Raw genomic sequence first — 98,897 nt, forward strand, 5'->3', positions numbered from 1 at the left:
GCATTTGGGAGTGAGAATAAGACAAATAAAAAAATGAGAAGGCGTTGTAAGCTAAGCATAATTCAGTGCCTAATTATATATAATCCATTACATAACGGTAGAGTGGGAAGTAAAATACCTTCGCAACAGAGCAGCCCTTCTGGTGCGCTGTCACGAAGGGGAATAATTAGTTAAACGTTACGTCAAATGTGGTGGTGGCGACTACGTCCCCAACGGTGACCGTTGACGCTGTCGCAATATAATCGGCTTTAAACGTTTGCTCACCGGTTGTGGCGCCAACAGGGATAACAAGAGGGGTAGCGGTATCCTGGTTAACCTTCACGGGGGTTGTACCATTGCTTTCGAAGAGCGCCACGCCGACGCCGCTTGCGGCATCGCTGGCCGCGCTGTTTTTCAGCACGTCGGAGTTACCGGTATCAGCATCGCCATTAAACTTAAAGGTTACGCTCTGTTCCTGGCTGGTGTCACACTGTTCCAGGTGAATTGTAAACTCAGCGGGCTGGCTGCCGACTCGCCCTACAGATGCATCGGTAGCGCCAGCAATATAAAACTGATTTTTTTCAACGTCATTCAGCGTAATATTCTGATTGTTATCACCCTGCGTAACCACGCAAGGTGCAGAGACAACTTCGCCATTGAAATTAATGGTCCCGGCATCGACTTGAGTGACTGACGCATTTGCCAGTGATGCAGAACCAATTAAAACAATACCTAATATTTTATTTGAGCACTTCATTTAACCATTCCTTTTGGTGAAGTAATAGGTCCAGTTTTGAACGTAATAGCAACGCACACCTTATATATATAAGCTGTAGCAATGATATATATTATATGGATGAGTTGCTTTCTCGATAATAATATAGTGTGTTGTTTTTGTATTTTCAATTTATTTTTGTATGACGTTATAAATAACAACCAATAGCTGTTGATGCTATATTTCACAGAAATATATATGTGAATTATGAATTTTATTTATTTATTTATTTGTTTTGGGAATTGGATTTGAAACCCTTTGTTTTATAGAAATAAAAAACGTGAGATCTGTTGTTTTATTTAAAATTGTATCAATTTATTTTATGGTTTTTAGTGAATTACGTATAAAATTCTAGGGGGATTCTTAATATTAATAATTCTCGTGATTATATATCATGTTGCTTGCGCGCAAAAAAATCTTTCCTGTGAGGTCAATCACCGGGGGCGATGGGGTCATAACGACATGGCTGCGCTTGCACAAAAGGGTCATGAAAGGCACTCTTGATGGAGAGAAATGAGGAGAAAGCATGTTTGTAATTAACGGCCAGCCTGCTGAAAATCTTGCTGTAACTGATAGGAGCATTCAGTTTGGTGACGGGTGCTTCACCACGGCTCGCGTGGTGAACGGGCGAGTTCAGTTGCTGGAAATGCATCTGCAAAGGCTGCAGAAAACGTGCGACGTACTGATGATCCCTTTTACGGCATGGTCTGATTTGCGCCAGGAGATGCAGACGATTGCCAGGACTGATAATACCGGAGTGGTTAAGGTCATCCTAACCCGCGGAGCCGGATCACGGGGCTACGGCCTGGCGGGATGCCATACCCCTACGCGAATTGTTAGCGGAACCCCTGCTCCGACGCATTATGCCACCTGGCGTCAGCACGGAATAACTCTGTCGCAAAGCTCCGTGCGATTAGGACGAAATCCGTTACTTGCTGGCCTGAAACACCTCAATCGACTGGAGCAGGTGCTGATCCGCGCTCATCTTGAGCAGACAAACGCCGATGAGGCGCTGGTCCTTGACAGCGAAGGGTGGCTTACGGAATGCTGTGCCGCGAATTTATTCTGGCGCCGGGGAATGGATGTGTTTACCCCGTGTCTTGATCAGGCGGGCGTTAACGGTATTATGCGCCAGCACATTATCAGGCAGCTCGCCGCTTCGCCGTATCGGGTGGCGGAAGTTGCCGCTCGCCTTGAGACGCTGGTCGATGCGGACGAAGTTTTAATCTGCAATGCACTGATGCCGATTGTTCCGGTGCAAAAATTTGAGGGCCAACGCTGGCCGTCGCGCGAACTTTACCAATATTTAGCCCCACTGTGTGAGTTGTCTGATTAGCATGAAGAAATTGTTAGGCGTTTTATTATTGTTGCTGGTAGTGATGGGTATCGCTGCCGGGTTCGGCGCGTGGAAAGTTCGCCAACTGGCGAACAGTACGCTACTCATCAAAGAAGAGGCTATTTTTTCCCTGAAGGCAGGCACCGGGCGTCTGGCGCTGGGCGAGCAACTTTATCGCGAAAAAATCATCAATCGTCCGCGTGTGTTCCAGTGGCTGCTGCGTGTGGAACCCGAACTGTCGCATTTTAAAGCCGGAACCTACCGTTTTACGCCCGACATGACAGTCCGGGACATGTTGCAGTTGCTGGAAAGCGGTAAAGAGGCGCAGTTCCCGTTACGTCTGGTTGAAGGGATGCGTTTGAGCGACTACCTCAAACAGCTTCGTGACGCCCCGTACATCAAACATACGCTGAGCGATGATAATTACGAGACCGTTGCTCAGGCGCTGAAGCTGGAGAACCCGCAATGGGTAGAAGGCTGGTTCTGGCCAGATACCTGGATGTATACCGCCAATACAACCGACGTGGCGTTGCTAAAACGCGCGCATCAGAAAATGGTTAAAGCGGTAGACTCCGTCTGGGAAGGGCGCGCTGAAGGCCTGCCTTATCAGGACAAAAATCAGCTGGTAACTATGGCCTCTATTATCGAAAAAGAGACTGCGGTTGCCAGCGAGCGTGACCAGGTGGCCTCCGTCTTTATTAACCGCTTACGGATTGGCATGCGTTTACAGACCGATCCGACGGTGATTTACGGGATGGGGTCACGGTATAATGGCAAGTTGTCGCGTGTGGATTTAGATACCCCGACCGCCTATAACACCTATACCATTACGGGCTTGCCACCTGGCCCGATTGCCATGCCGGGAGAGGCCTCATTGCAGGCCGCGGCGCATCCGGCAAAAACGCCGTACCTCTATTTCGTGGCTGACGGTAAAGGCGGTCACACGTTTAACACCAATCTTGCCAGCCACAACCGGTCCGTGCAGGATTACCTGAAAGTGCTTAAGGAAAAAAATGGGCAGTAACTATATCGTCATCGAGGGCCTGGAAGGCGCCGGAAAAACCACCGCGCGTAACGTGGTGGTAGAGACACTTGAGCAACTCGGTATTCGTAACATGGTTTTTACCCGCGAACCGGGGGGAACTCAGCTCGCTGAGAAACTAAGAAGTCTGGTGCTGGACATTAAGTCGGTGGGTGACGAGGTCATCACTGACAAAGCTGAAGTTCTGATGTTTTACGCCGCGCGCGTACAGCTGGTCGAAACCGTTATTAAACCTGCGCTGGCAAAAGGCGCGTGGGTAATTGGTGACCGTCACGACTTGTCGACCCAGGCGTATCAGGGGGGCGGACGCGGCATCGATCAAAACATGCTGGCAACCCTGCGCGATGCGGTGCTCGGTGATTTTCGCCCGGACCTGACGCTCTATCTGGACGTGACTCCAGAGGTCGGATTGAAGCGTGCCCGTGCGCGCGGCGAGCTGGATCGTATTGAGCAGGAATCTTTCGATTTCTTTAATCGCACCCGCGCGCGCTATCTTGAACTGGCTGCCAAAGATGCCAGCATTCGTACCATCGACGCTACGCAGCCGCTGGAAGCTGTGATGGCTGATATCCGCAATACCATCACCCAGTGGGTGCAGGAGCAGGGCGCATGAAATGGTACCCATGGTTACGACCAGATTTTGAAAAACTGGTAGCCAGCTACCAGGCCGGTCGTGGTCACCATGCGTTACTGATTCAGGCGTTACCCGGAATGGGTGACGACGCGCTGATTTACGCGCTCAGTCGCTATTTAATGTGCCAGCAGCCTGAAGGGCATAAAAGCTGCGGACACTGCCGGGGCTGTCAGTTGATGCAGGCGGGGACGCATCCTGATTACTATTCGCTGCTGCCGGAAAAAGGCAAAAGCACGCTGGGGGTTGATGCTGTACGTGAAGTGAGTGAAAAGCTGTACGAGCATTCACGCCTTGGCGGTGCGAAAGTGGTGTGGATCCCTGATGCCGCCCAGTTAACTGATGCTGCTGCCAATGCTCTGCTAAAAACGCTGGAAGAACCGCCGGCACAAACCTGGTTTTTCCTCGCCAGCACAGAGCCTGCGCGATTGCTGGCGACATTGCGCAGCCGCTGCCGGTTACACCATCTTGCGCCGCCGGCTGAGTCGTACGCAATCTCCTGGCTCGCCCGCGAAGTGACCGCATCTCCAGAAGCTCTGTTGAGCGCATTACGCCTGAGCGCGGGTTCGCCTGGTGCGGCACTCTCGTTGTTACAGGCTGAAAGCTGGGCGCATCGCACAGATTTTTGTGCGGCACTGGCAAACACATTAAACGCAGGTGACTGGTATATCCTGCTCGCGGCGTTAAACCACGATCAGGCCGCCGCCCGTTTACACTGGCTGGCAACGTTGTTGACGGATGCCTTGAAGCGTCCGTATGGGGTTTCCCATTTAACCAATCCTGATGCGCTGGACCTGATATCTTCTATCGCAGAACGGTTATCCGTCGCCCGGATACAGGCGATACTCGGTGACGTTTGTCATTGCCGTCAGCAGTTGCTGAACGTAACAGGCGTAAACCGTGAACTGGTGTTAACCGATCTTATCCTGCGTATTGAGCATTACCTGCAACCAGGCACCGTACTGCCTGTTCCCCATCTTTGAGAGAGACATTATGTTTTTAGTCGACTCACACTGCCATCTTGATGGCCTGGATTATCAATCTCTGCATAAGGACGTGGATGACGTGCTGGCGAAAGCAGCCGCACGCGATGTGAAATTCTGTCTTGCCGTCGCGACCACTCTGCCAGGATACCGCAGTATGCGCGAACTGGTCGGTGAACGTGACAATGTGGTGTTCTCCTGCGGCGTGCATCCGTTAAATCAGGATGAAGTCTATGATGTTGAAGACTTGCGCCGTTTTGCCGCTGAAGAGGGCGTTGTGGCGATGGGGGAAACTGGGCTGGACTATTTCTATACGCCGGAAACAAAGGTGCGCCAGCAGGAATCTTTTATCCATCATATTCAGATTGGCCGTGAGTTACAAAAGCCAGTTATCGTGCATACCCGCGATGCGCGAGCCGATACGCTGTCTATTCTGCGCGAAGAAAAAGTGACGGATTGTGGTGGCGTACTACACTGTTTTACAGAGGACAGAGAAACGGCGGGCAAATTGCTGGACCTCGGATTTTATATCTCGTTTTCCGGCATCGTCACGTTCCGTAACGCAGATCAGCTCCGTGATGCCGCCCGCTATGTTCCTCTGGATCGGTTGCTGGTTGAGACGGATTCTCCCTACCTTGCGCCTGTACCGCATCGTGGAAAAGAGAACCAGCCCGCCATGACCCGTGACGTTGCGGAGTATATGGCCGTAGTGAAAGGTGTTGCCGTTGAAGAACTGGCGCAGGCAACCACTGATAACTTTGCCCGCCTGTTTCACATCGACGCTTCTCGCCTGCAATCCGTTCGTTAACTGACTTTTTTTAAAGCTCGTAATTAATAAGCAAAGCGAGTAAAGTTCACCGCCTCAAAATGGGCGGTGAATAACCGGTTTGACACATTCAGAAACGCATTTTATCGGAATGTGCGGATTTTACGGCCATCCACGACTGAATTGTGATAGCCGTCAAACAAAAACAAACTGAATTATTTTACTCTGTGTAATAAATAAAGGGTACTTAGATGCCCTGTACACGGCGAGGTTCTCCCCCCTCGCTAATGCGTGAGAACGTAGAAAAGCACAAATACTCAGGAGCACTCTCAATTATGTTTAAGAATGCATTTGCTAACCTGCAAAAGGTCGGTAAATCGCTGATGCTGCCGGTATCCGTACTCCCGATTGCAGGTATCCTGCTGGGTGTCGGTTCCGCTAACTTCAGCTGGCTGCCAGCCGTTGTATCGCACGTAATGGCAGAAGCAGGCGGTTCTGTTTTTGCAAACATGCCGCTGATTTTTGCCATCGGTGTCGCGTTAGGCTTCACCAATAACGACGGCGTATCTGCACTGGCATCCGTTGTTGCCTACGGCATTATGGTTAAGACCATGGCTGTTGTTGCGCCGCTGGTTCTGCATTTACCTGCTGAAGAGATCGCAGCTAAACACCTTGCTGATACGGGTGTTCTCGGGGGGATTATCTCCGGTGCGATTGCAGCGTATATGTTCAACCGTTTCTACCGTATCAAATTGCCTGAGTATCTTGGCTTCTTTGCGGGTAAGCGCTTCGTTCCTATCATTTCTGGTCTGGCCGCTATCTTCACCGGTGTGGTTCTGTCCTTCATTTGGCCGCCGATCGGGACTGCTATTCAGACGTTTTCCCAGTGGGCTGCATACCAGAACCCGGTCGTAGCGTTCGGTATCTATGGCTTCATTGAACGCTGCCTGGTGCCGTTTGGTCTGCACCATATCTGGAACGTTCCATTCCAGATGCAGATCGGTGAATACACCAATGCTGCGGGCCAGGTATTCCACGGCGATATCCCTCGCTATATGGCGGGTGACCCGACTGCGGGCAAACTGTCTGGTGGCTTCCTGTTCAAAATGTACGGTCTGCCGGCTGCCGCTATCGCTATCTGGCACTCTGCTAAACCAGAAAACCGCGCGAAAGTGGGCGGTATCATGATCTCCGCGGCGCTGACCTCGTTCCTGACCGGTATTACCGAACCGATCGAGTTCTCGTTCATGTTCGTGGCACCGATCCTGTACATCATCCACGCAATTCTGGCTGGTCTGGCATTCCCGATCTGTATCCTGCTGGGTATGCGTGACGGTACGTCGTTCTCCCACGGTCTGATCGACTTTATCGTTCTGTCCGGTAACAGCAGCAAACTGTGGCTGTTCCCGATTGTCGGTATCGGTTATGCGATTGTTTACTACACCATCTTCCGTGTGCTGATCAAAGCGCTGGACCTGAAAACTCCGGGTCGTGAAGATGCTACCGAAGACACCAAAGCGGGTGCGTCCGGCGAAATGGCTCCGGCCCTGGTTGCGGCATTCGGCGGTAAAGAAAACATCACTAACCTCGATGCGTGCATCACTCGTCTGCGTGTCAGCGTCGCTGACGTTGCCAAAGTGGATCAGGCTGGCCTGAAGAAACTGGGTGCGGCGGGCGTTGTAGTGGCGGGTTCCGGTGTTCAGGCTATCTTCGGTACTAAGTCCGATAACCTGAAAACTGAAATGGATGAGTACATCCGTCACAGCTAAGCAGTAAAAAGTTGGGGAGAATTAAGGCAGCCTGCGGGCTGCCTTTTTTAATGCATTAATTGGCCTGAACGCGAATCGGCGCAGTGGCGGCGAACAACCACGGACGAGCCTCTGCGTTCACGCGTGGGGATAACGTCTCTCTGACCTGCTGGTGGTAATCATCAATCCACTGCTTTTCAGCCTCACTTAGCAGATTCAGTTCAACCAGACTTAAATCAATCGGCACCAGCGTCAGCGTTGAGAAGCGACAGAAGCCAGGACGACTGTTGATAATCTCCACCTGATTCTCAATACGGATCCCATATTCTCCGGCCAGATAATAACCCGGCTCGATGGTAATGATATTGCCCGCAACCAGAGGCCAGGGGTTTACTTTTTTGGCAATGCGATGGGGCTGCTCATGGATCAGGAGCTGATGGCCTACGCCGTGTCCCGTACCGTGATCAAAATCCAGACCCAGATCCCACAGCGCCCGACGGCTAAAGGCATCCAGTTGATGACCCTGAGTGCCGCTGGGAAATTGCAGCGAGATAAGCGACAAAAAGCCTTTCAACACAGCGGTGTAATGCAGACGACGCTGCGGATCCTGTGGACCAAACGCGAGGGTGCGCGTTGTATCCGTCGTACCATTATGGTACTGGCCGCCGGAATCATTCAGATACATGGCCTGAGAGGTAATGGGCGTATTGGTTTTTTCGCTGGAATGGTAATGGCACATTGCGGCATTGCTGGCTGAGGCCGAAATCGTGTTGAAGCTTTGCTCGATAAATCCCGGCTGCTGCTGGCGAAATTCCAGTTGCCTGGCCTGCGCTTCCAGCTCAGTGACCGGATTGCCTGCCGCTTCGCGCAAGGGAACTTCATGCGTAAGCCATGCCAGAAAGTTAACCCAGGCCGCGCCATCTTGTTCATGGCATTCCCGATAGCCCGCCAGTTCAACGTCATTCTTGTGCGCTTTCATCAAGGTGATGGGATCGGGTGCCCATAATACTTCGCCACCGTGTTCTACAATGGCAAAACGCAGCGCGACCGGGGCGTAGTCTTTATCGACCAAAAAGCGTTTCCCTTTGGCCAACTGCTGGCAGCGGGCAAGAAAACTCTCTTGTGGGGCCAGCGTGAGCGTATTCAGCAGTGCAGCAGGGAGCTGCTGGGTTTTGTTGCTATCAACAAACCATTCCAGCTCGCCGCTGCGATGGAGCAGGGCGAACGAAAACGGCACTGGCACCATTGGCAGATCGGAACCGCGCACATTCAGCAGCCAGGCAATGTTATCCGGCAACGTGATCGCCAGAACGTCGGCCTGTTGTTGCGTGAGCAGATCCACGACGCGGGCTCGTTTTTGTGTGCTGCTTTCCCCGCTGATTTCAATGGGCATTTCACGAATGATGCCGCAGGGTGCAGCCGGGCGGTCAAGCCATACCTGGTCGAAAGGATCTTGCTCAAGAGATACCAGCTCGCAATGGGTCGCCGACAGTGCTTCAAACTGGCTGTTGACCATCAGCAACGGTTCAAAGCCGATACGCGCGCCGGCAGCAACGTGAGACTGCAAATAATCGGCCAGCGGTTCGTCATGTAAATGGTGAATTTCAAAATCATCCAGCGAGACTTCATTGCGCACCTGGACCTGATAGCGTCCATCGACAAACATTAATGCGCGGTCGCGCAGGACCAACGCGAGACCAGCGGAGCCGCTAAAACCGGTCAGCCAGGCCAGCTTATTGTCATGCGGTGTACAATCTTCGCTTTGGTGAGCGTCGGCGCGCGGAACAATCATGCCATCCAGCCCTTGCGCTAACAGCAGGTTGCGCAGAGCGGAAAGAGGAGTTGAGTTGTGCATAGTTACCTTCAGGCCTTAACGGAACGGCGGTTCGTTGAACGTACGTAATTTACGGGAGTGCAGTCGATCGCCTTCAGCACGCAGACGATCGATTGCCCGGATACCTATTTGCAGGTGCTCGGAAATGGCACCTTCATAAAAACGGTTGGCCTGACCAGGCAGTTTGATCTCGCCGTGCAGCGGTTTATCGGAAACGCACAGCAGCGTGCCGTAAGGGACGCGGAAGCGGTAGCCCTGGGCGGCGATAGTGGCGCTTTCCATATCAATAGCCACCGCGCGACTGAGGTTAAAACGCAGCGCAGAAGCGGAATAGCGTAACTCCCAGTTGCGATCGTCGGTGGTGACGACGGTACCGGTACGCAGGCGCTGTTTAACCTCTTCGCCGGGCATGCCGCTGACTTCTTTGGTGGCGTCATACAGTGCGCGTTGTACTTCCGCAATGCTCGGAATCGGAATATCCGGTGGTAGTACGGCATCCAGCACATGGTCGTCACGCAGATAAGCGTGGGCCAGAACATAGTCGCCAATCGCCTGACTTTCACGCAGGCCGCCACAGTGTCCAATCATCAGCCAGACGTCAGGGCGCAGGACGGCCAGATGATCGCAAATGGTTTTGGCGTTAGACGGGCCAACGCCGATATTGACCAGCGTGATCCCCTGACCGTCGGCGGTGATCAGATGCCAAGCGGGCATCTGATGTTTCTTCCAGGCGAGATCGGAGATGGCCTCTTCCGGAGCTTCCGTTTCAGCGGTGATCCAGATCCCGCCCGCGCATGACAGCGCGATATAGGGACTGTTCGGATCGAGGATCTGGCTGCAGCCCCAGCGCACGAACTCATCGACATAGCGGGTGTAGTTGGTGAACAGCACAAATGGCTGGAAATGTTCAACCGGCGTTCCCGTGTAGTGACGCAGTCGTGCGAGCGAAAAATCAACTCGTCGGGCGTCGAAGTGCGACAGCGGGGAGAATTCCGCCGGATGATAGGTACCATCGGCTGTTTCATCTCCAATTTGTGACAACTCGGTAGTGGGGAAATGGCGCGTTAATCCGGCGCTCATTGAGCGGTCGAGCGTCAGTTCAGAACCATCAATCACATAGGGATAAGGGATTTCATGCTGCGACGGTTCGACGGAGATATGCGCATCATAATCCTGATACAGCAGCGTGAGTTGTTCTTCAAGATAGGGACGAAAAAGCGACGGACGGGTGATCGTAGTGGTATAGCTGCCCGCATGGGTAAAACGGCCATAGGCACGGGTTTTCGGGGGATTGGTGGCGCTGCCATCCCAGGTGACACAAAGCGATGGGTAAACAAAAAGACCATTATGGCGGGCGATTATGTCAGGGAGCGTCCCTGTTTCAATGTACTTACCAATGGCGCTACGCAGTGCTTTAACCGACTGCTCGTACAGCGCGTCCAGTTTATCCAGTGCCTGAGTTGGGGTCAGGCTGGAGCCCTTATTGTTCATGTCTGTCTCCTTGTTCCACAGATGTACTGCTCTCCCGATAGTATGTCACAGGAATATGAAACAAAAGTCAGACGTTGAGGAAGATTGTGCGAAGGCCGAATGACCTTCGCATCAGGGCTTAACTGTGCAGCTTATCCCGCATCAGCAATGCAGTGGCGGCGGAAATAAGACACCCGGCCATCAGATAAATGGCCACGCTGTGCCAGTCTCCGCCCGAGAATGTTACCAGTGCTGCAGCAATGAAAGGGGTAAAACCACCGCCAACCACACTTGCCACCTGATAGCCAACGCCTGCGCCGCTGTAGCGATAACTTGCGCCAAACAAACCGGTAAACATAGGCTGCTGTACGCAGACCACCATATCGTGCGCAATATTGGCCAACATAATCGCGAAGAACACGATCCAGAAAATAGACTGTGCTTCCAGCGCCATAAAGAACGGGAAGGCGCACAGCGTACCGACCAGTGCACCGGTAATGTACACACGCCGTCGACCAAAGCGGTCGGCAAGCCAGGCAAAGCAGGGGATGGTGAGACAGCTCAGTCCCCCCACTAACAAACCGATATTCAGAAACAGCTCGCGGGGTAGGCCCAGGTTCTGCGTAGAGTAATTAAGGGCAAACGCGGTGACGATATACATCGTCAGCAGTTCACATAAGCGCAAGCCGATAATTTTTAAGAATGCGCCCGGATGACGGATTAAAGCTTCGACCACCGGTAACCGCTTTTTCTCTGGTTGCGCTGTCTGTTGCTGCTGTTCGAATTCGGCTGATTCATCCATTCTGTTACGCATCCACAACGCGCCCAAAACCAGTACGATGCTGAACAGGAACGGAATACGCCAGCCCCAGCTCAGGAACTGCTCATCGGTAGTTTGCGAGCTAATCAGTGATACCAGACCGGTAGAAAGCAGCAGTCCGACGCCGTAACCGACCTGAACGCCACTGCTGTAGAAGGCTTTTTTATTTTTCGGCGCGCTTTCGACCGAGAGCAACGCCGCGCCGCCCCATTCACCACCAACGGCGAATCCCTGAATGGCGCGTAGCGTCACCAGCAGCACAGGGGCCCACCAGCCAATAGTGTCAAAAGAAGGAATAATCCCTATCAGCGCAGTGGCAATCCCCATCATCCAGACGGTGAGCATCAGCATGCGTTTACGGCCAAGGCGATCGCCAAAGTGGCCGAAGATAACCCCGCCTAACGGACGGAACAAAAATCCGACGCCAAAGGTGGCAAATGCGGCTAGTGTTCCCATTGCCGGGCTAACCTGCGGGAAGAACTCGCGATTAAAGACCAGTGCGGCGGTGATGCCATAAAGCAGAAAATCATACCAGTCGACCACAGCGCCAGCGAAGCTACCAAGCGCAGCGCGTCGGGCACGATGAAGCGAAGAGACGTCCTCTTGGGGACCCGCGGAGGTGAGAGTGGAATCCATAGTTATCCTGTCTGTACTGTCTTTTAGTTATTAGTATTTGAATTGGGCTACACACATTGCAGTCGATATATTAACAACCGTTATGAGATTACCGCGACAGACGGGAAGAGAAAACGATTATCTCCCTCACCAGAGGGCTACATGAAAAATAAGATGAATGAAAAACAGAAAAGCAAAAAGCCTGCTTAGTTTCCTAAGCAGGCTTCTTAAATTTGGCTCCTCTGACTGGACTCGAACCAGTGACATACGGATTAACAGTCCGCCGTTCTACCGACTGAACTACAGAGGAATCGTTTGAACGAGGCGCATATTAGCGAGGGCGATGAGGCTTGTCAAAGGGGGAAATACATTTGTGCGTTCGTTTGCTGACAAAATCAGCAAAGCGGCGATCTTTCCGTCTTTTTATGCTTTTGCCCCATTCTGGTGCGCGCCTACCTCTTCCAGGGCAGCCAGAATGAGAGATTCAGGTGTGCAAAAAGTCCATTCTTCACCTTTGATCCTGACTTTACGCGGTTTTAACCGTAAAACACGGCTGCTGGCTAAACTGGCAAGCATCTTGCAATCCTGAATTAATGACTGCCAGCACGGGTTCTGGTATTCCGACAGGAGGCAAAATGAACTTCAGACGACTGAAATATTTCGTGAAAATCGTCGATATAGGTAGCCTGACCCAGGCAGCGGAAGTGTTGCATATCGCGCAACCTGCGCTGAGCCAGCAGGTTGCTACGCTGGAAGGCGAACTGGATCAGCAACTGCTGATTCGCACCAAACGCGGCGTCACACCGACGGATGCGGGGAAAGTGTTGTATGCCCATGCGCGGACGATTTTACGCCAGTGCGAGCAGGCGCAACTTGCGGTCAATAACGTGGGTCAGACCCTGGGGGGACAGGTCTCTATTGGCCTGGCACCGGGGACGGCGGCGTCAGCCATCACTATGCCGTTATTACAGACAGTACGAGCAGAGCTGCCCGATGTGCTGGTCTATTTGCATGAAAACAGTGGGGCGGTGCTGAATGACAAGCTGCTCAGCGGGCATTTAGACATGGCGGTGCTCTACGAGCGCTCACCCGTGGCGGGTATCAGCAGTCAACCGTTGCTTAAAGAGGATTTGTACCTGGTCGGGACGCGTGATTGCCCGGGGCAAAGCGTCGATTTAGCCGCGGTGGCGCAGATGAATCTGTTTTTGCCACGGGATTACAGCGCAGTTCGCCTGCGTGTAGATGAAGCTTTTTCGCTTCGTCGCCTGACGGCCAAAGTGATTGGCGAAATTGAATCTATCGCCACCTTAACGGCTGCCATCGCCAGTGGGATGGGCGTCACAGTGTTGCCTGAGTCGGCGGCCCGTTCATTATGTAATGCCGCTAACGGCTGGATGGCGCGGATAACAACCCCGTCGATGAATCTGCCATTATCGCTGAACGTCTCAGCCAGAGGGAGCTTATCGCCGCAGGCACAGGCCGTGAAGGAGATCCTGTTGTCGCTGGTAAGCCGTCCGGCACTGGAAAACCGCGAGCTACAGCTGGTCAGCTAAACCTTATTCCCTCCAGGAATAAGATGCGGGTTTTTATTATTTGTTATGCCGGGCATCAGACTTTAACAATAGCGTAATGTCTGATGCGCCCGGAGCGAAAAGTGAATTTCCAGCAACTTAAAATAATCCGCGAGGCGGCCCGTCAGGATTACAACCTGACGGAAGTCGCGAATATACTGTACACCTCGCAGTCGGGAGTCAGCCGACATATTCGTGAACTTGAAGATGAACTTGGCATTGAGATTTTTATCCGTCGCGGTAAACGCCTGCTGGGCATGACCGAACCGGGCAAAGCCTTGCTGGTTATTGCCGAGCGTATTCTGAATGAGGCCAGCAACGTTCGCAGACTGGCGGATCTGTTTACCAATGACACGTCCGGTGTACTGACGATTGCCACCACGCATACACAGGCACGCTATAGCCTGCCCGCGGTGATTAAAGCCTTTCGTGAGCTCTTCCCTGAGGTGCGTCTGGAACTGATCCAGGGTACACCGCAGGAGATTGACGTGCTGTTGCAAAACGGTGGGGCAGACATCGGGATTGCCAGCGAGCGACTGAGCAGCGATCCGCTGTTGGTAGCTTTTCCCTGGTTCCGTTGGCACCACAGCCTGCTTGTTCCTCACGATCATCCCTTGGTGAAAACGTCTCCTCTCACACTGGAATCTATCGCCCACTGGCCATTAATTACGTATCGTCAGGGGATTACGGGGCGTTCCCGTATCGATGAGGCATTTGCCCGTAAAGGGTTAGTGCCGGATATTATCCTCAGCGCCCAGGACTCGGATGTAATTAAAACCTATGTCTCGCTGGGGCTGGGAATCGGGCTGGTGGCAGAACAATCCAGTGGAGAGCAGGAGGAGGGGAGCTTAACCCGTCTGGATACCCGGCACTTATTTGATGCAAATACCGTCTGGCTGGGCCTGAAACGCGGGCAACTGCAGCGCAACTATGTCTGGCGATTTATTGAGCTATGCAACGCAGGGTTATCCGTCGATGAAATCAAGCGCCAGGCGATGGAGCCAGATGAAGCCGTGATTGATTATCAGATATAATGCAAAAAGCCTGCTTAGTTTCCTAAGCAGGCTTCTTAAATATGGCTCCTCTGACTGGGAGCGCCGCAGCAATTAACTGGGTGATTTGTAAGCTAAATCTAAAAGTTAGGGTTGTCAAGACCACCAGAATGACCACCTCTCTACTTTGAAACTAACGACATATTTTACGCTCACCCCTCAGCCAATCGTACGCCAATAAACAACACCAACTACGGTGCTGGTATTATAGTCTCTACTCCAAACCAATTTCCAAGAGTTGTCTGCGCCGCAGGTGACAAAGCATGGGTTAAAAGGATCGCAAGACACTTTTGGGGTCTGGAACAAGCGACGTAAAACAAATTTCGGTTTCGTTCAAATGAGTCTTGCTTATCGACTGGAATCGTTTGGGCTACGGCGAATTCCAACATTTCTCCGAAGTTATACTGATTCCACCCACGCCCAACAACAACTAGGACATTCTCAAATTCAGCACCTTTCACACCATGTTTAGTTTCGAATGGAGAAAATCCATCAAGATAACGGCGAAGTGATCTGATCTCCGAATAGGGAATATTTTTCAGCTTTTCCAGTTCTTTTAATCTTCGGGGCATTTCAACATCAGCCGTTCTGTCAAAATGGAGTAACTCCTGCTCAAATTGTTCAACCTTATCTGGAAGTCTTGGCTTCCGTTGAGCACGGATGAACTCAATTACGTCGCCAATTGTACCGGTTTCGCGGAGAGCAAGAAGTTGTACCTCAGGCCACATTTATTCCTGAGGTACATTTTGGTATCTCACTCGGTCATAGAGGCCTCACGAACATCATCCGGTTGAAGTTGGCACTCTTTCCATCGTCGAATAAGCGTTGCTACACAGGGATTACCCGCCAGTTGATTCATTCTGACCCAGTCAACATCCACTAATCCAGCCAGAAGTTCAGGATTCAGTTCCCCTTGTAATGGGTGCCACTGGCGAATACTGGGCTGGCGCTGAATTTGAGGTTGAAGGGGAGCCAAACTCCCGACGATAACGTAATTTTGTTCTGGATCATGCCAGAGTCGTGTAATGCCAGGTATGTTTTTCAACCAGTTTCGAGGATCACCTAAAGGTAAATCAAAAACACGAGAGAGTAATTTATTCCATGACGCTATTAATGACGAACTGGCTTTCTTTGCCAATTTTTTCTCACCTGCCAGGAATGTATTTTTTCTTTCCGGCCATTTGGAAAAAATATAACTTTTTAAAGTGTCGTAGGTAACATTAAGTTCATTATTACAATAATACTCACGTAAAGCACAATTCCACAACTCGCACAGCAAGTCTAGTTCACGCATGAGTGTATTTTTATTGGTATCTGATAATTCACCTTCCTCATTAAGTTGCGCTATATAAAAAGACAGTATCTCTGTATCTGGTAAGAGCCAGTGGTTTAGTGAGAACTGCTGACTTTGAGTATCAAGAACAGTCATTAATGCATCTAAATTATCAGGAATCATATTAGGAGTATCGTATTTCGGATCCTGAAGAAGAATGGATATTTCTTCCATTCTATGAATAATTATTGTCAATCTCTGAGCAAATCTGGTTAATTTATCTTCACTGCTGCCAAAACCTTGCACTATTGATTCAGGCCGATAAGTGTAGGGCCATTTTTTATTTAAGAGAGTAAGAAGAGCCTCGACGGAGGTATCAAACAGTTTCAGCCTTTCATCGCAGGATTTAACTAAATCCGGGCAAGAAGGATTAAAAGGTAAAATTACTGGGCGGTCTTGTTCAGCGGTGAATAAATATCCTTCAGTGATAACCAAAAGGTCATGAGTCAGTAAGTCTTTCTGCTCTGTCAGGCTTGAACTGATTCTTGTTTCTTTGCAAAGTAAAAGATGCTTTAACGCAAGTTCTTTGTACGCAACTTCGGCATTACGCGCCAATGCATCAAGACAGGTCTTTTTCTCAAAATCTTGAATGGTATAGTCGTAATAGCAAGAATCTATCGCAGGGATGAGTCGGGTAGTCCCATCGGGAGTATCCTGCTCAATCAATAAATTATTAACAACAGAATCACCACTAAGATCAAACGGATTAACGTTGATATGCTGGCACGCAATTTTAGTTCTTAGATTCTGAGTTAACGGATAGCGGTCATCAATTATACCACGGATCTGATCTAACAAAACAAGTATGCATATAGAGCTGCCTTTCCCCAATTTTTCAAATGATGAGGGTTCTGAATCTGATAATAATTCCAGTTGTATATCAGGATACTTTTTGTTCAACACTTTTTGTATCTGAGACATTATTTGTTGTGGGGGAATATTTCGCGAAAAACGTAAATCAAGTACTTTAATTTTGGCGTTAAGCTGTACGCCGGGAAATTTTGCCTTCTCAGTCGTTTTGAATTTAGTCTTAAGCGGCAGTGGACGCAACTTGAGAACAACAGCGGTTAATGTAAAACCAAAAATTTTTGCTTGTTCAATAAATTCATTTTGTACGGGTTTAAGGATCCATGGCCAACTATTTCTTAACGCATCAGGCGAAGAGAGATCAATAAAGGGACGAAGCTTACGCTTATTCTTGTTTTTGGGTATTTCCTGATAAACTTGAAATTTTTGCCTTGTTGATTTTTCAGGCTTCCAGCGAACCAGCACTTTATTTTTGTCATACACCCACAGTGCCTGAGAGGCAGTTGAAAATTCGCTTTTCATATCGACAGGTCGTAGTGGCACATTTTCATAAAATAAAATGACTTCTGTTGTATCTTTATCATTTCTTTGCTGAGTTCGGCAGTCCAGACTAATGGTATTGATACCGCAACTTGTTTTACTTTTCCAGGCATCTGTCTGGAGTAGTGGCCGGCCTAATGAGTGGCTACCCTTGCAATGAGAACCAAATGCAGAGATTTTACGCATGATAAGACGAATCCATATGGGATTAAGCGATGGCTCGTACTTTATCCTTTCTGGTGTAATGATTATTCCATCGGAATTTTTAATAACGGGAGGAGTATCCTGATCTGAATCAACAGAAACAAATAATCCAAACTGCTCTTTATAGGAACGCATCAGATAAGGATGGTATCGATTGCCTAATTCGCTATCAAGATAGTTTTCCCACTGCTTCCAGCGATAACTCTTGCTTAATGGATAATGGTACACAATCAGCTTTTCAGTTTTCTCCTGGTCGATCTCACTATCCCGATAAATCATATGAGAAAGGGGAAGTGTGCGGGTTACTTCGTCGTTATAGTTCATCATAAATTATGCCCTTTCATGAATATTCTGGTAGATCATGGTAGTAAGATTTTCAAACCCCGGTGTAACTGATGAAACTGTATCGGGAGTAATACACCCGCCGAGAATGAGAATATCTGCATGATAAAGATCCTGAATCGGAATTAACTGACTTGAAAATCCCAGCAACTGACAATCAGAATGGGGAGCCACGAAATTAGCGATAACAAGTTTGACGTTGTCTCCCTCAATCGCACGTATTTTTGATAATTTGCTACTTAATCCCAGAGGGGTTTGATTAGGGTCAGCGCCAAAAGCCAGCCATTGCTGATATTCTTCATCCGCTTTGTCGAGAGTATCCTGTCCCCAAAATTTCGCATCTATGCGGTAGTCTGAGTTTTTTACACTAAAATCATACAGTTCGAAAATTCGATGGTCGCTTACCTGAGTCGTAGTAATAATTTTATAACGCTCATGAAGTAGTGCCCGAATAGCCTCTTCACCCAAGCGCCCCATAAGTAGACGTTGTACGATCAGGGGGTGGAAGGCGTAATGTTCTTCCAGATCGTTAGCGTAAGGCATTAAAGATGTTCTGTACCCTTTACGGTTAAACCAGTCAGTAATGTCCGAATGACGCTGTATATACTGATACAACACCTGAGGATTGTACTTACGCCGTCCTTCTGCTGCTTCCTCAAAAAACTGCCAAGTCTGAGGGGAATACCAGATTTCTCCACCATTAAATGCAGATTCTGGTTTTTTAAAACAGGCCCACTTGTACAGTTCAAGATCAATACCAAAGTCATTATGCCCTGGTTTCCAGGCAAGATCGTGTTGAAGTATCGCTTTACCTAATTGTCTCCAGAGTTGTGTAACATCATTACTGGGTGTTGATTGCTCTCGCAACAATCGTATGGCCGGAACCAGTCGTTTATCGATATAATCCAAAACCAGTTTACCCGGTTGTGTCGGTGTCATTAGCAGGTTAAGGAAATTGTCCTGCATTTTTTCATCACGTTCCCGTAAAATATCCAGTAACTGGCGATTGAGCGCAGAAAGCTGACGACGGTTCGATGTATAAATAGGCAATGAAGCAAAGCGCGAAAGGTCTTTTGCTAGTTCAGAATCAAGATGGATTTCAGCATTGGGGACTTCACACCAGGCTCGTTCAATACGACCGACCTGTTGCTGCACATTAGCTGCCGTATTTTTTATGTAATCACTGGTTCTCTTATATTCGCCGTTTAATCGGGAAATCTCATATTTTCGGTTCATCATTAATGGTAGAAGGAAGCGTTGATGCTGTTGACGAGAAATTTCACCAGCACGGAGCAGTTTTTCCAGGTTGCGTAACTGGAAACCCGCATGTGCCATATCATCATTGCTTTCTGCATTGGACTGAAAAGCGGAAAAGTAATAATGCCGTGATTCCAGCAAATATAAACAGGTCAGATCCATATTTTTGCCAGATTCAGGCAGGCTGAAATCCAGATTTACACCATTCGTCGCAGAGGCGGTCTGAGTCAGCACAATGACAATACGCTGGGAGGCAAATGCGGCTTGATAAGCATCACTAAAGCCCTTTTTCTTCTGACATTCTGCGGTTAACAGACAAATCAGCGCAGGCTCATTATGTATGCTCACTGGGATAAACACATCAGCAAAATTTTTTAGCAGAGGATCATCAGATAAAGGTTGTTCCATTTTTAGCCATGCGAGGTATTCTCTACTTTGCGTTGCTATTGGAGTGGTAAGCCATTTTCTTAAATAAGCTATGGAATTCACGAAAGCAAGATGCCCCCGGTGTTGAGGTCTTTTTCCCACAATATCCAATACATTAAGCAATTTTAGCAGTATATTTTTTCGATATTCTGATTCGAAATCCGATGAGGGGACATCGCCATTCTGGAAAAAATCGGGGGCTAGCGAAGCGAGCAGATCAACACAATGCGGGCTATTCTTTATGCTATTGAAATCTTGAATCTCAGCATTCAGTTGTGTGTTTCTGATATTTTCTTTGCTGTTGTTGATCTCTTCAATAGCTAAATACTGCAACTGGAAATCATCAGCTGTCTGGACATAAGGTATCGGTTCTTTAAACCATTCGACAGGTCGTTTTTCAAAAGTTGTTCCCAGGAAACTTTGTGTAACAGCAGGGTTGCGTGCTTCTGCAATATAGCGGAGAGCTGAATTAATCCACCGGACATCGAAGTGATTACAGGCTCTTTCAATATATGACGTAGCCGACAGTGCAAAGACAAGATTACGACTGGCGAGAGAAAGCAGCAGACCTTCTGCCGTCGTGGGCAGAAAGGCACGTTTGATCTGTATCCGTAACGGATCGATATCCGTATCTGAGACATTCTGTTTCAGCAACCAGTTGGTCAAGCCAAAAATACTGGCATGAGTATTGGGCAAAATATTACTTTTCCTTAATTCCCGTAGTTCCGGCAGGTCAGTACGCGGTAATAGAAATCGGGACATATTCGGCAGGGTTGAACCGTAGTATGATGGCCTGTAATCATTAACGGGGTCGAACAGAAGTCGGGTTAACTTTTTAATGTATTCATACGCTTCATCTTCACTGGCAGTCAGGTCGGTCAACATTAGGCTAAATTGTCGAATGAATTTTTCCATCAAGCGTAAAAAATCACTGATGTCGATAGTCTGATCGCTATCCTGAAACGGCGAGTCTGGCCTGATAATTTCGTAGCCATGTTCCGCTTTCCGCATAATAAGCCGTTCACTGGTCACCAGTTGATCGGAACGGAATAAATAATGTTCACCAAAGGGTTTATTATCCAGATATTGCTGAAGAGGAATAACCAGCGATCTGGCATGTGTTAAATCAACATGTTTTTCAGTTAATGCGCTATTCAGGTCATTAATAAATTTATCTAGACGTTCACGGATCATAGGTGCAGGTTCCGTTTCAACATACTGCATACGTTGTAGTAATCTGCGCCCCCCGTCGAGCAACTGACCCAGACATTCAGGTGGTTCCTGAACCCATTGCGCCTGTGCCAGATACTCTTGTAATACCTCAGCCTGGTAATCGAATTCATCGATGAAAATGATGTAATTGCGTAGCTCTTTACTGGACATTTTTACTTTGCGACGCCCATCGTAAAACGATGAAACCATCTTTTGAGTCGTCATGAGCAGCAGGTGTTGCTTTTCGTCACGCCAGGTAATGGCGGGCAGAATTCGTCTGACCCAGGCGTGGCGACGGAAATCTGCAACTCGTTGTCTGGCTGCCTGCGTGAGTTCATGTTCTTCACCATATTTTTCTTTTTGTTTATTGGCTTCTTTTTCCAGCAATTTGATATTCTGAATCAGAGTTATCTCCACTGCTGCACATGATTTGATTAATGACTCTTTTTCACTGGCGATGGCCGTCTGAAAACGTGTCAGATATCCTTTCAGCGATTTGTTAATATGCAGTATGTTTTTGCAATTTCTACGCAATTTCTCGGCGATATCCTGACTGGCAAACAAATTTCTGTCTTCCAGGATATTGATGGAGTCAAATGGATCGGGAAGTGAGTCTGCGGAAATATTATTCTCATGAGGCAAGGGGATGGCCTCGATGGCAGAAACGATCTGCTCATCTTGTGCATAGAGTACGCTGACGGTGAATGGTTCCCCGTTACTGTCTTTATGCGCTGCCGTTTTCTCATAAATGTCGTGCAAAATATTCCAGCGATGGGTAACCAGAATGGCTTGAGAGCCTGATTTTTTTATCGTCTCCAGCGCCGGGAGAGCATTATCAGCATAGCCAGAGCGGTAGAGTGAGCTGGTTTTTCCGCTACCCGTAGGCCCCTGAAGCTGACAAAATCCTGCGATACGACGGGATATTTTGGATTTTTTTGCCTGAGAAAGGGTGTATTCAATAACGGCATTGTAGGAACGTATTAAAGGGGCACTCACATTTCACCTCATCCGTGTCAGGTTATCGAAGAGTAGAATTTCAGCAAATTCATGTTACGCCGATCGGGTATCATTTCAATGTTTAATAATAATTTTCCTTTATAAAACAACGCTTATAATACATTCGTGGGTCGGATGATTTGTTGGTGTTTTATTTGTTTGAATTTGGTGTTGTGGTTTTATTTTTTTAACAATCTGCGATCTTCCTTCCACGACTTCCCCTTGCCGTTTTCGACCGAAAACGGTATCTTAAACCCGCACCTGCAAAATCAGGTGCCGGGCTTGACCTCCTGAAATTGTTACAGGCGACACATGACGCGCAAGCGTCTTTTTTGTGTCGTGCGTTCAGCTACATCTCAATGGTGGGCTGGGCAGGGGCATCGCAAGATGCGCCGGTTTCCTGTAACACCGGTAAGGTCAACCTTGTTCAGTCCACCACCCATGAGATTGACCTCTCAGGTGGTGGGTTTATTACCCGTTACAGGAGGATGCCTTTATGGCTACGATCCCCACTCAGACACACCCGTCACTTGCTGTTCCTTTCAGTGCCACTACGGATTTCACCATACTCGCCAGTCACTGCGAAACCTTTGCCGAAACCCTGATTGAAAGCAACGATCCCGCGTTGAAAATGGCGCTTTGCGGCAGAATTAACACGTGCCTGACGCTGCTGCAACCCACACTGTTAGAACCTGTTCCACCCCATCTGGTTGAAAGCCTGACCGTTGACACTCTCCCTGCGACCACTCCCCGGTTCGAGCCTGAATGTACGGAGCTTTGTCGTTACTGCCTTGCTATCACACAAACCCTGTCGGGGCTGGGATTTGCCTCTGAAACGGAGAAGTACCTTAGCTGGCTGCTGTACGACCTGATTAACTACTTCGCTGCGGAAATGAAAGCCCCGCGTTGGTTGCGTACCGCCGGCGGCGTGAAGTTTATTGACGGTGTGGATATCAAAGCATGATGCAGTCTGACTGGCATCCCGCCGACATTATCGCCGGACTGAAAAAACGTGGCACTTCGCTGTCAGCGCTTTCGCGTCAGGCAGGGCTGGCATCCTCCACGCTGGCAAATGCGCTTACCCGCCGCTGGCCTAAAGGCGAAAGATTGATTGCTGAAGCGTTAGATGTTGCGCCTGAAAAAATCTGGCCTTCACGCTACCGTAAACCAGAATACCGATAAGAAAAACGGCCCTCCCGATCTTTTTCCTGCCCCTGCAGATGAGAGATCGGGAGCATGCCAGTGACGTGCGGCAACTCAGCATTTAACCAAATCAGCGGGAAATGTTTTTCAGGCAAAAACAGTTTCCTCTTTCGGCACCCGTCACATTCGCATTATTTTCTCTCTGCAACAAATGGCCCTTCGGGGCGCCCTTATACGCTTCACGACCTGCAAGAAGCGGCCTGATTTCAGGCTGGTCGTCCCTTTACCGACAATACCTTTGAAAATGTCGGACTGCGTTGCAGTTAAGGTCACACTTCACATTGCGTCAATATCTGAACTGGTTTTTCGGTACAGATCGTAAAACGGTGAATGCTATGCATGCCATTCACTGAAATACCCGAATGCGTCTTCAGCTTTGCAGCAACGACGCATGAATCCCTCATTCCATCGTTTCATAATCATCTTTATAGCTTTACACCTATATAACTTTTAACCTATATTATTCAGGAGGTCCCGTGTGGACGATTAAAACAACGGATATGTTTGATCACTGGTTTTCCTCGCTCAATGATACCGATCGGGCCAGCGTGCTTGCAGCGCTGTTGGTCCTGCGTGAAAAGGGGCCGGGTTTGTCCAGACCTTATGCCGATACGCTCAGAGGCTCCCGCTTTAGCAACATGAAAGAGTTGCGTATTCAAAGTCGGGGTGATCCGATACGGGCATTTTTCGCTTTTGATCCGACCCGTACCGGCATTGTACTTTGTGCCGGAAATAAGGTCGGCAATGAAAAACGTTTTTACGATGAGATGCTCCCGGTTGCAGATCGGGAATTCACGAACTGGCTGAACACAATAAAAGAGAAGGAGTAACGCGATGGGCAGAACGCTGGAACAGCTTATTGCGGATGAAAAACCTGAAGTCGTGGCCGAAGCTCAGGCGATGGCGACGGACATCCTGCTCAACATCCACCTTGCCGAACTGCGCGAGAAAGTACAGAAAACGCAGGTCGAAATGGCGCAGGTGCTGGGCATCAGACAACCTACTGTTGCCGGTATGGAAAAACCGGGGCGCGACCTGAAACTGTCCACGCTGAAACGTTACGTTGAGGCGACCGGCGGCAAGCTACGCCTTGATATTGAACTGCCGGATGGCTCTCACTACGGATTTGTACTGTAAACACTGACGCTCCCTGAACCGGAGCGTCAGCCCCCTCTGTATAACGGGCTGCTGCCTGCATTGCCGACAGGCTTTGCTGCCGCGTGACCGTAAAACTGCACCAGCCTGTGATTTTAAAAACACTGCACCAGTCCAGTGCGTCACTTTAACCGCGCAGAGCGGGAAAGTGACGCACGCAATCATTCTGATCTGCCCCAGAGAAATCAACTGCGCCAGCCCATGACGGGATTCTGACACCGCGTTTTCAACCTATTTGACGCATAAGGAGAACATGAACCGATACCGGAGGGGGATCAGGACGATCCGGGGGATAACCCGCTAACGCGGGCGGCTGCTCAGAGAGCACAACCGACGCCCCATAACACCTCAACGGCTGCCGCCCCGGCGCTCAGGTATCGTTCGCAGCCCCGACAAAACCCAGGGGCTATCGGCCCACGCGCCGGGGAAAGCTGTATCAGGTTTTGGGTTATTGATTTGCTGCAATCATGAAGGGCGGAGTGTATGGGGATACTGGCGCAGGAAATGAAGAAGCTGGCGCAGCAGGCGGGCGGCAGCCATAAAACGGTCCACGATCGCATGGCGCTGGTGCAGCGGCTTTGTGAGCGTCTGATGGGGCAGAACGTGCAGATCCGCCGGGTGGAACAACTGAAATCCCGGCATATTGAAGAGTACGTCCGGGCGCGACTGGTGCAGGACATCACTAGGCGTTCCCTGCAAAACGAGATGTCGGCGGTGCGCTGCATTCTGAAACAGGCCGGACGCGATAAACTGGCGCAGAGCGGGCGGCTCAGTAACCGGGCGCTGGGGCTGTCCGGCGCATCCCGCAACGGGACAAAACGGGCCATCACGCCGGAGCATTACCGTCATGTGCTGGAAACTGCCCGCGCAAAAGATCCGGGGCTGGCGGCGGCGCTGGAGCTTTCAAGGCTGATGGGGCTACGCTCGCAGGAAGCGGTACAGAGTGCGCAGTCGCTGAACACATGGAAACAAGCGCTGGAGCGGGGTGACTCCCGGCTAACCGTGGTCTTTGGTACCAAAGGCGGGCGGCCCCGCTAGACGATTATTCTGGACGCTGGTGCAGTCAGAAAGGTGGTAGATGCTGCGCTGGCGGTGGCTGAGCAGCGTCACGGCAGGCTGATCGAAAAGCCCGATCTGAAAAGCGCGATGAAATACTGGCACGGTCAGGCATCACGTCTCGGGTTAACTGGCGCATATTCCCCGCACTCCCTGCGTTATGCGTGGGCGCAGGATGCCATTCACCATTATCTGGCACAGGGAGCCAGTGAAAAAGAAGCGCTGGCGATGACGGCGATGGATCTGGGTCATGGCGACGGACGTGGACGGTATGTGGCGCAGGTGTACGGGCGGCGGAGCGGTGCATGACAGTCATCGGGTTTTGTACTCGTTTCTGGTGCAGCAGCCAGTTGGCACTCCGACCTATGCCAGCTAAAGAAAAAGGCCAGAAAGGGTAAGGGGTGACTAAGGGTAACAGCGCCTGACCGGAAAAGGCCAAAGGGCTTAAAAGGCTGCAACTGGCGCAGATCGATATGTATCCGGCAATATCTGGCGCAGTCCTGCCACTGACTGGCAACGAAAGAGTGGTGCAGTGATGGCGTGCTGGTCCATCAGTTTCTGGCTGGGGGTTGGCAACGATGACCAGAAATGATTCACCGTGAATTATTTTCGATATATACCTATTGATGGCTGAGGTATTGATAGGTTTTCGCCCGGAATTATTCACCCTAGAATAATTCTGTACGCTTTCCGATGAATAACGGGAAAAAAGAAGGCAACACCTTTCAATGCAAAAAAGCTGCTCCCGGACAACCGGAAACAGCTTTTCTGTTTTCAACCAATGACACTGTCAATGGTTCAGGCCGCTCTGTGCTGCCGCGCATAAATATACGGCGCAATATACCCTTCACGGCACACATCCAGATAATCTGACCACCACTGCATCATGGCCTTGCGGGCTTCCAGATGTTCCGCTTTGTGCACATACGCTGCCCGCACGCTGTTTCGCTCCTGATGGCTCATCTGCCGTTCCATTGTATCCCTCGACCAGAGATCTGACTCGACCAGCGCGCTACAGGCCATTGCCCGCAGTCCGTGTCCGCACACATCGGTTTTTGTATCATAGCCCATCAGACGCAGCGCCCGGTTGGTGGTGTTTTCGCTCATCGGTTTATAGGGGTTATGGTCGCCGGGAAACACCAGTTCCAGATGGCCGGAGAGTTCCTGTATCTGTTTCAGAATGGCAATCGCCTGCAGTGAGAGCGGCACGATATGCGCGGTGCGCATTTTTGCACCACGGCCTGAAAACCGCACTTTCTCGATCGCTTCGCGGGTGGCGGGGATGGTCCAGATTTTATTTCTGAAATCAATCTCACTCCAGCGGGCAAAACGCAGTTCGCTGGAGCGGATGAACAGGTGCAGCGTCAGCACCACCGCCAGCCGGGTTAACTCGCGCCCTTGTTGATAATCGCCGATACGGTCAAGCAGTTCAGGCAACCGTTCCAGCGGCAGGGCGGGATAGTGATTCTTTACGGGGGAGGCAGTCACGCCTTCCAGATGCTGTGCCGGATTGCTTTCGGTCAGCCCCTGCTGAACGGCATAACGCATGATGTTGCTGAGTTGCTGGCGGGTTCGGGACGCGACTTCCAGAAAGCCCTTGTCCTCAATAACCCGCAATAATGCGGTGAAATCCTGCGTTTTCAGCACCGTGACGGGCAGGTGACCAATCGCCGGGAAAATATGGTTTTCCATACTGGCGAGAATGCGGGTGGCATAATCAGCCGACCATTTTTTGTTGGTTTTATGCCATGCCAGCGCCACCGCTTTAAAACATTTCTCGGGCGAACAGGCTGCTTTTTCCACCATACGCTGCTGCGCCGGATTGATATTCTGTGCCAGTAACTTACGGATACCGTCGCGCTGCTGCCGGGCGTCAGCGAGAGAAACCAGCGGATATGCGCCGAGACTGACTCTGGATTCTTTGCCACCGAAGCGAAATTTGAGATACCAGATACGCGAACCACCCGGATTGACGAGCAGATACAGACCATGGGAATCGGAGAGTTTTACAGGACGGGAAGAGGGTTTTAACTTGCGGATTTTAGAATCATTTAAAGACATTTGGGGGTCACTCCAGAATCGAACCAAACTGACCCCAAATCTGACCACCAAATTTTCCGGATGCGGAGAGAAAACCAGATACGCATCGGGAAGAATTTTCACGCTAACTTACTGAATCGTAAATAAATAGAGACGTACAGATAAGCATGAAAACAAGAATTTGGCTCCTCTGACTGGACTCGAACCAGTGACATACGGATTAACAGTCCGCCGTTCTACCGACTGAACTACAGAGGAATCGTGTGAACGAGGCGAATATTAGCGATGCCACTCAGCGTTGTCAAAGCCTGAATAGATAAATGCGATCGTTTGCTGAAATATTCCCCATTTCGCCGCTTATTCAGACGCAACCGGTTGTTTTATGCACTTTTCACGCTCGGGACGAGGGTATTTCCATAACCAGCGGCCTGTGACCATACGCCAGTAAAATAACGCGGCGCGCACGGCCCAGTCGAAGAACATCCCTAACCAAACGCCGACTACGCCCCATCCTAATACGATTCCCAACGTGTAACCCGCCACAACGCGACAGCCCCACATGCCCAACATCGATACCCACATCGCAAAACGCACATCACGTGCGCCCTTAAACCCTGATGGTAGCACCCAGGATGCCGCCCATATCGGCATAAACGCTGCGTTGAGCCAAATTAGGATGACTATGACCTCTTTTACATCCTGATCGTGGGTATAAAATGAGGCCATAACGCCGGCAAAGGGGGCGGTTAGCCAGGCGATGGCGGTTAAGCCGATTGTTGAGAGCCAGAATATATGGCGTAACTGGATTTCCGCTTGGGCAATCTGACCATTTCCCAGACGCCTGCCGGTAATGATTGTCGACGCGGAGCCTAAAGCATTCCCCGGCAGGTTGATGAGCGCGGCGATAGAAAAGGCAATGAAGTTTCCGGCAATTACGCTGGTTCCCATGCCGGAGACAAACATTTGCGTTAACAGTTTACCGCCATTAAATAGCACTGACTCAATACTTGCCGGAATACCGATCCCCATAACTTCCCAGATAATGGCGAGATTGAGCGGCTTAAAATAGCTTTTGAAGGGAATTCGCAGCGCCGGATTAAAACCAATCATCAGCACCCAGATAATGGCGAACGCACCGATGTAGCGTGAAATGGTCAGCCCGAGTCCTGCCCCCACAAATCCCAGCCCTTGCCAGGAAAAGACCCCGTAGATCAGGATGCTGCTGATGATGATATTTAGGATATTCATACCGCCATTAATCAACAGCGGAATTTTGGTATTTCCGGCTCCGCGAAGTGCGCCGCTACCGATCAAAGCAATGGCTGCCGCCGGGTAGCTGAGCACCGTTAGTTCCAGATAGGTGAGTGCCAAGGCCTTAACATCGGGGGTTGCTTCACCGGCGACAACGTCAATAATCTGTTCACCAAAAGAGTGAATGACCGCTGCCAGCACGGTAGCAAAAATCGTCATGATCACCAGCGATTGTCTGGCTGCTGCCCTTGCCCGTCGACGATCTCGTTTTCCCAGGCTAAATGCTACCACCACCGTGGTTCCCAGATCGATGGCGGCAAAAAACGCCATGATGACCATATTGAAACTGTCGGCGAGACCTACGCCAGCCATTGCTTCTTTTCCCAACCAGCTAACAAGGAAGGTACTCAGTACGCCCATCAACAGCACACAGGTGTTTTCCAGAAAAATGGGGACCGCAAGCGGAGTGATTTCGCGCCAAAAGAGAACCTTATAACTCTTGCGTTTAGCATACCAGGGCGTGCGGGAAGCGACCTGGCGTAAGGCAGCGGAGACGTTCAAAGTGAACCTTAAAGAAGAAAGTTGAAACCTCATTTCAAATGATGAGGGAGAATCCAAAAAGCTGCAAAGTTTTTTCCATTTAAAATGTCTGGAAATGCAACAAACTGTCGAGAGAAGCATCAATTGAAACTTATTCGGGGAAATGGGGTTTGACAAAAATTTTTTCGCCGCTAAGATAAGCCTCCACAACGATTCCTCTGTAGTTCAGTCGGTAGAACGGCGGACTGTTAATCCGTATGTCACTGGTTCGAGTCCAGTCAGAGGAGCCAAATTTAAGAAGCCCGCTTAAGGAAACTTAAGCGGGCTTTTTGTTTTCTCAGTCCAGTGCATCCACCTGACGAGCAGGTGGAGCGTGATGTGTTTCGAATCAGAACTGATAGCTGGCGGTGACGCTGACGTTGCGCGGCTCGCCATAGACGATAGATCCGTCGACATTGGTGTCGTAGGTTTTATCGAACAGGTTATTGAGGTTACCCTGCACAGAGAAGTTTTTCGTCACCTGATAGCGGGTGAATAAATCGACCAGGGCGTAGCTTCCCTGTTCCGCGCGGAATGTGCCATATGGCGTGACCGTATCGCTATAAACACGATTCTGCCAGTTAACCCCACCGCCCACGGTCAGTTCCGGCATGGCTGGCAGGCGATAACGGGTAAACAGTTTTACTGTGGTACGCGATAGGTTCGGGTTTACCGCATTGCCTTCGTTGTCTTCAGCAACATAGCGTGTCGCGCCGAACGTCATCTGCCAGTTATCGGTGATCGCACCGTTAACTTCGAATTCGACTCCTTTGCTGACCGTTCCATCCATCGCTTTATAGGCCGTGTCGCCATTGCTACCGGCAATTGGTTCGCCGGTTGATTGGCCCACGTTATCCTGTTCAATGCGGAACACCGCGAGGGTGGTGGTTAAACGGCTGTTCATCCAGTCGGACTTCAGGCCAAGTTCATAGTTATTGCCGGTAATTGGGGAAAGATATTTACCGGAACTGTCGCGCTTGTTCTGCGGCTGAAAGATTGAGGTATAGCTGGCGTACGTAGACCAGTTATCGTCAATGTCATACACCAGGCCCGCATACGGCGTGGTATGGTTTTGTTCCATGCTGTAGGCGAGGGTGTCGATACGCCAGTTGGTATAACACGCGCCGACAATCAAATGCAGTGGGTCGGCCAGCGAAATACGTGTTGCGGCGTAGAGCGATTTCATGTGCGTGGTATCGTCCTGAGCCAATGACTGCGGGTTCCAGTTGGTTTCCGGGACGTTACCATCGACGGCATCCACCTTACGCTTGCCGCTGTTCCAGCCGGTACCTCCGACGTAGTCATAGCCCGGACCATAGCTGCCATACGGGCCAATCAGCGTACCATCGGCTTTATTGACATAGGCATCGACGTACATCATTTTACTGTCAAATTTGACCTCGGAGTGGGTGGCATTCATGGTCGCCTGCCAGGTATCGGCCAAACGTTGCTGGCGCCGTTATTCTGGTAGCCCTCGACGATCGCCGTCTCTTCAGCAGGGGCTGCGAGGCTGGTGGAAGGCATCAGTAAAATGTTGTTTCAGTACTATGCTTAAGCAATAGCGCCGGGAAATGGTTATAAGAACAGCAGTGGCAGGGCTTTTTGCTTAAAAAATCGAGGGTTAAAGTTGAAAGAGCGTGAGTAACTCGCTCATACTCTATACTCGCAGAGTGACCCGGCGTAGCATGGCATAACGCTTGGGCTGTTAATGAAAAAGGAAAACGTCGTGGCAGAAGAAACTATATTCAGCAAAATTATCCGTCGTGAAATTCCGTCAGATATCGTGTACCAGGATGAACTGGTCACTGCGTTTCGTGATATTTCCCCTCAGGCACCTACGCACATTCTGATCATTCCTAATGTCCTGATCCCGACCGTCAACGATGTGACGGCGGAACACGAGCAGGCGTTGGGTCGCATGATCACCGTAGCGGCGAAAATCGCCGAGCAGGAAGGCATTGCTGCGGATGGGTATCGTTTAATCATGAATACCAATCGTCACGGCGGTCAGGAGGTGTATCACATTCATATGCACCTGCTGGGTGGACGGGTGCTTGGTCCAATGCTTGCGCATAAAGGTCTGTAAGCATGACCAGAGGATGCATTGCACTTTCACTGAGCTTGCTGCTACTGGCTGGCTGTCGGGCACATCCTGAAATCCCGGTAAGTGATGAACAGTCGCTGGTGATGGAATCAACGATTCTGGCGGCGGGCATTACAGCAGAACAGCCGACGTTAACCACGTCTGATATTCAGGCCTCAGCATCCTCGCGACTTTATAACGAAAGACAAGAACCCGTTACCGTTCATTATCGGTTTTACTGGTATGACGCCAGAGGACTGGAAATGCATCCTCTGGAAGCGCCACGCAGCGTGACTATCCCGGCTCATTCGTCGGTGACGCTGTACGGCAGCGCCAATTTTCTGGGGGCGCACAAGGTTAGACTTTATCTTTATTTGTAAGGGGTGAATCTTGATGATCAAAATGAATCGCTACGCACTGATTGCCGCGCTGGCGATGTTTCTCTCTGGCTGTGTGGCGCAACGTGAGCCCGCACCCGTAGAGGAAGTGAAGCCAGTGCCGGAACAGCCCGCGCAGCCGCAACAGCCGGTGCCGGTTGTACCAACGGTGCCAAGCATACCGCAGCAGCCGGGTCCGATTGAGCACGAGGACCAAACGGCGCAGCCGACGCCACGTCAACGTCACTATGACTGGAACGGAGCTATGCAACCGATGGTCGGCAAAATGCTGCAGGCTGACGGTGTCAAAGCGGGAGGCGTTCTGCTGGTTGATAGCGTGAATAACCGGACCAACGGCTCGTTGAACGCCGGTGAAGCCACCGAGACCTTGAGGAACGCGCTGGCGAATAACGGCAAGTTTACCCTGGTTTCCGCCCAGCAGTTGGCTGTCGCCAAACAGCAGTTAGGTCTGTCGCCGAACGACAGTCTGGGAACGCGCAGCAAAGCGATTGGTATCGCCCGTAACGTTGGCGCACAGTATGTGCTCTATTCCAGCGCCTCCGGCAACGTCAATTCGCCGGCGCTGCAAATGCAATTAATGCTGGTACAAACTGGCGAGATAATCTGGTCAGGTAAAGGTGCCGTACAGCAACAATAACCGGCTAACGCGCGACGAGGTGTTGTCGCGCTATTTCCCGCAGTATCATCCCGTCGTAGCCAACCAGAGCGGCCTGAGCGGCGGGAGCTGCATCATCGAACACGATACCCACCGCTTAGTGTTGCGCTGTCATCACGACCCTGACGCGCCGGAATCGCATTTCTTACGCCACTATCACGCGTTAAAGCACCTGCCTGAAAGCCTTGCGCCGCGCTCCCGCTTTTATATACGTGGGTGGATGGCGGTCGACTTTTTTCACGGTAAGGTTGAATCCAGATTGCCGGACGCCGACGAACTCGCTGGCTTATTGTATCATCTGCACCAACAACCCCAATTGGGCTGGCGAATCAGTCTGCTGCCGCTACTCGAACAGTACTGGCAGTGTGGCGATCCGGCGCGTCGCACGCCATGCTGGTTGCGAGCGTTGAAGCGACTCAGGAAAAGCGGTGAGCCTCGACCTTTGCGTCTGGGGCCTCTGCATATGGATGTCCACGGTGACAACATCGTACGTACAGCATCAGGGCTGCGGCTGATTGACTGGGAATATGCCGGAGACGGTGATATCGCTCTGGAGCTGGCGGCGGTTTGGGTCAACGACGAATCTCAGCACCAACGGCTGGTTAGCGCCTACGCCCAACGAGCGCACATTGAACAAAACGCGCTGTGGCGGCAGGTCAGACGATGGCGGCCCTGGGTCATAATGCTGAAAGCGGGGTGGTTTGAGTATCGCTGGCGACAAACCGGCGATCGACAATTTATCAGGCTGGCCGATGAAACCTGGCGGCAGCTAATAATGAAAGGATAAGGAGAGCAGTGTGGGCCCAGTAATGTTGGATGTCGAAGGGTATGAGCTGGACGCTGAAGAGCGTGAGATTCTGGCGCATCCGCTGGTAGGTGGGTTGATCCTCTTTACCCGAAATTATCATGACCCGGAACAGTTGCGTGAATTAGTGCGCCAGATTCGCGCGGCATCACGCAATCATCTGGTGGTGGCGGTAGATCAGGAAGGCGGCAGGGTACAGCGTTTTCGCGAAGGATTTACGCGTCTGCCCGCGGCCCAATCCTTTGCTGCGCTGCACGGTCTGGAAGACGGCGGCAATCTGGCTCAGGACGCCGGATGGCTAATGGCCAGCGAAATGATCGCAATGGATATAGATATCAGTTTTGCGCCGGTGCTGGATGTGGGGCATATCAGCGCGGCGATTGGGGAACGCTCTTACCATGCCGATCCGCGGAAAGCGCTGGCTATGGCGACTCGCTTCATTGACGGTATGCATGCTGCTGGCATGAAAACTACCGGTAAACATTTCCCCGGGCATGGGGCAGTGACGGCGGATTCGCATAAAGAAACCCCAACCGATCCACGTTCAGAAGCCGAAATTCGTGCAAAAGATATGTCCGTGTTCCAGACGTTGATTACGGAAAACAAACTCGATGCCATTATGCCTGCGCATGTCATCTACAGTGACGTGGACCCGCGTCCGGCGAGCGGTTCGCCACACTGGCTGAAAACGGTGCTGCGTCAGGAGCTTGGTTTCGATGGCGTCATTTTCTCCGATGATTTGTCGATGGAAGGGGCGGCGATTATGGGAAGCTATGCGGAGCGTGGTCAGGCATCGCTGGATGCGGGTTGCGATATGATCCTTGTCTGCAATAATCGTAAAGGCGCGGTCAGTGTGTTAGATAATCTGTCGCCGATCAATGCAGAACGTGTTACACGTTTGTATCATAAAGGTTCATTTTCACGTCAGGAACTGATGGACTCGGCACGCTGGAAGACGGTAAGCGCCCAGCTCAACCAGCTTCATGAGCGCTGGCAGGAAGAGAAAGCAGGTCATTAACGCAAGTTTGGCGAGGATGCGATGATTATCTATTTACACGGTTTTGACTCTAACAGCCCGGGCAACCACGAAAAGGTGTTGCAGCTACAGTTCATCGACCCGGATGTCAGGCTGATTAGCTACAGTACGCGGCATCCTAAACATGACATGCAGCATCTACTGAAAGAAGTGGACAAAATGCTGCAGCTTAATGTGGACGACCGTCCGCTGATTTGTGGCGTGGGACTGGGGGGATATTGGGCTGAACGGATTGGTTTCCTGTGTGATATTCGTCAGGTAGTGTTTAATCCCAACCTGTTCCCGTATGAGAACATGGAAGGAAAAATCGACAGGCCTGAAGAGTATGCCGATATCGCGACAAAATGCGTGACCAATTTCCGCGAAAAGAATCGCGATCGCTGCCTGGTGATCCTGTCACGTCATGATGAAGCGCTCAATAGTCAGCGTTCGTCAGAAGAGCTGCATCATTTTTACGAGATAGTCTGGGACGAAGAGCAGACGCACAAGTTTAAGAATATCTCCCCGCATTTGCAGCGCATCAAAGCGTTCAAGACGTTAGGTTAATCCTCAATGAACGTGTAAAAAACCAGCCTTCGGGCTGGTTTTTTTGTTCTTAAAGTTCGTGTTGTCTATCTTTTCAGCATCAAAACTTGATACACATCAATTTTGGTATGACCAATGCACCGTTCGTGTTATTCTCACTCTCGAAGAACATTTTCATTATCGTAACTTGTTGTTAATTAAAGGCTATACCTATAACTTTTAATTAACAATTGGTTAATAAATTTAAGGGGGTCACGTTGACTACACCATTAAAAAGAATCGTGATTGTCGGCGGCGGTGCTGGCGGACTGGAAATGGCGACGCAGCTGGGTAAAAAGCTGGGGCGCAAGAAAAAGGCCAAAATCACGCTGGTGGACAGAAACCACAGCCATTTATGGAAACCGTTACTGCATGAAGTCGCGACGGGTTCCTTGGACGAAGGCGTGGATGCGCTGAGCTATCTGGCGCATGCCCGTAACCACGGTTTCCAGTTTCAGTTGGGTTCGGTGGTGGATATCGATCGCGAAGCGAAAACCATTACTCTTGCCGAGCTGCGCGATGAGAAAGGCGAGCTGCTGGTTCCTGAGCGCAAAGTCCCGTATGACACGCTGGTGATGGCGTTGGGCAGTACCTCCAACGATTTCAATACGCCGGGCGTCAAAGAAAACTGCATTTTCCTGGATAACCCGCATCAGGCGCGTCGTTTCCACCAGGAGATGCTGAATCTGTTCCTGAAGTACTCCGCGAATCTGGGCGCTAACGGCAAAGTAAATATCGCCATTGTCGGCGGCGGTGCGACGGGGGTTGAACTCTCAGCCGAGCTGCACAATGCGGTAAAACAGCTGCACAGCTATGGTTACAAAGGGCTGACCAACGAAGCGCTGAACGTTACGCTGGTAGAAGCCGGTGAGCGTATTCTGCCTGCGTTGCCGCCGCGTATTTCCAGTGCTGCGCATAATGAGTTAACCAAACTGGGCGTACGCGTACTGACCCAGACGATGGTAACTAGCGCTGATGAAGGCGGACTGCATACCAAGGATGGCGAGTACATTGAAGCCGATCTGATGGTGTGGGCTGCGGGGATCAAAGCGCCAGACTTTATGAAAGACATTGGCGGTCTGGAAACCAATCGTATTAACCAACTGGTGGTTGAGCCGACTCTGCAGACCACGCGAGATCCCGACGTGTACGCGATTGGCGACTGCGCTTCCTGCGCTCGCCCGGAAGGTGGTTTTGTGCCGCCGCGCGCTCAGGCTGCGCACCAGATGGCAAGCTGCGCAATGAACAACATTTTGGCGCAGATGAACGGCAAGCCGCTGAAAGCGTATCAGTACAAAGACCACGGCTCTCTGGTTTCACTTTCTAACTTCTCTACCGTGGGTAGCCTGATGGGCAACTTGACCCGTGGTTCGATGATGGTAGAAGGGCGTATTGCGCGCTTTGTGTACATCTCACTGTACCGCATGCACCAGATTGCTCTGCACGGTTACTTTAAAACCGGTCTGATGATGCTGGTTGGCAGCATTAACCGGGTGATCCGCCCGCGTCTGAAACTGCATTAATACGGCTTATGGCGTCGGATGTTTGTACTTATCCGGCGCCTTCCTTCAGAGTTCTCCGAATCATCCTGCCTTTGCTCCTCCTCGTGCTATTTTCATCCGTAATCTGATTGGCATTCCTTACCTTCTGTTGCAAAGTTGTTGCTAATAGCAAAAAAGGAGGAAGTCCCGTGAATAAATCTATGTTGGCGGGTATAGGGATTGGCGTAGCTGCTGCGCTGGGTGTTGCAGCGGTGGCCAGTCTTAACGTTTTCGAGCGTGGCCCACAGTATGCACAAGTTGTCTCTGCAACACCGATTAAAGAGTCGGTAAAAACACCGCGCCAGGAGTGTCGGAACGTGACGGTCACGCACCGTAAGCCGGTACAAGATGAAAACCGTATCGCGGGTTCCGTGCTGGGTGCGGTTGCTGGTGGCGTTATCGGCCATCAGTTTGGCGGCGGACGCGGTAAAGATATTGCTACCGTGGCCGGTGCTTTAGGCGGCGGTTATGCAGGTAACCAGATCCAGGGTTCGATGCAAGAAAATGATACGTACACTACTACGCAGCAGCGTTGTAAAACGGTGTATGACAAATCTGAAAAAATGCTGGGCTACGACGTGACGTACAAAATTGGCGATCAGCAGGGGAAAATCCGTATGGATAAGGACCCCGGCGCGCAAATTCCGTTGGATAACAACGGACAGTTGGTACTAAATAACAAAGCGTAAAATAGCATTATCCTGAACATTAGCCCCCCATTCGCTCAGGCTGGGGGGCTTTTTTTATCAGAAGGTTAAGGCGTAGTTCAGACCAAACGTGCGGCCCCGGCCCTTGTATTCATACAGTGACGGGCTACCGTAGGTTGGGCTGTACAGCAGTGGCGCACGTTGTCCCCACAGCGTGGTGTACTCTTCATTCAGCAGGTTTTCTACGCTAAAGGTCAGTTTACCCAACGGGAGCTGATAGCTGCCGATAAAGTCCATCGTGTTATAGCCGTCCAGCTTATTGCCGCTGGCGTCCGTCAGATCAAATGTTTGCTGGCTCTGTACGCGCAATGTCCACGGTTCAGGTGCCCAGCCGACCCACGCGGTGGCTTTGGACGGGGAAGCCAGGGTGACATCCCATTTCTGCCACTTACCGTTTTGCTTCACTTCCGATTTAATGACGTTGAAGTTGCCGCCCAGACTCCAGTCCGTATCCGCAATGAAATAATCCACCGCACCTTCAAGGCCATAAATACGGCGATCGTCGGGCTGGACGTTAATGGTCATATCGCTGCGGTTGATAACGATCGATTTATCCGAAGTAGAGTAGTAAGCGGCCAGCTGCGTGCGCAGACTGTCGCCAGTGTAGCGCCATCCCAGTTCGTAGGAGTTAACTTTAATCCCCTCCAGGCGTGAGTCCGCCACGTTGACGCTGCGCTGGAGCTGGTAATGATCGCCAACCAGGGAATAGGTGCCGTTACCGTAATATTTCCCCGGGTCTGGAAGCTCCACGCCCTGAGAGAAGTTAAACCATGTCTGCTGACGGTCGGTCAGGTGGGCAAGGATACCGGCGTTAAACAGGAAATTATCGTAATCGGTTTTACCGCCAGGAATGGTATCGGCGGAGTTTGCCAGACCGGTGGCAATTCCCTGTTGTTGGGCATAACCAACGAAATCATCCACCCTGTTTTCGGTCCATTGATAGCGCACACCGCCGCTGAGGGTAAAGATGTCGTTAATGTCATAGCTGTTCTGCAGGAAAGGCGCGAAGTTGGTGATGCTGTAACCGGGGTAACGCCCGGTGGTATAAGCGGTTCGGTTGTCCATACCGCCGGAGGGCAGGGACCAGGCCAGATCGAAGAATTTCTGATTGGAATCGAAGGTTTCGTGATCGGCATCGACACCCCAGGTCAGCTCCCAGTTGTCCATCAGCTGGCTGTTGAGGGTGATTTTGGCACCAAACTGGTCTGTGTCCTGCTGCGATGCGGAGAAACTGGTGACCTTGCCTTTGCTCAGCGTAGGGAAGGGGTAGAATTTCAGCGATTCGTCACGGTAATAGATTTGGCTGACCAGGTTCTGGCCGAAGAAATCCGCGTCTGAATACTGCAGGCTGATGAGATGACGCTCGGTGCCGGGAATACGATCGGAATTCAGTCCGCTGCTGGTATAAGCCTTACCGTTTCCCGTCACGGCGGACATGTTCTCGCCAAGATCCAGTCCGTAATCGTCATCCCCCTGGCTCTTATAATACTGCGTAACCAGTTGTAACTGACGGTTGTCGTCAAGCTCAATCGTCCCGGTGCCCATCACGTCCAGACGATCGGAGTGCTGCAGGCCGGTTTGGGTGTTATCCAGCAGCAGGGCATCGTGATTGCCGTCATACCAGCCGCCAAACCGTTGATACGCGACGGACATGCGCCCGGAAGCGCGATCGGTTCCTCCGCTCACCGCCGCGGCAACGCGTTCATCATGATCGTTACTGTTATTGAAGCCGCTTTTACTCCCCAGTTCGAGTTCTACTTCACGCTCCGGCTGGCCTTTTTTGGTGACAATGTTGATTAACCCACCGGTACTGCCGCCGCCATACAGTGAGGTTGCACCTGAGATGACTTCAATGTGTGCGATGTTAAACGGGTCAATAGAATCCAGTTGGCGACTGTCAGTACGCGAGGAGTTCAGACGGACACCGTCTATCAGTACTACGATGGCACGGCCGCGCATATTCATGCCGTAGTTTGTGCGCCCCTGGCTGCTGACATCGATTCCTGGGATTAACTGAGCAAGAACATCTTTGAACTCTTTCCCCCCCTGAACCTGCTGTTCAATCTCGCTTCCTTCAATAACCCAGGTCGTTTGCGCCATTTCTGCCACGGTGCGTTGACTACGGTTGGCATTGACGATGAGGTTATCTTCCTCAGCCGCGATGGCTGGGAGAGTTAAAGACAACAAGAGAGGATTGAGCACCCAGAGACGCTTATGCATTTGTATTCCTTTTAAAAAGAGTCGATCTGTTTTTGTTATGGCGGTAGAGAAACCGATAGTTACATTGTGAAACAGGCGTTAAAACAAATGCGAATATTGCTGATAATAATTGTTGTTATCAATACATTTTACAAAAAATGATCGGATAAGATGATGAAAACACTGAATAATGTAGGGGTAATCCGCGGAAATCTAACCGGGGGCTTAATCAGCTCCCGGTGGTGTCAGTACTGCGGGGAAATAGCGGGAAAGGGTTAAACTTTGATAAGTTCAGGCCACAGTCGCAGAGTCGTGTGTGCGATCTGCATCAGTTTTTCAAATGTCGCGCCTTCACGGGCGCTGATCGACATACCCTGTAAAATACAGTTCAGGTATTCGGCCAGTTTTTGCACGTCGCAATGGGACGGAATTTCGCCTCGTTGCTGGCGCTGGTGAAGGAACTGGATAAGCGTCTGTTCCTGCATTGCATGGCGGGATTTCACCGTGTGCGCAATATCCCGGGAAGAGGCCGCCAGTGTCGCGGAAGTGTTAATCATGAAACATCCCGCCGGGGTGTCTTTACTGGTAAAGCAGGTCGCTATTGCGGTGAAATAGTCTTCCAGCGCGCACTCAAGACTTTTTTCTTCACAAAATAACTGAGCTTCATGTTTCGCCGCGAAGCGGGTGATGTAGCGGTCCAGTACGGCACGAAACAACCCCTCTTTATTGGTGAACTCCGCATACAGCGTGGGCGCTTTTGCGCCGGTTGCTTCTACGAGATCGGCGAGCGATGTCGCTTCATACCCGTGCTGCCAGAAGAGTGTCATGGCCTTATCAAGCGCGGCTTCCCTGTCGAACACTTTTGGTCGGCCACGGCTTTTTTTAGCACAACCTGTCATTTCAGTTGTCATGGCGCCGATGTACCTTTGTTGGGTTTATTGAATAACCATTATAAAAATATTCGACTGCACACTCCAGCGGATTAGCGATAAAAATAATTTAACGCTATTGATATGAAAAATAAGGTCTTTATATTTTATATAACGATCATTATAAAAAAATATTGACGTGTGACCTGGATCACATCTATGATTTACCTATCGATCGTTAAGTTAATCTTTGCGACATACATTCATCTGCTAAAGGTCACTATCATGAAAAACGTAAAAACTCTGTTTGTTGCTGCTGTTCTTAGCTCACTCTCATTTGCAAGCTTTGCTGCCGTTGAAGTTCAGGCCACACCTGCGGGCCAACAGAAAGTTGGTACTATTTCTGCGAATGCGGGGACTAACTTAGGTTCTCTGGAAGATCAACTGGCGCAGAAAGCGGATGAGATGGGAGCGAAGTCTTTCCGTATTACTTCTGTTACCGGTCCTAACACCCTCCACGGGACTGCAGTTATCTACAAATAAGAGTTAACCCATCGCAATGCCACTGCGAGTTAAATAAAAACCCCCGCGGAATAAAATCTAGCGGGGGTTTTTTATGCGCTGAATTACAGCGGTTGTTGAGCAACGTCGTGATGACGGGTGACATCGACCGGCATGCCTGAGCGAATCTCCATCGCACGTTCCATGACGGCAGAGTCCGTTTGCGCCGCATTCTTAAACGTCTGCATGGATGCGTTCAGCACGATCGGCAGCAATTGCGGGTCGTCATTGATTTTTTCGGACAACGGCTGGTGTACTTCAACCAGGCGCACGCCGTTAGGTTCAACAGATGCTTTGATTGGCGTATTGATAATATTGACCTTGGTTCCTGGCTTCACCTGACGGAACAGGGTTTCGATATCACCGTCGCGTAGACGAATACAGCCGGAACTGACGCGCATTCCGATGCCAAAATCAGCATTAGTTCCGTGCAGCAGATACACGCCGCCGTATGCCGCTAAGCGAATGGCATGATGGCCCATCGGGTTATCCGGCCCGGCAGGCACCACGGCAGGAAGGTCGATCCCGTTCGCTTTGTATCGCGCGCGGATATTTGCCGTAGGCGTCCAGGTTGGGTTGGCACGTTTATCAGAGATGGTGGTTACCATTGTGGGCGTCAGCGTGTCACCGCCTAACTGGCCAATACCAATAGGATACACGGTCACCGAATTTGTCCCCGGCTGGTAATAATAAAGACGCAGTTCGGCAAGGTTGATAACAATGCCTTCGCGCGGCGCGTCCGGCAGCAGAGTTTGTAACGGAATAGTCAGCACGCTGCCCGGACGTGGTACGTAAGGGTCAACGCCGGGGTTGGCCTGTAGCAGCGCCAGAAAGCCGACATTGTATTTTTTCGCAATCGCTTCCAGAGAACCGCCATTGTCTTCGACAACATGAACGGCATTCTGACCCACCACGCGGCTTCCCGGTGGCGGCAGCGGCCAGGTATTTGCCTGGGCCGGAAGTGCTAACGCGAAGGTCGCGGCAAGCGTAAAAAATGTTAACCAGCGAGAGAGTCGTTTATTGTTTAACATCACCATAAATCCATTGTTTTTACGTGGTTTTTATCATGTAAAAGTAAACAAGAATTATGGCGGTTTGCAGTGTCGGGAAGTGCAGGGAAGTGCAAAGAGTTTGTAAATTCATCAGGCCGGGTGAGTGGAGGGCTCACCCGGCTTGACGCTAGGCTACGGCGTTTTCTTCAAGCTGGCGCATAAACTGGCGAACCCAGTCGATCCGTGCTTTACGCTCGCCCAACTCCTGCATGAATTTCAGGCGTGTTGGACCATCCAGACGGAAGTGCTGCGGTTGTTTTTGCAGTAAACCAATTAGCCAGACCGGGTTAACGTGGTTTTTCTCGGCAAACTCAATAGTACCGCCTTTTTCATTGCCTTCGAGCTTTCTGATCCCCAGTTTCTGCGCCTGCTGGCGTAAACGGGCAATATCCAGCAACGTCCGGGCCGGGTCGGGCAGCAGGCCAAAACGGTCTATCAGCTCGACCTTAATTTCTTCCAGCTCGGTTTCGCCTTTCGCACTGGCAATGCGCTTGTAGAACGACAGTCGCGTGTTGACATCCGGGATATAGTTATCCGGCAGAAGCGATGGCATGCGCAGTTCGACTTCGGTTTGCTGGCTGGTGAGATCTTCCAGCGACGGTTCACGCCCTTCTTTGAGCGCATCGACAGCGTTTTCCAGCAGCTCCATATACAGTGAGAAACCGATGCTTTCCATGGAGCCACTTTGATCTTCGCCCAGCAGTTCCCCAGCGCCACGAATTTCGAGGTCGTGGGTCGCCAGCGCAAAACCTGCACCTAAATCTTCCAGCGAGGCGATGGCTTCCAGGCGTTTTTGTGCGTCGGTGGTCATCGCTTTTGGATGCGGCGTTAGCAGCCAGGCGTATGCCTGATGGTGTGAGCGTCCCACACGACCCCGTAGTTGATGCAATTGCGCTAAACCGAAGTGGTCAGCTCGTTCAATGATGATGGTGTTGGCAGTGGGAATGTCGATCCCGGTTTCGATAATGGTGGTACATACCAGCACGTTAAAACGCTGATGGTGGAAATCGTTCATCACGCGTTCCAGTTCGCGCTCGCGCATTTGCCCGTGGCCGATACCAATGCGCGCTTCCGGCACCAGTTCCGCTAATCTGTCAGCGGTTTTCTGGATATTTTCGACGTCGTTAAAGAGATAATAAACTTGTCCCCCGCGCATAACTTCACGCAGGATAGCCTCGCGTACCACCAGGTTGTCATATTCGCGCACGAAGGTTTTGACCGCCAGACGACGAGCGGGCGGTGTGGCGATGATCGACAGATCGCGCATGCCGCTCATCGCCATGTTGAGCGTGCGTGGAATAGGCGTTGCTGTCAGAGTCAGAATATCTACATCCGCGCGCATTGCCTTGATACGTTCTTTGTGGCGAACGCCGAAACGATGCTCTTCATCGACAATCAGCAGACCCAGATCTTTTAGCTTCACATCCGCTTGCAGCAGTTTGTGAGTGCCGATGAGAATATCGATTTTACCTTCGGCAACCTGCTCCAGAATCTGCGCTTGCTCTTTGGCGCTACGGAAACGGGACAGCATCTCAATGCGTACCGGCCAGTTGGCAAAGCGGTCGCGGAAGTTGTCGAAGTGCTGCTGAGCGAGCAGGGTGGTCGGTACCAACACGGCAACCTGCTTGTGATTCTCTACGGCGAGAAAGGCGGCACGCATCGCGACTTCGGTTTTACCAAAGCCGACATCGCCACACACCAGGCGGTCCATGGCCAGTGGTTGACACATATCGCTGAGTACCGCGTTGATCGCCTGCGCCTGGTCGGGCGTGGTTTCAAACGGGAAGCTGTCGCAAAACAGCTGGTACTGTTCACGGTCATGCTTAAAGGCAAAGCCTTCTTTCGCTGCGCGCTGGGCATAAATATCCAGCAGCTCTGCCGCGACATCGCGAACCTTCTCTGCGGCTTTCTGTCGGGCGCGTGACCAGGCATCGCCGCCCAGTTTATGCAGCGGCGCATTCTCTTCCGCGCCGCCGGCGTAGCGGCTGATCAGATGCAGCGACGACACCGGCACGTACAGTTTGGCGTCGTTGGCATAAGTGAGCATCAGGTATTCACCGGTAATGCCGCCTGCTTCCAGCGTGGTCATACCGGCATAGCGACCCACGCCGTGCTCCAGATGCACCACTGGCTGACCGGGATGCAGCTCCGCGAGGTTACGAATTAACGTGTCCGGGTTGATGGTGCGACGAGAATCCTGGCGGCGACGCGCCACGCGTTCACCGAGCAGATCGCTTTCACAAATCAGCGCCAGATTGCGTTTGCTATCGATGAAGCCGTGCTCGGCTGAGCCAATCATCAGATAACGACCGTTGTCTACGGCTTCGTCGAGTCGCAATATCCGCTTCGGCGCGACTTTGATGCGGGCGAGCAGTTCGCCTAGCGCTTCCCGGCGTCCTTCACTTTCCACCGAGAAAATTACCGGACCGGTAAAGCCTTCAAGAAATTTACGTAATGCATCTAACGGTGCTTTTTGCTGTGCCTGAACGGCGATATCTGGCAGCTTCTGGAACCCGAGGTTAGTATTCGCCGCTTTCTTCGGCAGACTCTCGGTTTTCAGCTGAACACGCGGCCAGCGTTTAAGTTCAGAAAACAGCTCATCAACCCGCAGCCACAGCGATTCCGGTGGCAGAAGCGGGCGCATCGGATCAACGCCGCGATTCTCAAAGCGTGACAGGGTATCGGCCTGGAAGCGTGCAGCGCTGGTCTCGATATCGCCGGTATTTACTAATAACGTATTGGCGGGGAAGTAGCTGAACAGCGGCGGCAGCGGCTCGCTGAAAAACAGCGGTTGCCAGTATTCAATCCCCGTAGGTAATGTGCCTTTGCTGACCTGTTGATAAATATGCTCGGCGTCGCGTTTCACCTCAAACGTATCACGCCACTGACTACGGAACAGCTCGATGGCCGTTTTGTCAGTCGGGAATTCGTGTGCGGGCAGCAAATTAATGGCATCGACTTCTTCCAGCGTGCGCTGAGTGTCAGTATCAAACAGACGCAGGCTGTCGATTTCGTCATCAAAGAAATCCAGACGATAAGGCAATTCGCTGCCCATCGGGAACAGATCTAACAATGCGCCACGCGTGGCGTATTCGCCGTGTTCCATGACCTGATCAACATGGCGATAGCCAGCGCTGTCCAGTTGTTCGCGCAAGGCGTCGCGCGAAAGCCGCTGGCCTTTTTTCATGACCAGCGCATGACCGTGCAGATAGCTGTGCGGACAGACACGCTGCATCAGCGTATTTACCGGAACGATCAGTACGCCGCGCTGCATGGCGGGCAGTTGATACAGCGTGGAGAGCCGTGAGGAGATAATTTCCTGATGGGGAGAAAAGCTGTCATAGGGAAGCGTTTCCCAGTCGGGCAGGTTCATCACCATCTGGTCAGTAAACTGACGAATTTCATCATGCAGACGCAAAGCATTTTGCATGTCCGGCGCGATCAGCACCACTGGACCCGCGTGACGTTCGGCGATTTCGGCGACCAGCGTTGCGCAGGCGGCACCCGTAAGCTCACCCAACTGGCGCTGATCGGAAGCGCCCGTTGGGAGCGTGTAACGATGTTGTTCAGGCATTCGGTTGTCAGGATCTCGTTTAGATATACATCTGATAAGCAATGTTCTTTATTATCCGTGATCGTTTCTCATAAGCAAATTGATTCGCCCCCGAATGGGGGCAAAAAGCGCGTAGGGGTTAGCGCGAGGCGGGCGATAAAGAGGGCGGGGAAAAGAGCAGATCGGCCACGGTTTTTTGTGAAATCTTACGCACCAGCAGGCCAAACAGGGTGCACAGCAGCAGACAGGCGAACGGATACACCAGTAGCAGGGCCAGCTCCGCGTATGCAGGCCAGGCGGCATGATTGATTTTGGGGATAAGCGTTAAGCTGAACAGCTCAACCAGAATACGGTGTGTGGTGTAGATGGCGATGGTATTGGCGCCAATCACGCTTAACGGACTGGACGCTCGCATGCCAAAGTGGAGCTCGAACTGATAAAACAGCTTCATGATCAGCACAATGGAAAGGAGAGAAAGCAATAGCGAGACATTTGCCAGCCACGCGACGACGGCGACGATTGTGCAACCCAGAACAATGACCGCATGACGGCGCAGGGGCACCTCCTTGATCCACGCCATCAGCGTTGCGCCAAACCATGCGCCGAGGCTATACCAGGGCAAATTGCGAATCACGCTGTTCATTCCCCACCACGGGGTCGGGAAAAAATTGATCGCCACGCTCAGCGCCACAAATAATGCTAACAACGGCATCGCCCAACGGCTGAAAATTTTACACAGAACAAAATAGACAATCAGCGCGTACAGATACCACAGGCTGGTGCTGGCGGTAAGCATCCCGTGGGTAAAACCCGCAATCGAATCCGCATAAGCGGCGTTGGCGGCATGGGTCAGATCGCGCTGCGGGGCGAGCCAGTTATTGAGCGCCACCAATGCCAGCCATTGCACCACTCCCCAAAGCACCAGCACCCAGGCGATACTCCAGATCCGTTTATCCACGCAGGTTGTCCACGGGACGTTATCGATGTAGCGACGGATCAGATACCCCGAAATAAAGAAAAACACCGGCATGCGAAACGGTGCCAGGTACAAATTGAGGTAAATCCAGCATTTGCTCAACACCTCTGACAGTGGATGCTGAAAAGTGGTGAGGTGCGGGTGAAATGTGATCACCGAGTGGTAAATCACTACCAGGCAAATGCATAACCCCTTGATTTGATTAATCCATAGTTCTTTTTTATTCATTGAGACGGCGCATCCATATTGATTGCAATAGCCTGCCATCCTGCGCAACCCGCTGTGCGCTGTAATGCGTAACTGTCTGCATTTTGTTTTTTTAGGATAAAGGTCAGGGATCAGGGTTGCAGGGGAGAGGGACAACTTTAGCGGTTTGATTTATTTATACTTTTAAGAATAGTGCTGACGAACACTTACGGTTCAGTCATTTACCCATTCCGCTTTCGCTTATATACTCGTGACTTTGCTAACAGCAACCAGACGGATTTCATGTACCAACCTGTCGCTCTATTCATCGGCCTGCGTTATATGCGTGGGCGTGCAGCAGATCGCTTCGGTCGCTTCGTTTCCTGGCTCTCCACCATTGGCATTACTCTCGGGGTAATGGCGCTGGTTACGGTGTTGTCGGTGATGAACGGTTTCGAGCGCGAGCTGCAAAACAATATTCTTGGCCTGATGCCTCAGGCCGTCCTCTCGTCTGAACAGGGTTCCCTAAACCCGCAACAGCTACCGGAAAAAGCGGTGGTGTTGAACGGCGTCAACCGCGTTGCACCGATAACCACGGGGGATGTGGTACTGCAAAGTGCGCGTAGCGTGGCAGTCGGCGTGATGCTGGGTATTGACCCGGCGCAAAAAGATCCATTAACGCCATATCTGGTCAATGTGAAGCAAACAGATCTGCAGCCGGGTAAGTATAATGTCATCCTCGGAGAGCAGCTTGCCGGGCAACTGGGTGTTAATCGTGGCGATCAAATTCGCGTGATGGTGCCCTCAGCCAGCCAGTTTACCCCGATGGGACGTCTGCCGAGCCAGCGTCTGTTTACGGTAATTGGCACCTTCGCCGCCAACAGCGAAGTCGACGGCTACCAGATGCTGACCAACATCCAGGATGCGTCACGTCTGATGCGTTACCCGGTGGGCAATATTACCGGCTGGCGTCTGTGGCTCAACGAGCCGTTAAAGGTTGATACGCTGAGCCAGCAAACGCTGCCACAAGGCACCAAATGGCAGGACTGGCGCGAGCGCAAAGGGGAATTGTTCCAGGCCGTGCGTATGGAGAAAAACATGATGGGGCTGCTGCTTAGCCTGATCGTGGCGGTGGCGGCATTTAATATTATTACCTCGCTGGGTCTGATGGTAATGGAGAAGCAAGGGGAAGTGGCGATTCTACAAACGCAGGGGCTGACGCCGCGGCAGATAATGATGGTGTTTATGGTGCAGGGGGCCAGTGCCGGGATTATCGGCGCGCTGCTGGGTGCGGTGCTGGGCGCATTACTCGCCAGTCAACTGAACAACCTGATGCCAATTATCGGTGTGCTTCTGGATGGGGCTGCGCTGCCGGTCGCCATTGAGCCGCTGCAGGTTATCGTCATTGCGCTGGTGGCGATGGCCATCGCGCTGCTGTCTACGCTTTATCCTTCCTGGCGCGCTGCCGCTACTCAACCCGCTGAGGCTTTACGTTATGAATAAGATCCTGTTGCAATGCGACAACCTGTGCAAACGCTATCAGGAAGGCACAGTGCAGACCGATGTACTGCACGATGTCAGTTTTTGCGTCGGTGAAGGTGAGATGATGGCGATTGTCGGCAGCTCCGGTTCCGGTAAGAGTACGTTGCTGCATCTGTTAGGCGGGCTGGATACGCCAACTTCCGGCGATGTCATTTTTAGCGGTCAGCCGATGAGCAAACTCTCGTCGGCGGCGAAAGCGGAACTGCGCAATCAGAAGCTGGGCTTCATTTATCAGTTCCACCATCTGCTGCCGGACTTTACCGCGCTGGAAAACGTGGCGATGCCGTTGCTGATCGGCAAGAAAAAACCGGCTGAAATCACCGAGCGCGCACGGGATATGCTGAAAGCAGTAGGGCTGGACCATCGTGCCAGCCATCGTCCGTCTGAACTGTCGGGCGGTGAACGCCAGCGCGTGGCCATCGCTCGTGCGCTGGTGAATAACCCGCGCCTGGTACTGGCGGATGAGCCAACGGGTAACCTTGATGCGCGTAACGCGGACAGCATTTTCGAGCTTCTGGGTGAGCTGAACCGCTCTCAGGGCACGGCATTTTTGGTGGTGACACACGATCTGCAACTGGCGAAGCGAATGAGCCGCCAGCTTGAAATGCGCGATGGTCGCCTGACGGCTGAACTGAGCCTGATGGGAGCTGAGTAATGGCTTCGCCTTTATCGTTATTGATTGGTTTGCGTTTTAGCCGTGGTCGGCGGCGCGGCGGCATGGTCTCGCTAATTTCCGTGATTTCCACCGTTGGCATTGCGTTGGGCGTCGCGGTGTTGATCGTCGGCTTAAGCGCCATGAACGGATTTGAGCGTGAGCTGAACAACCGTATTCTGGCCGTGGTGCCGCACGGTGAGATTGAAGCCGTGAACCAGCCGTGGAATAACTGGCAGGAAGCGCTCGACAAGGTACAGAAGGTACCAGGCATTGCCGCTGCGGCGCCTTATATTAACTTTACCGGGCTGGTGGAGAGTGGGGCGAACCTACGCGCAGTGCAGGTGAAGGGCGTTGACCCGCAGCAGGAGCAGCGTTTAAGCGCGTTACCCTCGTTTGTGCAAAACCACGCATGGGATAATTTCAAAGCGGGTGAGCAACAAATCATTATTGGTAAGGGAATTGCCGATGCGCTGAAGGTGAAGCAGGGCGACTGGGTATCGATTATGATCCCTAACGCCAGTGCGGATCATAAGTTACAGCAGCCTAAACGCGTGCGTTTGCACGTCACGGGGATCCTGCAACTGAGCGGTCAGCTCGATCACAGTTTTGCCATGATCCCAATGGAAGATGCGCAGCAATACCTGGATATGGGATCCAGCGTTTCCGGGATCGCGCTGAAAGTGAACGACGTGTTTAACGCCAATAAGCTGGTGCGAGACGCGGGTGAAGTCACCAATAACTATGTGTACATTAAGAGTTGGATCGGTACTTACGGTTATATGTATCGCGATATCCAGATGATCCGCGCCATTATGTATCTGGCGATGGTGCTGGTGATTGGCGTGGCCTGTTTTAATATCGTTTCCACGTTAGTGATGGCGGTAAAAGACAAGAGCGGCGATATTGCGGTATTAAGAACCCTGGGGGCTAAAGATGGCCTTATCCGTGCCATTTTTGTCTGGTACGGCCTGCTGGCGGGTTTGTTCGGGAGCCTGATAGGCGTCGTCATTGGGGTGGTTGTCTCGCTGCAACTGACGCCGATCATTAACGGAATTGAGGCGCTTATCGGCCATCAGTTCCTGTCCGGCGATATCTATTTCATTGACTTCCTGCCATCGGAATTACACTGGCTGGATGTGATTTACGTGCTGGTGACAGCACTCGTGCTGAGTCTTTTGGCAAGTTGGTATCCGGCGCGTCGCGCCAGCAATATTGATCCTGCGAGAGTACTTAGCGGCCAATAACAATATATACACGAAAGCATTCATGCGGCGGTAAGGCGGCAAACCGAAATCTCCATGAGCATAGATAACGATGTGACTGGAGGGTGAGTGCGCAGCCAACCCCAAGGCATCTTGAAGGATGACGTGTATCAAGGAGCGGTGATGTATTACGGATTTGACATCGGCGGGACCAAAATTGCGCTGGGCGTGTTTGATAAGCAACGTCGTTTGCAATGGGAAACACGCGTCCCTACGCCTCGCGACAGTTATGACGCTTTCCTTGATGCGGTCTGCAATCTGGTGACGGAAGCGGACCAGCGGTTCGGCGTTAAAGGTTCGGTAGGCATCGGCATTCCTGGCATGCCGGAAACGGAAGACGGCACGCTGTATGCGGCCAACGTTCCTGCTGCCAGTGGTAAGCCGCTCCGCGCCGATCTCAGCGCTCGCCTTGACCGCGATGTGCGTCTGGATAACGATGCTAACTGTTTTGCCCTCTCCGAAGCCTGGGATGACGAGTTCACCCAATATCCGCTCGTGATGGGGTTGATCCTCGGCACCGGTGTTGGCGGCGGTCTGGTGCTTAACGGGAAATCCATCACCGGACGCAGCTATATCACCGGCGAGTTTGGTCATATCCGTTTGCCAGTCGATGCGCTGACGTTGATGGGCTTTGATTTCCCATTGCGCCGCTGCGGGTGCGGTCAACTGGGATGCATCGAAAGCTATCTTTCCGGCGGTGGATTTGCATGGTTGTATCAGCATTACTACCATCAATCGCTGGATGCCCGGGAAATTATCGCGCTGTGGGAGCAGGGTGATGAACAAGCACGTGCCCATGTTGAACGCTATCTGGATTTGCTGGCGGTGTGCCTTGGGAATATCCTGACTATCGTCGATCCTGATTTGGTGGTGATTGGCGGAGGCTTGTCGAATTTTACCGCTATTACGACGCAACTGGCGGACCGACTGCCACGTCATCTGCTGCCGGTTGCCCGGGTGCCGCGTATTGAGCAGGCGCGGCACGGTGATGCGGGCGGGATGCGCGGAGCCGCTTTCCTACATCTTACCGATTAATACAAAGAGGTTGTTATGCTGTCGCGCCGGGGTCATCGGTTAAGCCGCTTTCGTAAAAATAAACGCCATATGCGCGATCGCCTGCGTCAACGAATCTTTTTCAGAGACAGAGTGGTGCCTGAATTGATGGAAAAACCAAGAGTGCTGGTACTGACGGGAGCGGGAATCTCCGCTGAGTCAGGAATTCGAACCTTTCGCGCGGCGGATGGTCTCTGGGAAGAACATCGGGTAGAGGACGTTGCGACTCCGGAAGGATTTAGTCGTAATCCGCAACTGGTCCAGTCGTTTTATAACGCCCGTCGTCATCAGTTGCAACAATCAGAAATCCAGCCTAACGCGGCGCATATCGCGCTGGCAAAACTCGAAGCCGAGCTGGGCGACCGTTTTTTACTGGTGACGCAGAATATTGATAACCTGCATGAACGTGCGGGCAGCCAGAACGTAATCCATATGCACGGCGAACTGCTCAAGGTTCGCTGTTCGCAAAGCGGGCAGATTCTGGAGTGGACTGGCGATGTGACTGCGGAAGATAAATGCCATTGTTGCCAGTTTCCGGCGCCGCTGCGCCCGCACGTGGTGTGGTTTGGTGAAATGCCGCTGGGCATGGATGAAATTTATATGGCACTGGCAATGGCCGATGTGTTCATTGCGATTGGTACATCGGGCCATGTATACCCGGCAGCGGGGTTTGTGCATGAAGCTCGACTACATGGGGCGCATACGGTAGAGCTAAATCTCGAACCGAGCCAGGTAGGAAGCGAGTTTGAAGAGAAGTATTACGGTCCGGCAAGCCAGGTGGTGCCTGAGTTTGTTGAGAAATTATTGAAAGGACTGTGATTTTTTTGCCCGATACGCGCAGCGCCATCGGGCATTCCTTACAACGCTGAATTAACGTCCTGCTTTCAGCTTCTGATAATACTCTTCATAGATAGCGCTGGCGGAACCGACATCGTTCTGCCATTCCCCTTTGTTGATGGTTTCTGCATCAGGGTAGAGGGTTTTATCGTTCGCGACTTCAGGGCTTAACAGCTTACGTGCTGCCAGGTTTGGCGTCGGATAACCGATGGTTTCCGCGACTTCTTTCGCCACGTCCGGGCGCAGCAGGAAGTTAATCAGCTTCAGCGCACCTTCTTTATTTTTTGCGTTTGCTGGAATAGACAGGCTGTCCATCCAGAAAATCCCACCTTCTTTCGGCCATACCACTTCCAGCGGTGTACCTGCCTGACGCGCAACATACGCGGAGCCGTTCCACACCATCCCCAGATTGACTTCGCCTTCCATATACGGGTTGGCCGGGTTGTCAGAGTTAAATGCCGCGACGTTAGGCATCAGCTTCTTCAATTCGTTATAGGCGGCTTCAATCTCTTTAGGATCGGTGGTATTGCCGGAGTATCCCAGCTTGCGCAGCGCCATCTGGAACACTTCACGCGCATCATCCGTTAACAGCAGGCTACCTTTGTACTCCGGTTTCCACAGATCGGCCCAGCTGGTTACTGTTTTCGGGTCGATGGCATCGCTATTGATGCCAATGGCCGTCGCACCCCAGATATACGGGATAGAGTAGTCATTGTTGGGGTCGAATGGCTTGTTGAGCATTTCCGGATCGAGGTTGTGGAAGTTGGTCAACGTCGACTTGTCGATCTTCTGGATCATGCCTTCTTTGCGCATTTTATCGACGTAATAGGTGGACGGAACCACCAGATCGTATGCGCCGTCTTTATAGGTTTTGAGCTTGGCGTACATGGTTTCGTTCGACTCGTAGGTCGAATAGATAACCTTAATGCCAGTCTCTTTGGTGAACTGCTCCAGCAGTCCAGGCGGGACATACTCGGTCCAGTTATAGAAATAGAGCGTGTTGTTGTCATTAGCGTGAGCGGCGCTCATGCCCAGTGCCAGAGCACCCGCCGCGAGCAGGTGGCGTGACCATTTTTTCATCATTTAACGTCCCCTGAATTAAGGGCCTTAGCGGCCCTTGGTTTTATCACGTGCAATAAGCTGGCTGGCAATCACCATAACCAGCGACAGAACCAACAAAATGGTCGCCAGCGCGTTCACCTCTGGTGATACGCCGACTTTTACCATTGAGTAGATTTTTAACGGCAAAATTTCATAACCAGGCCCGGTAACGAAGGACGACACGACGACATCATCCATCGACAACGTAAAGCTCAGCAACCAGCCGGCAGCCACTGCAGGCATTGCCAGAGGCAGTATAATCTTGCGCAGAATAGTCACTTCACTGGCGCCGAGATCTTTGGCGGCTTCAAGCATTCGTACATCAAAACCTTTCAGACGTGAGTAAACCGTCACCACCACAAAAGGTAGACAAAAAGTGATATGCGAGAACAGCAGTGACCAGAAACCCAGTTGAATGCCGATCAGCATAAACAGCACCAGCAAAGAAATCGCCATTACGATATCCGGCGACATCATCACCACGAACAGCATGCCGCTGACAAACGGTTTACCGCGAAAACGGTAGCGGTACAGTGCAACCGCTGTGAGTGAGCCGATCAGCGTGGCAAACGTGGCGGATAGCACCGCCATCGTCAGCGAGTGTTGCGCTGCCTGTAGCAGGCTGTCGTTGTTCATCAGCAGGCCGTACCATTTGGTGGTAAAACCCTGCCAGTTGATACCAAAGCGCGAGCTGTTAAAGGAGTTCACAATCAAAATAATGATTGGAATATACAGATACGCGTAGATGGCGGTCATAAAACCGCCTCTGAGCAGCCGACCGATCATTCGCGTTTCACCTTCTTGTTCAGAAGGCGCGATGTTTTCAGAGTATTGAAAATAATCAACTTTTTCTCTTCTCCAAAATCTCTCCAAAACTTCCCGCCAAAACAGATAGCCAAAAAAGAAGCAGCTATCACTAAGGCCGCGAATTTTACAACAATTTTTAGGATGATCGGGAAAAAAAGGCCATTTAAATGACCAGCTTTACCCATTCCTGACTGCGAGTGTCGGTATAGCAATCGGTTCAAGGAACAATTAGCGCACGCTACCGCTGTGGTGGTAAAGGGGAGGTACTTGACTGCAAAGCCACGAAAGAGCGTGGCGTCCCAGTGTTTGAAACCTGTGAACGCTGCAGGGAGCATGCTTAACGAAGGGTAACGAAATTGACGGGAATAGTGGTTTTTTGGATATCAATTTCCTGGACCGGTGGTAACAAAAACAGAAAACACCAGAACGGCGTTTTACGCTATCTACAGCGTAAATTTCTTGAATCACCCTGTTTTACGACACAAGAATTTACCTTTAATGACACCGTCAAAGAAACGGCCTTTAGATTGCACCGTGAGAAAAGAGTTATAGATGCTTTCAGGAACGCCCACATACTGGAAAGTTGAAGAATTTACGAACCCAATCTCCAGTATCTTTTCTAATGGGTAGTAACCAATAAATTTTATTTTTGATGAAATCATTGCCTGTCGTTGCATTTTTTCTCCTTCAATTTTTTTAATTTTCCTTCTCTGATAATACACTGATATGAAACAAAAGGAGCATAGTTTTGTAAATGTTATGGCTGTTTCAGAATTTACTGGTTGGAAGAAATGATTTTCTTTGTTGCTTTAATTTCCTGAACTGCGAAAAATAGCACGAAAATCCGTTGCTGGATTTTTACGGATTGAAATGGGCTTTCCTTTAAGTGACTGATAAATATATTTTATTTTATTTTTCGTTATCCAGGGGACGACCGGCTGTATGTTATTGCTAGTGAACAGAACTCATTGATTATGCTGTCTCAGTTTCCATTTCTAAGATTTTGCGAAAAATTAAATGAAAAAATAACTTGCTATTGTTTGTGGGGTGTGTGATTAATGAGGGGTTGGTTAGGTACACAGACCCATTAAAGCGGTTTAGTAAAGCAGTTCTCATCTCAAGCGTTATCCACAGATAATCCTTTCTTTTGAGCCTTCTTATCGTTACTAATTAGATTGTGTGCGAAGCCCTTTTCGCCGTAAGGCTACATAGAATTTAAGGAATTACCTGTGTCTAATAAAATGACTGGTTTAGTAAAATGGTTTAACGAGTCTAAAGGTTTTGGTTTTATTACCCCTGACAATGGTAGTAAAGATGTGTTTGTACACTTCTCTGCTATTCAGAGTGGTGGCTTTAAAACGCTGAATGAAGGCCAAAAAGTTGAGTTCAGCATTACTGCTGGTGCAAAAGGGCCGTCAGCTGAAAACGTTGTAGCTGCCTGATATTTTTCCTGATGTAAACTAATATACGATAGCGAAGACGGTGAATGCCTGAGTAGATGTATTAGTTTTTCAGAAACTCAACATCTGTTGACATAAAGCTGAACAGATGTCTGAGTCTAATCATTGGGTAGAACAGTTGAAATGATTATTTTATGAATGTCATTTGTTGTTTTACCTCTGTAGTTTTTCTTGCACGCTTAAGTGCATTCGTAAAAGCTAACAACATCCCAAAAATCGCTGGTGCTATAATATAAAGAAAATTATATTATTTTAGATTCCTCATGTGAACTGATAAGAAATATTTATTTTTTATTGCTTTTAATAGTGAGTTGTAACCTGATACTGAAAACCAAGAGAAATTATTAGTTAAATAGATCTTTTGGATATCACTGCGGTAGTGAGTGTTGTAGCAAATAAAGGCTAACATCATGACCGACCATATTTATTTTAAGTGCCCTTGTTGTCATGGGTCACAGTACAGAACTTCCCATTTTGATGTGACTGAGAAAAATCCCTTTGGTGCAAAGTGTATTTTTTGTAAATCATCAATGATCACACCAGATAACTATGCGCCATATACTTCCAGTAAATCAAATGAACAGGTGTTGCGAAAGTAACATTTGGCTCTGACCTTCCAGTTAAGGCGGCAAGATTCATTATCATTGCCAGGCACTGGTTTAAGTCCAACAAGGGCCGTCAGCCAGCTACTACCTCATCGAATTGAGCGGGCGACTTTTGAACTTGCAGGAGACGAGGGTTTGATCCTCTATGGTTACACCATGAATAAAAACCTCGTTCTAACGGGGTTTTGTCATTTCAGGGTTATCCGTGCAACATACAAGTAAGTTGGGCAAAGAATTGTATTTTTTGTTTTGCTATTAACATCATGTCTGATGTGTAACGGTATTACTAATAACCACATGAAGGGCAACGCATTGAGAATCCTACAAAACCATATTATGGCCCAGGAAATTGGTGAAACAGTTATCCAGCTACTTGAAAATGGCAAAAGGGTTACGACAGGGAATATCATTGATTTGCTCGAACGGAAAAGTCATGCCTTGCACGGTCAAGAGGCCGATGAGATAAGAGAAATATTGATATTTATCAGGAAAAAATCTGTTCTGTAAACGTGTTATAAATCACCTACGGTGCTCACGGATTATGGTTTCTCAATCAAAGACCTACTGAGAGGCATCCAGCCTGGTAGTGCAAAACTCTTCTTTTCTGGCCCACACAATAGAATGGGCCTTTTCATTACTAAAAGATAGGTTGTGATATCTGGACGATGTGAGGCAATAATGATTACATATTTGTCGGTTGACATTGAAATCAATTATTTTCTGTAAGCGCTTTTGTGATTAAGGTTGATAGTGCTTCAAGTTGGATAGCAAGCTGAATGCTCAACCAGACATATCCGTGAACGGCGCTTTCAATGATTTCCTCACCTTCATTGGCGAGCAAAAGACAATGCAACTCTTTAGTAATTTCGAGAAGATGCTCGCTATTTGATGCTATCGGCGTTGGGTTTCCTTCATGCAGGGCATGTGCGAGGGTGTTGAGGGTGCTACGGGTCATTTGTTCCATATCTGACAGCGTGTGAGTATTCAATATGAGAAATCGACTGCCACGGGATGCCCAGTGGGCATTTATCTGAAATTTTTGCGCCGCTATCATATCGCGGGTTATCGATTGAATATCTTCAAGTAGACTCTTCGCAATCTTTGTTTCTTTATTTACTGGTGTAATAAGGCTGCGCATTTTTACTACATTATTCAACGCACGTGTTTGAAGTTTGGTCATTCTCGGGGGCGCAAGAACGTTTCGGGAGACTCCCGCAGTTGTTATTTTTAGATAATCAGAAAGAAAGTCAGCAAGTTGTATACGCCAGTTAATGAATGCTCTTTGGGGATAAATGCTGGTAAACAACATCGCCAGAATGCATCCTATAATAATGTTGGTGCTTCGCCACAATGCTGTTTGTAAGTCTCCTGCAGGAGCGCTGCTGACAACTGCCAGCGTGATACCAATCAATAATGCGGCATAGGGACGTTTACTCATGGCCAGAAAACCACAAAGGAAAGCTGCGCATCCACACCACAGCATCATCATAGTGAGAGAGTACATTTCAATGTGTAATGCGATGATCCCCAAAATCGCTCCCCCTACAGTTCCCGCCATACGTTCAAGTGCCCTGGGTATCACATTGCCCATGTAACTAATTGGTCCCATGACCACAACCAGTGTAATCAGGGGCCAGGAGTGGTCTGGTAAATTCAACATTCTTATCAGTAAGAAAGTTATAACAAATGCTAAAGCAATACGGATCCCATGAACTACGCGATAGTTGCGGTAAATCTTAAGTTCTAAAGGACTTATCGGTTTATTCCGTTCAATGGAAAAAATATTGTTTTTCATTAGTTAAAATCTTTAACATAGACAGAATTATAAAGAATGTTCAGATATACACTGAAAAAATAATCTCGTCTTACTTTTTTAACTTATAAAAAAGGAGGGCGATGCCTGACATAGGTTATTGTTAATCAATTGCTAATGCAGTAGCGAAAGAAGACGTAATTTTTAATACCCACATTATCTTTGGATTTGCCATTATGGTGGTAAGCGGTTCTACACATATTGAGTGGCCCCTGACTTAAATTCAACATGTTGACTTTGACAGATATTAAAAACTTGTGCACTTCCAAAATACTGGTTAGCATGTTTAAAACGTTTTCTTTTACAGGTTGTTATAATGCTAAGCAAAACAGGTCAGATGGTGTCTGTGCACGGCTTTATATCAGCAACGGTATCATTATATTTATAACATATGCACTTTGATGAGCTAAGGCCCGGACCAAAGCTCATGAGATATAAGTTCTGGCTACATTAGATGGAAGCGGTACACAACCTATTCATGTGTTATCGAAAAGCAACTACGTAAACAGAAAGTGCAAGTGCGAGAAATATCCAGTATTGAGAATGGTAATGGAAAAGTTTGAGCATAAATATCCTCCACAGATTCGGTTCCTAATTAATGGCAGATTTAAATGTCAACAACAAACAAAAAAGCATGGGCATTGATTGTTTGATTGTTTCATATTGTTTCAGTGATGCGCTATGACGGTGCGTTTGCACCAACAATAGGATTCTTGCATTGTTATGGTGAGCTTAGTGTCAGCCGGGCATTAAGACGCGATCAATCTACTGATAAATATAACCCAGGCAGCCATATGCGGCTTATTCTATCCTGTCTGTCACTCTTTGCCGGCTGCGCACCGATGCAACAAAGCTTGCCCGCCGCCTGAATGCCGCAAAGCACACCGGAAATCTTGCCGTTCCTGCCAAAAGCAAAACAGCCGGAGCTGACGTTGTAATCCTCTCTGACATGCTCGGAAATTTCGTGGTAGACGCTAAATATTATGCTGAGATGGAGGAAATACGACTCTTCCGTGAGTCAAAATCCCTGAAAACTTAGGGTGATAGATAAAGGTCTTAAGCAGCATGACATAATTTTCGATTTAAGCTATTTAAATTCATTTTTATGATAAGAATCATGTGCGATTTCCCTATAAAACTAAATCTTGCTATGTTTGGTTAATCATGCGTTAATGAATTCTTGGTTTGTAACGAATTTATCTAAAGCAAGTACTGTAATAATTTTATTTCTTGTTCCTGTTGAGATTTCCTTGCTAGCTTTTCTCTCTGATGATTTTTTCGGACCATTCTGCCCAAGGGCTTACTCAAGAAAGGTAATAATTATGTCTAATAAAATGACTGGCTTAGTTAAATGGTTCAATCCTGAAAAAGGTTTTGGGTTTATCACCCCTAAAGATGGCAGTAAAGATGTGTTTGTACACTTTTCTGCTATCCAGAGTAATGATTTCAAGACGCTGAATGAGAATCAGGAAGTTGAGTTTAGTGTTGAACAGGGACCTAAAGGCCCCTCAGCAGTTAATGTCGTGGTTGTATAAGGTAACTGTTATTACACATCATATTCACTTCAGATGCCCGTGTTGCCACGGATCTCAGTACAGAACGTCGAGCTTTGATGTTACTGAAAAAAATCCTTTCGGAGCAAAATGTATTTTTTGCAAATCGGTAATGATTACATTTGACAATATTGCGCTATACATTCGTTCTGGTCAGACTTTGTTAGATTTTAGAAAATAAAGTTCAGGTTCCTTATGGAGCCTTTTTTGTATGCTAAACCGTTCATCTTTGTACGAACAATCACGGTATCATTATGAAAAAAGTAATCGTTTTTTTTAACTCAGAACCGGCAGTTGTTGTATCCGTAATGAAGGGAATTACTTCGATAATGCGTGAGTTTCCCAATGGGGAAAAAGCACGCCTGTCCGTGATGTCAGCAGGATTTCCATCTCTGACAGGAGACCATAAAATAGTTTATGTTGCCTCTGATCGCGATGTCAGTTCCGAAGAGATTCTCGAGGCAGCATCGAAGCTTTTGAAGTGACATCTGATTGTTTCTTTACCGACCGAGATAGTAGTCCAGTGGTTTGCAGGTTTTTTGCGCTTTTCTTGTATGAAGATTGCACTGCAACCTCTTGATTATTGAGTCTTTCCATTCTATCTTTTAAACATGTCAGCGCTGTTATAAGTGCTCCACGGGGAATGTTACATACTTGGCGTTGATACGTTAGAGATCAAGAGAGGTAAATAATGAACGTCGAAGAGTTAAAAACAAAAACTGAAGCGGATATTTCTGAATTCATTACAAAAAAAATTGTTGAACTCAAAAAAAAGACAGGAAAAGAAGTTTCCGACATCCAGTTTACTGCTCGTGAAAAAATGACTGGGCTTGAAAGCTATGATATTAAAATTACATTGATCTAATTGTTAAAAGACCCAGCTCGAATGAAAAGCATTATCTTAAAAGGTAATGCTTTTTTATTGTTGTCAAAAAATTTGGATGTTGTCAAAACCTTCATTTTTAATCATAGAGACAAGTCCTGACTTTTTAATGGGGCCTTTCCGATGCCAGCCCGCGCTATCGGGCTACTGCTGGCTCAGGGCAGGGAATGCACTTGTCGAATATTTCGTGGTCAGTGGGTATCACATTGAGGGGAGTGGGGTGACGTAGTAGCCTGCGAATGGGTTAATTATCATTTCGGTCGGGATTGTTAGATAACCCAACACCTACTTTTACCGCAGCAAACAACATAATGCACAGAGCGGTAATGACGGTAAATACCAATGAAAGACTGGTAATCATAAATTTTCTTCATTTCAGATGGATTTGATTATTAGACTAAGGCATAAAGGAAAAGTTCAGGGTAAATATCATAGTATTTCCCGGAAAAAATATCGAAGCGGGTGATTGTATACCAGAGCGGGCTGCAGGGAGCCATATCCAAGAGTGGCGGATCAACGGTCTCAACGGCCCCTGTGGCTGCAAATATCTATCTTGGCAAACGTCGTCATCTACCCTGTGATATCCCCCTTTTGGATAAAAAATAGGAAGATAAATTAAATGGTTAAATTTTATCCAAACGTGGTACAGTGAATCTCATTCATCGAAAGGGTAATCATCATGTCTCTCATCGATTACGCAATGAAGTACCTCGGCGGCGTATCGACGACTACTGTCATCTGCCCGGCCTGCGGCTTACGTTCATCCCAATCTATTTCTAAAATTCGCCTTAAGCAGACAATGCTGTGCCCTGGCTGTAAAACACTGTTTGTTTCACCACGATAACCCTGACACTTAGTTGCACCTAAACCCGGTGTTCTATACTTAAGTCAAATCCCGGCAGCTGTTAAATCCCTGATGCCTTACGCCCATCCTGAGAGAACGTTTCTGAACTGATTTCGCAACTGCTCCTGCATGCTAACTCTGCATCAGAGCAATGCTATGAAAATGAACCCCAGGGCGTGGTTTAACCGCTCCCATATTCCGATGAATGCTACCGAAAGCGTAACGTTTTCGGCGAACGATCCTGCCGGTGAAAGCACTCTGCAGTCAGAACTCTTTTCGACCACCCAGATGGAACGCTACGGTCAGAAGCTCGCACGGACCCATAAATTATCGCCGGATAAACATCCTTATTATCTTCTAAAAAGACTCGGCGAGAATGAGGCCATCATTACCCAAAGCTGTTATGAGCTTAACGCGGGTAAAAAGACCAGCATCATGCCTGCCGGGGAGTGGTTGCTGGACAATTATTATCTGATTGAGGAACAAATCCGCACTGTCCGCCAGCACTTGCCGAAAAGCTTTGGTAAAGGTCTCCCGTCGCTGATGTCGCCGCTGAATTGCCCACGAATTTACAATATTGCATCAGAGGCCATTGCTCACGGTGACGGGCGCTGGGATGCCGCCAGCCTGACCAGCTATCTCACCGCCTATCAACAGGTGACCCCGCTGACATTAGGTGAAGTCTGGGCGTTACCGGGAATGCTGCGCCTGGCGCTGATTGAAAATCTTCGTCGTATCAGTATCGAAGTGATCAAAGCGCAGCAGGACAGAACGCTGGCTGATATGTGGATAACAAAGATTTTCGGATGTGCAGAGAATGCCCCTGGCGATTTAATCATGGTGGTTGCCGATATGGCACGCTCCCGACCTACGTTAACCAGTGCGTTTGTCGCAGAGCTGGTGCGGCGCCTGCAGGGGCATGGCAATGCGCTGTCGTTACCTCTGACCTGGGTTGATCAGTGCCTTCGGGAACAGGGGATCACCACCGACGTTCTCATACATAATTTCAATCAACAGCTTGCCGCCAGCCAGCTATCTGTCAGTAACAGTATCGCGGGTCTGCGATTACTGAGTGAAACGGATTGGGCTGATTTCGCCGAAACGATAAGTGTCGTCGAACAGGCATTACGCAATGATCCTGCCGGTATCTATCCTCGGATGCACTTCAATACCCGGGATCATTACCGGCACGTTGTTGAGGTCCTGGCCAGAGACAGTGGTCTCAGCGAGCCTGAAGTTGCTGACAGGGTGCTGACGCTTTCAGGAAACAGTGCTCCCGATACACTGGAACATCATGTTGGTTATTATCTCGCAGGCGAAGGTCGGCAGGCGCTGGAAATTCATCTGTTAGCAGACACCTCAAGGCTCATGCGCTTGCGGCACAGTTTCAACAGAATAACCCTGCTGTCATGGCTTGGAAGCCTGGCGTTGTTGACAACCGCAACGACCGCGGCAATTTTGCACGAAACAGCCATGCAGGGCGCAGACTGGCTGTTGATCGCGGTGATATTCCCTCTGATTATTGCTGTAACTCAGTTAATGAGCGATTTACTCAGTGACGCCACCACCCGTTTTCGCGTTCCTCGCCCCTTGCCGCGGATGGATTTCTCAACCGGCATTCCCCCTGACAGCGCCACTCTGTTAGTCATCCCCTGCATGCTGACCAGCCACGCAAGTTTCAGCCAACTCCTCACCAGTCTTGAAGTCTGCTGGTTGGGGAATGAAAACGAAAATCTCAGGTTTGCGCTGCTCACTGATTTCGCTGATTCTGCAAATGAACCCTCGCCGGAAAGCCAGATTCTGCTCAGACAGGCGATCGCCGATACGCAGGCGCTGAATCGCCGCTATCCCTCCAGTCGCCCACGTTTTTACCTGCTACACCGCCAACCTGAATGGAACCCCGCGGAAGGAACGTGGATGGGCTATGAACGCAAGCGGGGAAAGCTGGCGTTACTGAACAGCTGGTTGCGCCATCCGGGGACACAATTCGTCAGCGTTGCAGACATGCCTGCTAACCTGTTACCGGGCCATATTAAATACGTCATTACCCTGGACAGTGATACGGTGCTGCCGCGCGATACGGCGCACAAACTGGTCGCAACGATGGCGCATCCGCTGAATACGCCAGAGTATGATCCGGTACGCCAGAGGGTTGTCAAAGGATTTGGCATTTTACAACCCGGCCTTGCGGAGGAGATACCACGCAACGGTCAGGGACGTTACGCCGCCATGCGCAGCAGCATACCGGGCAATAATCCCTATTCGATGATGTCTTCGGATATCTATCAGGATCTTTTTGGGGAAGGATCGTTCGTGGGCAAAGGGATTTACGATGTTGACATTTTTATGCAGGCCACTGCCAACACCTGCCCGGAAAACCTGGTTCTCAGCCATGATCTACTCGAAGGATGCTATGCACGTTCGGGTCTGCTCAGTGAGGTGTTACTTTATGAACAGTACCCGAATAATTATCTGTCGGATGTTGCACGCCGTTCACGCTGGATCCGGGGTGACTGGCAACTGCTTAACTGGCTGAAACCACGTGTCAGAAGAGCCGATGGAACCCGGACCAGGAATCCGCTGACCGCGCTTTCTTACTGGAAATTACTCGATAATCTGCGTCGCAGTCTGGTCGCCCCCTCATTACTGGTATTGCTGTTCTTCACCCTGCTAGGGGTACCTAATCCGGTTTACTGGCTGGGCGTACTGTCGCTGATATGGCTGTTGCCAACCATCCTCTGCATCACCCATGACCTGCTGCATAAACCTCTGCGTCGCCGCCTGAAGCCGCATCTGTTACTGGTAGGGGCGGGCGCGCTGAAGCGTTTGTCAGGTATCGGCCTTAATTTTGCGATACTGCCGCACGAAGCCGGATATTCGCTAAAAGCGATCGCCGTGACGTTATGGCGATTGGGGATCAGCAGGCGTCACCTCAGCCAGTGGGTCAGCCACAGCCAGGACAGCAATCAGGCCGGACCCACTGTCGCGCGTTTTTATCTGGCGATGTGGCTGAATGTTGCATGTGGTGTGATGCTGATAATACTGACCGGACAATTTGCTCCACAACTGCTGGGGATTGCGTTGCCGATCGGTTTGTTATGGTGTGTGGCACCGCTGCTGATGAGCTGGCTGAGTCGCCAGCCTGCGCGTAAGGTGTTTTCGCCCAATCCGGAACAAAAACAGCTGTTGCGCCAGACAAGCCGTGAAATCTGGGCGTTTTTTGAAACCTTTGCCACAGAAAAAGAGAACTGGCTTCCGCCTGATAATTACCAGGAAATACCGCAGCCGACGGTGGCCCATCGAACTTCTCCTACTAATATTGGCCTTTCCCTCATGGCTAACCTGACGGCATGGGACTTTGGCTACCTGCCCGGCGGGGAAGTGCTCCGGCGCGTGTCGCTCACGCTCGACACAATGGATAAAATGGAGCACTACCGGGGCCATCTCTACAACTGGTATGACACTCGTACGCTGGCCCCCCTCAGCCCACGCTATATCTCAAGCGTCGACAGCGGCAACATGGCAGGGCATTTGTTGACGCTGCGTGCAGGGCTGTCCGCCATGCGTCATCAGCCAGTTTTAAATCGCCAACAGATACTGGCAGGACTGAACGATACGCTGGATATTCTGGAAAAACAGTGGGGTCAGAACCCGCCTGACAGCTTGCGGTTGCTGCGAAAACACTGCCTGAGCGCGGTGTCGCTCTCTCCGCAGACATTTTTCAGCGAGCTGAAAAATATGCGCACCCAGTGCAATCACCTGAACACGCTATGCCATCAGGGATCTCCTCTTCAGATGCGTTGGGCAGGACATCTGGAGCATCAACTGGTTCAGCTTTGCCATGAGTGGTCGCTGCTGCTTGGTTGGTTACCTGCATCCTGGAACGAACAGACGCTGCCGACTTTATGCGAGCTTGCGCGCGCAACATTTACTGGTGTAGGAACCCCCCCGGCGTCAGCGACGGAGCAGGCCCGGATGCGACTCAATATTATCACTGAACTTGAACAACGGCTGGATGAGCATGCCCGGATGGATTTCGCCTTTCTGTACAGCGAAGCAACCAGTCTGCTCAGTGTTGGCTATAACTGTGACACGAATATGCCTGACAAGAGCCACTACGATCTTCTGCCGTCTGAAATCCGCCTGACCAGCTTTCTTGCCATTGCCACTAATCAGCTACCTCTTAAAAGCTGGTACGCGCTGGGGCGACTGTTCACCACCATTGACAATGAAACCGCCCTGATGTCATGGAGCGGGTCAATGTTTGAATACCTGATGCCGAATCTGGTAATGCCCACCTGGCCTGGCAGCTTGCTCGATGAAATGAGTCAGTCGGCGGTAATGCGCCAGATTCATTGGGGGAAAGAACGCGGAGTACCGTGGGGCGTTTCAGAGTCTGGTTATCATGCTTTTGATGTTCAGCATAATTATCAATATCAGGCATTTGGTGTGCCGGGTCTCGGCCTGCGCAGGGGGCTTGCTGATGACATGGTTGTCGCCCCTTACGCCACACTGCTGGCGTTAATGGTCTCGCCACAGAAAGCCTGTGAGAACCTGATCAGGCTGCAAAAAAATGGCGCACATGGTGAATACGGTTTTTATGAAGCGCTGGACTATACTCCCTCACGCCTCGCAACCGGTCAGCTCTATGCGGTGGTCCAGTCCTGGATGGCGCATCACCAGGGCATGGCGTTTCAGGCGCTGGCTCATGTGCTACTTGACGCCCCGATGACTGAACGCTTCATGTCCAGTACGGTCTTCCGCTCAGCGAGCCTGCTGTTACAGGAACGCGTGCCGGATGCAGTTGATCTGTACAGTCCGCGCCGTCATTTTGAATCTCATGAGGGCAGGGTCAAACCCGTTCGCTATGAACCCCGTATTTTCTATGGCGTGGACACGCCGGCCCCGGATATTCAACTGCTGTCCAACAACCATTATCATCTGATGTTGACCACGGGCGGCGGCGGCTATAGTCGCTGGAATAATATTGCGCTTACGCGCTGGCGCAGTGATACCACCCGCGATAACTGGGGAGCATTTTGCTATATCCGCGATATACAGACGGGGAATGTGACGAGCAATACATGGCAACCGACAGCCCACACCAGCGGGCATGACGAGGAAGTGATATTCACCGATGCGAGTGCTGAATTCAGACGCACTTTCGATGGGCTCAGCGTCAAAACTCAGGTTGTGATCTCCCCGGAGGATGATATTGAGTTGCGACGACTCACACTGATTCATCGTGGTCGCCAGCCCCGCTCTCTGGAACTGACAACCTATGCCGAAGTAGTACTGGCACCTGAAGCCAGCGATCTGGCACACCCGGCATTTAGCAATCTGTTTATTCAGACGGAACTGGATCCTGAGCGTGACGCTATTCTTTGCCACCGGCGCCCGCGTTCACCGGGTGAAGCGAGTCCCTGCCTGTTTCACATGATGGTGGTGCATGGCGATAACCGTCATAACGTTTCGTTTGAAACAGACAGGGCAAAATTTCTTGGTCGTGGCAGAAACCCTGCGGATGCCCAGGCAATAAAGGCAGGCGGGGCGCTCAGCAACACGTCGGGGTCAGTGCTGGATCCGATCCTGGCAATACGCCACGCCATCACCCTGCAGCCGGGGCAGCCGGTCACGATTGATATCATTTATGGCATCAGTGAGACCCGCCAGCAGAGCCTGGCGTTGCTGGAAAAATACCGCGATTACCCTATCGCTGATCGCGTCTTTGAACTGGCCTGGTCTCACAGTCTGGTGGTGTTACGCCAGATGAACGCCAGTGAAGATGATGCCACTTTGTTTAATCGTCTTGCCAGCGCGGTGCTTTACCCTGTCCAGGAGCTGCGCGCCGAAGGCCAGGCGATCAGCCGCAACCGGCGGGGTCAGTCCGGTCTGTGGGGCTGGGCAATTTCAGGCGATCTGCCGATAGTGCTTCTCAGTATTACCAGCGAGGAAAGTATTGCCTCAGTGACCACACTGATTCAGGCGCACCGTTACTGGAGACAGAAAGGACTGGATGTTGATTTGGTTATCCTGAATAACAGTCCCGGCGGCTACCAGCAGGGCTTACAAAATCAGATTATGGACTTAATTTATGCCGGGTCTGAAGCCAGTCTGCTGGACAAAACGGGCGGTATTTTTGTTCGTAATGGCGAGCATCTCTCTGCTGAGGATAAGTTGCTTTTGATGAGCGTGGCCTGTCTTTATCTTGATGACCGCACAGGCAGTATCAATGAGCAGCTTAATCAGCGTACTCACACCCTTAAACCTCAGGCCAGAGCACTCATTCCACGAGCTGTGCGCGAGCGTAATCAACATACGGACTGGAGTCCCGATATCAGTCAGTTATGTCATTTCAATGGGTACGGTGGATTTTCTCAGGATGGTCGGGAATATCAGATTGTCCTGCGCGAAGATGCGCAGACACCGGCACCCTGGTCAAACGTACTGGCAAATGCCCGTTTTGGCACTGTGATTTCAGAGGCGGGACAGGCCTACTCCTGGTATGAGAATGCACATGAATACCGGTTGACACCGTGGGAGAACGATCCGGTGAGCGATCGCAGCGGCGAGGCGTTTTATCTGCGCGATGAAGAGAGCGGTGAGTGTTGGTCACCGACGGCTTTACCTGTTCGCGGACATGGTGATTACCTGACCCGCCATGGTTTTGGTTACAGCGTGTTTGCCCATCGAGAGAATGGTATAGACAGCGAGCTGACGGTTCTGGTTGCCGAAGAGGCGCCGGTTAAACTGGCGCTCCTGACGCTCAGTAACTCTTCGGGGCGGACACGAAAACTTTCCGTCACCGGCTATGTGGAGTGGACACTCGGAGGAACACGAACTCGTTCAGCCCCTCACATTGTGACACATGCGGCCAGACCGCCTGGCGGCTGCGGAGTGCTGGCGAACAACTTTTATGGTGATAACGGTAGCGGTCGTACTGCCTTTTTTGCCGTCAGCGGTAATGACTGTTCGTTGACCGGGGACCGCCGGGAGTTTATCGGTCGTAATGGTTCTCTGCACGCCCCGTCGGTCATGAAGCTACGCAGGCTTTCAGGTAAAACGGGCGCCGGTCTGGATCCCTGCGGGGCAGTACAATCGGCGGTTACATTAATTGATGGCGATCAGAGGACGTTTATTTTTATCCTCGGCGCAGAGGAGAATCATATTCGAGCTCAGGAGACGCTTGCCCGTTATATGAATGAGGACACGGTCCGCCAGGAGCTGAACCGGGTTCACAACCACTGGCACAATGTGCTCGATAAAATTGTGGTTAACACTCCCGACACATCGGTAAATTTACTGGTGAATGGCTGGCTATTGTACCAGACGGTAGCCTGTCGCTTGATGGCTCGCAGCGGTTACTACCAGTCCGGCGGCGCATTTGGTTTTCGCGATCAACTGCAGGATACGCTGGCGCTGAGCCATGCTGATCCGAACCGGATGCGAGAACAGATAATCCTGTGTGCATCACGGCAATTTATTGAGGGTGATGTACAGCACTGGTGGCACCCGCCACACGGCAACGGGGTGCGCACCCGCTGTTCCGATGACTATCTGTGGCTTCCGCTTGCCGTTTGCCACTATGTTGAAACGACGGGGGATATGGATGTACTGGAAACACGTATTCCTTATCTGGAGGGACGTCCGCTTCAGCCTGGTGAAGAGTCTGCCTATGATACGCCGGTCATCAGCGGTACCGAAGAGACACTCTGGTTACACTGCGTCAAAGCCATTAAGTATGGACAACAGTTCGGGGAGCATGGTCTGCCGCTGATGGGGGCGGGTGACTGGAATGACGGCATGAACCGGGTGGGGATCGACGGCAAGGGTGAAAGCGTCTGGCTGGGCTTCTTCCTGTTCGACATTTTGCAGCGGTTTGCGGCGCTGGCTGATCGCAGGCTGGATGAAAGCGTCGCCTCAATGTGCCGTTCGCAGGCTGTGCGCCTGCAAAACAATCTCGAAGCCCACGCCTGGGATGGTGAATGGTACCGGCGTGGATATTTTGACGATGGTACTCCCCTGGGGTCGAAAGCCTCACAGGACTGCCGTATTGATGCGATTGCCCAGAGCTGGTCAGTATTGTCCGGGGCCGCTAGCCCGGGACGGTGCGCAAAGGCCATGCAGGCGCTGGATAAGCACCTTGTGGATAGCGAGGGGGGACTGATAAAACTATTAACGCCGCCTTTCGATGGGCACGGTCCAAATCCGGGGTACATACAGGGTTACCTGCCTGGTGTGCGGGAAAACGGAGGGCAGTATACACATGGCGCTATCTGGGCTGTAATGGCATTTGCCCGAATGGGGAATGCCGAACGTGCCTGGCAACTCTGGTCCATGCTCAGCCCGATAAATCATACTCTGAATGCGAACTCAGTCGGGATTTATAAAGCCGAGCCTTATGTCATGAGCGCTGATGTCTACAGCGTCGCTCCCCATATCGGACGTGCCGGATGGAGCTGGTATACCGGTTCATCAGGCTGGGCCTGGCGTTTACTTACCGAGGAATTACTGGGGATAAAACGTTCCGGTGCTGACCTTACGGTTCATGCCCGGTTGCCGGATGGGTGGCCGTCTTTTTCTATGACTTATCAATATGGCGAAAGCCATTATCAGATTAGTGTCTCACACGGCGATGCAGAATATCGCGTTACATTGGATGGTGTTCTCCTCCCTGATGACAGAATACCGCTGCGGGATGATGGACAAAACCATACGGTTGAGATTATTCAGAACTGACACTGAGTCCGGACGCGCATTAACGTCTGCCGTTAATGCGCTGATTATCCCTGAGAACCTCAATCGCTGTCTGCATGGCGATTTTGTCATCTCGTTTTTTTTGCTTGTCCTGCATGACCTGAAGGTATTCCAGCAAAGTTCGGGTATTAATAGGTCGGCCCTGTTTGCCCACTGCCAGCACGGCTTCGCCAAGAATAATTTTCACTGGTGGCAACTGGGCCGGGTACCAGTCAAGGGTGTCTTCTGATTTCATGATAAATTTCTCACGGAAGGGTATTATATCATAAATCAGACGTTTAATTTTCAATATCTGATATCCTGATTTAATCATAAATTAACATAACTTAAGCCAGTTATTTTTATATTAAGGCGTATAATAATTACTGTGTTCCTCAGAGAATTATTTATGTCTTATACAAAAGGACTCAGGCACTTTAAAGAAAGACCGGTGCATGTTGCCTGCCCGGTATGCGCATACAGAGCCGATCAGAAAGCAGGTAAACTAAGAAAAGATGCGGTTCTGGAGTGCCCTGCCTGCGGGCTGTTGTTCAGACCATCAGAATGCTGGTGTATCGGCGGCTGATCGGCTTCTGCCACCTAACGTGAGTGATGTTGGGAAATGACAATATTGCTCCTGTACTGTAGTTTGAGAGGATATGATGATGAAATCTAAAAAATCTATTTTTATTGAAGGACATATCCTTTCGAACAGCTGTCATGGGCAGGTTGGTCAATCTTTCTGTATCCACAGGGCCAGGTTTAATAATGGTAAATATGCGATTGTCCGGGAAGCATCAGGAATATGTTTCAAGCCTGGCGAAATTATTCAACGAAACGATTGCGAGTGGTTTTATAACCTTACCAAAATTCGCCTTCTCTCATTTGAGTACCTTGAAGATGATGAATCCAGAAGACAATTTCTTGAATATCGATAATAAATTCATGCGTATCATGACGGCATATTTTTGCGCGTTTACAATTCCTTTCTGATTTTACAAATCTTATCCCCGTTCGTGACCTGGCATGCAGTTTACTTGAGGGTAAAAAGCATGCCATGATCATTTTAACTTATTGAGTAATAGCGGTTAACTATCAATATCGCTAACCTTCTTGTTCAGCAAGCGGGAGGCGCGCCAGTAGATCAGCAGCATCAGACCCATGACGATGGTCAGCGTAATGCTGGTGGCAGCACCGAACGGCCAATCGCGGATGTTCAGGAACTGAACTTTAATCACGTTACCAATCAGCAGGTTTTTCGCCCCGCCCATTAAATCGGAAACGTAAAACAGCCCCATTGCGGGCAGCATAACCAGCAGGCATCCGGCGATAATTCCCGGCATCGTTAACGGAATAATGATGCGGGTGAAGGTCTGAAGTTTACTGGCGCCCAAATCGCGCGCGGCTTCCAGCAGCGGTTTATCGAGCTTTTCAATGCTGGAATAGAGCGGCATCACCATAAACGGCAGCAGGATGTACACCAGGCCGATAATCACCGCGCTGGGGGTAAACATGATGCGAATGGGGGTATCGATAACGCCGAGCCACAACAGAAATTCGTTGAGGTAGCCCTTGGTACTGAGGAATATTTTGAGTCCGTAGATGCGAATAAGCGAGTTGGTCCAGAACGGAACAATCAGCAGGAACAGCAGCAATGGACGCACTTTTTCCGGCAGTTTCACCAAAAACCAGGCAAACGGATAGCCGAGCACCAGACAGGCGAGCGTGGCAATCAGCGCCATATTGAGGGAGTGAACCAGTACCTCAAAATAGAGCGGATCGAGCAGGCGTGTATAGTTTTCCAGCGTAAAGACCATTTTGACGAAATTGGCGTCGTCGCGGGTCAAAAAGCTGGTGCCGATGATCATCAGGTTGGGCAGAAAGACAAATAACACAAGCCAACCGACAATGGTGACGATCACCACACTCTGGAATTTACTTGTGTTCTTCATCAGCCAGTACGACCTCCCAGCTTTCTACCCAGTTAATCGCCATTTTCTGGTCGAGAGAGTGGTCAAAGTCAGGATCGTCTTCGTTGAAGAATTCACTGACCATCACCATCTTGCCATTTTCCAGTTCCACAACCGACTCCAGCGTCATGCCCTTGTAGTTGCGTTCACGCACGTAGCCGATCAGGCCTTCGATATGATTGTCGTCGTTGATTTCATCAACGCGCAGATCTTCAGGGCGTAACAGGACGTGCAGCTTCTGCCCGGGAATCACCGCGAAGTTGACATAAATATTGCACTCGCGACCTTCAACGTTAGCACGAACGCGCTGTTCGTCCAGACGTTCTATCACCGTCGCGTTAAACATATTGATCTCACCGATAAACCCGGCGACGAACAGATTTTTCGGCTCTTCGTAGATTTCGCGCGGCGTACCGTCCTGCTCAATCTTGCCATCGCGCATCACCACGATACGGTCTGACATGGTCAGCGCCTCTTCCTGATCGTGTGTGACAAAGACAAAGGTGATACCAAGCTTACGTTGCAGCGCTTTCAGTTCGTTCTGCATCTGCTTGCGTAGTTTGTAGTCCAGCGCAGAGAGAGATTCGTCTAACAGGAGTAAACGGGGTTTATTGACCACCGCTCGAGCAATCGCTACGCGCTGCTGCTGTCCACCGGAGAGTTGATGCGGTTTTCGCTGGGCGAACTCTTCCAGTTGCACCATGCGCAGAGCTTCGGTAACGCGGGGAGGAATGTCGGCTGCGGGCGTTTTTTGCATGCGTAAGCCAAAGGCCACATTCTCAAATACGGTCATGTGGGGAAATAACGCATAGCTTTGGAAGACGGTGTTCACGTAGCGGTTTTCCGCAGGAACGTGAGTGATGTCCTGGTTGTCCAACATGATATGACCGGAATCAACCGTTTCCAGACCGGCAATCAGGCGAAGAACGGTTGTTTTACCGCAGCCAGAGGGGCCAAGCAGCGTGAGAAACTCGCCATTATTGATGGTCAAATCCAGGCTGGAAATCACCTCTTTGCCATCGAAACTTTTGCGAATTCCCGCTAATTGCACCAGTGGAGAAAGCGAACGCGGTTGTTTATTCAATTTTTTACTCTGTCCCATGTAAACGCAACGGATGGCTGACCGCTGCGGGGTTCGTGGTTAACCACCTTGATGACTCTTAATGAGGGCCGTTATTCTACGGCAAACCATGGTAATCGCCAATCCTTGTTGCGAATTACTGACTTAGCCCTATAGTCAGAGGGGATGTCAGGGCGAAATATTCTCACTTGCGGGGATAAAAGTGACCTGACGCAATATTTGTCTTTTGTTGCTTATTGATAATGTTGTCACAAAAAGTGAGGGTGACTGCATGGATAAACTACTTGAGCGTTTTTTACACTACGTGTCGCTGGACACCCAATCAAAATCGGGCGTGCGGCAGGTACCCAGCACCGAAGGACAGTGGAAGTTATTACAACTGCTCAAACAACAGCTCGAAGAGATGGGGCTGGTTAACATTTCACTGAGCGAAAAGGGGACGCTGATGGCCACGTTGCCCGCTAACGTTGCTGGCAATATTCCCGCGATCGGCTTTATTTCCCATGTGGATACCTCACCGGATTTCAGCGGTAAAAACGTTAATCCGCAAATCGTTGAAAACTATCGCGGCGGCGATATTGCGTTAGGCATTGGTGATGAAGTTCTGTCGCCGGTGATGTTCCCGGTGCTGCATCAACTTCTGGGTCAGACGCTGATCACTACAGACGGTAAAACGCTGCTGGGCGCGGATGATAAAGCTGGCGTGGCGGAAATCATGACCGCGCTGGCGGTGCTCATCCAAAAAGATATTCCGCACGGTGATATCCGCGTGGCCTTTACGCCGGACGAAGAGGTTGGTAAAGGGGCGAAGCATTTTGACGTTGCGGCATTTGATGCGCAGTGGGCCTATACCGTTGACGGCGGTGGCGTGGGAGAGCTGGAATTTGAAAACTTCAACGCCGCGTCGGTTAATATCAAAATTGTCGGCAACAATGTGCATCCCGGTACCGCAAAAGGGGTGATGGTGAATGCGCTGTCGCTGGCTGCTCGTATTCATGCTGAGGTTCCAGCAGACGAAAGCCCGGAAACGACGGAAGGCTACGAAGGCTTTTATCATCTGGCGAGCATGAAAGGGACGGTCGATCGGGCGGATATGCACTACATCATCCGTGATTTTGACCGCAAGCAGTTTGAAGCGCGCAAACGCAAGATCATGGAGATCGCCAAAAAGGTCGGTAAAGGGTTACACCCGGATTGCTATATCGAACTGGTGATTGAAGACAGCTACTACAATATGCGCGAAAAAGTGATTGAGCATCCGCACGTGCTGGATATCGCCCAGAAGGCGATGCGCGATTGCGATATTGAGCCGGTGCTGAAACCTATTCGTGGCGGCACCGACGGCGCGCAGCTGTCGTTTATGGGGTTACCGTGTCCGAATCTGTTTACCGGAGGCTACAACTATCATGGTAAACATGAGTTTGTAACTCTGGAAGGAATGGAAAAAGCGGTGCGGGTGATTGTACGTATTGCGGAGTTAACCGCAAAGCAGCAGTAAATTTATCGATAGATGCCGGATAGCGCGTTGCCTATCCGGCCTACAGTATTTCACTCCAAAAGGCCTGATAGGACGCGCTAGCGTCGCATCAGGCACCGTTCGTATTATCCTTCGAAGAACCAGTATCCGCTGTTAACCAGTGCGGCAAGCATGGCAAGGAAAGATGGATCTTCCAGCGCATCCTCAAAGTTCTCGGCCGTCAGAACAATATGGCTGGCAAGTGCTTCCAGGGCAGGGCGATGCGGTGAATCAATTTTCTCACCGTTGGCGTAGACGTCATCGCCGATGCGCAATACGCGCAATCCGCCCAGACGCACTAACACATCCCCTTGCTTCAGGGCATCGTAAATTTCATCTGGCTGATAAGGCGGCTCCGGTGGAGCAATATCCAGCTCATGACGAGACTGAGATATAAACTCGCCAAACCACTGCTGGAAATGTTCCGGCTGATTAATCAGTCCAAGCATCATTTCACGCAGCTTGTCCATTTCCTGCGGCAGAACGTCAGCCGGATGATCGCGCGGCGGCAGGTCAGGATCGCTGTAATACGTGCTGCCCAGCTCACGTTGCAAAACGTAATCGGCGAAGCCGCTGATCAGTTCGCGAGTATTCGGCGCGCGGAAACCGACCGAATAGTTCATGGCGTTTTCCAGCGCATAGCCTTCGTGCGGGAATCCTGGTGGAATGTACAGGATATCGCCGGGTTCCAGCTCTTCATCGATGATGGCTTCAAACGGGGCGACCTGCAGCAGGTCCGGGTGAGGGCAGTGCTGCTTCAACTGCAGTTTTTCGCCCACGCGCCAGCGACGTCGCCCGGTTCCCTGAATAATAAACACATCGTACTGATCAAGATGTGGGCCAACGCCGCCGCCGGGTACGGAGAAGGAGATCATCAGATCGTCAATCCGCCAGTCCGGCAGTTCGCGAAACGGGCGCATCAGCGCGGCGGTGGGTTCATGCCAGTGATTGACCGCCTGTACCAGCAGCGACCAGTTGTTCTCGCCGAGATGATCATAGCTTTCGAACGGACCGTGGCTAACCTGCCATTTACCGTCCTGGTGGCTGACGAGTCGGCTGTCGACTTCGCTTTCCATTGCCAGTCCAGCCAGTTCGTCAGGAGAGAGTGGATCAATAAAGTTGTTAAACCCGCGTTTTAAGACCACCGGGCGTTTCTGCCAGTGGCGTTCAAGAAAATCGGGCCAGTTAAGTGTGAGTTGGTATTCCATAATGAGCATCCCGCAGGCTGGTATCTGCAACCGATTATAACGGATACTTAACCGCAAGCGGGAAATCAGTACATATTTATTACATGCGGCGATTACTCGTCTATCTGCCCCGGCTGCTGGCGGCCAAAAATAACTTCCATGCGCGCGCCACCCAGCAGGCTATCGCCTGCAATAATCTGCCCGTCATACTGTTCGGTGATTTCTCGCGCCACCGCCAGTCCAACGCCTTGCCCTGGTCGTAACGTATCGACACGTTGTCCACGGTCAAACACCACTTCCCGTTTGCTTTGCGGAATACCTGGGCCATCATCTTCAACCAGAATGTGTAGCTGATCCTCGGACAAATGCGCTGAAATCTCGACAAACTCCAGACAATATTTACATGCGTTATCCAGCACGTTGCCCATCACTTCGACAAAATCGTTCTGTTCGCCCACAAAACTGATTTCGGGTGAGATATCGAGATTTATGTTGACGCCTTTACGCTGATACACCTTATTTAGCGCCGAGGTGAGTTTATCCAGCAACGGCGCGACCGGATGCAGTTCGCGGCTAAGCAGCACGCTGCTGCCACGCATGCTGGCGCGATGCAGGTAATAGCCAATCTGCTGGGAAATACGGCTGATTTGTTCCAGCATGATGGGTTCCGCGTCGCTCACGTTCATTTTTTCATTACGCATCGAGCGGAGCGTACTCTGTAATACCGCCAGCGGTGTTTTCAGGCTGTGGGTGAGGTCTGTTAACGTCGTACGGTATTTGTCGTAGCGCTCGCGTTCGCTTTTTAAAAGTCGATTAAGGTTGCGGACCAGGCTGGTCAGTTCGCGCGTGGTGGCGGGGTTTAGCATCTCTCGATGATGTTCCTCAAGCTCACGGACTTCACGCGCCAGCGATTCGATAGGCCGCAGACTCCACCAGGCGGCTACCCATAACAGCGGAATGACCAGCAACAGATTGGCGACCAGCACATAAATAAACCAACTCCAGACCATATACGAGCGCTTTAGCTCAATAGGAATAGTATCGACAACCACAATGGTCAACTGTGGCATTCTGGCAGTGGCGGGGTAGACGTTCACGGCGACCGAGTGGGTCATTTCGGCATCGTCGTCATCTTCTCTGACTTCTTTTAACTGCTGCTGAGCGGAGTGATCTTCGCCCAGTAAGGTGCTGGTGGCATCTACATTGGCTTCAATCTCATGAAAACCGTTCGCTTTTAGCCATTCCGGTTGGATACTGTGCGTCAGCCAGGGAACATTGCGCTGCGCCCACAACAACTCACCGTCTTCGTTATAGATCAGCGACATTGTTGGGCTTTGCATATCGAGATTCTCAGGCAGCTCGACGTTTATCTTACCGTTCTCCCATTTTGCCAGGGTATAGAACAGGTTACTTTCACCCCGCAGCAGGCGGAACGTTGTTTTATCAAAGCTGACGCTGTAGCCCACCAGGGCAACCATGCCGTAGGCCAGCGAAAGCACCAATACCACGCCCGCGGTTGCCAGTAAAAAGCGCAACCGCAGTGATAACGGGAAAAAATGACGCAATAATTTATTCATTAGCGCAGTTCAAAAAGATATCCCTGGCCACGCACGGTGGTGATGACATCATCCGGGTATTGCGCCTGTATTTTTTTACGCAGACGCCCCATCAGAACATCAATGGTGTGGCTTTCACGCAGCTCGGCATCCGGGTAAAGCTGTAACATGAGCGAATCTTTACTGACCACTTTGCCGTTATTACGGATAAGTGTTTCCATAATGGTGTATTCGAACGCCGTGAGCTTGATAACTTCATCATTGACGGATAACTCGCGTCGAGAGAGGTCCACCTGGAAAGGAGGAAGAGAGATAATCTGCGATGCCAGACCGCTGTTGCGACGCATCAGTGCCTGCATGCGTGCAGCCACCTCTTCGATATGAAACGGTTTTGTGACGTAATCGTCGGCTCCGGCGCTGAGTACTTCCACCTTGTCCTGCCAGCCTTCACGCGCGGTTAACACCAGAATCGGCAACGAAACCTCATTGCTACGCCAACGGCGGATCAATGACAAACCGTCTTCATCGGGGAGTCCTAAATCAACGATCGCGATATCCGGCAGATGTTCATTCAGATAATAGTCCGCTTCCTTCGCATCTTCTGCATCATCCACCTGATGCCCTAAATCCTGTAACTGAACCTTGAGGTGGTGGCGTAATAAAGCATTATCCTCGACAACCAGTACGCGCATCATCGTTTCTCCCTAAAATAACGGTATAAATAGTCTAACGCTGATTATGTGGATTGAAAGCAGCGCTATGAAATTAAATAACTTTTCTCATGCTCCCCTGCCCGTGGGGGCGTCCTGGGGGCAATGCCGTTGGCATCTGATTGTTCAGCATGTCGACCTGATCCTGGTTCATGTCGCCAATCCACTTGGAGTAAACCTCGTACACCATTCGCGCATCTTCATGTCCCATCTGACTCGCTATGAATGACGGATTCGCTCCGGCCATCAACGTCCAGCATGCGTAGGTATGCCGTGACTGATAAGGATTTCTTTCGCGGATATTGGCAAGTTTAGTGCCTCGCTTCCAGCCATAGGCAATCGAGTTCTTGGAGAAGTAACTGCCTTTTTTTGACGAATATGCTGTCGGTGAAAAAACGAAGCGAAGAGATTGCTGCTCAGTTTTTCCGATCTCCCGATGGTGAAATCGAATTTCTTGCTTCGGATTAGCGCCGGTGACTTCGTATTGTTCCTTCAGTGCATCCAGAGCAGGTTTAAGCAACGTTATCGTCCTTATTCCGGCATCTGTCTTAGGGGGAACAAATACTCGCTTATTCGTCAAACTTCTGGATACGTGGATTTCACCTTTTACCAAATCAATGTCTTCCCATGCCAGGGCGCATATCTCGCCCGGCCTCATCCCCGTATGAACGGCAACAATGATGATTAATGCCTGGCTACGGGGAAGGGCGGCTATCAGAGCCTGGTACTCATGAAGTAAAAGTGGGTCGGGATCATTTTTAGATAACTTGAGTCGCGACACTCCTTCATAAGGAGCATGCAATATAAACTGGCTTCGGTTTGCGAGCTTAAGCATTTCTGATAAAACTGCCATCTGTTTATTGACTGTTGAGGGCGCGCGACCCTGCCTGGCCAGATTCGGCATTGCCGGGTTAATAATTGTCCCGGTTAATAACTCCTTTCGGTAATGCAAAATGTCGGCATGCTCAATATCTACCAGACGGGTATTTTCTCCGATTACACGCAATAACGTATTTACGACCGAAGTAAGCGATAGCAGTGTTGCACCAGATACCTCTAAAGCTTTGGTGTCTGTAAAAAAATCACTCAGTTCTTTAAACGTGGTGATTTTTTTGGTTGTGATGAACTTCTTAAGCGCTTTGGATTCCGGGAAACGTTCCGCATAGTCGAACTTACCGAGCTGTATTTCACTTGTTATGAGCGCACGAAGATTTCCAGCTTTTTTGATGTTGCTGCTGTTCACCGTCCAGCCCCGAAGGACTTCGCGGCAACGTTTGCCGCGATAGGTAAATGTGATCCGTATTTTTCCATTATGCAGCTCAACGCCGGTTGGAAAGTCCATCATGCTTCCTGTACTAATTGGTTAATCTTTGGATAGTTGTACCAAAGCAGACCTTTCGAATTGTCAGTTTCCCCGAGAGCTGTCAGATGTTTGAAATGCACGCCTTCGATCCACAAATTCAACCGATAACTTTTAATTTGTCTTTCCGACAAGCCGGTCTTTTCTGTTAGTCGCGCTTCAACCATCCACTCTTCGCTGAAAATGAGTTGCGACATACATAACTCCGATGCAGCCAGCCACAACAGTACATGCTGCAGCTAGCGAATATTGATAATCAAAAATCAGTAGTTGGTTTTGCCTTTCGTTTTTGGCACTGTTTTTTCTTGGGTTTCATGCTCGGCTGTATAGCGCGCTGACGAACTGGTGGCTGCGTGAAAACATGTTCACTTATGCGCCTGCGTTCTCCCATTCGCCATAAATGCCAGGACGTCCAGTCACATCCATCATCACAGATGTGCAGAGAACGGATCAGGGCTTCATCGCCGGTTAAATTCTCTGTCACTGCTCCGCCTCCGCACTTATAACCCCTGCGGCCAACGCTGCGGCCATGTGCGGCAATTCGTCAAAATCGCCGCGGTATGCCGGGTTTGCACACATCCCTTGCAGCGCTGCGAGCGTCAGTTGCTGGCGATAGGTGAGGGCAATCGGGGCAGGTTTTGGCGCAAATACTGTTTCTGGGTCCTTTTTCGGCTTAACGGTAACCACGGGAGGATCCATCACCACCGGTTTTGGCGGTTCCGGGCGACGATATTCCACGATCGCATCGAGGGCGATTTTCTGACGTACGGCAGCATCATCAGACCAGCTATCAAGAATTGTCGTTGCGACATCGTGAACTTCTTCGTCGCTGAAATTGGGCGACAGACAAAATTCAGTGGTGGCAATATCAATGATCAGCAGAGGAAGAATGTCAGCGATAATATAACCGGTACATGTCACAACGCCTTCCGCTTCTTCTTTACCCATAATGTCGGTACGTCCGGAAAGCAGATCGTTCAGCGCGTGGGCAATCTCAATTTCATGAGCATCCAGAAGTTGCCGGTAGTCTTCCTGTTCGGTCACTTCCGTTTTTTCGCCCTCATTTGAGGCGCTATTGGCAAATGCTGCATCCAGTTCCCTGTCGAGTTCTGCAGCGCGAGCCGGGCAGACAGCTGGTGGTAAATTTTCGTCCTGTAACGTCTGTTCGGTTACACCATCAGACTTTGCTCCATCTTTTTTTTGTGGCAGCGGGGCAGACGTACGGCCGCAGGCAATATCAATGACCAGTTGTGGTGGATTAACGCAGTCAAAACCCGCAATGCAGCTATCGATGTATTGGCGAAGTTCGCCAGGGTAAATATGAAGTTTTTCATCAGCGGTTTTGATGATGGCCACGATGGACGCCGGGTGATAATCATGAATACCCGGTGTACGTGAAAATGGCGCACACCAGTCATCAATCTCGACATCTTTACTGCACAGCATGGTATTGATGCGCATTTCAATGCCAACTGGAGGGCTGCACACGTCGAAATCCATGGATCGGGATAATTTTCCCATGGCTGTGCGATAGCGCAGTCTGGTAGCAAGTTCGCTCATGGTCGGCTTGTCACTGCTCGTGGTGCCAGTCTGAACACACTTTACTGGCTCGCGTTTATCGGGCGGGGTATCAGCCCATTGGGTAAACAGGTTTTTATAGTCTGGCCATTTAGCATTGTCGCGCGCCTTCTGACGCACCCAGACCAGGCATTCGGTCTGTTTTTCAGGAAGCATGGCAAGAATGCGGGGTTCTTTGGCAAGACCCTCTGCCTGTTCGCGTAAAGGGCTAAATTCATCATCATTCAGCATGTCGATTAACTGGCCATACTGAGAAGGTGTGATTTCCTCAATGGCACCAAACACCGCAAGGCAGTATGCGCGGGCCAGCACATCCAGCTCTTTCACCGGTTTCATTTTTTCTTCTGTCGCGTCAGCATTAAGTTGTTCATTTCCGCCAGCAAGCTCTGGCTCAACTATGATGCGCTCTGGTTCGCCTTTCTCAGCATTCCAGACAATTTCACCAGTGAAAAGGTCGGTATAGAACTGCCCTTCAACAGTGCAGAACATTCCTTCCTCTACTTCCCATACCTTGGGAGCAAAATAATCATCAGCATAATCTGGCGCGAACTGTATAAAATCCGCATGCAGTAATGTTTTTGCTATTGTTTTATTCTTGGCTTGTTTAAAAGCAACATAAACCGGAAGCGTACTATCTTTTTCAAGTGCGCTTTTTTTCGGTTCGAATCTCCCGCCAAATTTTTTTAATCCAATTGTCATAATAACCTCAATAATATTTATGTGAATGGCGTGCATTGCTTCTGCTTAAATTACAGCGCCGTGGTTCATGAATTTGTTTGTAGGAGATAGCATGCTCAAGGCTACAGAAATAAGCAGTGACTACTCTCTTATTCATTCTTTTTGTTGATTTATACATGGAGTCATCAGAACTCCATTTTTTGCAATACGGACAGCACTCAAGTGTCACTTACCCTCCCTGCATGGCTGGCTATGACAGGGCCATCATTGATGGATATAGTTAGCCCTGCCAGTTAAGGCATAAATAAAAAATCTCTTAATTGTTTGAAGTTATCGAAGGGGGTAAATAAAAGTTCAGCGTAAAAATTCGCTAATGTTAACCCTCTGGTCGTTAACTATTTTTGCCATTACTTTGATGAAGCACATATCCAGCACCACCTCATCTTTGTATTTTTGAACACCGGTTATATCAGCCACAGCTTTTTTATATTCAGCTTCAGCTGTACGTTGGGCAATATCTTCGCTGGTAAATTTAACCATTGGCACGCACCATCCTGAGTAAAGATTCTGTGTGTTCGAGAGCTTCCTTCTGTTGTTCGTACAGTGCCTCGAGTTCAGCTGTAAGGCAGTCGCGAAAAGCAGGAACGCTTAACTGGTAAATAAAATTATTAACTGAGCTTTCCACATCAGGATCCCCGTCCGGTATAACTGGCTGTGAATTTTTCATAAACCCTCCGGTAAAAAAGGTGCCCATCGTGGAAGATGGGCAAAGACCACGCGGCACACACAGCAATTAATCACATCTGCAAGCGCACTCCGCCTGTTTCATACCTGTCACCCAACTGGTAAGTGAAGGAGTGCACTTGCATGTTGTTCCCTGAAAAAGCTGGCGGTGGCCGGATACATACGGGAAAACACCGGGCCGCCAGAACGGGTTCTACTTGTTATTGCTTTGGCCTGCTTTTAACCACATCAGGCGTGGTGGTATCCTTTAAGCCCCTACAACAAAAAGGAATATTCATGTCGCATATACATAGCCGAGAACATATGGATGATGGAAATGTTGTGACTGTCCAATGTTCACATCAGATAAATGTTTTACTCATGGACGATTCAAATTACAGCTCTTACAAACGAGGTGGTCGTTGCACCTATTACGGTGGTTTCTATGAACGATTCCCTGCCAATATTGCAGTTCCGCACTCAGGCTTCTGGAATGTGGTGTTAGCCCTTCCTGCCGGTCATCGTGCAAATATCAGATACTCCATTAACGTCATCTGATAGCAGTATTTGGCCTTTCGCCTGAGTGCATGCATTCTCAAGGGCGGTAATGATTGTTTGCTGTGTACCGTCCTTTAAAAAACACATATCCGTTATGTTCTGTTGGTTGGTGGTATCGTAAGACCAGAGTAGTTGGTCATTATCATCTAGGCATTCAACCTTCATTTTTTTGTCTCCCAGTCATCCGCGAATCATCCGGTTATTCATATGCCACCGGCGGCTACTTCGTGGGCATCCTGCCTGTTCGCTGTTAAACCCATTAACGCCGGGTAGGCGGAACATTTTGATTCTGAGTAATCACTGCGTGTGGTTACTTGATGGGATTTAGATTAGATATGTCTAACGGAATAGGCAAGATATTTTGTTAGATATAACTAACAAAATGATCGAATTTAAATTAACCTACTGATAAATAGTAAATTATTTTTTGGTTTGGCGTTGTCTGGCTTGGAGAAGCTCTTCGAACAATTTATTAAAGTTCTGCACTCTCGCTCGCATTTCCTGAAGCTGGGCTTCTTGCTCTGATTCAGGCAAAGAATCAAAGAGATCTATCAACTCCCGATGCTTGTCAGTCAACTGAGTGGTGCATGGCAATTCATTGGCAGGGACAGGATTTTGCTGTTCATCTCCAAACAACAGCCAAGTCGGTGTACATGATAGGGCTTTTGCGAGCGAAAACAGACGAGTGCCGACAGGTTGCGTTTCATCACGCTCCCATTGCGAAATGGTCACGTGCGCAACACCAGCAAGTTTGGCTGCCTCACGCTGAGTCAGCTTGAGCTCTTTACGTCTGGCAAGAGCTCTTTGTCCAAGGCTGTTTAAATTTTTCATAGTTAGACAATTCTAAATTTTATTGACTTAGATATCCCGCGCAAGCTAGTGTTAGATATACCTAACAAAATGGAGGTCACATGCTCACATGTGAAGCACTTGCTTTTTTTGACACCAAAACAAAACTCGCGAAAGCCGCCGGTGTTGAACTTCAGTCTCTTTACAAATGGGGAACTCTTGTTCCCGAAGGTCGGGCCCGCCGCCTGGAGGAAGCCTCGGGTGGCGTACTCATCTACGACAAAGACGTTTATGACCGTTACCGCCAGGCCAAACGCCTTGGAAAACAGAATACCTGCACAACCAAGAAGGAATCTGATTGATGAAAATCAACGAGATTAAATTGCTGGCTATCGAGCTGGAAGAGTGGGCGATGAAGGATGGCAGGAAAGGGGGCTGGAAAAAGATAGTCCCGCTGATTACAGCGCATCACTATGGTGATTTGCTGGACAGCCTGGCGGATATCGTTGACCCGTCAGAGTATGCGCGATGCCTGCATAACAACACGCAGATCATCCAACGGGCATTTCGAAATGACACGCCGAATTATCGTGGTCAGGCAGCTGCGCTGGCGCCAGCAATCAGAGCTGCGATGGATGCAGAGCTGGCTGGTCAGCATGACTTACATAACCTGGTGGCCATTGCGAACCGCGAGTGCATCGAGGCGACCAGCGCGGTGCTGACTGGTAAGCCAGTGCAGGTAATCCGCAAAGAAACGGCAGAGGCAATTCAGGCTCTGGCCGATCTCATTCCCGGAGTCAGCATCCAGTTTAAACATATCAGCCCGCACGCGGTGTAACAGGAGTCTCCCATGCTTGCCCAGGAATTAGTAGACCGCATGAAAAAAGCGATGAAGCACAGAGTACCGGCGGAGACAGTCGATCGCAGCGCTGAACTGATTCCGGGGATGAAATACCGCAACGAACGCGGACGCATGGTGACGGTAATGAGAGTTTCTCATCTTCGGGTTATGTACCGATACGAAGGTTATCAGGACATCTGCGAGACAGGCCGGAGAGAGTTTGAACTCAAGTTCAGGAAGGTGCAGTCATGACAGAGCGCACAGCAGGTACGGAGTTTTGTGTGAGTAGAATTTTTGAGATTGTCCAGTCGATGTCCGGTCAGGGGAACAGCATCACGATCCCTTGTCCTTACCTGGATTTTTTCGCCGGTGACCGCCAGCAGCATTTACTCGCGGCGATTCTGAATCAACTGGTGTTCTGGTCTGGTAAATCCCACCTCGAAAATGGCTGGTTTTACAAAGAGCATGCGGTAATTGCTGCGGAAGTTCGAGCCTCCAGTGAGGACGTCATCCGCAAGGCAATGAGCAAAATAATCAGCCAGTATTTGCCTGGTGTTATCGAAGAGAAGAAACGCAAGGTAAACGGTACGCCGAAGATGCATTATCGCATCAACGAAGAGGCATTAATTGCCCTTATATTCCCGCCAGTGCTGGATTCGGCTCTTAAGTCGAATGGAAACGGCTCTCAAGCCGAAACCAAACGGCTCTTGAGCCGAATGGAAACGGCCCATAAGCCGAATCCTGGAAACGGCTCTCAAGCCGAATCTATTCTCTATACAGATCTTAAAACAGATAAATACATACAGATCTCTTCTTGTCCGGGAACTGCGTCCCCGGAAGCCGATTTTTCTTCAGGCGAAGAAAAAAAATCATCTTCTGAACAGCAAAAAGGCAAATGGGGCACACCAGAAGATCACCAGTGCGCTGAGTGGATTTTTTCCCGTATCAAAAAGCTCTACGAGAAGGCTGCCGAAACAGACGGCGAGCTGTCACGCCCAAAAGACCCAAACTGGAGTGCCTGGGCAAACGAAATACGCCTGATGCGCTGCATAGACGGGCGCACCCATCGCCAGATTTGCGATTTATTCAAACGCGTACAACACGATCCGTTCTGGTGCCGCAACGTTCTGAGCCCTTCAAAGCTACGGGAAAAGTGGGATGAATTAATTATCCGCCTTGGTGGTAGCACACAACAACGGGATGTTAACGCCATTTCAGTCCCGGACAACACCATCCCTGAAGGTTTCAGGGGCTAAAAAATTAACCTGGAGAATTTTATGGAAACCATTTTAGGCGTACTGAAAGCGATGGAAAAAGCGACCGCTCGTGAAATTGCGGCGCGCATGAAAATTGAGCCTGCGGCGGTGATCGGGATGCTTCGTGAGCATGAAGAACGTAACGAGGTTATTCAGGTTAACGGGTACTGGAAAGTTGCTACCGGGGAAGTGAAATCACAGCCCACGGCGGCCAGTTCTGTCAGCAAAACACCGGCAAGTGTATCAGTCAGCGACGTCATCGCATTACTGGCGGAACATGGACCACAGACATCCCTTGAGCTGGCAACACTGGCAGGTATTGAGTCAAAACGTGTGGCGCCAATGCTGGCCCACCACATGACAAAAGGGCGGATCATCCGCGAAAAAGTGGGCAGTAAGTTTGTTTATTCGGTGCCGGCCGCTGGGCCAGTGAAAAATAAAAGCTCTGCACAACGGGAACCGGAGATATCAACTCCACCAGTACCAGAAAAATCTGTCACTGAAATTGTCGAGGAAATTCCCTCGTTTGTCAGCCGCCCTGATGATCTGCTGATCCCGACGGTGCGCGGCATCTCAAATGAAATTCGCCGCACAAAAGCGAAGCTGTCCAACCTGGAAAAACTTCGTGAAGCCGTTCGCAGCATCCGTAAGCATGGCGCGCTGGTGCAGGAGCTGGCGCGATGAAACAGAGCGAATTACCACGCTGTCCGGAGTGCGGGAACATGCCTGAATGGGCGCTAAAGCCGAATCATATGGGCTGGGTTTGGGGTGGATTGAAATGCCCATATGATCATTACCGTGTGAATTTGAACGGTCCGGCCGGTAGCCGCGCACAGGCAGAAAAGAGGCTGGCGCCACAGTGGGTTGAACTGGTCGAAAAAGTTGCCGCCGCTGGCATTGGCGTGAAGGGGGAGTGATGGCAGAGCAAACAATTTTGGACGTGTGCTGTGGCTCCCGCATGTTCTGGTTCAACAAGCGGGACACCCGCGCCGTGTTTACTGATATCCGCGCCGAAGAGCACGAACTGTGCGACGGTCGCCGCCTGGTTATCCGTCCCGACCTGATTGCCGATTTTCGTTCACTGCCGTTCGCTGATTCTTCTTTTCCGGTTGTGGTGTTTGACCCGCCGCACCTTGAGCGCGTGGGCCAGTCTGCCTGGATGGGTAAAAAATACGGCCGACTGAACAAAATAACGTGGCGTTCTGATTTGCGCGCCGGGTTCAAAGAGGCGTTCAGGGTATTGTGGCCACACGGCGTGCTCATCTTCAAATGGAACGAAACGCAGATCCCGGTTAGCCAAATTTTGGCGCTTACTGACGCGAAACCAGCAATTGGTCAACGTACCGGGAAGAACGACAAAACCCACTGGATTATCTTTGTGAAGGACTAATCCATGACAACTAACAACCACCCGGCGAACGGTCCTGTATCAGCAATCAATTAACGGAGGCCGCCCCATAAGAACGATAGTATGATAGTGAGATTAATCAAAAGACCGCTTCGGCGGTTTTTATTTTCTAAGCTTTAGATGTTATCTTAGTTCACAGAGCTTTTTCGAAGCGTTTTCCAGAAATACAATTACTTCCAAGTGCTGAGACTCTCACACTTCTTTGTCGGACCGTGCTCTGCAACTGATTTTCAGTTGCTATTGAATGGTGAAGGGATATACTTCATATGAGTAAAAGAGAGAAGTTGAGGGAGCGTCTTGGCCTGCTTCCGAAGGATTTTACATGGGATGAGCTTGTCACACTGCTTGGTCAGTATGGTTTTGAAATGCTCACCGGATCAGGTTCAAGAAGAAAATTTACCAATCGCGATGGGAGGCTGGTGGCTTTCCATTGCCCGCATCCGGGGAATATCGTTAAAGGGTACGTGCTCAAGGAAGTCAAAAACCTTTTGGATGAGTTAGATGATTATGAATAAGATGCTGAATTATAAAGGTTATTTTGGTAGTATTGAAGTTTCCATAGAGGACGGTATCCTGCATGGGAAAATTCAATGTATAAACGACATTGTAACCTATGAGGCAGAAACCCCTAATGAGTTGAAGTCTGCCTTTGAAGAAGCTGTCACCGATTATCTTGAAACATGCAAAGAGTTGGGCAAGTCACCTGATAAACCCATGAGTGGAAGTTTTAACATTCGTATTGGCTCGGAACTACATAAAAAAGCCTATCTGGCCGCATGCCGAAGTGGAACCACATTGAATGATTATGTGAAGAAAGCTATTGAAGAGAAGGTTTCCGAGAGAAAGGAAATTCATCTACATATTGAAGAAAAAGAATCAGTGGAACTTCTGTCTGGTGGGTATGTAATTGGAGCTGCCTCCAGATCTAAATGGATGAGTGTGGAAGGCAAAGGGAGGAGACATTAATGCTTGATAAAATTCAGTTTAATAATTTCTCCATCCATTCATCAAATTTTAAGATGAGTGGTGATGTTGATAGTGGGGGGCGTTATAAAGTGTCTTTTTCGGAATTTGGGGTAAAGTCCGAAATTGATGAAGATGGCGATAATTGGATTGAGATGGCAATAACCCCCAAGGTTGCTGGTTATGAAGATGGTAATCATGAACCTAGTGCAGAGGAAGTACCTATCTTTGAGGTTAGTTTTTCTATGTCTCTTTATTTCCTTGTGCTGGATAAAGATTTTGAAATAACAAAAGATTTCTATAAAGAAAATTCATGGTTTTTTAAGAACTATATTTCAATGGCATGTAAACTGGCTGCTGAGTCGATTCTAAAATATACCCCCATGTATGAATTAGAATTGCCATGGACCCCCCCAATCGATACCCCATGATTCCAATGCCCGCCTCGGCGGGTTTGTTGTTGCATATACGGCGACGACAAATCAGTGCTTGTTAATCTGGCAGGGTTTGGTCAGTAAAAAGGAATTGTAGCTTAATCCTGGGTTCCAGAGTAGGACGTAACAAATCCTGCTACTTCATTGACGTAGATTCAAACTTGATATAATAGGCTCTTCACAACACGAGGAGCCTAAAATGCACCACTACATGATCCCTATCAACGGAACTGTTCACCTGATCAAGACTGATTCTCTAATCCCTGAAGGGACTGAGTATAGCTTTGAAGGAGAAAGTCTAATCTGCGCTCATGCCACGTTTAAATCTGGGACGTATGGCTTCCTGATACCAAAGGGAAATCAGTTGAATAGAGAGCATGCGTTCTGGCATGTAAGTGGAATTCACCCTAACCCCCTGGAAATAAATAAACCGTAATCCATAATACACATGCCATCGTCCTGAACACTCGGTGGCATGCATCCGGCACTTTAACGTAAACGTTAAAGTGCAAAATACAATTCGAGCAATATTCAACCAGTCACGAATTGCGAATACCGCCGCCATTTCGTGCATTCTGCTGTTTCTAATACTCATTGCGCTAATCCTGTCCAAACATCAGCTTGCCGAGGCGCTGGTTAGGGCTAACCTACCGGAGCTTTGTCAGCAGAAACAAATAGCGGCTTAATAAAACATTTCTAATTCAACCCGCTACGGCGGGTTTTCTTTTTCGCTTCATCAATCCCTGCTACGATTTCCTATCATTTACTGATGGGGATAGGGATATGAAGAAAATTCTTGTTGTTTTATTGGTGTCACTTTTCTCACTGACAGCAACGGCAGCAAACAAGCCATGCTCAGGTAAGAAAGGTGGAATATCGCATTGCTCGGGTGAAAAGTTTGTTTGTAATGATGGGACTATCAGCAAGTCTAAGAAGGTTTGTCAGAAATAGTTGCCGATAAATGGCTCTCGCGATCAAAATCAAACCCGCTACGGCGGGTTTTTTACTCTCTATTGGATATGCTATTTTTTATGCAATAAGAGCGATTAGTCGGACGCAACTGGGGAATGCATGGATTCAACGAACGACGAAGAAAAACGTATAGAATTTGAAAAATTCATCATTGAAAGGTTTGGTGATGCAGTTGATCTCCGCAGGGCGAAAAATGGCGGTAATGGATATATATCATGGGAGGCTGCTGTAGCCTGGACTGTCTGGCAAGATCGCTCATCGCATTATGAAGCAAGTTCTACAGGGACTGAACCAGCATGATGCGGCGGGTTTTTTCTTGTCTAAAAAGTTTCACCAATCTGATTTAGTTAATTCCGAATAGTTGGAAAAACTTAGTGTATACAACGGCATGGCTTTGGCGAAAAGTGCTATTAACCACTTGAATATGAGGTTCAATAGGTATACTGTATGAATGTACAGTATATCGAAGCGGAGGGAATCATGAAGGTTGAAATTACAATTGATCGCACTAAGGAACTTCCGAAAGGAGCTGTGCCAGCGCTTGAAAAGGAACTTTTGCGCCGAATCAGCCAGGACTATTCAGGATGTAAATTAACGATACATCGAACCGGTTCTGATGGATTAAGTGTCATCGGAGGCGAAAAGAGCGATAAAAAACGTATTGAAGAAATCCTGCAGGAAACGTGGGAAAGTGCGGATGAATGGTTTTTCAATTGATGCCCCCCTGGTTGGCGTCCTTGGCCGCCATTTGTTACGCCTGATTGCTAAATTTCTCGTTGCGCGCCGCGCTACTGCTAAGAAGCAATTTCCGTTGACTTAACGGTGTGGATATCACCGCAAGGGGCATCTCATGCAAATTCCGGATGATTTAATTCCCGGACTGCCGGAGCACACTGGCCCGGTTCTGATTTATATCGTAAAGGGCAGGGCCGAAAGGGGATTCGCGCTGCGCAAAGATGAATTTGTGACGTCGTTGCGTGCTCTGGAAGAAGCAAGAAAGAAAGCCGGCCTTCCTGTTTCAGATGTCTGATAAGTTAGGTTATACTCAAACACGGGTCTGAACAGCCCGCTGAGTAATACTGCGCCAACCGGGAAAACGCGATGGCGCATAAAACTGAATTACCCCATTCACACCGTCCCTTCGTGAGCGGTGTCGCTGTTTGTGCTGGTGGTTCAGCATGAGCAGATCAAAGACTAAAGCCGAAAAAACTCATCTTTCCCGCGTAGCCGGGCTGGGCTGTATTGTCTGCAAAAACCTGAAACTGGGTGAAACCCCAGCAGAGATACATCACATCCGAACTGGTCAGGGAGTTGGCCAGCGCGCTGACAATTTCAAAGTTATTCCTCTTTGCCAAATTCATCACCGTCATGGCGGTCACGGTATCGGCATTCATGCTGGTCGCCAGTCCTGGGAAAGCAATTACGGTACCGAGACAGAGCTGCTGGTGCAGGTTCTCTACGAATTGGGGGAATCCGCGTGAGTATTACTTATGGTTCAGTATGTAGTGGAATTGAGGCTGCAAGTATAGCGTGGGAGGTTTTGGGCTGGCGACCGTCATGGTTCTCTCAGTTCGATCCTGAACACAATTATAAAAACGGTCCAGATTTCCCATCTGCTGTTCTGGCGTATCGCTGGCCGCACGTAACAAACATCGGTGATATGACAAAAATCGCCGCTGCAATTTGGCGTGGAAAAATCGAAGCGCCAGATGTTCTGGTGGGTGGTACTCCATGCCAGGCATTCAGTATTGCTGGTTTACGTAATGGCCTGACTGATTCCCGCGGGCAATTGACCCTCGCATTTGTAGAACTGGTAAACGCAATAGATGAAAAACGAAGAGAACAGGGAAAACCTCCCGTCATTGTCGTCTGGGAAAACGTACCCGGAGTATTCAGCAGCAGAGATAACGCTTTCGGATGTTTTCTTGCAGGGCTTGCCGGTGAAAGCTGTGAACTGGAATCACCAGGGAAAAAATGGACAAACGCTGGTTATGTGCTGGGACCAGAAAGGGCTGTCTGCTGGCGAGTGCTCGACGCTCAATTTTTCGGAGTGGCCCAACGACGCCGCCGTGTGTTTGTTATCGCAAGCGCTCGAGGGGATATCGATCCCGCAAAAATACTTTTTGAGTCCGAAGGCATGCGCCGGGATACTCCGCCGCGCCGAAAAGCGGGGAAGGGCATTACCGCAAATACTGGGCGTCGCATTGCTAACGGTAGCCACTGGTATGGGGAATATAATCCACATCCAACCCTCAACCAGTCACACAACATCGGAGGCATAGGTCAAAGCAACCAGGAGTTATTCAGCCAGCGCGGAGGTGGAATCGTTGGTGTCTTTCGCATGCGGGCATTTGGTGATTATGTTAATGATGAAACCGCATCCACTGTTAAAGCGCGCGACCATAAAGATGCAACCGATCTCACTGTGACTTATTCAGACGTCAGTAGAACGTTGCTTGCCAAATCAAATGACAGCATGGCTGAAGATTTGGATACCTATGCCATTCACGGCACACAAGACCCAGACACAAACATTAATTTTGCTCATACGCTGGGACGAAATCACGGGCAGGAAAATGCAGTTGCTTATGCCTTCAAGGCTGGTCAAGGCGCAAAAGCGGGTGGCATTGGCTGGGCAGAAGAACAATCCCCAACTCTGGCCGCCGCCAGTAGCGGATCGAATTTATCCCCTTCAGTAATGAAAGACATGGCCGTTCGTCGCCTGACACCAGTTGAGTGCGAGCGTCTGCAAGGCTTCCCCGATAACCACACTTTAATCCCCCGTGATAAGCGTAAGCAGATCACTGCTGATGAATATGCTTACGTGCGCCATCACAACCCAAAAATAACTGCAGAAGAAGCCTACCGACTGGCGAAAGATGGTCCGCGCTACAAAGCGATCGGCAACAGTATGGCTGTACCGGTTATGCGCTGGATCGGTAAAAGAATCAAGGAGGCTCTTGATGCCTGAATATCCAATTACACCCGTCGGTAAGCCCAGAATGACGCGCGCTGACAAATGGAAAAAGCGCCCCGAGGTTCTGCGTTACCGGGCTTTCTGTGATGAAGTTCGTCTGCAGTGTGTTGAGCTGCCGGAAAGCGGTTCGCATGTCACCTTCATTCTTCCGATGCCAGCGAGCTGGAGCAAAAAGAAACGGGCTGAGTTCAACGGTAAACCACACCAGGCTAAACCTGATTTCGACAACATGATGAAAGGCCTGATGGATGCCATTTACGAAAATGATGCACATATATGGGATGCTCGGGTATCAAAATTATGGGGAGAAACCGGGAGAATAATTATTGAGGAACTAAAAGCATGACGCCACGCCAACGCAGACTAAAGCAGTCAGCATTTGAAAAAGCAGCAGCTGCGCCGCGTAAAAGCTGGCTGGGTAAATGCATTCTTCTGACGGGGATTCAGTCCGGATGGATTAAATCCCTGCTCACTACATGGGGCGAGGGTGTGGGAGGAAAAACAGCACCTCGTATGCCGCGGGGCCATGCGTGCTGGAATGTTATTAAAGGACGGATTTGGTCAGATAAGGCGTTAGAGCGATTCACTGTTGCGTTAAATCAGGCGAGAGAAGAGGGATTCCGTGGACAGCAGGCAATGAACAGGGCACATAGCATTCTCTGGCCGCAGTCATCCGCTAGTGTGATTGATGAAGCCCTGCATAATGATGATGTCGATTTTGTTGAGCAATGCGTACTGCAGGCGCTGGATATTAATGATCCGGTTTATGTGGTCGGTCTTCAGTATTACACCACCCGAAAAAAAATCTCAGACATAACCCGGGAGTTGCAGGCGATTGCGCCATGGTTAACTGATGGGGAGGCGAGAAAGCGCGTGCGCTGGTGCCTGGAAATATTCAGAGCAAAGGTCTTTTTGGAAGCACGCAAACTGTTATCTGAATAGACTCACTGAAATCATTTTTTAGCTATTGATGCTATTTTTTGATAATGGTGTTGAAAACGGGCCAGAAAATCAGATAATTTATTCATGCTTGGCAGAGCTGCGCCACTATGGCAGCGACAAAAAGCGAACAATTTGAACATAACGAGAACCCCGCCACAGCGGGGTTTTTGGTTTCCGGCGATACGACAGGGGTATTCGCGAGGTGCATAGCACCAGTACCCCTGTCATATCGCCGATCTGAAATCGTTAACTCGAAAACAAGTTCTCACAATCCTTTTTCGTTTCTAACTCAGAGGAAAAATGATAGGGGGTCACTGCTAAACGTAGACATCAATATTTTTAGTATTATTCCCTGCAACGTTCGAACTTGATTTGTCACTTACCGTAGGTAATGCACCCGATGCCATTTGGTTTTTTTCTGCTTCTTGTTTTTGTAATTGAGCAATTTTTGCGTACATAGACTCGATTTGCCTTTGAATCATCTCCATCTGCTGTTTAAGCAGTTTTGCCTCATCTTCGGAGGTTACTTCATTTATTTTTGAACCCATGGCGCTGAGTTCTTTTGTCAACTCACCAATTTGTTTTTTCAGGTTTTGAATTTGTTGTGAAACAGAGTTGCCAGTACTTGAAGGTGCTTGTTTTACTGTGCTTTGCAGTATGTCCTGACCCAAAGTGCTAACTGTCATGCTCATGGTGGTTCCTCCGGCCTTACATTTATTACCCATTATCGTCATCTTTCGAAATTACTTTATAGCAAAGATTAAGTTGTGGCTTCCTGCACCACAGCATTATTTGTACTGCTCTATACTATCTGCTGAGTATCGCGGAGAAGCTTATGAAAGAAGGTTACTACTGGATTCAGCATGTCGGTGTTGTACAGGTGGCGTACTACACGAATGACACTGTTGATGATCTGGAAACGGGTAAAACAATCACAGGTGTCTGGCATCTGACCAGAGGCGATGACATTTGCCATAACGGTGAAGCAGAGGTGTTAGAAGGTCCTCTTACTCCACCAATGTAAACAATCTATTTTACTAGGGGCTGCCGCATGGCGGCCTTTTTCATTTCAGGCTCACGGGAATCATCCGCTACGTGCTTTGTTGATAAATCCAGCTCGTGAAGCCTGACCCTTTCATCTCACAAAGCGCCATCCGAAAAATCGGAGGTGAGGCTATGACCAGAATGAGCACCATTTACAGCAGACTTTCATATGGAACAGGCACCACGCTGACCGGCTGCGGTGTATCAGCGAAGGCATATGCCGAAACAGCAAAAACAGCAAAAGAGGTGTCCTGGATGTTGGCCGACAGAATTGCAGGGTTAAGCCTGAGCGACTGGGCAATTATTGTCGGTATCGCATGCACTGTTATCACTTGTGCAGTGAACTGGTATTACAGGAAAAAGGAAAGGGAGGACCGGCTTAATGGCAATGTCACCAAAGCTGAAGAATAAACTGAGTGCAGCGGTCGTTGGTTTGATTCTTGCCGGGGCTTCCGCATCTGTGATTCTCGATCAGTTTCTGGATGAGAAAGAGGGTAACAGCCTGACAGCGTATCTCGACGGCGGCGGAATCTGGACCATATGCCGTGGCGCCACGATGGTTGATGGTAAGCCGGTAGTTCAGGGTATGAAGTTGTCTGCTGAGAAATGCGCCCAGGTGAACGCTACAGAACGCGACAAGGCGCTGGCGTGGGTTGAGCGAAATATCAAGGTACCACTGACCGAACCACAGAAAGTCGGGATTGCGTCTTTCTGCCCATACAACATCGGCCCCGGAAAATGTTTCCCGTCTACGTTCTATAAGCGAATTAATGCTAGCGACCGTAGAGGTGCCTGTGAAGCGATCCGCTGGTGGATTAAAGACGGTGGACGTGATTGTCGCCTGACTAAAGGCCAGAAAAATGGCTGCTATGGGCAGGTAGAAAGACGGGACCAGGAAAGCGCGCTGGCGTGCTGGGGGATAGACCAGTGAGCCTGCGCTATCAGTTCATTGTTATTTTGTTGCTGGTGGCCGTTGCTTTCATCGCGGGTAGTGTATGGAGCAGCCGCGGTTGGGAAAAGAAGTGGGCCGAGCGTGACAGCGTAGAATCATCGCAAACAGCGAACGCACAGACCGCCGCTCGCATGATTGAACAAGGGCGTATTATTGCCCGTGATGAGGCTATAAAACATGCACAAGCACAAGCCGCTAAATCTGCTGCCACTGCTGCTGGCCTGTCTGCCACTGTTAGTCAACTGCGCACCGAAGCAACAAAGCTTGCCACCCGGCTGGATGCCGCAAAGCACACCGCAGATCTTGCCGCTGCCGTCAGAAGCAAAACAGCCGGAGCCGATGCCGCAGTGTTTGCCGACATGCTCGGACGCCTTGCAGAAGACGCTCGATACTATGCTGAGCGAGCTGATGAAAACTACCGGGCAGGAGTGACATGTGAGCGCATTTATGACTCAGTGAGGCAGTCAAATAATATGATGCAAGCTGAAATTACATCAGACCAATGAAGTAAACGGAAAAGCTTTTCAGATAATTCATGTAGTAGATATAAAGACATGTTTTTAAATACAGTATTTGTTTAAAAAACGATCGCCTACAGGTTTAATCTGATGTAATCGCACTAAATGAGTTGCTAAAAGTCAATCTTTACTTGATATTTACCACATAAAGTGGTTTTTAACCCGAGCACAGGTAAGTGCTTGATAATTAAATGAAACTCGAGCCGCCCTATATATGGTGTCTACTGGAAGGAATTGATACTAAATATTGTGGTTAGAAGGGGATATTTTATGTCAGCAGCCGAACTATATAAACAATTTGGCATCACGCCAGCAGAATACGCACCTACAGACACACCTGTTGATTTCGTTCGCCGAGCTATTGGTTCCAATTTAGCAAGGGTTGAGCAAGTTGGCGTTAGTTATTCTTCTGGCACGATGCATCGCCATAGCAGTAAAAACACAGAAAATTCAAAAAATTACGTAATGTATAGCTACTGAAAATATGCCAAATTGGAATGAAGTGCTTGAGGAGATGACTATCCTTGGGCAGCGCAGCCCTTTAGATGTCGTTCGAAAAAAATACATTGCAGAAATGTCGGAAAAAACCGGAAGAAACGTAATTACGTACTATTCCGGATTTCTGCAAAAGAATACCCAAACTGTCAATCAGTTGATTTCTATGACTGACGACGATAAGAATGGCTTCATGGCAGCGATTAATGGAATGGATGCTACAAAGGGTCTGGATCTGTTAATACATACGCCAGGCGGAGATATCGCGGCATTGGAATCTATAGGCCAATATCTTCGCGCAAAATTTGGCACAGATATAAGAGCTTTTGTTCCTATGATTGCTATGTCTGCTGGGACAATGCTCGCCTGTTGTGCTAAAGAAATCGTGATGGGGAAGCAATCAAATATTGGACCTTTTGATCCCCAAATGGGAGGGATTCCAGCTCATGGTATTCTTGAAGAGGTAGAGAAAGCTAAGCAAGAATTGAAAGCAGATCCTTCTAGTATATCTTTTTGGCAATTCAACCTTCAGAAGCTTCATCCCACTTTCATAGGTGAGTGTGAGAAGGCCATTAAATGGGCCTCAGAAATTGTTTCTGAGTGGCTGATTTCTGGCATGTTTAGGGATGTTCCTGACGCAGAAGAAAAAGCTAGAGCTATTTGCTCACGTTTGAATGATCATTCTACTACATATGCGCATGCTAGACATATTCACATAGATAAAGCAAGGGATATTGGGCTGGTAATTTCAAGTCTTGAAGATGATCAAGACTTGCAAGATTTGGTTCTTACGATTCACCACAGCTATATGCATACGTTTGGTAGTAGCTCAGCTTGCAAAATTATTGAAAACCATAACGGTAGTACGATGATCTGGCATGCTCCCGAAAGCAGCTAATTCAATGTTGTTTCTAAAAAAACCTCGTATGCGCGAGGTTTTTTTATGCCTTTAATTAACATTTTTATCAAATATTTTCAAAAGGTACTCCTGGCAAGTACCCCCCCCTCCCACGGGGCGGGGCGACGGGAGATTGAGCTCATTCTTCTATCTTATTAGGTAATCATTGTCATTACCGGGTCCTTTCCGGCGCTTTGGTTTATTACGGGGCGATAGCGTGCAGATTCGCGCTTTTTTTAAATATTCTCCGCTAGTTACCGTTTCCCTTTTTCTCTCCGAGTACAACACAATTTGTATCCAACAAACAGGACGATGCCGATGCCACCACGCGCTAAACGCCCATGCCGACACAAGGGATGTGCGGCAATCACCAACGATGCCAGCGGGTATTGTGAACAACACATGCAGCAGCATGCCGGTGATGGCTGGCGTAACTACCAGGCAGGAAAGAGCAGGCAGGAACGTGGATACGGGCGGCTCTGGGAAATCATACGGGCACGTATCCTACAGCGTGATCAATACCTGTGTCAGAATCATCGCCGGCAGAAGATAGCGAAGAAAGCGACCAGCGTTGACCACATCATCCCAAAAGCTCATGGCGGTACTGATGACGATTCCAATCTTGAGTCGTTGTGTTGGGAATGCCACAGAGCGAAGACGGCAAGAGAGCGTATCCGATGAGTTATACCTATTGCACGTACTGCGGTTCACTTCTTCATACATACGCGAACTGTCCCAAAACATGGGGTGGTTCATCCCGCCGCGCCAACCTGCGCTGCAGCTATTGTGGGCAGTCAGGGCATAACTCTAATGCCTGTCCGCACAATGCGAGCAGCGGTCGTCGGTGCAACCTGAATAATGATTTCCATCTTGATTGATGCCCACACAGGCTAGGGGGTAGGGGGGATCAAATCCTGTACTGAACCCCGGATCCTGGACAAACAGTTCAGACTCCGGAGGTTCAAAATGAAACATCCTTTTTCTCTCAGACTGGCGGCTGTTCAGCACGTTCTGTCCGGCCAAGCCGGAATTGCTGAAGCTGCACGCCAGTTTAAAGTCGGCAGGACGCCACTCTCCCGCTGGATACGCGCCTTCAGGCAGCAGGGTGAGACAGGTCTGGAGCATCGTCCTCATCGTTTTTATTCCGCAGAGTTCAAACTTCGTGTGGTTCACTATATCCTTGAAAACCGCTGCAGCAGCGCTGACGCTTCTGCGCTCTTTGCCATTCCCAATGAGACGCTAATCCAGAACTGGTTGCACAGATATCGTACAAAAGGCACAGTGGAACTTAATCCGTCCAGAGCAGGCTCCGCCATGACCAAACGTAAACAGCCTTCCGAAGCAAAACCTTACAGTGAAATGACGCATCCTGAGCTGCTCAGAGAGCTTGAATATCTGCGAGCGGAGAATGCATATTTAAAAAAGCTGAAGGCCCTGAGAGCGGAAAATGCGCTCAGGGAGCAGCAGAAAAAGCCCGGCTAGTCCGCCTGCTGCTGCCTGACCACTCGCTGAGATGCCTGCTGCGGGCGGCCAGCCTGCCCCGCAGCAGCTGGTACTATCATCAGGCTAAACCCGCCAGCAGGCCTGACAAATACGCGGAAGTAATACCGCTTATGGCGGCAATCCACAGGCAACACAAGGAGTGCTATGGCTATCGTCGCATGACTACGGAGCTGAGAAGAAGGGGTACCCGACTGAACCATAAAACGGTGGGGAAGCTGATGAGGCGGCAGGGTCTGTTCTGTCAGATTCGGCGCAAAAAGTACAGTTCGTGGATGAACGACAGTAATCAGGCTTCGCTTAATCTTCTTGCCCGGCGCTTCAGAACAGAAGAAAGCGGAAAAAAGTGGTGCACTGATGTGACAGAGTTCAGGATCGGACAGGAGAAGCTGTATCTGTCTGTGGTGCAGGACCTGTTTAATCTCGAAATTATCGCGTGGCAGATGTCTCAGAAGCCGGTGCTGAGCCTGACCTGCGGGATGCTGGAACAAGCGCTGAAAGCCCCAGTCCGGAAAACAGGGCTGATGCTACACAGTGACAGTAATAATGCCGATGTCAGTCTTTACCACCACTTAGTTTGCCGTTTAACCAGATTGGTGTGATTACTGATGCAGTGAAGACCTTCCCGCATC

98 protein-coding genes, 3 tRNA genes and 5 pseudogenes (1 of these 106 cut by a window edge) are annotated in these 98,897 nt (G+C 49.9%); 69 read left to right on the top strand and 37 right to left on the bottom strand.

All coding sequences use genetic code 11. The annotated features are described in order from the left end of the window. On the bottom strand, window positions 1–59 hold the beginning of the coding sequence (locus WC7_RS16435; protein ID WP_016152648.1) for a fimbria/pilus periplasmic chaperone. The gene continues 637 nt to the left of window position 1, outside the view; only the first 59 of its 696 coding nucleotides appear in the window; its start codon is at window positions 57–59; its stop codon lies off the left edge, out of view. Between the two features lie 107 nt (window positions 60–166). Next, window positions 167–736, bottom strand: a complete 570-nt coding sequence (locus WC7_RS16430) for a fimbrial protein (RefSeq protein WP_016152649.1) — start codon at window positions 734–736, stop codon at window positions 167–169. 544 nt (window positions 737–1,280) lie between these two features. On the opposite strand from WC7_RS16430, the gene pabC reads away from it, so the two are divergent. The 6 genes from pabC to ptsG all read left to right on the top strand — a co-directional run bounded on the left by pabC (window position 1,281) and on the right by ptsG (window position 7,281). Then, window positions 1,281–2,090, top strand: coding sequence for an aminodeoxychorismate lyase (gene pabC / locus WC7_RS16425; protein ID WP_016152650.1), 810 nt, complete (start codon window positions 1,281–1,283; stop codon window positions 2,088–2,090). Between the two features lies 1 nt (window position 2,091). Further along, window positions 2,092–3,114, top strand: a complete 1,023-nt coding sequence (gene yceG / locus WC7_RS16420; RefSeq protein WP_016152651.1) for a cell division protein YceG — start codon at window positions 2,092–2,094, stop codon at window positions 3,112–3,114. After that, the gene (gene tmk / locus WC7_RS16415) at window positions 3,104–3,745 is read left to right on the top strand and encodes a dTMP kinase (RefSeq protein WP_016152652.1); all 642 of its coding nucleotides are present in this window, start codon (window positions 3,104–3,106) and stop codon (window positions 3,743–3,745) included. The genes yceG and tmk overlap by 11 nt, the downstream gene beginning before the upstream one ends. After that, window positions 3,742–4,746 carry a DNA polymerase III subunit delta' gene (gene holB, locus WC7_RS16410; RefSeq protein WP_016152653.1) on the top strand — a complete coding sequence of 335 codons (1,005 nt, stop codon included), beginning with the start codon at window positions 3,742–3,744 and terminating at the stop codon, window positions 4,744–4,746. Before tmk ends, holB begins: the two co-directional genes overlap by 4 nt. Before the next feature lie 10 nt (window positions 4,747–4,756). After that, window positions 4,757–5,554, top strand: coding sequence for a metal-dependent hydrolase (locus WC7_RS16405; protein ID WP_016152654.1), 798 nt, complete (start codon window positions 4,757–4,759; stop codon window positions 5,552–5,554). Window positions 5,555–5,847: 293 nt separating this feature from the next. After that, window positions 5,848–7,281, top strand: a complete 1,434-nt coding sequence (ptsG, locus tag WC7_RS16400) for a PTS glucose transporter subunit IIBC (protein ID WP_016152655.1) — start codon at window positions 5,848–5,850, stop codon at window positions 7,279–7,281. A gap of 55 nt (window positions 7,282–7,336) precedes the next feature. Here ptsG and WC7_RS16395 read toward each other — a convergent pair whose 3' ends face one another. The 5 genes from WC7_RS16395 to WC7_RS26935 form a co-directional block, all read right to left on the bottom strand. Further along, on the bottom strand, window positions 7,337–9,115 hold the full coding sequence (locus WC7_RS16395; protein WP_016152656.1) for an aminopeptidase P family protein: 1,779 nt from the start codon (window positions 9,113–9,115) through the stop codon (window positions 7,337–7,339). A 15-nt stretch (window positions 9,116–9,130) separates the two neighbouring features. Further along, complete coding sequence (locus WC7_RS16390) at window positions 9,131–10,585, bottom strand: AMP nucleosidase (RefSeq protein ID WP_016152657.1); 1,455 nt, start codon at window positions 10,583–10,585, stop codon at window positions 9,131–9,133. Window positions 10,586–10,703: 118 nt separating this feature from the next. After that, complete coding sequence (gene shiA, locus WC7_RS16385) at window positions 10,704–12,020, bottom strand: shikimate transporter (RefSeq protein ID WP_016152658.1); 1,317 nt, start codon at window positions 12,018–12,020, stop codon at window positions 10,704–10,706. 213 nt (window positions 12,021–12,233) lie between these two features. Then, window positions 12,234–12,309 (bottom strand) — tRNA-Asn (locus WC7_RS16380). A gap of 113 nt (window positions 12,310–12,422) precedes the next feature. Continuing rightward, window positions 12,423–12,575: a hypothetical protein gene (locus WC7_RS26935; protein ID WP_016152659.1), complete on the bottom strand. Its 153-nt coding sequence runs from the start codon at window positions 12,573–12,575 to the stop codon at window positions 12,423–12,425. A 59-nt stretch (window positions 12,576–12,634) separates the two neighbouring features. Between WC7_RS26935 and nac the strand changes: the two genes are divergently transcribed. Both nac and cbl read left to right on the top strand, forming a co-directional pair. Next, complete coding sequence (nac, locus tag WC7_RS16375; RefSeq protein ID WP_016152660.1) at window positions 12,635–13,552, top strand: nitrogen assimilation transcriptional regulator NAC; 918 nt, start codon at window positions 12,635–12,637, stop codon at window positions 13,550–13,552. 101 nt (window positions 13,553–13,653) lie between these two features. Next, window positions 13,654–14,604 carry an HTH-type transcriptional regulator Cbl gene (cbl, locus tag WC7_RS16370; RefSeq protein WP_016152661.1) on the top strand — a complete coding sequence of 317 codons (951 nt, stop codon included), beginning with the start codon at window positions 13,654–13,656 and terminating at the stop codon, window positions 14,602–14,604. A 209-nt stretch (window positions 14,605–14,813) separates the two neighbouring features. Here cbl and WC7_RS16365 read toward each other — a convergent pair whose 3' ends face one another. Genes WC7_RS16365 through WC7_RS16355 form a run of 3 tightly spaced genes read right to left on the bottom strand, consistent with a single transcriptional unit; the run spans window position 14,814 to window position 21,739 of the window. Next, window positions 14,814–15,350, bottom strand: a complete 537-nt coding sequence (locus WC7_RS16365) for a 3'-5' exonuclease (protein ID WP_016152662.1) — start codon at window positions 15,348–15,350, stop codon at window positions 14,814–14,816. A 26-nt stretch (window positions 15,351–15,376) separates the two neighbouring features. Next, on the bottom strand, window positions 15,377–17,833 hold the full coding sequence (locus tag WC7_RS16360; RefSeq protein WP_016152663.1) for a hypothetical protein: 2,457 nt from the start codon (window positions 17,831–17,833) through the stop codon (window positions 15,377–15,379). A 3-nt stretch (window positions 17,834–17,836) separates the two neighbouring features. After that, entirely contained in the window at window positions 17,837–21,739 is a 3,903-nt protein-coding gene (locus WC7_RS16355) for a hypothetical protein (protein WP_016152664.1), read from the bottom strand. A gap of 296 nt (window positions 21,740–22,035) precedes the next feature. On the opposite strand from WC7_RS16355, the gene WC7_RS26940 reads away from it, so the two are divergent. From WC7_RS26940 to WC7_RS0124435, 6 genes and pseudogenes are all read left to right on the top strand, one after another. Further along, the gene (locus WC7_RS26940; protein ID WP_231390970.1) at window positions 22,036–22,344 is read left to right on the top strand and encodes an ash family protein; all 309 of its coding nucleotides are present in this window, start codon (window positions 22,036–22,038) and stop codon (window positions 22,342–22,344) included. Next, on the top strand, window positions 22,236–22,703 hold the full coding sequence (locus tag WC7_RS16350) for a hypothetical protein (RefSeq protein WP_016152665.1): 468 nt from the start codon (window positions 22,236–22,238) through the stop codon (window positions 22,701–22,703). The genes WC7_RS26940 and WC7_RS16350 overlap by 109 nt, the downstream gene beginning before the upstream one ends. Then, window positions 22,700–22,921: a helix-turn-helix domain-containing protein gene (locus tag WC7_RS16345; protein ID WP_003842122.1), complete on the top strand. Its 222-nt coding sequence runs from the start codon at window positions 22,700–22,702 to the stop codon at window positions 22,919–22,921. Before WC7_RS16350 ends, WC7_RS16345 begins: the two co-directional genes overlap by 4 nt. A gap of 497 nt (window positions 22,922–23,418) precedes the next feature. After that, window positions 23,419–23,772, top strand: coding sequence for a type II toxin-antitoxin system RelE/ParE family toxin (locus tag WC7_RS16340; protein ID WP_003842123.1), 354 nt, complete (start codon window positions 23,419–23,421; stop codon window positions 23,770–23,772). Window positions 23,773–23,776: 4 nt separating this feature from the next. Then, on the top strand, window positions 23,777–24,079 hold the full coding sequence (locus WC7_RS16335) for a helix-turn-helix domain-containing protein (RefSeq protein ID WP_003842125.1): 303 nt from the start codon (window positions 23,777–23,779) through the stop codon (window positions 24,077–24,079). A 501-nt stretch (window positions 24,080–24,580) separates the two neighbouring features. Beyond that, window positions 24,581–25,462, top strand: a pseudogene (locus WC7_RS0124435) (integrase domain-containing protein). A 489-nt stretch (window positions 25,463–25,951) separates the two neighbouring features. On the opposite strand, the gene WC7_RS16330 reads toward WC7_RS0124435, so the two are convergent. The 3 genes from WC7_RS16330 to WC7_RS16320 all read right to left on the bottom strand — a co-directional run bounded on the left by WC7_RS16330 (window position 25,952) and on the right by WC7_RS16320 (window position 29,038). Beyond that, window positions 25,952–27,214 (bottom strand): tyrosine-type recombinase/integrase, encoded by a 1,263-nt coding sequence (locus tag WC7_RS16330; RefSeq protein WP_016152668.1) that lies wholly within the window; start codon window positions 27,212–27,214, stop codon window positions 25,952–25,954. A gap of 161 nt (window positions 27,215–27,375) precedes the next feature. Beyond that, window positions 27,376–27,451, bottom strand: a tRNA-Asn gene (locus WC7_RS16325). Window positions 27,452–27,550: 99 nt separating this feature from the next. Next, window positions 27,551–29,038: an EmmdR/YeeO family multidrug/toxin efflux MATE transporter gene (locus WC7_RS16320; protein ID WP_304412543.1), complete on the bottom strand. Its 1,488-nt coding sequence runs from the start codon at window positions 29,036–29,038 to the stop codon at window positions 27,551–27,553. A gap of 160 nt (window positions 29,039–29,198) precedes the next feature. Here WC7_RS16320 and WC7_RS16315 point away from each other — a divergent pair. Next, a tRNA-Asn gene (locus WC7_RS16315) sits at window positions 29,199–29,274 on the top strand. A 98-nt stretch (window positions 29,275–29,372) separates the two neighbouring features. Here WC7_RS16315 and WC7_RS16310 read toward each other — a convergent pair. Beyond that, window positions 29,373–30,476: pseudogene (locus tag WC7_RS16310) on the bottom strand (TonB-dependent siderophore receptor); the annotation flags it as partial. A 273-nt stretch (window positions 30,477–30,749) separates the two neighbouring features. Between WC7_RS16310 and hinT the strand changes: the two are divergent. The 8 genes from hinT to WC7_RS16270 all read left to right on the top strand — a co-directional run bounded on the left by hinT (window position 30,750) and on the right by WC7_RS16270 (window position 36,794). Further along, a complete protein-coding gene (gene hinT, locus WC7_RS16305; RefSeq protein ID WP_016152671.1) occupies window positions 30,750–31,109 on the top strand; it encodes a purine nucleoside phosphoramidase in 360 nt (119 codons plus the stop codon). A 2-nt stretch (window positions 31,110–31,111) separates the two neighbouring features. Then, on the top strand, window positions 31,112–31,486 hold the full coding sequence (locus WC7_RS16300; protein WP_016152672.1) for a YcfL family putative periplasmic lipoprotein: 375 nt from the start codon (window positions 31,112–31,114) through the stop codon (window positions 31,484–31,486). A 13-nt stretch (window positions 31,487–31,499) separates the two neighbouring features. After that, window positions 31,500–32,141: a penicillin-binding protein activator LpoB gene (lpoB, locus tag WC7_RS16295; protein ID WP_016152673.1), complete on the top strand. Its 642-nt coding sequence runs from the start codon at window positions 31,500–31,502 to the stop codon at window positions 32,139–32,141. Next, entirely contained in the window at window positions 32,122–32,946 is an 825-nt protein-coding gene (gene thiK, locus WC7_RS16290; RefSeq protein ID WP_016152674.1) for a thiamine kinase, read from the top strand. The genes lpoB and thiK overlap by 20 nt, the downstream gene beginning before the upstream one ends. A 10-nt stretch (window positions 32,947–32,956) precedes the next feature. After that, window positions 32,957–33,982 carry a beta-N-acetylhexosaminidase gene (gene nagZ / locus WC7_RS16285; protein WP_016152675.1) on the top strand — a complete coding sequence of 342 codons (1,026 nt, stop codon included), beginning with the start codon at window positions 32,957–32,959 and terminating at the stop codon, window positions 33,980–33,982. A 21-nt stretch (window positions 33,983–34,003) separates the two neighbouring features. Continuing rightward, window positions 34,004–34,546 carry an alpha/beta hydrolase YcfP gene (gene ycfP / locus WC7_RS16280; RefSeq protein WP_003030817.1) on the top strand — a complete coding sequence of 181 codons (543 nt, stop codon included), beginning with the start codon at window positions 34,004–34,006 and terminating at the stop codon, window positions 34,544–34,546. 236 nt (window positions 34,547–34,782) lie between these two features. Next, on the top strand, window positions 34,783–36,087 hold the full coding sequence (ndh, locus tag WC7_RS16275) for an NADH-quinone dehydrogenase (protein WP_016152676.1): 1,305 nt from the start codon (window positions 34,783–34,785) through the stop codon (window positions 36,085–36,087). A 167-nt stretch (window positions 36,088–36,254) separates the two neighbouring features. After that, complete coding sequence (locus WC7_RS16270) at window positions 36,255–36,794, top strand: glycine zipper 2TM domain-containing protein (protein ID WP_003030814.1); 540 nt, start codon at window positions 36,255–36,257, stop codon at window positions 36,792–36,794. 57 nt (window positions 36,795–36,851) lie between these two features. On the opposite strand, the gene WC7_RS16265 is transcribed toward WC7_RS16270, so the two are convergent. Both WC7_RS16265 and comR read right to left on the bottom strand, forming a co-directional pair. Continuing rightward, on the bottom strand, window positions 36,852–39,032 hold the full coding sequence (locus WC7_RS16265) for a TonB-dependent siderophore receptor (protein WP_016152677.1): 2,181 nt from the start codon (window positions 39,030–39,032) through the stop codon (window positions 36,852–36,854). A gap of 254 nt (window positions 39,033–39,286) precedes the next feature. Next, a complete protein-coding gene (gene comR, locus WC7_RS16260) occupies window positions 39,287–39,922 on the bottom strand; it encodes a TetR family copper-responsive transcriptional repressor ComR (RefSeq protein WP_016152678.1) in 636 nt (211 codons plus the stop codon). 243 nt (window positions 39,923–40,165) lie between these two features. Between comR and bhsA the strand changes: the two genes are divergently transcribed. After that, window positions 40,166–40,423 (top strand): multiple stress resistance protein BhsA, encoded by a 258-nt coding sequence (gene bhsA / locus WC7_RS0124440; protein ID WP_029139491.1) that lies wholly within the window; start codon window positions 40,166–40,168, stop codon window positions 40,421–40,423. Between the two features lie 83 nt (window positions 40,424–40,506). Here bhsA and WC7_RS16255 read toward each other — a convergent pair whose 3' ends face one another. The 3 genes from WC7_RS16255 to WC7_RS16245 all read right to left on the bottom strand — a co-directional run bounded on the left by WC7_RS16255 (window position 40,507) and on the right by WC7_RS16245 (window position 46,250). Then, a complete protein-coding gene (locus WC7_RS16255; RefSeq protein WP_016152680.1) occupies window positions 40,507–41,472 on the bottom strand; it encodes a L,D-transpeptidase LdtC in 966 nt (321 codons plus the stop codon). 148 nt (window positions 41,473–41,620) lie between these two features. Continuing rightward, window positions 41,621–45,067 (bottom strand): transcription-repair coupling factor, encoded by a 3,447-nt coding sequence (gene mfd / locus WC7_RS16250; RefSeq protein WP_016152681.1) that lies wholly within the window; start codon window positions 45,065–45,067, stop codon window positions 41,621–41,623. Window positions 45,068–45,185: 118 nt separating this feature from the next. After that, window positions 45,186–46,250 carry an acyltransferase family protein gene (locus WC7_RS16245; protein WP_016152682.1) on the bottom strand — a complete coding sequence of 355 codons (1,065 nt, stop codon included), beginning with the start codon at window positions 46,248–46,250 and terminating at the stop codon, window positions 45,186–45,188. 261 nt (window positions 46,251–46,511) lie between these two features. Between WC7_RS16245 and lolC the strand changes: the two genes are divergently transcribed. The 5 genes from lolC (at window position 46,512) to cobB (ending at window position 51,539) form a co-directional block, all read left to right on the top strand. Continuing rightward, window positions 46,512–47,711 carry a lipoprotein-releasing ABC transporter permease subunit LolC gene (gene lolC, locus WC7_RS16240; protein ID WP_003030806.1) on the top strand — a complete coding sequence of 400 codons (1,200 nt, stop codon included), beginning with the start codon at window positions 46,512–46,514 and terminating at the stop codon, window positions 47,709–47,711. Further along, window positions 47,704–48,405, top strand: a complete 702-nt coding sequence (gene lolD / locus WC7_RS16235) for a lipoprotein-releasing ABC transporter ATP-binding protein LolD (protein WP_003832278.1) — start codon at window positions 47,704–47,706, stop codon at window positions 48,403–48,405. Before lolC ends, lolD begins: the two co-directional genes overlap by 8 nt. After that, window positions 48,405–49,649, top strand: a complete 1,245-nt coding sequence (gene lolE, locus WC7_RS16230) for a lipoprotein-releasing ABC transporter permease subunit LolE (RefSeq protein ID WP_016152683.1) — start codon at window positions 48,405–48,407, stop codon at window positions 49,647–49,649. The genes lolD and lolE overlap by 1 nt, the downstream gene beginning before the upstream one ends. Before the next feature lie 141 nt (window positions 49,650–49,790). After that, on the top strand, window positions 49,791–50,702 hold the full coding sequence (gene nagK / locus WC7_RS16225; RefSeq protein ID WP_016152684.1) for an N-acetylglucosamine kinase: 912 nt from the start codon (window positions 49,791–49,793) through the stop codon (window positions 50,700–50,702). A gap of 15 nt (window positions 50,703–50,717) precedes the next feature. Continuing rightward, window positions 50,718–51,539, top strand: a complete 822-nt coding sequence (cobB, locus tag WC7_RS16220; protein ID WP_016152685.1) for a Sir2 family NAD+-dependent deacetylase — start codon at window positions 50,718–50,720, stop codon at window positions 51,537–51,539. 51 nt (window positions 51,540–51,590) lie between these two features. On the opposite strand, the gene potD is transcribed toward cobB, so the two are convergent. After that, entirely contained in the window at window positions 51,591–52,637 is a 1,047-nt protein-coding gene (gene potD / locus WC7_RS16215) for a spermidine/putrescine ABC transporter substrate-binding protein PotD (RefSeq protein WP_029139492.1), read from the bottom strand. A 27-nt stretch (window positions 52,638–52,664) separates the two neighbouring features. Further along, entirely contained in the window at window positions 52,665–53,444 is a 780-nt protein-coding gene (gene potC, locus WC7_RS16210) for a spermidine/putrescine ABC transporter permease PotC (RefSeq protein ID WP_003030794.1), read from the bottom strand. Between the two features lie 239 nt (window positions 53,445–53,683). On the opposite strand from potC, the pseudogene WC7_RS26610 reads away from it, so the two are divergent. Then, window positions 53,684–53,791: pseudogene (locus WC7_RS26610) on the top strand (antitermination protein); the annotation flags it as partial. Between the two features lie 138 nt (window positions 53,792–53,929). Here WC7_RS26610 and WC7_RS16205 read toward each other — a convergent pair. Further along, complete coding sequence (locus tag WC7_RS16205; RefSeq protein WP_016152687.1) at window positions 53,930–54,142, bottom strand: KTSC domain-containing protein; 213 nt, start codon at window positions 54,140–54,142, stop codon at window positions 53,930–53,932. Window positions 54,143–54,694: 552 nt separating this feature from the next. Here WC7_RS16205 and cspA point away from each other — a divergent pair. From cspA to WC7_RS16195, 3 genes are all read left to right on the top strand, one after another. After that, on the top strand, window positions 54,695–54,907 hold the full coding sequence (gene cspA, locus WC7_RS16200; RefSeq protein ID WP_005127641.1) for a transcription antiterminator/RNA stability regulator CspE: 213 nt from the start codon (window positions 54,695–54,697) through the stop codon (window positions 54,905–54,907). Window positions 54,908–55,335: 428 nt separating this feature from the next. Next, window positions 55,336–55,524, top strand: a complete 189-nt coding sequence (locus WC7_RS26945) for a cold shock small protein YmcF (protein WP_071600303.1) — start codon at window positions 55,336–55,338, stop codon at window positions 55,522–55,524. A gap of 342 nt (window positions 55,525–55,866) precedes the next feature. Then, window positions 55,867–56,037 (top strand): hypothetical protein, encoded by a 171-nt coding sequence (locus WC7_RS16195; protein ID WP_223949811.1) that lies wholly within the window; start codon window positions 55,867–55,869, stop codon window positions 56,035–56,037. 202 nt (window positions 56,038–56,239) lie between these two features. Here the strand turns inward: WC7_RS16195 and WC7_RS16190 are convergent, their stop codons facing one another. After that, window positions 56,240–57,325, bottom strand: coding sequence for an FUSC family protein (locus WC7_RS16190; RefSeq protein WP_016152689.1), 1,086 nt, complete (start codon window positions 57,323–57,325; stop codon window positions 56,240–56,242). Between the two features lie 850 nt (window positions 57,326–58,175). On the opposite strand from WC7_RS16190, the gene WC7_RS26615 reads away from it, so the two are divergent. From WC7_RS26615 to WC7_RS25340, 5 genes are all read left to right on the top strand, one after another. Next, on the top strand, window positions 58,176–58,382 hold the full coding sequence (locus tag WC7_RS26615) for a DUF2514 family protein (protein WP_369707926.1): 207 nt from the start codon (window positions 58,176–58,178) through the stop codon (window positions 58,380–58,382). Between the two features lie 283 nt (window positions 58,383–58,665). Beyond that, complete coding sequence (gene cspG, locus WC7_RS16185; protein WP_016152690.1) at window positions 58,666–58,878, top strand: cold shock protein CspG; 213 nt, start codon at window positions 58,666–58,668, stop codon at window positions 58,876–58,878. Between the two features lie 10 nt (window positions 58,879–58,888). After that, window positions 58,889–59,077 carry a cold shock small protein YmcF gene (locus tag WC7_RS25335; RefSeq protein ID WP_087121842.1) on the top strand — a complete coding sequence of 63 codons (189 nt, stop codon included), beginning with the start codon at window positions 58,889–58,891 and terminating at the stop codon, window positions 59,075–59,077. A gap of 73 nt (window positions 59,078–59,150) precedes the next feature. Continuing rightward, a complete protein-coding gene (locus tag WC7_RS0124450) occupies window positions 59,151–59,381 on the top strand; it encodes a hypothetical protein (RefSeq protein WP_032947006.1) in 231 nt (76 codons plus the stop codon). 206 nt (window positions 59,382–59,587) lie between these two features. Then, window positions 59,588–59,761 (top strand): GnsA/GnsB family addiction module toxin, encoded by a 174-nt coding sequence (locus WC7_RS25340; RefSeq protein WP_016152691.1) that lies wholly within the window; start codon window positions 59,588–59,590, stop codon window positions 59,759–59,761. A 262-nt stretch (window positions 59,762–60,023) separates the two neighbouring features. Here the strand turns inward: WC7_RS25340 and WC7_RS27315 are convergent, their stop codons facing one another. After that, on the bottom strand, window positions 60,024–60,140 hold the full coding sequence (locus tag WC7_RS27315) for a YnaM/YnfT family protein (protein WP_350185928.1): 117 nt from the start codon (window positions 60,138–60,140) through the stop codon (window positions 60,024–60,026). A 318-nt stretch (window positions 60,141–60,458) separates the two neighbouring features. Between WC7_RS27315 and WC7_RS27085 the strand changes: the two genes are divergently transcribed. Together WC7_RS27085 and WC7_RS16175 are read left to right on the top strand one after the other, a co-directional pair. After that, on the top strand, window positions 60,459–60,623 hold the full coding sequence (locus WC7_RS27085) for a YnfU family zinc-binding protein (protein ID WP_175299807.1): 165 nt from the start codon (window positions 60,459–60,461) through the stop codon (window positions 60,621–60,623). A gap of 156 nt (window positions 60,624–60,779) precedes the next feature. Beyond that, entirely contained in the window at window positions 60,780–69,362 is an 8,583-nt protein-coding gene (locus WC7_RS16175) for a GH36-type glycosyl hydrolase domain-containing protein (RefSeq protein ID WP_016152692.1), read from the top strand. Window positions 69,363–69,381: 19 nt separating this feature from the next. Here the strand turns inward: WC7_RS16175 and WC7_RS16170 are convergent, their stop codons facing one another. Further along, a complete protein-coding gene (locus WC7_RS16170; protein WP_029139493.1) occupies window positions 69,382–69,615 on the bottom strand; it encodes a hypothetical protein in 234 nt (77 codons plus the stop codon). 153 nt (window positions 69,616–69,768) lie between these two features. On the opposite strand from WC7_RS16170, the gene WC7_RS27090 reads away from it, so the two are divergent. Continuing rightward, window positions 69,769–69,945, top strand: coding sequence for a YnfU family zinc-binding protein (locus WC7_RS27090; RefSeq protein ID WP_213083733.1), 177 nt, complete (start codon window positions 69,769–69,771; stop codon window positions 69,943–69,945). A 502-nt stretch (window positions 69,946–70,447) separates the two neighbouring features. On the opposite strand, the gene potB is transcribed toward WC7_RS27090, so the two are convergent. Both potB and potA read right to left on the bottom strand, forming a co-directional pair. After that, on the bottom strand, window positions 70,448–71,311 hold the full coding sequence (potB, locus tag WC7_RS16165) for a spermidine/putrescine ABC transporter permease PotB (RefSeq protein ID WP_016150058.1): 864 nt from the start codon (window positions 71,309–71,311) through the stop codon (window positions 70,448–70,450). Further along, window positions 71,295–72,431, bottom strand: a complete 1,137-nt coding sequence (gene potA, locus WC7_RS16160) for a spermidine/putrescine ABC transporter ATP-binding protein PotA (RefSeq protein WP_016152695.1) — start codon at window positions 72,429–72,431, stop codon at window positions 71,295–71,297. The genes potB and potA overlap by 17 nt, the downstream gene beginning before the upstream one ends. Window positions 72,432–72,681: 250 nt before the next feature. Between potA and pepT the strand changes: the two genes are divergently transcribed. Then, complete coding sequence (gene pepT / locus WC7_RS16155; protein WP_016152696.1) at window positions 72,682–73,908, top strand: peptidase T; 1,227 nt, start codon at window positions 72,682–72,684, stop codon at window positions 73,906–73,908. 104 nt (window positions 73,909–74,012) lie between these two features. Here the strand turns inward: pepT and roxA are convergent, their stop codons facing one another. From roxA to WC7_RS16115, 8 genes are all read right to left on the bottom strand, one after another. Next, window positions 74,013–75,134 carry a [50S ribosomal protein L16]-arginine 3-hydroxylase gene (gene roxA, locus WC7_RS16150; protein ID WP_016152697.1) on the bottom strand — a complete coding sequence of 374 codons (1,122 nt, stop codon included), beginning with the start codon at window positions 75,132–75,134 and terminating at the stop codon, window positions 74,013–74,015. Window positions 75,135–75,226: 92 nt separating this feature from the next. Further along, entirely contained in the window at window positions 75,227–76,690 is a 1,464-nt protein-coding gene (gene phoQ / locus WC7_RS16145; protein ID WP_016152698.1) for a two-component system sensor histidine kinase PhoQ, read from the bottom strand. Then, on the bottom strand, window positions 76,690–77,361 hold the full coding sequence (gene phoP / locus WC7_RS16140) for a two-component system response regulator PhoP (RefSeq protein WP_003846709.1): 672 nt from the start codon (window positions 77,359–77,361) through the stop codon (window positions 76,690–76,692). The genes phoQ and phoP overlap by 1 nt, the downstream gene beginning before the upstream one ends. 73 nt (window positions 77,362–77,434) lie before the next feature. Next, window positions 77,435–78,721 (bottom strand): site-specific integrase, encoded by a 1,287-nt coding sequence (locus tag WC7_RS16135; protein ID WP_016152699.1) that lies wholly within the window; start codon window positions 78,719–78,721, stop codon window positions 77,435–77,437. Then, window positions 78,721–78,936: an excisionase family protein gene (gene xisR / locus WC7_RS16130; RefSeq protein ID WP_003832298.1), complete on the bottom strand. Its 216-nt coding sequence runs from the start codon at window positions 78,934–78,936 to the stop codon at window positions 78,721–78,723. The genes WC7_RS16135 and xisR overlap by 1 nt, the downstream gene beginning before the upstream one ends. A gap of 283 nt (window positions 78,937–79,219) precedes the next feature. After that, window positions 79,220–81,052 (bottom strand): exonuclease family protein, encoded by a 1,833-nt coding sequence (locus tag WC7_RS16125; RefSeq protein ID WP_231390971.1) that lies wholly within the window; start codon window positions 81,050–81,052, stop codon window positions 79,220–79,222. Between the two features lie 297 nt (window positions 81,053–81,349). Then, on the bottom strand, window positions 81,350–81,535 hold the full coding sequence (locus WC7_RS16120) for a hypothetical protein (protein WP_016152701.1): 186 nt from the start codon (window positions 81,533–81,535) through the stop codon (window positions 81,350–81,352). Further along, window positions 81,528–81,722, bottom strand: a complete 195-nt coding sequence (locus WC7_RS16115; RefSeq protein WP_016152702.1) for a hypothetical protein — start codon at window positions 81,720–81,722, stop codon at window positions 81,528–81,530. Before WC7_RS16115 ends, WC7_RS16120 begins: the two co-directional genes overlap by 8 nt. A gap of 140 nt (window positions 81,723–81,862) precedes the next feature. Here WC7_RS16115 and WC7_RS27095 point away from each other — a divergent pair, with 140 nt between their 5' ends. Continuing rightward, window positions 81,863–82,276 (top strand): DUF1883 domain-containing protein, encoded by a 414-nt coding sequence (locus WC7_RS27095; RefSeq protein ID WP_016152703.1) that lies wholly within the window; start codon window positions 81,863–81,865, stop codon window positions 82,274–82,276. Between the two features lie 420 nt (window positions 82,277–82,696). On the opposite strand, the gene WC7_RS16105 is transcribed toward WC7_RS27095, so the two are convergent. Then, window positions 82,697–83,107, bottom strand: coding sequence for a helix-turn-helix domain-containing protein (locus WC7_RS16105; protein WP_016152705.1), 411 nt, complete (start codon window positions 83,105–83,107; stop codon window positions 82,697–82,699). Window positions 83,108–83,187: 80 nt separating this feature from the next. Here WC7_RS16105 and WC7_RS16100 point away from each other — a divergent pair, with 80 nt between their 5' ends. The 18 genes and pseudogenes from WC7_RS16100 (at window position 83,188) to WC7_RS16030 (ending at window position 92,858) form a co-directional block, all read left to right on the top strand. Further along, window positions 83,188–83,427 (top strand): Cro/CI family transcriptional regulator, encoded by a 240-nt coding sequence (locus WC7_RS16100; RefSeq protein ID WP_016152706.1) that lies wholly within the window; start codon window positions 83,188–83,190, stop codon window positions 83,425–83,427. Then, a complete protein-coding gene (locus tag WC7_RS16095; protein ID WP_016152707.1) occupies window positions 83,427–83,903 on the top strand; it encodes a toxin YdaT family protein in 477 nt (158 codons plus the stop codon). Before WC7_RS16100 ends, WC7_RS16095 begins: the two co-directional genes overlap by 1 nt. 12 nt (window positions 83,904–83,915) lie before the next feature. Then, the gene (locus WC7_RS16090) at window positions 83,916–84,158 is read left to right on the top strand and encodes a DUF4222 domain-containing protein (RefSeq protein WP_016152708.1); all 243 of its coding nucleotides are present in this window, start codon (window positions 83,916–83,918) and stop codon (window positions 84,156–84,158) included. After that, window positions 84,155–85,162: a hypothetical protein gene (locus WC7_RS16085; protein ID WP_016152709.1), complete on the top strand. Its 1,008-nt coding sequence runs from the start codon at window positions 84,155–84,157 to the stop codon at window positions 85,160–85,162. Before WC7_RS16090 ends, WC7_RS16085 begins: the two co-directional genes overlap by 4 nt. 21 nt (window positions 85,163–85,183) lie before the next feature. Continuing rightward, on the top strand, window positions 85,184–85,846 hold the full coding sequence (locus WC7_RS16080; protein WP_016152710.1) for a DUF1627 domain-containing protein: 663 nt from the start codon (window positions 85,184–85,186) through the stop codon (window positions 85,844–85,846). After that, entirely contained in the window at window positions 85,843–86,079 is a 237-nt protein-coding gene (locus tag WC7_RS16075) for a hypothetical protein (RefSeq protein WP_016152711.1), read from the top strand. Before WC7_RS16080 ends, WC7_RS16075 begins: the two co-directional genes overlap by 4 nt. After that, window positions 86,079–86,552, top strand: coding sequence for a class I SAM-dependent methyltransferase (locus tag WC7_RS16070; protein ID WP_016152712.1), 474 nt, complete (start codon window positions 86,079–86,081; stop codon window positions 86,550–86,552). The genes WC7_RS16075 and WC7_RS16070 overlap by 1 nt, the downstream gene beginning before the upstream one ends. Before the next feature lie 284 nt (window positions 86,553–86,836). Beyond that, a complete protein-coding gene (locus tag WC7_RS16065) occupies window positions 86,837–87,085 on the top strand; it encodes a type II toxin-antitoxin system HicA family toxin (RefSeq protein ID WP_016152713.1) in 249 nt (82 codons plus the stop codon). Continuing rightward, window positions 87,078–87,536, top strand: a complete 459-nt coding sequence (locus tag WC7_RS0124460; protein WP_050566836.1) for a type II toxin-antitoxin system HicB family antitoxin — start codon at window positions 87,078–87,080, stop codon at window positions 87,534–87,536. The genes WC7_RS16065 and WC7_RS0124460 overlap by 8 nt, the downstream gene beginning before the upstream one ends. Continuing rightward, window positions 87,536–87,964: a hypothetical protein gene (locus WC7_RS16060; RefSeq protein WP_016152715.1), complete on the top strand. Its 429-nt coding sequence runs from the start codon at window positions 87,536–87,538 to the stop codon at window positions 87,962–87,964. The genes WC7_RS0124460 and WC7_RS16060 overlap by 1 nt, the downstream gene beginning before the upstream one ends. 786 nt (window positions 87,965–88,750) lie before the next feature. Then, a complete protein-coding gene (locus tag WC7_RS27100; RefSeq protein ID WP_223870088.1) occupies window positions 88,751–88,918 on the top strand; it encodes a YdcA family protein in 168 nt (55 codons plus the stop codon). 120 nt (window positions 88,919–89,038) lie between these two features. Next, a complete protein-coding gene (locus WC7_RS0124465) occupies window positions 89,039–89,239 on the top strand; it encodes a hypothetical protein (protein ID WP_050566831.1) in 201 nt (66 codons plus the stop codon). A 180-nt stretch (window positions 89,240–89,419) separates the two neighbouring features. Next, window positions 89,420–89,656, top strand: coding sequence for a DinI-like family protein (locus WC7_RS16050; protein WP_032947076.1), 237 nt, complete (start codon window positions 89,420–89,422; stop codon window positions 89,654–89,656). Window positions 89,657–89,789: 133 nt separating this feature from the next. After that, window positions 89,790–89,969, top strand: a complete 180-nt coding sequence (locus WC7_RS16045) for a hypothetical protein (protein WP_016150018.1) — start codon at window positions 89,790–89,792, stop codon at window positions 89,967–89,969. A gap of 148 nt (window positions 89,970–90,117) precedes the next feature. Continuing rightward, the gene (locus tag WC7_RS0124470; RefSeq protein ID WP_032947012.1) at window positions 90,118–90,420 is read left to right on the top strand and encodes a Ref family recombination enhancement nuclease; all 303 of its coding nucleotides are present in this window, start codon (window positions 90,118–90,120) and stop codon (window positions 90,418–90,420) included. A 2-nt stretch (window positions 90,421–90,422) separates the two neighbouring features. After that, window positions 90,423–91,901 (top strand): annotated as a pseudogene (locus tag WC7_RS16040) (DNA cytosine methyltransferase); the annotation flags it as partial. Window position 91,902: 1 nt separating this feature from the next. Beyond that, on the top strand, window positions 91,903–92,262 hold the full coding sequence (locus tag WC7_RS16035; RefSeq protein WP_016152720.1) for a RusA family crossover junction endodeoxyribonuclease: 360 nt from the start codon (window positions 91,903–91,905) through the stop codon (window positions 92,260–92,262). After that, a complete protein-coding gene (locus WC7_RS16030; RefSeq protein ID WP_016152721.1) occupies window positions 92,259–92,858 on the top strand; it encodes a hypothetical protein in 600 nt (199 codons plus the stop codon). Before WC7_RS16035 ends, WC7_RS16030 begins: the two co-directional genes overlap by 4 nt. 317 nt (window positions 92,859–93,175) lie before the next feature. Here the strand turns inward: WC7_RS16030 and WC7_RS16025 are convergent, their stop codons facing one another. Next, window positions 93,176–93,550: a FlxA-like family protein gene (locus WC7_RS16025; RefSeq protein ID WP_016152722.1), complete on the bottom strand. Its 375-nt coding sequence runs from the start codon at window positions 93,548–93,550 to the stop codon at window positions 93,176–93,178. 143 nt (window positions 93,551–93,693) lie between these two features. On the opposite strand from WC7_RS16025, the gene WC7_RS16020 reads away from it, so the two are divergent. The 8 genes and pseudogenes from WC7_RS16020 to WC7_RS27105 all read left to right on the top strand — a co-directional run. Further along, entirely contained in the window at window positions 93,694–93,882 is a 189-nt protein-coding gene (locus WC7_RS16020) for a hypothetical protein (RefSeq protein ID WP_016152723.1), read from the top strand. A gap of 152 nt (window positions 93,883–94,034) precedes the next feature. Next, window positions 94,035–94,313 carry a phage holin gene (locus WC7_RS16015; RefSeq protein ID WP_003832349.1) on the top strand — a complete coding sequence of 93 codons (279 nt, stop codon included), beginning with the start codon at window positions 94,035–94,037 and terminating at the stop codon, window positions 94,311–94,313. Next, on the top strand, window positions 94,285–94,833 hold the full coding sequence (locus WC7_RS16010; RefSeq protein WP_016152724.1) for a lysozyme: 549 nt from the start codon (window positions 94,285–94,287) through the stop codon (window positions 94,831–94,833). Before WC7_RS16015 ends, WC7_RS16010 begins: the two co-directional genes overlap by 29 nt. Continuing rightward, a complete protein-coding gene (locus tag WC7_RS0124475; RefSeq protein ID WP_032947014.1) occupies window positions 94,830–95,360 on the top strand; it encodes a DUF2514 domain-containing protein in 531 nt (176 codons plus the stop codon). Before WC7_RS16010 ends, WC7_RS0124475 begins: the two co-directional genes overlap by 4 nt. Before the next feature lie 282 nt (window positions 95,361–95,642). Further along, window positions 95,643–95,852: a hypothetical protein gene (locus WC7_RS26625; RefSeq protein WP_155849780.1), complete on the top strand. Its 210-nt coding sequence runs from the start codon at window positions 95,643–95,645 to the stop codon at window positions 95,850–95,852. Window positions 95,853–95,856: 4 nt separating this feature from the next. Further along, window positions 95,857–96,765 (top strand): SDH family Clp fold serine proteinase, encoded by a 909-nt coding sequence (locus WC7_RS16005; RefSeq protein ID WP_016152726.1) that lies wholly within the window; start codon window positions 95,857–95,859, stop codon window positions 96,763–96,765. 318 nt (window positions 96,766–97,083) lie between these two features. Further along, complete coding sequence (locus WC7_RS16000) at window positions 97,084–97,446, top strand: HNH endonuclease (protein WP_016152728.1); 363 nt, start codon at window positions 97,084–97,086, stop codon at window positions 97,444–97,446. A gap of 285 nt (window positions 97,447–97,731) precedes the next feature. Beyond that, window positions 97,732–98,804, top strand: a pseudogene (locus tag WC7_RS27105) (IS3 family transposase); the annotation flags it as partial. Window positions 98,805–98,897: the final 93 nt, after the last annotated feature.

Origin of the sequence: Citrobacter sp. KTE151 (genome assembly GCF_000398845.1) — a bacterium.
Classification (GTDB): domain Bacteria; phylum Pseudomonadota; class Gammaproteobacteria; order Enterobacterales; family Enterobacteriaceae; genus Citrobacter; species Citrobacter braakii.

Coding starts and splice junctions, on each gene's coding strand:
- WC7_RS16430 (WP_016152649.1), bottom strand. CDS start 736: ATGAAGTGCTCAAATAAAATATTAGGTATTGTTTTAATTGGTTCTGCA.
- pabC (WP_016152650.1), top strand. CDS start 1,281: ATGTTTGTAATTAACGGCCAGCCTGCTGAAAATCTTGCTGTAACTGAT.
- yceG (WP_016152651.1), top strand. CDS start 2,092: ATGAAGAAATTGTTAGGCGTTTTATTATTGTTGCTGGTAGTGATGGGT.
- tmk (WP_016152652.1), top strand. CDS start 3,104: ATGGGCAGTAACTATATCGTCATCGAGGGCCTGGAAGGCGCCGGAAAA.
- holB (WP_016152653.1), top strand. CDS start 3,742: ATGAAATGGTACCCATGGTTACGACCAGATTTTGAAAAACTGGTAGCC.
- WC7_RS16405 (WP_016152654.1), top strand. CDS start 4,757: ATGTTTTTAGTCGACTCACACTGCCATCTTGATGGCCTGGATTATCAA.
- ptsG (WP_016152655.1), top strand. CDS start 5,848: ATGTTTAAGAATGCATTTGCTAACCTGCAAAAGGTCGGTAAATCGCTG.
- WC7_RS16395 (WP_016152656.1), bottom strand. CDS start 9,115: ATGCACAACTCAACTCCTCTTTCCGCTCTGCGCAACCTGCTGTTAGCG.
- WC7_RS16390 (WP_016152657.1), bottom strand. CDS start 10,585: ATGAACAATAAGGGCTCCAGCCTGACCCCAACTCAGGCACTGGATAAA.
- shiA (WP_016152658.1), bottom strand. CDS start 12,020: ATGGATTCCACTCTCACCTCCGCGGGTCCCCAAGAGGACGTCTCTTCG.
- WC7_RS26935 (WP_016152659.1), bottom strand. CDS start 12,575: ATGCTTGCCAGTTTAGCCAGCAGCCGTGTTTTACGGTTAAAACCGCGT.
- nac (WP_016152660.1), top strand. CDS start 12,635: ATGAACTTCAGACGACTGAAATATTTCGTGAAAATCGTCGATATAGGT.
- WC7_RS16365 (WP_016152662.1), bottom strand. CDS start 15,350: ATGTGGCCTGAGGTACAACTTCTTGCTCTCCGCGAAACCGGTACAATT.
- WC7_RS16360 (WP_016152663.1), bottom strand. CDS start 17,833: ATGATGAACTATAACGACGAAGTAACCCGCACACTTCCCCTTTCTCAT.
- WC7_RS16350 (WP_016152665.1), top strand. CDS start 22,236: ATGGCTACGATCCCCACTCAGACACACCCGTCACTTGCTGTTCCTTTC.
- WC7_RS16345 (WP_003842122.1), top strand. CDS start 22,700: ATGATGCAGTCTGACTGGCATCCCGCCGACATTATCGCCGGACTGAAA.
- WC7_RS16335 (WP_003842125.1), top strand. CDS start 23,777: ATGGGCAGAACGCTGGAACAGCTTATTGCGGATGAAAAACCTGAAGTC.
- WC7_RS16330 (WP_016152668.1), bottom strand. CDS start 27,214: ATGTCTTTAAATGATTCTAAAATCCGCAAGTTAAAACCCTCTTCCCGT.
- WC7_RS16320 (WP_304412543.1), bottom strand. CDS start 29,038: ATGAGGTTTCAACTTTCTTCTTTAAGGTTCACTTTGAACGTCTCCGCT.
- WC7_RS16300 (WP_016152672.1), top strand. CDS start 31,112: ATGACCAGAGGATGCATTGCACTTTCACTGAGCTTGCTGCTACTGGCT.
- lpoB (WP_016152673.1), top strand. CDS start 31,500: ATGATCAAAATGAATCGCTACGCACTGATTGCCGCGCTGGCGATGTTT.
- ycfP (WP_003030817.1), top strand. CDS start 34,004: ATGATTATCTATTTACACGGTTTTGACTCTAACAGCCCGGGCAACCAC.
- WC7_RS16265 (WP_016152677.1), bottom strand. CDS start 39,032: ATGCATAAGCGTCTCTGGGTGCTCAATCCTCTCTTGTTGTCTTTAACT.
- comR (WP_016152678.1), bottom strand. CDS start 39,922: ATGACAACTGAAATGACAGGTTGTGCTAAAAAAAGCCGTGGCCGACCA.
- bhsA (WP_029139491.1), top strand. CDS start 40,166: ATGAAAAACGTAAAAACTCTGTTTGTTGCTGCTGTTCTTAGCTCACTC.
- WC7_RS16255 (WP_016152680.1), bottom strand. CDS start 41,472: ATGTTAAACAATAAACGACTCTCTCGCTGGTTAACATTTTTTACGCTT.
- mfd (WP_016152681.1), bottom strand. CDS start 45,067: ATGCCTGAACAACATCGTTACACGCTCCCAACGGGCGCTTCCGATCAG.
- WC7_RS16245 (WP_016152682.1), bottom strand. CDS start 46,250: ATGAATAAAAAAGAACTATGGATTAATCAAATCAAGGGGTTATGCATT.
- lolC (WP_003030806.1), top strand. CDS start 46,512: ATGTACCAACCTGTCGCTCTATTCATCGGCCTGCGTTATATGCGTGGG.
- lolD (WP_003832278.1), top strand. CDS start 47,704: ATGAATAAGATCCTGTTGCAATGCGACAACCTGTGCAAACGCTATCAG.
- lolE (WP_016152683.1), top strand. CDS start 48,405: ATGGCTTCGCCTTTATCGTTATTGATTGGTTTGCGTTTTAGCCGTGGT.
- nagK (WP_016152684.1), top strand. CDS start 49,791: ATGTATTACGGATTTGACATCGGCGGGACCAAAATTGCGCTGGGCGTG.
- cobB (WP_016152685.1), top strand. CDS start 50,718: ATGCTGTCGCGCCGGGGTCATCGGTTAAGCCGCTTTCGTAAAAATAAA.
- potD (WP_029139492.1), bottom strand. CDS start 52,637: ATGAAAAAATGGTCACGCCACCTGCTCGCGGCGGGTGCTCTGGCACTG.
- potC (WP_003030794.1), bottom strand. CDS start 53,444: ATGATCGGTCGGCTGCTCAGAGGCGGTTTTATGACCGCCATCTACGCG.
- WC7_RS16205 (WP_016152687.1), bottom strand. CDS start 54,142: ATGCAACGACAGGCAATGATTTCATCAAAAATAAAATTTATTGGTTAC.
- WC7_RS26945 (WP_071600303.1), top strand. CDS start 55,336: ATGACCGACCATATTTATTTTAAGTGCCCTTGTTGTCATGGGTCACAG.
- WC7_RS16195 (WP_223949811.1), top strand. CDS start 55,867: ATGGCCCAGGAAATTGGTGAAACAGTTATCCAGCTACTTGAAAATGGC.
- WC7_RS16190 (WP_016152689.1), bottom strand. CDS start 57,325: ATGAAAAACAATATTTTTTCCATTGAACGGAATAAACCGATAAGTCCT.
- cspG (WP_016152690.1), top strand. CDS start 58,666: ATGTCTAATAAAATGACTGGCTTAGTTAAATGGTTCAATCCTGAAAAA.
- WC7_RS0124450 (WP_032947006.1), top strand. CDS start 59,151: ATGAAAAAAGTAATCGTTTTTTTTAACTCAGAACCGGCAGTTGTTGTA.
- WC7_RS25340 (WP_016152691.1), top strand. CDS start 59,588: ATGAACGTCGAAGAGTTAAAAACAAAAACTGAAGCGGATATTTCTGAA.
- WC7_RS27315 (WP_350185928.1), bottom strand. CDS start 60,140: ATGATTACCAGTCTTTCATTGGTATTTACCGTCATTACCGCTCTGTGC.
- WC7_RS27085 (WP_175299807.1), top strand. CDS start 60,459: ATGTCTCTCATCGATTACGCAATGAAGTACCTCGGCGGCGTATCGACG.
- WC7_RS16175 (WP_016152692.1), top strand. CDS start 60,780: ATGAAAATGAACCCCAGGGCGTGGTTTAACCGCTCCCATATTCCGATG.
- WC7_RS16170 (WP_029139493.1), bottom strand. CDS start 69,615: ATGAAATCAGAAGACACCCTTGACTGGTACCCGGCCCAGTTGCCACCA.
- WC7_RS27090 (WP_213083733.1), top strand. CDS start 69,769: ATGTCTTATACAAAAGGACTCAGGCACTTTAAAGAAAGACCGGTGCAT.
- potB (WP_016150058.1), bottom strand. CDS start 71,311: ATGAAGAACACAAGTAAATTCCAGAGTGTGGTGATCGTCACCATTGTC.
- potA (WP_016152695.1), bottom strand. CDS start 72,431: ATGGGACAGAGTAAAAAATTGAATAAACAACCGCGTTCGCTTTCTCCA.
- pepT (WP_016152696.1), top strand. CDS start 72,682: ATGGATAAACTACTTGAGCGTTTTTTACACTACGTGTCGCTGGACACC.
- roxA (WP_016152697.1), bottom strand. CDS start 75,134: ATGGAATACCAACTCACACTTAACTGGCCCGATTTTCTTGAACGCCAC.
- phoQ (WP_016152698.1), bottom strand. CDS start 76,690: ATGAATAAATTATTGCGTCATTTTTTCCCGTTATCACTGCGGTTGCGC.
- phoP (WP_003846709.1), bottom strand. CDS start 77,361: ATGCGCGTACTGGTTGTCGAGGATAATGCTTTATTACGCCACCACCTC.
- WC7_RS16135 (WP_016152699.1), bottom strand. CDS start 78,721: ATGGACTTTCCAACCGGCGTTGAGCTGCATAATGGAAAAATACGGATC.
- xisR (WP_003832298.1), bottom strand. CDS start 78,936: ATGTCGCAACTCATTTTCAGCGAAGAGTGGATGGTTGAAGCGCGACTA.
- WC7_RS16125 (WP_231390971.1), bottom strand. CDS start 81,052: ATGCACGCCATTCACATAAATATTATTGAGGTTATTATGACAATTGGA.
- WC7_RS16120 (WP_016152701.1), bottom strand. CDS start 81,535: ATGGTTAAATTTACCAGCGAAGATATTGCCCAACGTACAGCTGAAGCT.
- WC7_RS16115 (WP_016152702.1), bottom strand. CDS start 81,722: ATGAAAAATTCACAGCCAGTTATACCGGACGGGGATCCTGATGTGGAA.
- WC7_RS27095 (WP_016152703.1), top strand. CDS start 81,863: ATGTTGTTCCCTGAAAAAGCTGGCGGTGGCCGGATACATACGGGAAAA.
- WC7_RS16105 (WP_016152705.1), bottom strand. CDS start 83,107: ATGAAAAATTTAAACAGCCTTGGACAAAGAGCTCTTGCCAGACGTAAA.
- WC7_RS16100 (WP_016152706.1), top strand. CDS start 83,188: ATGCTCACATGTGAAGCACTTGCTTTTTTTGACACCAAAACAAAACTC.
- WC7_RS16095 (WP_016152707.1), top strand. CDS start 83,427: ATGAAAATCAACGAGATTAAATTGCTGGCTATCGAGCTGGAAGAGTGG.
- WC7_RS16090 (WP_016152708.1), top strand. CDS start 83,916: ATGCTTGCCCAGGAATTAGTAGACCGCATGAAAAAAGCGATGAAGCAC.
- WC7_RS16085 (WP_016152709.1), top strand. CDS start 84,155: ATGACAGAGCGCACAGCAGGTACGGAGTTTTGTGTGAGTAGAATTTTT.
- WC7_RS16080 (WP_016152710.1), top strand. CDS start 85,184: ATGGAAACCATTTTAGGCGTACTGAAAGCGATGGAAAAAGCGACCGCT.
- WC7_RS16075 (WP_016152711.1), top strand. CDS start 85,843: ATGAAACAGAGCGAATTACCACGCTGTCCGGAGTGCGGGAACATGCCT.
- WC7_RS16070 (WP_016152712.1), top strand. CDS start 86,079: ATGGCAGAGCAAACAATTTTGGACGTGTGCTGTGGCTCCCGCATGTTC.
- WC7_RS16065 (WP_016152713.1), top strand. CDS start 86,837: ATGAGTAAAAGAGAGAAGTTGAGGGAGCGTCTTGGCCTGCTTCCGAAG.
- WC7_RS0124460 (WP_050566836.1), top strand. CDS start 87,078: ATGAATAAGATGCTGAATTATAAAGGTTATTTTGGTAGTATTGAAGTT.
- WC7_RS16060 (WP_016152715.1), top strand. CDS start 87,536: ATGCTTGATAAAATTCAGTTTAATAATTTCTCCATCCATTCATCAAAT.
- WC7_RS27100 (WP_223870088.1), top strand. CDS start 88,751: ATGAAGAAAATTCTTGTTGTTTTATTGGTGTCACTTTTCTCACTGACA.
- WC7_RS0124465 (WP_050566831.1), top strand. CDS start 89,039: ATGGATTCAACGAACGACGAAGAAAAACGTATAGAATTTGAAAAATTC.
- WC7_RS16050 (WP_032947076.1), top strand. CDS start 89,420: ATGAAGGTTGAAATTACAATTGATCGCACTAAGGAACTTCCGAAAGGA.
- WC7_RS16045 (WP_016150018.1), top strand. CDS start 89,790: ATGCAAATTCCGGATGATTTAATTCCCGGACTGCCGGAGCACACTGGC.
- WC7_RS0124470 (WP_032947012.1), top strand. CDS start 90,118: ATGAGCAGATCAAAGACTAAAGCCGAAAAAACTCATCTTTCCCGCGTA.
- WC7_RS16035 (WP_016152720.1), top strand. CDS start 91,903: ATGCCTGAATATCCAATTACACCCGTCGGTAAGCCCAGAATGACGCGC.
- WC7_RS16030 (WP_016152721.1), top strand. CDS start 92,259: ATGACGCCACGCCAACGCAGACTAAAGCAGTCAGCATTTGAAAAAGCA.
- WC7_RS16025 (WP_016152722.1), bottom strand. CDS start 93,550: ATGAGCATGACAGTTAGCACTTTGGGTCAGGACATACTGCAAAGCACA.
- WC7_RS16020 (WP_016152723.1), top strand. CDS start 93,694: ATGAAAGAAGGTTACTACTGGATTCAGCATGTCGGTGTTGTACAGGTG.
- WC7_RS16015 (WP_003832349.1), top strand. CDS start 94,035: ATGACCAGAATGAGCACCATTTACAGCAGACTTTCATATGGAACAGGC.
- WC7_RS16010 (WP_016152724.1), top strand. CDS start 94,285: ATGGCAATGTCACCAAAGCTGAAGAATAAACTGAGTGCAGCGGTCGTT.
- WC7_RS26625 (WP_155849780.1), top strand. CDS start 95,643: ATGTCAGCAGCCGAACTATATAAACAATTTGGCATCACGCCAGCAGAA.
- WC7_RS16005 (WP_016152726.1), top strand. CDS start 95,857: ATGCCAAATTGGAATGAAGTGCTTGAGGAGATGACTATCCTTGGGCAG.
- WC7_RS16000 (WP_016152728.1), top strand. CDS start 97,084: ATGCCACCACGCGCTAAACGCCCATGCCGACACAAGGGATGTGCGGCA.